The sequence below is a fragment of the Psychromonas marina genome (assembly GCF_030161115.1).
Classification (GTDB): Bacteria; Pseudomonadota; Gammaproteobacteria; order Enterobacterales; family Psychromonadaceae; genus Psychromonas; species Psychromonas marina.
Genome location: NZ_BSPQ01000016.1, coordinates 1 through 115,343, shown reverse-complemented (window position 1 = coordinate 115,343; position 115,343 = coordinate 1). Strand labels below are relative to the sequence as shown.

The 115,343-nt window shown below is 39.4% G+C and carries 94 protein-coding genes, 1 rRNA gene and 1 riboswitch; of the genes, 40 read left to right on the top strand and 55 right to left on the bottom strand.

The genetic code is table 11. The annotated features are described in order from the left end of the window. Window positions 1-4: 4 nt before the first annotated feature. The 12 genes from QQK09_RS15270 (at window position 5) to ccoP (ending at window position 10,744) form a co-directional block, all read left to right on the top strand. Complete coding sequence (locus QQK09_RS15270; protein WP_284205025.1) at window positions 5-430, top strand: nuclear transport factor 2 family protein; 426 nt, start codon at window positions 5-7, stop codon at window positions 428-430. Continuing rightward, window positions 427-1,149 (top strand): SDR family NAD(P)-dependent oxidoreductase, encoded by a 723-nt coding sequence (locus tag QQK09_RS15265; RefSeq protein ID WP_284205024.1) that lies wholly within the window; start codon window positions 427-429, stop codon window positions 1,147-1,149. Before QQK09_RS15270 ends, QQK09_RS15265 begins: the two co-directional genes overlap by 4 nt. Next, entirely contained in the window at window positions 1,146-2,402 is a 1,257-nt protein-coding gene (locus QQK09_RS15260; RefSeq protein ID WP_284205023.1) for an NAD(P)/FAD-dependent oxidoreductase, read from the top strand. The genes QQK09_RS15265 and QQK09_RS15260 overlap by 4 nt, the downstream gene beginning before the upstream one ends. Then, the gene (locus QQK09_RS15255) at window positions 2,399-3,157 is read left to right on the top strand and encodes a DUF1365 domain-containing protein (RefSeq protein WP_284205022.1); all 759 of its coding nucleotides are present in this window, start codon (window positions 2,399-2,401) and stop codon (window positions 3,155-3,157) included. Before QQK09_RS15260 ends, QQK09_RS15255 begins: the two co-directional genes overlap by 4 nt. Continuing rightward, complete coding sequence (locus tag QQK09_RS15250; protein ID WP_284205021.1) at window positions 3,147-4,391, top strand: SAM-dependent methyltransferase; 1,245 nt, start codon at window positions 3,147-3,149, stop codon at window positions 4,389-4,391. Before QQK09_RS15255 ends, QQK09_RS15250 begins: the two co-directional genes overlap by 11 nt. Before the next feature lie 63 nt (window positions 4,392-4,454). Next, window positions 4,455-5,009, top strand: a complete 555-nt coding sequence (locus QQK09_RS15245) for a DUF2878 domain-containing protein (RefSeq protein WP_284205020.1) — start codon at window positions 4,455-4,457, stop codon at window positions 5,007-5,009. Further along, complete coding sequence (locus QQK09_RS15240) at window positions 4,969-5,523, top strand: chalcone isomerase family protein (RefSeq protein WP_284205019.1); 555 nt, start codon at window positions 4,969-4,971, stop codon at window positions 5,521-5,523. The genes QQK09_RS15245 and QQK09_RS15240 overlap by 41 nt, the downstream gene beginning before the upstream one ends. Window position 5,524: 1 nt before the next feature. Beyond that, window positions 5,525-6,040: a DUF3833 domain-containing protein gene (locus QQK09_RS15235; RefSeq protein ID WP_284205018.1), complete on the top strand. Its 516-nt coding sequence runs from the start codon at window positions 5,525-5,527 to the stop codon at window positions 6,038-6,040. A 175-nt stretch (window positions 6,041-6,215) separates the two neighbouring features. Then, window positions 6,216-6,548 carry a c-type cytochrome gene (locus tag QQK09_RS15230; protein ID WP_284205017.1) on the top strand — a complete coding sequence of 111 codons (333 nt, stop codon included), beginning with the start codon at window positions 6,216-6,218 and terminating at the stop codon, window positions 6,546-6,548. Window positions 6,549-6,551: 3 nt separating this feature from the next. Then, the gene (gene ccoN, locus QQK09_RS15225) at window positions 6,552-7,970 is read left to right on the top strand and encodes a cytochrome-c oxidase, cbb3-type subunit I (protein WP_284205016.1); all 1,419 of its coding nucleotides are present in this window, start codon (window positions 6,552-6,554) and stop codon (window positions 7,968-7,970) included. Further along, window positions 7,963-8,577, top strand: coding sequence for a cbb3-type cytochrome c oxidase subunit II (locus QQK09_RS15220; RefSeq protein WP_284205015.1), 615 nt, complete (start codon window positions 7,963-7,965; stop codon window positions 8,575-8,577). Before ccoN ends, QQK09_RS15220 begins: the two co-directional genes overlap by 8 nt. Window position 8,578: 1 nt before the next feature. Beyond that, window positions 8,579-10,744 (top strand): cytochrome-c oxidase, cbb3-type subunit III, encoded by a 2,166-nt coding sequence (gene ccoP / locus QQK09_RS15215; RefSeq protein WP_284205014.1) that lies wholly within the window; start codon window positions 8,579-8,581, stop codon window positions 10,742-10,744. Window positions 10,745-11,121: 377 nt separating this feature from the next. Here the strand turns inward: ccoP and QQK09_RS15210 are convergent, their stop codons facing one another. The 10 genes from QQK09_RS15210 to QQK09_RS15165 form a co-directional block, all read right to left on the bottom strand. Then, window positions 11,122-12,174 (bottom strand): XdhC family protein, encoded by a 1,053-nt coding sequence (locus QQK09_RS15210; RefSeq protein ID WP_284205013.1) that lies wholly within the window; start codon window positions 12,172-12,174, stop codon window positions 11,122-11,124. A 4-nt stretch (window positions 12,175-12,178) separates the two neighbouring features. After that, window positions 12,179-13,408 (bottom strand): cytochrome c, encoded by a 1,230-nt coding sequence (locus QQK09_RS15205; RefSeq protein ID WP_284205012.1) that lies wholly within the window; start codon window positions 13,406-13,408, stop codon window positions 12,179-12,181. After that, window positions 13,405-13,935 (bottom strand): (2Fe-2S)-binding protein, encoded by a 531-nt coding sequence (locus QQK09_RS15200; RefSeq protein WP_284205011.1) that lies wholly within the window; start codon window positions 13,933-13,935, stop codon window positions 13,405-13,407. The genes QQK09_RS15205 and QQK09_RS15200 overlap by 4 nt, the downstream gene beginning before the upstream one ends. Before the next feature lie 2 nt (window positions 13,936-13,937). Beyond that, window positions 13,938-16,778: a xanthine dehydrogenase family protein molybdopterin-binding subunit gene (locus QQK09_RS15195; RefSeq protein ID WP_284205010.1), complete on the bottom strand. Its 2,841-nt coding sequence runs from the start codon at window positions 16,776-16,778 to the stop codon at window positions 13,938-13,940. Window positions 16,779-16,865: 87 nt separating this feature from the next. After that, window positions 16,866-17,450: an NTP transferase domain-containing protein gene (locus QQK09_RS15190; protein ID WP_284205009.1), complete on the bottom strand. Its 585-nt coding sequence runs from the start codon at window positions 17,448-17,450 to the stop codon at window positions 16,866-16,868. 340 nt (window positions 17,451-17,790) lie between these two features. Then, window positions 17,791-18,798 (bottom strand): Holliday junction branch migration DNA helicase RuvB, encoded by a 1,008-nt coding sequence (gene ruvB / locus QQK09_RS15185; protein ID WP_284205008.1) that lies wholly within the window; start codon window positions 18,796-18,798, stop codon window positions 17,791-17,793. 42 nt (window positions 18,799-18,840) lie between these two features. Next, window positions 18,841-19,464 carry a Holliday junction branch migration protein RuvA gene (ruvA, locus tag QQK09_RS15180; protein ID WP_284205007.1) on the bottom strand — a complete coding sequence of 208 codons (624 nt, stop codon included), beginning with the start codon at window positions 19,462-19,464 and terminating at the stop codon, window positions 18,841-18,843. 134 nt (window positions 19,465-19,598) lie between these two features. After that, entirely contained in the window at window positions 19,599-20,486 is an 888-nt protein-coding gene (rarD, locus tag QQK09_RS15175) for an EamA family transporter RarD (RefSeq protein WP_284205006.1), read from the bottom strand. Then, the gene (gene ruvC / locus QQK09_RS15170) at window positions 20,483-21,004 is read right to left on the bottom strand and encodes a crossover junction endodeoxyribonuclease RuvC (RefSeq protein ID WP_284205005.1); all 522 of its coding nucleotides are present in this window, start codon (window positions 21,002-21,004) and stop codon (window positions 20,483-20,485) included. The genes rarD and ruvC overlap by 4 nt, the downstream gene beginning before the upstream one ends. 47 nt (window positions 21,005-21,051) lie before the next feature. Then, the gene (locus QQK09_RS15165; protein WP_284205004.1) at window positions 21,052-21,999 is read right to left on the bottom strand and encodes a LysR family transcriptional regulator; all 948 of its coding nucleotides are present in this window, start codon (window positions 21,997-21,999) and stop codon (window positions 21,052-21,054) included. A gap of 171 nt (window positions 22,000-22,170) precedes the next feature. Between QQK09_RS15165 and QQK09_RS15160 the strand changes: the two genes are divergently transcribed. Further along, window positions 22,171-22,806, top strand: a complete 636-nt coding sequence (locus QQK09_RS15160; protein ID WP_284205003.1) for a carbonic anhydrase — start codon at window positions 22,171-22,173, stop codon at window positions 22,804-22,806. A 94-nt stretch (window positions 22,807-22,900) separates the two neighbouring features. On the opposite strand, the gene aspS is transcribed toward QQK09_RS15160, so the two are convergent. Next, on the bottom strand, window positions 22,901-24,673 hold the full coding sequence (aspS, locus tag QQK09_RS15155) for an aspartate--tRNA ligase (RefSeq protein WP_284205002.1): 1,773 nt from the start codon (window positions 24,671-24,673) through the stop codon (window positions 22,901-22,903). Between the two features lie 115 nt (window positions 24,674-24,788). On the opposite strand from aspS, the gene cmoA reads away from it, so the two are divergent. From cmoA to QQK09_RS15140, 3 genes are all read left to right on the top strand, one after another. Next, on the top strand, window positions 24,789-25,523 hold the full coding sequence (gene cmoA, locus QQK09_RS15150; RefSeq protein ID WP_284205001.1) for a carboxy-S-adenosyl-L-methionine synthase CmoA: 735 nt from the start codon (window positions 24,789-24,791) through the stop codon (window positions 25,521-25,523). Window positions 25,524-25,531: 8 nt separating this feature from the next. Next, window positions 25,532-26,518, top strand: coding sequence for a tRNA 5-methoxyuridine(34)/uridine 5-oxyacetic acid(34) synthase CmoB (cmoB, locus tag QQK09_RS15145; protein WP_284205000.1), 987 nt, complete (start codon window positions 25,532-25,534; stop codon window positions 26,516-26,518). Between the two features lie 337 nt (window positions 26,519-26,855). After that, window positions 26,856-28,151, top strand: coding sequence for an NCS2 family permease (locus tag QQK09_RS15140; protein WP_284204999.1), 1,296 nt, complete (start codon window positions 26,856-26,858; stop codon window positions 28,149-28,151). A gap of 113 nt (window positions 28,152-28,264) precedes the next feature. On the opposite strand, the gene QQK09_RS15135 is transcribed toward QQK09_RS15140, so the two are convergent. Beyond that, window positions 28,265-29,191: a D-2-hydroxyacid dehydrogenase gene (locus QQK09_RS15135; RefSeq protein ID WP_284204998.1), complete on the bottom strand. Its 927-nt coding sequence runs from the start codon at window positions 29,189-29,191 to the stop codon at window positions 28,265-28,267. Between the two features lie 84 nt (window positions 29,192-29,275). Here QQK09_RS15135 and QQK09_RS15130 point away from each other — a divergent pair, with 84 nt between their 5' ends. Further along, window positions 29,276-31,540 (top strand): diguanylate cyclase domain-containing protein, encoded by a 2,265-nt coding sequence (locus QQK09_RS15130; protein WP_284204997.1) that lies wholly within the window; start codon window positions 29,276-29,278, stop codon window positions 31,538-31,540. A gap of 33 nt (window positions 31,541-31,573) precedes the next feature. On the opposite strand, the gene QQK09_RS15125 is transcribed toward QQK09_RS15130, so the two are convergent. Together QQK09_RS15125 and QQK09_RS15120 are read right to left on the bottom strand one after the other, a co-directional pair. Then, window positions 31,574-33,202: an NAD(P)/FAD-dependent oxidoreductase gene (locus QQK09_RS15125; RefSeq protein ID WP_284204996.1), complete on the bottom strand. Its 1,629-nt coding sequence runs from the start codon at window positions 33,200-33,202 to the stop codon at window positions 31,574-31,576. Window positions 33,203-33,437: 235 nt separating this feature from the next. Next, window positions 33,438-35,003, bottom strand: a complete 1,566-nt coding sequence (locus QQK09_RS15120) for a Na+/H+ antiporter NhaC family protein (protein ID WP_284204995.1) — start codon at window positions 35,001-35,003, stop codon at window positions 33,438-33,440. Between the two features lie 178 nt (window positions 35,004-35,181). Continuing rightward, window positions 35,182-35,360, bottom strand: a riboswitch (Lysine riboswitch). A 354-nt stretch (window positions 35,361-35,714) separates the two neighbouring features. Here QQK09_RS15120 and QQK09_RS15115 point away from each other — a divergent pair. Then, window positions 35,715-36,656: a LysR family transcriptional regulator gene (locus tag QQK09_RS15115; protein WP_284204994.1), complete on the top strand. Its 942-nt coding sequence runs from the start codon at window positions 35,715-35,717 to the stop codon at window positions 36,654-36,656. A 45-nt stretch (window positions 36,657-36,701) separates the two neighbouring features. Here QQK09_RS15115 and QQK09_RS15110 read toward each other — a convergent pair whose 3' ends face one another. From QQK09_RS15110 to gltB, 4 genes are all read right to left on the bottom strand, one after another. Next, window positions 36,702-36,992, bottom strand: coding sequence for a putative quinol monooxygenase (locus tag QQK09_RS15110; protein ID WP_284204993.1), 291 nt, complete (start codon window positions 36,990-36,992; stop codon window positions 36,702-36,704). Window positions 36,993-37,099: 107 nt separating this feature from the next. Next, on the bottom strand, window positions 37,100-37,390 hold the full coding sequence (locus QQK09_RS15105; protein ID WP_284204992.1) for a putative quinol monooxygenase: 291 nt from the start codon (window positions 37,388-37,390) through the stop codon (window positions 37,100-37,102). A gap of 626 nt (window positions 37,391-38,016) precedes the next feature. Further along, entirely contained in the window at window positions 38,017-39,486 is a 1,470-nt protein-coding gene (locus tag QQK09_RS15100; protein ID WP_284204991.1) for a glutamate synthase subunit beta, read from the bottom strand. Next, a complete protein-coding gene (gltB, locus tag QQK09_RS15095; protein ID WP_284204990.1) occupies window positions 39,486-44,003 on the bottom strand; it encodes a glutamate synthase large subunit in 4,518 nt (1,505 codons plus the stop codon). The genes QQK09_RS15100 and gltB overlap by 1 nt, the downstream gene beginning before the upstream one ends. A gap of 806 nt (window positions 44,004-44,809) precedes the next feature. On the opposite strand from gltB, the gene gltS reads away from it, so the two are divergent. The 4 genes from gltS to QQK09_RS15075 all read left to right on the top strand — a co-directional run bounded on the left by gltS (window position 44,810) and on the right by QQK09_RS15075 (window position 48,621). Beyond that, a complete protein-coding gene (gltS, locus tag QQK09_RS15090; RefSeq protein WP_284204989.1) occupies window positions 44,810-46,033 on the top strand; it encodes a sodium/glutamate symporter in 1,224 nt (407 codons plus the stop codon). 310 nt (window positions 46,034-46,343) lie between these two features. Continuing rightward, a complete protein-coding gene (locus QQK09_RS15085) occupies window positions 46,344-46,769 on the top strand; it encodes a hypothetical protein (protein ID WP_284204988.1) in 426 nt (141 codons plus the stop codon). 129 nt (window positions 46,770-46,898) lie between these two features. Continuing rightward, entirely contained in the window at window positions 46,899-47,579 is a 681-nt protein-coding gene (locus QQK09_RS15080; RefSeq protein WP_284204987.1) for a DUF3334 family protein, read from the top strand. Between the two features lie 154 nt (window positions 47,580-47,733). Next, window positions 47,734-48,621, top strand: coding sequence for a DMT family transporter (locus QQK09_RS15075; RefSeq protein ID WP_284204986.1), 888 nt, complete (start codon window positions 47,734-47,736; stop codon window positions 48,619-48,621). Window positions 48,622-48,645: 24 nt separating this feature from the next. Here the strand turns inward: QQK09_RS15075 and QQK09_RS15070 are convergent, their stop codons facing one another. The 13 genes from QQK09_RS15070 to QQK09_RS15010 form a co-directional block, all read right to left on the bottom strand. Next, window positions 48,646-49,518, bottom strand: a complete 873-nt coding sequence (locus QQK09_RS15070) for a metal ABC transporter substrate-binding protein (RefSeq protein ID WP_284204985.1) — start codon at window positions 49,516-49,518, stop codon at window positions 48,646-48,648. Next, complete coding sequence (locus QQK09_RS15065) at window positions 49,515-50,393, bottom strand: metal ABC transporter permease (protein ID WP_284204984.1); 879 nt, start codon at window positions 50,391-50,393, stop codon at window positions 49,515-49,517. The genes QQK09_RS15070 and QQK09_RS15065 overlap by 4 nt, the downstream gene beginning before the upstream one ends. After that, complete coding sequence (locus QQK09_RS15060; RefSeq protein ID WP_284204983.1) at window positions 50,393-51,148, bottom strand: metal ABC transporter ATP-binding protein; 756 nt, start codon at window positions 51,146-51,148, stop codon at window positions 50,393-50,395. The genes QQK09_RS15065 and QQK09_RS15060 overlap by 1 nt, the downstream gene beginning before the upstream one ends. Then, window positions 51,148-52,053 (bottom strand): metal ABC transporter solute-binding protein, Zn/Mn family, encoded by a 906-nt coding sequence (locus QQK09_RS15055; protein WP_284204982.1) that lies wholly within the window; start codon window positions 52,051-52,053, stop codon window positions 51,148-51,150. Before QQK09_RS15055 ends, QQK09_RS15060 begins: the two co-directional genes overlap by 1 nt. A gap of 11 nt (window positions 52,054-52,064) precedes the next feature. Beyond that, window positions 52,065-52,619 carry a DUF6162 family protein gene (locus QQK09_RS15050; protein WP_284204981.1) on the bottom strand — a complete coding sequence of 185 codons (555 nt, stop codon included), beginning with the start codon at window positions 52,617-52,619 and terminating at the stop codon, window positions 52,065-52,067. 15 nt (window positions 52,620-52,634) lie between these two features. After that, window positions 52,635-52,955, bottom strand: coding sequence for a hypothetical protein (locus tag QQK09_RS15045; protein WP_284204980.1), 321 nt, complete (start codon window positions 52,953-52,955; stop codon window positions 52,635-52,637). Then, a complete protein-coding gene (locus QQK09_RS15040) occupies window positions 52,955-53,788 on the bottom strand; it encodes a DUF4198 domain-containing protein (RefSeq protein ID WP_284204979.1) in 834 nt (277 codons plus the stop codon). Before QQK09_RS15040 ends, QQK09_RS15045 begins: the two co-directional genes overlap by 1 nt. A 78-nt stretch (window positions 53,789-53,866) precedes the next feature. Beyond that, entirely contained in the window at window positions 53,867-54,406 is a 540-nt protein-coding gene (locus tag QQK09_RS15035; protein WP_284204978.1) for a DUF2271 domain-containing protein, read from the bottom strand. A gap of 66 nt (window positions 54,407-54,472) precedes the next feature. Continuing rightward, on the bottom strand, window positions 54,473-55,120 hold the full coding sequence (locus QQK09_RS15030) for a PepSY-associated TM helix domain-containing protein (protein ID WP_284204977.1): 648 nt from the start codon (window positions 55,118-55,120) through the stop codon (window positions 54,473-54,475). A 217-nt stretch (window positions 55,121-55,337) separates the two neighbouring features. After that, window positions 55,338-57,470: a TonB-dependent siderophore receptor gene (locus QQK09_RS15025; protein WP_284204976.1), complete on the bottom strand. Its 2,133-nt coding sequence runs from the start codon at window positions 57,468-57,470 to the stop codon at window positions 55,338-55,340. Window positions 57,471-57,912: 442 nt separating this feature from the next. Beyond that, window positions 57,913-58,356, bottom strand: coding sequence for a hypothetical protein (locus QQK09_RS15020; protein ID WP_284204975.1), 444 nt, complete (start codon window positions 58,354-58,356; stop codon window positions 57,913-57,915). A gap of 278 nt (window positions 58,357-58,634) precedes the next feature. After that, entirely contained in the window at window positions 58,635-59,297 is a 663-nt protein-coding gene (locus QQK09_RS15015; protein WP_284204974.1) for a response regulator transcription factor, read from the bottom strand. A 134-nt stretch (window positions 59,298-59,431) separates the two neighbouring features. Further along, entirely contained in the window at window positions 59,432-61,660 is a 2,229-nt protein-coding gene (locus QQK09_RS15010) for an NADP-dependent isocitrate dehydrogenase (protein WP_284204973.1), read from the bottom strand. 204 nt (window positions 61,661-61,864) lie between these two features. On the opposite strand from QQK09_RS15010, the gene QQK09_RS15005 reads away from it, so the two are divergent. The 6 genes from QQK09_RS15005 to QQK09_RS14980 all read left to right on the top strand — a co-directional run bounded on the left by QQK09_RS15005 (window position 61,865) and on the right by QQK09_RS14980 (window position 70,026). Next, window positions 61,865-62,542 carry an rRNA large subunit pseudouridine synthase E gene (locus tag QQK09_RS15005; RefSeq protein ID WP_284204972.1) on the top strand — a complete coding sequence of 226 codons (678 nt, stop codon included), beginning with the start codon at window positions 61,865-61,867 and terminating at the stop codon, window positions 62,540-62,542. 218 nt (window positions 62,543-62,760) lie between these two features. After that, the gene (locus tag QQK09_RS15000; protein ID WP_284204971.1) at window positions 62,761-62,976 is read left to right on the top strand and encodes a hypothetical protein; all 216 of its coding nucleotides are present in this window, start codon (window positions 62,761-62,763) and stop codon (window positions 62,974-62,976) included. Then, on the top strand, window positions 62,955-63,647 hold the full coding sequence (locus tag QQK09_RS14995; protein WP_284204970.1) for a hypothetical protein: 693 nt from the start codon (window positions 62,955-62,957) through the stop codon (window positions 63,645-63,647). The genes QQK09_RS15000 and QQK09_RS14995 overlap by 22 nt, the downstream gene beginning before the upstream one ends. Before the next feature lie 1,478 nt (window positions 63,648-65,125). Next, entirely contained in the window at window positions 65,126-65,362 is a 237-nt protein-coding gene (locus QQK09_RS14990; protein ID WP_284205129.1) for a hypothetical protein, read from the top strand. A gap of 588 nt (window positions 65,363-65,950) precedes the next feature. Further along, window positions 65,951-68,599: a beta-N-acetylhexosaminidase gene (locus tag QQK09_RS14985; protein WP_284204969.1), complete on the top strand. Its 2,649-nt coding sequence runs from the start codon at window positions 65,951-65,953 to the stop codon at window positions 68,597-68,599. Between the two features lie 509 nt (window positions 68,600-69,108). Beyond that, a complete protein-coding gene (locus QQK09_RS14980) occupies window positions 69,109-70,026 on the top strand; it encodes a DM13 domain-containing protein (RefSeq protein WP_284204968.1) in 918 nt (305 codons plus the stop codon). A gap of 196 nt (window positions 70,027-70,222) precedes the next feature. Here the strand turns inward: QQK09_RS14980 and csrA are convergent, their stop codons facing one another. The 3 genes from csrA to QQK09_RS14965 form a co-directional block, all read right to left on the bottom strand. Continuing rightward, window positions 70,223-70,405, bottom strand: coding sequence for a carbon storage regulator CsrA (gene csrA, locus QQK09_RS14975; RefSeq protein WP_284204967.1), 183 nt, complete (start codon window positions 70,403-70,405; stop codon window positions 70,223-70,225). 273 nt (window positions 70,406-70,678) lie between these two features. After that, window positions 70,679-71,209, bottom strand: coding sequence for a DUF6942 family protein (locus QQK09_RS14970; RefSeq protein WP_284204966.1), 531 nt, complete (start codon window positions 71,207-71,209; stop codon window positions 70,679-70,681). 250 nt (window positions 71,210-71,459) lie between these two features. After that, the gene (locus tag QQK09_RS14965; RefSeq protein ID WP_284205128.1) at window positions 71,460-72,389 is read right to left on the bottom strand and encodes a dienelactone hydrolase family protein; all 930 of its coding nucleotides are present in this window, start codon (window positions 72,387-72,389) and stop codon (window positions 71,460-71,462) included. A gap of 719 nt (window positions 72,390-73,108) precedes the next feature. Between QQK09_RS14965 and QQK09_RS14960 the strand changes: the two genes are divergently transcribed. The 5 genes from QQK09_RS14960 to QQK09_RS14940 all read left to right on the top strand — a co-directional run bounded on the left by QQK09_RS14960 (window position 73,109) and on the right by QQK09_RS14940 (window position 78,331). Beyond that, window positions 73,109-74,065 (top strand): TRAP transporter substrate-binding protein, encoded by a 957-nt coding sequence (locus QQK09_RS14960; RefSeq protein ID WP_284204965.1) that lies wholly within the window; start codon window positions 73,109-73,111, stop codon window positions 74,063-74,065. 73 nt (window positions 74,066-74,138) lie between these two features. After that, entirely contained in the window at window positions 74,139-74,618 is a 480-nt protein-coding gene (locus QQK09_RS14955; protein WP_284204964.1) for a TRAP transporter small permease, read from the top strand. 20 nt (window positions 74,619-74,638) lie between these two features. Then, window positions 74,639-75,946, top strand: coding sequence for a TRAP transporter large permease (locus QQK09_RS14950; protein WP_284204963.1), 1,308 nt, complete (start codon window positions 74,639-74,641; stop codon window positions 75,944-75,946). A 208-nt stretch (window positions 75,947-76,154) separates the two neighbouring features. Continuing rightward, entirely contained in the window at window positions 76,155-76,553 is a 399-nt protein-coding gene (locus QQK09_RS14945; protein WP_284204962.1) for a CBS domain-containing protein, read from the top strand. A 317-nt stretch (window positions 76,554-76,870) separates the two neighbouring features. Continuing rightward, complete coding sequence (locus QQK09_RS14940) at window positions 76,871-78,331, top strand: acyltransferase (protein ID WP_284204961.1); 1,461 nt, start codon at window positions 76,871-76,873, stop codon at window positions 78,329-78,331. Between the two features lie 18 nt (window positions 78,332-78,349). Here the strand turns inward: QQK09_RS14940 and rsgA are convergent, their stop codons facing one another. Both rsgA and QQK09_RS14930 read right to left on the bottom strand, forming a co-directional pair. Continuing rightward, complete coding sequence (rsgA, locus tag QQK09_RS14935; protein ID WP_284204960.1) at window positions 78,350-79,396, bottom strand: ribosome small subunit-dependent GTPase A; 1,047 nt, start codon at window positions 79,394-79,396, stop codon at window positions 78,350-78,352. Between the two features lie 96 nt (window positions 79,397-79,492). Next, entirely contained in the window at window positions 79,493-80,134 is a 642-nt protein-coding gene (locus QQK09_RS14930; protein WP_284204959.1) for a helix-turn-helix transcriptional regulator, read from the bottom strand. A 114-nt stretch (window positions 80,135-80,248) separates the two neighbouring features. Here QQK09_RS14930 and QQK09_RS14925 point away from each other — a divergent pair, with 114 nt between their 5' ends. Continuing rightward, window positions 80,249-80,854 (top strand): NADPH-dependent FMN reductase, encoded by a 606-nt coding sequence (locus tag QQK09_RS14925; RefSeq protein WP_284204958.1) that lies wholly within the window; start codon window positions 80,249-80,251, stop codon window positions 80,852-80,854. 33 nt (window positions 80,855-80,887) lie between these two features. Then, entirely contained in the window at window positions 80,888-81,307 is a 420-nt protein-coding gene (locus tag QQK09_RS14920; protein WP_284204957.1) for a VOC family protein, read from the top strand. Between the two features lie 62 nt (window positions 81,308-81,369). On the opposite strand, the gene asnA is transcribed toward QQK09_RS14920, so the two are convergent. Further along, window positions 81,370-82,371: an aspartate--ammonia ligase gene (gene asnA / locus QQK09_RS14915; protein ID WP_284204956.1), complete on the bottom strand. Its 1,002-nt coding sequence runs from the start codon at window positions 82,369-82,371 to the stop codon at window positions 81,370-81,372. Between the two features lie 159 nt (window positions 82,372-82,530). Between asnA and asnC the strand changes: the two genes are divergently transcribed. Then, the gene (gene asnC / locus QQK09_RS14910) at window positions 82,531-82,992 is read left to right on the top strand and encodes a transcriptional regulator AsnC (protein ID WP_284204955.1); all 462 of its coding nucleotides are present in this window, start codon (window positions 82,531-82,533) and stop codon (window positions 82,990-82,992) included. A 132-nt stretch (window positions 82,993-83,124) separates the two neighbouring features. Here asnC and QQK09_RS14905 read toward each other — a convergent pair whose 3' ends face one another. From QQK09_RS14905 to QQK09_RS14865, 9 genes are all read right to left on the bottom strand, one after another. Next, complete coding sequence (locus tag QQK09_RS14905; RefSeq protein ID WP_284204954.1) at window positions 83,125-84,060, bottom strand: cation efflux transmembrane domain-containing protein; 936 nt, start codon at window positions 84,058-84,060, stop codon at window positions 83,125-83,127. Further along, a complete protein-coding gene (locus QQK09_RS14900) occupies window positions 84,053-85,414 on the bottom strand; it encodes an amino acid permease (protein ID WP_284204953.1) in 1,362 nt (453 codons plus the stop codon). Before QQK09_RS14900 ends, QQK09_RS14905 begins: the two co-directional genes overlap by 8 nt. Window positions 85,415-85,769: 355 nt before the next feature. Beyond that, window positions 85,770-86,786 carry a porin gene (locus QQK09_RS14895; RefSeq protein WP_284204952.1) on the bottom strand — a complete coding sequence of 339 codons (1,017 nt, stop codon included), beginning with the start codon at window positions 86,784-86,786 and terminating at the stop codon, window positions 85,770-85,772. Between the two features lie 384 nt (window positions 86,787-87,170). Beyond that, window positions 87,171-88,079, bottom strand: a complete 909-nt coding sequence (locus QQK09_RS14890; protein ID WP_284204951.1) for a transporter substrate-binding domain-containing protein — start codon at window positions 88,077-88,079, stop codon at window positions 87,171-87,173. A gap of 118 nt (window positions 88,080-88,197) precedes the next feature. Then, the gene (gene potE / locus QQK09_RS14885) at window positions 88,198-89,541 is read right to left on the bottom strand and encodes a putrescine-ornithine antiporter (RefSeq protein WP_284204950.1); all 1,344 of its coding nucleotides are present in this window, start codon (window positions 89,539-89,541) and stop codon (window positions 88,198-88,200) included. Window positions 89,542-90,161: 620 nt separating this feature from the next. Beyond that, window positions 90,162-91,073 carry a transporter substrate-binding domain-containing protein gene (locus QQK09_RS14880; RefSeq protein WP_284204949.1) on the bottom strand — a complete coding sequence of 304 codons (912 nt, stop codon included), beginning with the start codon at window positions 91,071-91,073 and terminating at the stop codon, window positions 90,162-90,164. Between the two features lie 118 nt (window positions 91,074-91,191). Continuing rightward, entirely contained in the window at window positions 91,192-92,535 is a 1,344-nt protein-coding gene (gene potE, locus QQK09_RS14875) for a putrescine-ornithine antiporter (protein ID WP_284204948.1), read from the bottom strand. A gap of 155 nt (window positions 92,536-92,690) precedes the next feature. Next, window positions 92,691-95,000: an arginine decarboxylase gene (gene adiA, locus QQK09_RS14870; RefSeq protein ID WP_284204947.1), complete on the bottom strand. Its 2,310-nt coding sequence runs from the start codon at window positions 94,998-95,000 to the stop codon at window positions 92,691-92,693. 85 nt (window positions 95,001-95,085) lie between these two features. After that, window positions 95,086-97,380 carry an Orn/Lys/Arg family decarboxylase gene (locus QQK09_RS14865; RefSeq protein ID WP_284204946.1) on the bottom strand — a complete coding sequence of 765 codons (2,295 nt, stop codon included), beginning with the start codon at window positions 97,378-97,380 and terminating at the stop codon, window positions 95,086-95,088. 1,250 nt (window positions 97,381-98,630) lie between these two features. On the opposite strand from QQK09_RS14865, the gene mnmA reads away from it, so the two are divergent. From mnmA to purB, 3 genes are all read left to right on the top strand, one after another. After that, the gene (gene mnmA / locus QQK09_RS14860; protein WP_284204945.1) at window positions 98,631-99,740 is read left to right on the top strand and encodes a tRNA 2-thiouridine(34) synthase MnmA; all 1,110 of its coding nucleotides are present in this window, start codon (window positions 98,631-98,633) and stop codon (window positions 99,738-99,740) included. A 2-nt stretch (window positions 99,741-99,742) separates the two neighbouring features. Next, window positions 99,743-100,372, top strand: a complete 630-nt coding sequence (hflD, locus tag QQK09_RS14855) for a high frequency lysogenization protein HflD (RefSeq protein ID WP_284204944.1) — start codon at window positions 99,743-99,745, stop codon at window positions 100,370-100,372. Between the two features lie 164 nt (window positions 100,373-100,536). Continuing rightward, window positions 100,537-101,907: an adenylosuccinate lyase gene (gene purB, locus QQK09_RS14850; protein WP_284204943.1), complete on the top strand. Its 1,371-nt coding sequence runs from the start codon at window positions 100,537-100,539 to the stop codon at window positions 101,905-101,907. A gap of 23 nt (window positions 101,908-101,930) precedes the next feature. On the opposite strand, the gene QQK09_RS14845 is transcribed toward purB, so the two are convergent. Beyond that, the gene (locus tag QQK09_RS14845; protein WP_284204942.1) at window positions 101,931-102,869 is read right to left on the bottom strand and encodes a DMT family transporter; all 939 of its coding nucleotides are present in this window, start codon (window positions 102,867-102,869) and stop codon (window positions 101,931-101,933) included. 257 nt (window positions 102,870-103,126) lie between these two features. Here QQK09_RS14845 and QQK09_RS14840 point away from each other — a divergent pair, with 257 nt between their 5' ends. Then, window positions 103,127-104,257: a cupin domain-containing protein gene (locus tag QQK09_RS14840; protein WP_284204941.1), complete on the top strand. Its 1,131-nt coding sequence runs from the start codon at window positions 103,127-103,129 to the stop codon at window positions 104,255-104,257. Window positions 104,258-104,298: 41 nt separating this feature from the next. Here QQK09_RS14840 and QQK09_RS14835 read toward each other — a convergent pair whose 3' ends face one another. The 8 genes from QQK09_RS14835 to rrf form a co-directional block, all read right to left on the bottom strand. Continuing rightward, the gene (locus QQK09_RS14835; protein WP_284204940.1) at window positions 104,299-104,895 is read right to left on the bottom strand and encodes a LysE family translocator; all 597 of its coding nucleotides are present in this window, start codon (window positions 104,893-104,895) and stop codon (window positions 104,299-104,301) included. 48 nt (window positions 104,896-104,943) lie between these two features. Further along, a complete protein-coding gene (locus tag QQK09_RS14830) occupies window positions 104,944-105,459 on the bottom strand; it encodes an NlpC/P60 family protein (protein WP_284204939.1) in 516 nt (171 codons plus the stop codon). A 251-nt stretch (window positions 105,460-105,710) separates the two neighbouring features. Beyond that, complete coding sequence (gene adk / locus QQK09_RS14825) at window positions 105,711-106,355, bottom strand: adenylate kinase (RefSeq protein ID WP_284204938.1); 645 nt, start codon at window positions 106,353-106,355, stop codon at window positions 105,711-105,713. A 121-nt stretch (window positions 106,356-106,476) separates the two neighbouring features. Continuing rightward, window positions 106,477-108,381 (bottom strand): molecular chaperone HtpG, encoded by a 1,905-nt coding sequence (gene htpG, locus QQK09_RS14820; protein WP_284204937.1) that lies wholly within the window; start codon window positions 108,379-108,381, stop codon window positions 106,477-106,479. A 278-nt stretch (window positions 108,382-108,659) separates the two neighbouring features. After that, complete coding sequence (locus QQK09_RS14815) at window positions 108,660-110,243, bottom strand: AbgT family transporter (RefSeq protein WP_284204936.1); 1,584 nt, start codon at window positions 110,241-110,243, stop codon at window positions 108,660-108,662. Window positions 110,244-110,684: 441 nt separating this feature from the next. Beyond that, on the bottom strand, window positions 110,685-111,311 hold the full coding sequence (locus QQK09_RS14810) for a hypothetical protein (protein ID WP_284204935.1): 627 nt from the start codon (window positions 111,309-111,311) through the stop codon (window positions 110,685-110,687). 107 nt (window positions 111,312-111,418) lie between these two features. Further along, the gene (locus QQK09_RS14805; RefSeq protein ID WP_284204934.1) at window positions 111,419-113,359 is read right to left on the bottom strand and encodes a methyl-accepting chemotaxis protein; all 1,941 of its coding nucleotides are present in this window, start codon (window positions 113,357-113,359) and stop codon (window positions 111,419-111,421) included. Between the two features lie 1,698 nt (window positions 113,360-115,057). Then, a 5S ribosomal RNA gene (gene rrf / locus QQK09_RS14800) occupies window positions 115,058-115,173 on the bottom strand. Window positions 115,174-115,343 lie beyond the last annotated feature (170 nt).

The window sequence follows — 115,343 nt, the reverse complement described above, 5'->3', positions numbered from 1 at the left end:
AAAGATGAACAACACATTGTTAGACGATTTTTGTACGTTATATCAGAACCTCAATAAAGATAACTTAATACGCTTGAAAGAGGTTTATAGCGACGATGTGCTGTTCACTGACCCTATTCATGAAGTGAAAGGGATCGACGCACTGACGCTGTATTTTGAAAACCTCTACAAAAATATGGAATATTGCCACTTTCAGATAAACCATGTTGTTCAGCAGCCGGGTGAAGCTTGCTTAGTATGGCGCATGGAATACTCCCATCAAAAAATCAAAAACGGTAAAAAAATAGCCGTTGATGGCTGCTCTCATTTAACCTTTTCAAACAAAATAGATAAACACCGTGATTACCTCGATTTAGGTCAAATGCTTTATGAACAGTTGCCTGTGGTTGGCCCCGTGATTAAAAGTATTAAAAAGAGGGCTGGAAAATGAAAAATATCCTTATTACAGGCGCAACCTCAGGTATTGGTGAAGCACTATGTCTTAACTATCAAAAGCAAGGTCATCATATTATTGCTTGTGGGCGCAACGAACAAAAATTAGCACAATTGGCAACCTACCAAAACATAGACGTTATTGCTGTAGACCTTTGTGATGAGTTGCAAGTAAGTGAAAAACTCCAACATTTAACGGCGTTGGATTTAGTCATCCTAAATGCGGGTAGTTGTGAGTATATCGATGATGCTAAACATTTTGATGGAAAACTTTTTGCCCGCGTCATCAATACCAACTTAGTTTCAATGGGCTACTGCTTAGGCGCACTGATTCCGAAAATCCCCACTGGCGGTCAATTAGCATTAGTAGGATCTAGTGCCAGCTTTCTCGCGTTCTCCCGCGCCCAAGCCTATGGCGCAAGCAAAGCGGGTGTGGCTTATTTAGCACGCACCTTAGCACTAGACCTTAAGGCACAGAAAATCGATGTTAGTTTAATCAGTCCCGGATTTGTCAAAACCCCATTAACCGATAAAAATGATTTCAAAATGCCGATGCAAATAAGCGCAGAACAAGCAGCGATAGAAATTGTTAATGGCTTACAAAAGCGCACATTTGATATCCATTTCCCAAAAAAATTTACCTATATCCTAAAAACCTTATCGTTGCTGCCAGATAGTTGGTGGCAACTGTTTTCAGCAAGGACGTTACAAAAATGAAAAAAATTGCAATCGTTGGCAGTGGTATTTCAGGCCTAACTTGTGCCTACCTGCTTAATAAAGAACATGATATTACCCTCTTTGAAGCGGGTGAATATGTTGGCGGCCATACGGCAACCAAAACCGTCACTGTCGCAGGTGAGTCTTGGCAGATTGACACAGGTTTCATTGTTTTTAATGATCGAACCTACCCAAATTTTGAAAAGTTATTAGCACAAATTGGCGTGGGACGTTTAGCCACAGAGATGAGCTTTAGTGTCAGTAATCAAGATAGCGGGCTTGAATACAGCGGCACCAATCTTAATAGTCTGTTTGCGCAACGACGTAATCTATTCAACCCTAAGTTTTTAATGCTGATTAAACAAATCTTGCGTTTTAATCGCTTATGCAATGACGCATGGCTAAGCCAAAAGATAGATAAACAGCAAAACTTAGGTGATTTCTTACAGCAAAATAATTTTAATGACTATTTCGCTAATCACTACATTTTACCGATGGGGGCTGCGATTTGGTCATCTAGCTTAAAGGATATGGAGGCATTTCCACTGTACTTCTTCATCCGCTTTTTTTATAACCATGGATTATTGAGTATCACCAATCGACCACAATGGTATGTCATTCCAGGCGGTTCCAAACAATATGTCGCGCCTTTATGCGAGAGCTTCCAAGATAAAATTCATCTTAACTCACCGGTCACAAGCGTTGAGCGTATTGAGGGTGGTATTCAACTAAAAGTGAATAATGGCCCATGGCAGCAATTTGATGAGATCGTTTTAGCCTGTCATAGCAATCAAGCAAAGCAGATGCTAAACGATATAAGTGACAATGAGAAACAGGTATTAGGCGGACTGCAGTACCAAAATAATGAAGTAGTGCTACACACAGACATCAGCCTATTACCGAAAAAAAGAGGTGCTTGGGCTGCATGGAATTATCACCTTAATAGTGATAATCAGCGCCCTACTGCACTGACTTACAATATGAATATTCTGCAATGCTTAAAAAAAGGCGCGCCTGATTTTTGCGTCACGTTGAACCAAACTGAACTCATTAGCAGTGAAAAGGTATTAGGTAAATATCAATACGAACACCCTATCTTTAATGCTCAAAGCATAGCGGCACAGCAGCAACGTGAACTGATTTGTGGTCAACAACATACCCATTTCGCGGGCGCCTATTGGTATAACGGTTTCCATGAAGATGGTGTTAATAGCGCATTAGATGTCTGCAAGCGCTTTGGGGTGACGTTATGAACCAACTCAACTCCTGTATTTATCAAGGCGAAGTGTTTCATCAACGCTTTAGCCCACGTAAACATAAATTTAGCTACCGCATCTTCTTTTTGGCGATCGACCTTGATGAACTGCCAACGCTAAATAAAATGGGACGTTACTTTAAAACCGATAGCTTTGCCCCACTGCGTTTTTGTGGTGCAGATTACCTGTACAACAAAAAACAGATAAGCAAACAGGATGTATGGAATAAAGTCACTGAATTAGGTGGACATCGCCAACCAGGAAGAGTGTTATTTGTTGGACAGATGCGTTGTTTTGGTCTCTATTTTAGCCCTATCAATAGCTATTACTGTTATGACCAACAGGGCAACTTAATTTATTTACTCGCCGAGGTAAGCAATACACCTTGGAATGAGCGCCAGTATTACCTGATTGATATGGCCAGTGAACAACAATGTGAAAAAACATTCCATGTTTCCCCATTTATGGATCTCGACATGAAATATCACTGGCGCATTAAAGCCCCTGCAGAGCAACTTTCATTGAGCATAGAAAATTTTTCGCTTCACCATGAACAAAAGAAACTATTTATCGCTAGTGTCGCGATGACTCGACAAGAATTTACCAATAATAATTTGCTCAAAAATCTATTAGCGATTCCGATGATGACCCTAAAAACAGTACTAGGCATCTATTGGCAAGCACTCAAATTATATATAAAAGGTGTGCCTTATATTGCGCACTCAAAAAAGGAGAAAAGCAATGCCAACTGAAAATCTAGCATTAACCAATAGCGACAGCTCAATCGGATTGTTTGATAAAACGGCTAAAAAGTTAATCATCTCATTTTTAGGTGACATGAAAAATAGCTACCTCACCTTTGAAGAGCAACATGAACAGTTTCATTTAGGAAATAGCCAAGCCAAATTACACGCAAAAATCATTATTCATGATCTAAGCTGTTACACAAAAATGTTACTAGGTGGCAGCATTGGTGCGGGTGAAGCTTACATACAAGGTTTATGGAGCAGCCCTGATTTGACCAAAGTGATTCAAGTATTAGCACGTGAACAGTCAGCACTGGATAAATTAGAGAAGCGCTTTGCACGCTTTATGGCGATTCCAAGTTGGTTTTATCATCGCGCACGTAAGAATACTCAGTCTGGATCTAAGAAAAACATTTTAGAGCATTATGACCTAGGTAATGATATGTATGAACAATTTCTGGATAAAGAGATGCTTTATTCAAGTGCTATCTACCCAGATAACAACGCCGACCTAGAGCAAGCACAACTGCATAAACTAGAGACTATCTGTCAGCGCTTAGACCTAAAAGCAGGAGAAACATTATTAGAAATAGGCACAGGCTGGGGCGCATTGGCTATTTATGCGGCGCAACATTATGACGTGCAAGTCACTACTACCACTATCTCTGACGCACAATATGATTACACTAAAGCACGTGTCGAAGCACTCGGACTAAACGACAAAATCACGCTACTTAAAAAGGATTATCGCCAACTTGAGGGGCAATACGATAAATTGGTCTCAATAGAGATGATTGAAGCGGTAGGACATGAATACCTTTCAAGTTTTTTTGAAACCTGTAATAAGCACCTTAAGCCACATGGCAAGATGCTCATTCAAGCGATCACTATTTCCGATCAGCGTTACCATAGCTACCGTAAAGGCGTCGATTTTATACAGCGTTATATCTTCCCAGGCGGTTGCTTACCTTCGATCAACGTGATGACAGATAAAGTCAGCAATAAAACCGATATGGTGGTAACCGGGCTACATGATATTGGCCAAGACTACGCAAAAACGCTTAATCATTGGCATCAACGCTTCGATGGTGCATTAGAAAAAGTAAAACAGTTGGGCTACGATGATAACTTCATCCGCCTGTGGAAGTTTTATTTTAGCTATTGTGAGGGGGCATTCTTGGAACGCCGAATCAGCACGGTGCATTTAATCGCAGCGAAGCCTGATTATCGTGATTGCTAACAATAGTTCAGCTATCAAAAGTATCACCACAGCACCGTATGTATTAAGCAACAGGAGTTAACGATGAAGATAGCACTCAATAAAAAACTATTTTCTTGGATTAATTTTATCTGGTTTCAGGTTATTTGGTTTGTCGCTGTTTTTTATACCGAACAAACCATGACTCTGTTGCTTATATCATTGTGCTTGCATTTTTTGCTCACACCAACTCGAGAGGCAGACCTATTAACAATGCTTGGTATTACTCTACTCGGCTCATTAGGTGATTTCTTACTGACCTTTTTAGGCATTTATATCTTTCCTGAAACGCTGTTCATTCCGGTCTGGTTAATTTTATTATGGGCTCACTTCGCCCTTGCTTTAAACCATGGCATGAGCTGGCTGAGTAACTTACCTGGTTACGGACGCATACTGTTCGGCGCCATTTTTGGTACTTTGAGCTATTATGCAGGCGCGCAATTTGGCGCGGTAACATTACACCAAAATCTAACCCTTAGTTTATTTTCAATGGCTGTGATCTGGGCAACCCTATTACCCGTATATATAGAAATAGCATTATTTAATAGGGTGTTCTGTGATGAAAATATTAACCAAAATGTTAGCGACAATTTGCAATAAAATAGTCAAACCATCTTCCCATTTTGTACTTGTTATTACGCTGTTGATGACAAGTAACTTTAGCAGTGCGAGCTCTCACCTTACTCAGGATTTAAAAATGGTTGGACAGGGCGAGATGTCTTGGTTATTTATCGATCTCTACCAAGCCTCACTTTACAGCCCAACGGGTGATTATAAACAAGCACAATATCCGCAAGCGCTAAACATCATTTATCAAAAAGATATCGATAAAGATCATCTCATTAGTGCGACTGAAAAAGAGTGGCAAAAATTAGCTTTCAACAATACACAATATAACGGTTGGTTAAATCAGCTCGATAATTTGTGGCCTGACATCAAAAAAGGCGATCAACTCCTGTTTATGGTTGAAGATGATGGTAGCGGTTATTTTTATCATAATAATAAGTTATTGGGAGGCGTTGATAACCAACAGTTTGCCGAAGCTTTTTTATCTATTTGGTTATCCAAAAACACCAGTGAGCCTAAGCTTCGCCAACAATTATTAGGGGAATAAAATGAAAACATTGTTGATTATAATTTCAAGCTTAATGCTAACGGCCTGCAGTCAAAACCTAACTGATTACAACAATAGTAATCCCGAATTTGATGTAAAAACCTTTTTTAATGGTCCACTACAAGCAAAGGGGATTGTGCTCGATAGATCCGGCACCGTAACGCGACGCTTTAGTGTCGAGATGATAGGCAGCTGGGAAAACACCCAAGGTACATTAGCAGAGTGGTTTGTTTTTGATGACGGTGAAAAAACAGAAAGAACATGGATTATCAATAAACTAGCAGACGGTCGTTATACAGGGACAGCAGGTGATATTGTCGGTGAAGCACAAGGGCAAAGTGCTGGTTTTGCATTACATTGGGATTATCAACTCGACCTTACAGTTGACGACAGTATCTATCGCGTGACTTTTGATGATTGGTTATACCAAATAGATGAGCAAGTCGTAATCAATCGCAGTTACATAAAAAAATGGGGGATCACTGTTGGTGAAGTTATTTTGGTCATATCAAAATAACTTTATAAAAAATGCCAAAGTGACATCCCCATTGAAAATGGCACTCAGTTAATTGCCATAGAACTAACAGTAATCACTGTTCAATCAGGCTAAATAAATATTATATTGACATAAAAGTTGTAAAAAAAATTGCTTAGTCTAGTTTTAATAGTATTGAAAACTAAGAGATACACTTATGAAAGCAATCACCTTGTTAGTGCTCACCCTGTTAATTTCACTAGGTGCGAAAGCTGACTATTCCCCTTCTTTTGAAGTTGGCAAGCAAAAAGCTAAAGTGTGTATGACTTGCCATGGCGAAGATGGTATTTCTAATATTGATCCCTACCCTAACCTACGCGGTCAGAAAGTTGGCTATTTGATCTCCTCCCTGAAAGATTACCAGACACGCCAAAGAAATAGCGGTTTAGCTATTTTAATGCAACAGCAAGCGGATGCCTTATCCGATCAAGATATTAAAGATATTGCCTATTACTTCTCTGTGCTTGGTACACCAAAGGAAGAGGAATAACATATGTCATCAGGGATGGATAAGTATGATATCAAGGTCGTTAAATATTTCATTATAGCAGCAGTCGCATGGTCTATTGCAGGCATGTTAATTGGGGTAATGCTGGCGGCTCAACTATATTGGCCAGTACTTAATTTTGATTCTGAATATATACAGTTTGGAAGATTAAGACCGCTGCATACTTCAGGGGTTATCTTCGGTTTTGTGGTTAATATGTTAATGGGAACATCGTTATACATAGTACAACGAACAGGCCAAACAAGGCTATTTAACAAAAGCTTATCATGGATGGTATTTTGGGGATGGCAGTTAGTGCTACTACTCGCACTAATTACACTACCTTTAGGATATACGTCGACCAAGGAATATGCCGAATTAGAGTGGCCTATCGACTTACTTATCGGTTTAGTTTGGGTGCTTTATGCAATATTATTTTTTGGCACAATAGCGAAACGAAAAGTACACCACATTTTCGTTTCTAATTGGTTTTATGGTGCATTCATTATTGTTGTCACACTTATATTCGTTATCAACAACTTAGCAATGCCAGTATCATTAACCAAGTCATACTCGGTCTTTTCAGGGGCTCAAGATGCCATTGTACAATGGTGGTGGGGACATAATGCAGTTGGTTTTCTCCTCACGGCTGGTGTGATTGGCATGAACTACTACTTCATCCCTAAGGTTTCAGAGCGTCCCATATACTCCTACCGCTTATCAGTCATACATTTCTGGGGGTTAGTTGGCTTTTATACTTGGGCAGGAACACATCACTTAGTTTATTCATCCGTTCCTGTGTGGGTACAAAACATAGGTATTGTGATGTCACTTATTCTCTGGTTACCTTCATGGGCCGGGGCATTTAACAGCGCGATGACGCTATTACAAAACAAAGAGAAGCTAAAAACGGACTATATTATGCTGTTTTTCATGTCAGCGATTCTCTACTACTGCCTAGCGACACTTGAAGGTCCATTACTAGCAATACGCTGGTTTAATATGATCGCACATAATACCGAGTGGATTATCGGCCATGTGCACTCTGCAGCTTTAGGCTGGGTGGGTATGTCTGCCATTGCGATGTTCTATTACTTTATTCCAAGACTTTGGGGTAAAGAGCAACTTTGGTCGAACAAACTGATTAAATTGCATTTTTGGCTAGCACATATCGGTATCGCACTGTACGCGATTGCCCTTTGGGTTGCTGGTATCGGTGAAGGTTATATGTGGTTAGCACAACAAGAGAATGGTTCGCTTGTCTATAGCTTTGTTGAAGCGATGGATTTCAAAGCTCCATGGTTATTTGTTCGATTTTTTGGTGGTGCGTGTTTTGTATTCGGGTTACTGATAATGGTCTTTAACTTATATAAAACAGTATCGATGAATAGCTCTGTAAGTAAGGAGGGTTCAGCTGATGCTTAGTAAAGATTTTACACAATCGGTATTTATCCTCATTATATCGACCATTGTCGTGGCTAGTTTTTCCATATTAGTGCTTATCGTTCCAAACTTAGTTCGCACCGATGAGATAATAGCAACTTCTTTGGCTAAACCATTAACCCCACTAGAGTTAGCGGGGCGAGATGTTTATATTAGTGAGGGCTGTCATGTTTGCCACACACAAATGGTGCGTGGTATTGAACCTGAAGTGAAACGTAATGGGCGTGCTAATAAAGAAGGTGATGACATATATGAGTTTCCAAACCTCTGGGGTTCAAAAAGAACAGGCCCTGATTTGACCAATATTGGTCGAAAATACTCAGAACAATGGCAACGCATACATCTTATGAACCCAAGAAAAGTAGTACCTACATCAATAATGCCCGCCTACCCATGGTTATTCACCCAAGTACTCTCCGGAGATGATATTGAAAGTAAGATGCGTGTCCTACGAAAATTAGGCGTACCTTACACAGAAAACGAAATAGATAAAGCACGCCTTCAAGTGAAAGGGGTGACAAAAGGAGAGGCTTTGATTCAATACTTACAAAGCTTAGGCAATGATACAGCCAGTGATCAGGAGCATTAATATGTCAGTTTTCTGGAACACTTGGGTAATTATATTCATCTTAATATTTCTAACATTCATGGCGCTGGTCGTATTTAAATATTGGCGTAGTGAGGATACTGCTGACAAAGATAAAACCATCGCTACCTTTGATGGGATTGATGAAAATGATGCACCACCACCACGCCTTTTTTATCTTTCTTATTTGAGCGCTTTTATCTTAGCGATTGGTTTTCTTGTACTCTACCCAGGCCTTGGAAATTGGTCTGGTATGTTAGGTTGGCAGCAAAATGAGGATGCACTTAGTTCACCTATCACTGATTTAGATTCACAGATGTCTTCTTTAACAGATCAAAGCCTGCATCAATTAGCAACAAATATCGATGTAACAGAAAGTGGCGGAGTGTTATTTAAAACTCACTGTGCAGCCTGTCATAGCAGCAATGCTCAAGGACAAACACACTTTCCTAACCTCATTGATAATGACTGGTTATATGGTGGTACGGATGAAGATATACTTAATTCCATTAAACATGGTCGCAACGGTGCAATGCCGGGTTGGAAGGAAGTATTGTCAGACGATCAAGTAGCAAAAACGTCCTACTATATTGCGTCTTTACAGCGTAAAAACCTTAATGCCCCACAAATTAAAATCGACCTAGGCAAAGAGATATTCATCCAGTACTGTGCAAGCTGCCATATTGATGGAACAGTTGCTAATACTGAGATTGGAGTACCTAATTTAGCGGATGATATTTGGTTACACGGCGGTAGTATCGAAGAGATTCAGCATACTATTAATAATGGTATCAATAATTTAATGCCTGCATTCTCTGAGCAATTAAGCGAGAATCAAATCTTAGCCATTGGCGCATACCTCACTAAACAAAGACAAGCATATGATGCAAAACTTGCCGCGCTTGACCCTGAATCAGTTTCAAGAGGTGAGTACCTTGCTTACGCAGGAGATTGTGTCGCCTGTCATAGTGCAGAAAGCGGTGAGCTATTTGGTGGCGGGCTGCCTTTTAAAACCCCTTTTGGAACGGCCTATTCAACCAATATCACCCCACACCTCAGTGAAGGTATTGGATCCTATAATTATGCTGAATTTAAAGCAGCATTATTTAAAGGTAAAGGTAAGCATGGTTATCTCTACCCAGCTATGCCATATACTTCTTATCAACATTTAACCGAGCAAGATACCCAAGACATTTGGAATTACTTGCAATCGATCACCGCTGTCGCAAGACAAAATGATAAAAATAGTATGATGTTCCCTACGAATATTAGACTTGGATTATTAGGCTGGAACATAGTATTTATGGACACTAATCCATTATCTTACGATGCACCAGAACATGCCTCACTCAATGAACATGAGTTAGCACAGTGGCAAGAAGGTAAATATTGGGTAATGGGTTTGGGTCATTGTGCAGAGTGTCACTCACCAAGAAATATAGCACAAGCGATGATCCCTGAGAAAATTTTCCAAGGTAATATAATTGATGGATGGAATGCGCCTAATATCACAGCAAAGGAACTATATGAAGCACGCTGGGATATGCAGTCATTGACCGATTTTTTACATACAGGACATTCATCAAAAGGGTCGGCATTTGCAGGAATGGCTGATGTGGTTAAAAACAGCACCAGTTTAATGACGCGAGCAGATATTGAGACCATTTCTCGTTATCTACTAGTAGGCGACGTGAATAATACGATTCCTGATGGGCAGCAACAGTTAACACCAACTGGTTTTGTTCCAGCCTCATATACTGAAGAACAGCAAAATAGCTATGATTTATATACGAATACCTGTGGGGCTTGCCATGGAGAAGATGGTAAAGGACGCGATCCGATCGCGCCAACATTATTGAATAATGGCATTATCATGCACAGTGATCCGTATAATACAATCGCGGTAACTATTCGTGGTTTATCTCCAACTTACGTGGATCAAGAACGTAATTTCATGCCAATGACTAGCTTTCAAAATGTCCTATCAGATAGCGAGTTAGCAAAATTGATTAGTTTTGTACGTTTGTATTTAGGTGGTCGTCAAGAGCCAGTGACCACAGAGCAAGTCAAAACTGTGCGCCAACAGCTAGAGAAAGCAGGGTTTGCAGGCAATCTACATACCACACCAGATATGTATGATAATAAAGATAAAGCGATTAATATTGACTAGATTAACAGGATAAATAAAGCAGCTATAAAGGCACGATTATTACATCTGTGCTTTATAGCTAACTATTTAAAATACAATACTCTAAAAATGAGCATAATATTTTGGTCAGGGCTTGTTGGCGAAAATAATGGAGAGCAGGCGTATGGTTGATTAATAGCTATTACGATTGGATGCAACACAACGACCTATTATTTTAAGCAACAAGATAATTATGTAAATGGGTATAATACAAACCCAAAAATCTTAAATAAGTAAACAGAGTAAAGCTTAGCCTGCTTTACTCAGAACAATCACATTGCAAAATTTTACGAATAAAGCGTGAATTGTAGGGGATAGTCGTTCTCACTTCAAAACCCATAATGCAGCTAGGGAGAGCTTTACCCTGCAAGAATGATCACTTTATTAACTACATTGCTATCAACTAGAGTCGGCAGGTTAGCAACATCGGTTGCGGTTAATTTGATATTATTTTTGGTTGCAACCACTTCGGCTAAAATAGAAACAGCAATTTCCATTGGTGTTTTACTGCCGATATCGACACCAATAGGAGCATTTAAACGTTGTAATGATGGAACTGATATTTCACCAACTCTTTGTAATCGCTCAACTCTTTTTTGAGTTGTTTTAACAGAACCCATCGCGCCGATATAAAAAGCATTACTTTCAAGTGCTGACATTAAACCAATATCATCGATTCGAGGATCATGTGCTAATGCGACTATCGCGGTTTGTTTATCAACCCATTGTTCAACAAATACATCAGGACATTGCCAAGTAATATCAACGCCTCCCTGTGATTTATCGAAATGCCAACTTGATGCAAGTTCTTCTCGCATGTCACATACTTGAATAGAAAAGCCTAACATTTTAGCAAGCCTAGCCGTACATTCACTGACATGACTAATACCTAAAATCAATAATCGCCATACCTGGAGGTAGCAAAATTGAATCTCATGTTCTGTAATAGAAACATCGGTTGAGGAATTTATGTTAGTACTTTCATCTAGACTGAGGGTGCCATCAACAAGTGATACAGTGCGGTAGAATGGTAATCTCATGGTTAATAGCGCTAACCATGATTGTATATGTAATTTATGATCAGCAGTCGGAGTAATATGCTCAATCAATAATTGAATACTACCACCACAGGGTAACTCTGACGTTTCATTCTGTGAAACAAGATCTTGCCCATAAGTAAATTGGCAAGGATAACGATTAAACTCCAAGCGATTTAATTTGGCGATAAAGGCTTCTTCTAGACAACCTCCCGAAATAGACCCTAGTTTATGTTTACCATTCCAAGCAAAAATAGAGCCGATTGGCCGAGGTGATGATCCATAGGTAGAAATAATGGAACATAACCAAAAATCTTGGTCACTATTAATCCAATTTGAAATGCCCTCCAATACATCAATATCTGTTGTCTGCATTTAATTAATGCTCCGTCTCAAGGGACTCCAAAACTGATTCCCTTAATGCTTTTATTTCGGGAGCAGTAAACTCTTTTTTATCAAAAGTAAAACTGGCAGACAGATAGTTCATTAAATCTAACAATTGCTGGTCTGATAATTTATCTTGATAACTCGGCATCGCATCAAAACTATTAACTTGATTATAATACTGCGAGTCAATTCCCCCAATAATTGAGTACACAACATTATATTGGTTGGGCTCCATTAACGTTCCATTACCAAGCATTTTAGGCGCAAAATTAGGTTTACCTTGTCCTTTATCACCATGGCAACTTGCACAATAACTCATATAGGTAGGGTAACCTTCATGAGTAATTACTTTCTCATCATAAACAGGTGTTTTGGATGCGATATACTCATCACTATTTAACAAGTAGCCTGTAACAGCACGCATGTCTTGCTCGGATAATTTGCTTAAACTATGTTTAACTACTGTATACATTTCACCAGTCACCACGCCCTTATCTGAGTATCCGTGGCGCAATAAGCTAGCAAGGTCATCACTACCCCACCCCGCTTTTAAAAGATTTTCTGCGGTGATATTAGGCGCCCAAGTACTACCAATTACGGCACCTTGGAAAGGCTTATCTTTCTCTAACGCCATAAATAAATTTCTTGGCGTATGGCATTCACCACAATGTCCAAAAGAATTAACAAGGTAATTACCTCTGTTCCAATTTTCACTTTTTTCGCTGTCTGGCAGATAGCGTTTATCATCAAGAAAAAGCATATTCCACCCTAATATTCCGGTACGAACATTGGCGGGAAAATAAACGTCATTATCTGTTTTTTTCTGCTTTACCGCTGGCACTGTCTGAAAATAGGCAAACAATGCTTTTATATCATCATCAGTAATCAGCGCGTATGAACCATAAGGCATCGCGGGGTATAGATAACCATTATTCGCTGATTTCCCCTCTCTTAAAGCGGCGGTAAAATCTTCTAATGTATAATTACCAATACCAAAGGTTTTATCCGACGATATATTCGTTGAATATATTTTCATACCCATTGGTAGTGGAAAAGCCTTACCTCCACCATATTGCTGGCCATCATCAGTCGTATGACAAGCATAACAATCAGCAGCGTCTGCTAAATATTTCCCTTTTTCAATCAACTCTTGACTAGCAGACAATGTAAAAGAAACACTAACAAAGGCAAGGCTAATTGTATGGCTCAATATTTTATTCATTTGGTTAGCCCCTTGATTGATAAAATAAGATCTTTAGCCGATTGATAATATTTCACATAACCAGTACAACGACAAATATGCTCACCTAACGCGGCTTCGATTGTTGTTTCAACATCAGTTTTTTTAATTGGATCTTTCTTTAAGCGCTGAATTAAAGCAATCGTTTCATTCATAAACCCGGAAGTACACCAACCACATTGAAACGAGAAGTGCTTACTAAATGATTCTTGAACTGGATGTAATGCAATGATTTCACCATATTTATCTTTCGTCGCATGCCCCTCTATGGTGTGTACTTTCTTACCATTAAAAACGAGTGCATTGTGAATACAGGTCCTCTCTGTTTTTAACATACCTTGTTCATCTTCGACTAAAATAACACAGGCGTGACAAATGCCTCCACCACAGCCAAATTTAGTCCCTGTCAGATTTAAATATTCATGTAGAAATTCAATCATCATGATTTCAGGGTCGACTTCAATCGGACCAACAATATTGTTGTTAATAGATAAATTCATTACCGTCATGATTAGATAGCCTCTTTGATGTCTTTAGAAGAAATAGGTAAATGATAAAAGCGCTTATTAGTTGCTTGATAAATTGCTTCTACCAGTGCAGAAACAATTGGAATCATGACAACTTCTGCGATGCCTTTTGTTGGGTCTGAGGGCGACAATGGAGGTAATAGCGTATGCGTCATATTCCAAACACCATTATGTTTAGCAAGTGGTACTTGGTAACGATTTAAGTTCCAAGTACCATTACCTGCCCCAGTTTCATCGACAGGCAGGTATTCATATAAAGTGTGCCCAATCCCCATCGTTAAGCCACCTTCGAGTTGACCTTCGACTAATTTTTTCACATGAACATTACCAGGCTCTAGCCATGTATGAGTGCGTAACACTTCCACCTTTCCTGAACCCTCACTAATTGCAATTTCAGCTAGCGTGGCACAGGGAGTATAATAGGTCACCATGGCATTGTTTAATTGTACTTTTGGGTAACTAACAGAGAGTCGTTTAAGTACATGGTATCCATATTTATTGGCTTGTTTTTTAACAGTTCGATTCGCGCCTATGCCAAATTTAACTGCCACACCATCTAGAAAATAGTCTTTATTTTCTGCGCCGAGTTGATAAGTTCCCTTAGCCCAAGACCAACGATTAAAGCCATGCGCCATCACGCTTGTGATCAACCCCATCGAGTGTGCTTTTTGTGCAAGTAATTCAAAAGATAAAGGTTTATTACCCATAACAGATAGATGGCCATTTTCCCAGTGAGCATCATTAACATTGGTAAAGTCAGGTGTTGCAAAGGCTGAATTAAAGTATTTTTCTTTCCATATTGCGACGGCGGCAGGAAATAAACTTTCTGTAAATAGGATCTTTGCAGCGGCTTCAGTAACATGGCTTTGGTAATAAGATGATTTGCTCGCCGACGATGCAGATGCGATAACGGGTGTCCAGCGCGGATTTTTTGACATTGTATCCTGGGTTTCCTGAGACATCAGATAGGGATCATCGGTTTCAATTAACTCCATCGCATCAAATAGTTGAATTTGTGCCATTTCAACATTATCGGCCATTTTACCAAGGTGCTTTGCAATAAGAACCCCTTGAGATGTGTCTGTTCCGGTCCCCATTTCAACCGAGCAAGTACTGATAATTATTTTCCCTTCAACGGTTATCTCTATCGATGTAGAGGGCGCATCAGCCCCTGTACCATAATCTTTTGTCGCAATACCAAAGCCAACCCCATACCGTTTTTTAGGATTTTCTTTTTCAAATTTTTTCTTGTTCTCAGCCCTATTTTTCCAAATATCATGCTGTTCTGCTTCATTTAGCATTTCTACATAGCGAGCATCAGCATTTGGAATTGCACCCTGGGTATTTTTTTGCCCTGCTTGAAAAGCATTAATACGCCTTAATTGCAAAGGGTCAACTTGCAAAGCCTCCGCCGCTTCACTGATCATCATCTCCATCGTCGGCATGGTTTGTAACGTCCCATAACCACGCATAGAACCCGCATGAGGAGATTGAGATGGGTAACACCAAGCTTGTATATCATTGCGAGGTAAATAATAGATGCTTTGTATCGCACTTGCTCCAACCATGGTAACGGAAGGTGAAAAATTCATTCTTCCACCTCCATCAAGTGTCATATTTGAAATTAACCCCTTAATTTTATAGGTGTTTTTATCAAAGGCTAATTTATTGTGGATTTTGTATGGATGACGTTTAATACCTGACTGAAACTGCTCAAAACGATCATTAGCAATATGTACTGGTTGTGTCGCAAACAGCGATGCCATCATCCCATAATAGGGGAATATAGTATGGTCTTTGCCACCAAAACCACCACCAATATAAGGCGTGTGCACAATCAGTTTTTTGATGTTTTTTGTCAGGGGACTGTTAGCAAGCACTTCACCTGCTTGGTGATAAAAATCTTGAGGGGATTGAGAACAGATAACCACATGCAGTGATTCATTAAATTTATCATACCACCCATTAAATGCTTCTGGCTCTAACGGCATCGGATCGACGGATTGAGTTTGGAAGTGGCGATCAATGACTAACCAGTCTTGGTGTTCAATATCTTCAGCCAGTTTATTGGCATAAAAAATTCCTTTTTCCCCGGTATTGCCGCTTTTATCTGCGTTGCTTGGCCAAACTGGTTTATGATCAACATAATTAGGAAAGAACAACCCATTTTTTAAGGTGCTATATTTATCTTCAGCTTGAGACCCTAAGCTATTCTCTTCGCGTACAATGCGCCATGAAGCATAGGGATCAACATTGGCAGTCACTAGCTCTGTCGTTTTTCCATATTGAATGATGTCATTGTTAAACTGAATAAAATTTTTCGCTAATTTGAACTTTCTAAAAGAGTCGAAAAGTAGAATTGCAACTTCATGACCAAGGTAGTCAGGGGTCGAACCTTTTTTGAGCAACATATTTTCACCAAAATACGGGGGAAGTTTCAACCCACTGTTTGCTAAATCCTGCTCAGTAATCACTTTATAAGGTTTAATCTCATCAGAGAGACCGCTTAGATCAAAACCTTCATAAATTTTATCCGCTTTATTAACCCTTAAAATAAATCCGTAATGTTGTATATCAGGCCAATTAGGAATATCTTTGGCTCTATAGTCACGACCATAAATTTTATTACCAGTCACTTTCTCGATAGCATCAAACCTAAAGGCAGGCTGATTATTACCAACCTCTTCTTTCCATTTACTTTTTAAATTTTCCTTTATTGTAGACGCATAAGCATTTTGCCCGCTCAAAAGTAATGGTGCACTATAAACCGCAACCCCACCTATAACACATTTTTTAATAAAATCTCTTCGGTTTAGATCTGTCATAAGCTATGGCCTTTCTCTAGTGTGATGATTAGAGAATAATTATAGTACAGCCTATCAATTGCATATAAATACAACTAAAAACAGAACCTACCCATTATTAATCAGAACCTTATATTGTTCTTTTGTATCGATATCTTGAGATATTTGTGGATAATTTGTTGCAAAAAAAAGGTGAGCTTGCTTAGTGATTAATTCTTTCATTGTTTCTTCCTTAGAAGCACAGCTAATAAGTTGAATGACACTGGCGCAAAATAGAACAGGGTGCCCTCTTTGCTGTTGATAGGTTGGAATGACAACTTTGTGCTGCCTTTGCATCCAAATATCTTTAAAGATAGGATAACTTAAGCAGGGTAGGTCTCCATGAGTAATAAAGAAATAAGGTGTACTAATATGTTTGACTCCCTCCTGTATCGAGCTAAGCATGCCATCATGATAGTGTTGATTTAATACAACAAAAATAGCACTATTATTTCGATAACGTTTTTCTAATAGCTCACCTTTATGTCCTACTACTAAAATAATACGCTCACAAAACTGTAATGCATTATCAATGCTATGATCTAAAAGTGTTTTGCCCTTATAGTCTAACATCAACTTCCAATCGCCCATTCTTGTTGATAAACCAGCGGCTAAAATAATACATTCAACATTATGTTGATGTGTTTTTTTCATTAGCTCCCTCCAATAAGTAAATATTCATTTTGTAGACTAAATATAAACATGACTAACCTTCAAGGTGTTGTCAACTTTCACCTTATAATGAAAAATTTTAAATATCTTAAAAGGAAAAGCTATTTGGCTGATAATTTGGGTGGGAAAAATATGATTTAAAAAGGGGAAATGGCAGTAAATAGTTACTTTCAGTATTGGGTTTTGAATACTGAAAATAACTACTTTTAATTCGCAAAACTAAATCGTGAATAAGTAGATTTAATTATGTTTACCGATCAATTTCACTGCTAACTTAAATAAAAATTACTTGTATTAGTAGCAAGTAACTTGATAAAGCTTCTTATTGTGTTGGTTTATCAAACCCGAAATGCAGATAAGTTCTATTTGTCGCAATACGCCCTCTTGGCGTACGTTGCAAAAATCCTTGCTGAATTAAGTAAGGCTCTAAAACATCTTCGATAGTTTCTTTCTCTTCACCGATTGCAGCCGCTAAGTTATCTAACCCAACAGGTCCACCTTGAAAAGTATCTAAAATGGCCATGAGTAGTTTTCTGTCCATATAATCAAAACCTTGATTATCGACTTCAAGCATATCCAGTGCTTGCTTAGCCACTTCTGCACCAATCACATCTGCTTTTTTAACCTGTGCATAATCGCGTACACGGCGTAGTAAACGATTGGCAATACGTGGTGTACCACGTGAGCGTTTAGCTATTTCAATTGCCCCAGACTCTGCTAAATCTAAATTAAAGTGTTTACCACTACGCAATACAATTTTAGTCAGTGGTTTTAGCTCGTAGTACTCAAGTCGTTGCACAATACCAAAACGGTCACGCAACGGCGACGTTAATGAACCCGCACGCGTGGTTGCGCCAATTAAGGTAAACGGTGGTAAATCCAATTTGATAGAACGCGCAGCGGGTCCTTCACCAATCATAATATCAAGCTGATAATCTTCCATCGCAGGGTATAAGATCTCTTCTACTATTGGGCTTAAACGATGAATTTCATCGATAAACAGTACATCGTTCTCTTCAAGGTTGGTTAATAGCGCAGCTAAATCTCCCGCCTTTTCAAGAATAGGCCCCGAGGTAGTTTTAATATTCACCTCTAACTCATTGGCAACGATATGAGAAAGCGTGGTTTTACCAAGTCCGGGTGGTCCAAAAATAAGTAGATGATCTAATGCTTCACTACGCTGGCGCGCTGCTTCAATGAAGATCTCCATCTGTTTATTAACCTGAGGTTGCCCCTCATAATCAGCTAATAATTTAGGACGAATAGCACGATCAATAAAACTATCGTCTAGCTTCTGTGTCCCTGATATAAGGCGATCTTCTTCAATCATTTAGTTACCTTTGAATACTTATTTGAATTTTTAGGGCGCTATTTAAAGCATGCTTTTTAATGAACTTCTAATCAACGCTTCACAATCCATGCCTGGTTTATTAACCAACTTAATTGCTTTTTCTGCACTCGCAGGTTTGTAACCTAAAGCCACTAATGCACTGATCGCTTCATCAACCGCATTGCCGCCAATAAAGGTATTTTCTAAGCCATTTTCAAAAGCCATTTTATCCGCTTCTGGGGTTAATAGATCGGCACCAACCCAGTTTTTTAGTCGGTCTTTCATCTCAACAACTAAACGTTCTGCCGTTTTTTTACCAACACCGGGTAATTTAACCAGACTACTCACCGCATCGTTATGAATGCATTGTACAAACTGATTAGCAGACATACCTGAAAGAATGGCCAACGCGAGTTTGGGACCAACACCATTCACTTTAATCAATTCACGGAACATCGCGCGTTCATGTTTATCAGCAAAACCATATAATAATTGCGCATCTTCACGCACCACGAAGTGAGTAAAAATAACCGCTTCTTCGCCAAGTTCTGGTAACGGATAAAAAGAGCTCATCGGCAATTGGATCTCATAACCGACACCTGAAACATCTAACACAACTTCCGGCGGTTGTTTCTCTATTAAAATGCCACGTAATCTTCCAATCATCTTTTAATCCTAACTATTATAAAAATTTAGCGTTTGTGCTAACAAACAAGCCATAAATGCTTAAAGAGCAATCAAATCACGATAGCTTAAGCAGTGTCAGCAAGTATAAAAAAGGACTGACTGTTTATCCAGTGTTATTTAAGCTTTTGTTGGATCTGCTTCTCAAAAGCAAACACTACAATACCAGACCAAATAAACAAGAAGGTGAGCATTTTTCCTAAATCCAGTTCTTCCCCATAAAACAGCACCGCGAATATAAACAGTAATGAAGGCGCTAAGTATTGAAAGAAACCTAATGTGGATAATTTTAAACGCAGCGCGGCTTGACCAAAAAAGATAAGCGGTAATGCGGTAACAACACCTGCAAACATCAGCCAGAAATTCAGTGATAAATCATTTTCTAGCATATTGATATATTCACTATCGGCAATCGCGAACAAATAATATAAAGCAATCGGGGCAACTAATAGCGTTTCGATAAATAACCCCGTTAGCGACTCGACTTTAATTTTTTTACGTATTAATCCATAAAAAGCAAAACTTATCGGTAATACCAATGAAACCCAAGGCAATGACCCAACGGCAATCACCTGCATCAATACACCAACAAATGCTAAGCCAACAGCAACCCACTTAATACGACTTAACGATTCATTTAAAAACACCAGCCCTAACACCACATTAATCATCGGGTTGATAAAATAACCCAGGCTGGCTTCCAACATACGTTCATTCGTCACCGCCCAAATAAATACCATCCAGTTACAGCTGATTAATAGCGTGGTGACCACCAGCAACAGCAACTTTTTAGGGGCGACACATATCTCACGTACATTTTTCCATCTGCCGGTAACGGTAATAATAAAACCTGTCACCAACACTGACCAAACAACACGGTGCGCAAGAATTTCACCGACCGGAATAGCGTCTAAATACTTAAAGTAAATCGGCGCAAAACCCCACATTAGATAAGCACCTAATGCGTAAAATATACCAAGTTGGGTTTCAGTTAATTGCTTCAACGCAAACGACCTCGAACGGTTTTCTTCACTTTACCCGCCATCGCAACAAGCGATTGCGCAGTATGAGCATGACAAATAGCAACCGCTAAACCATCGGCAGCATCCGCTTGTGGTGTACCATCAAGTTGTAATATCTGTTTTACCATTTTTTGTACTTGATCTTTAGTCGCCGCGCCCGTACCAACAACCGCTTGTTTTATCTGTCTTGCAGAGTACTCACAAACATACAGATCCGCTTGTGTTGCCGCGACAATCGCAGCGCCACGTGCTTGACCTAACTTCAATGCTGAATCAGGGTTTTTAGCCATAAAGACTTGCTCAATACCAAACTCAGTCGGTTGATATTGTTTGATAATTTCACTAATACCATTAAAAATCATATCTAATTTAGGGGCTAACGTATCACCTTTGGTACGAATACAACCGCTGCCAAGATAGATACACTTATTACCTTTTTGCTCAATAATGCCATAACCGGTAATTCGAGACCCGGGATCAATACCTAGAATAATGCTCACAAAAATAACACCTTAGGTGGGATAATAAAAAAAAATACACTATACGCCTATTCACTGCTTTTATCGCTAGCTGTTTTGGCTAAAAAGCGCTTGGGTAAAATATCTTGGCTGACACCTGACGCCATCACAAAATCAATAAAAGCACTCGCAATGGGTGATAAATGTTTACTCTCGTGGTGAACAATGTACCAGCTCCTGATCAATGGGAAACCAACAACATCTAACTCCACTAAAGAATTCGTTGCAAGCTCAAGCGAAACACTGTGTCGTGAGGTAGCAGATAAGCCTAAATCAGCCATCACAGCCTGTTTAATTGTTTCACTATTACCCAATGTCATATTTACCTGCAGATTAACCCCTTTACCGACTAAAAACTCCTCTAGTAGTTTACGCGTACCTGAGCCTTTTTCTCGGTGAATGAAGGCATATTCAGAAAGTTCTGTTAACGCGATATTTTTTTTCTTGGCTAGGGGGTGATCAGGACTCGCTATCAGGATAATTGGATTATCAACGAAAGGATAACGTGCCAGTGGCATCATTTCAGGTAACAGCCCCATAATCACCAAATCATCTCTATTTTCCTGTAAGCGTTGAATAATTTGCTCTCGATTTACAATATCTAAATGGAAAATCACCTTCGGATATTTTTTATGAAAAGCGCCTAACAGGTGTGGTGTAAAGTATTTTGCACTAGTCACCGCAGAAAGATAAAAATCCCCTTCAAGCTCTCCTTTTAACGCACTAAGGCTCATATCCATATTTTCAAAACGGGTAAATATATCATCACTAAATACCTGTAATTTTTTACCGGCGGGTGTTAAATACAAACTTTTGCCCACTTTCTCAAACAGTTTAATACCCAAATTACCTTCCAGCTGTTTAATCTGAATGCTCACAGCGGGTTGGGTTAAACCTAGCACCTCTCCTGCTTTGGTAAAGTTCATTGTATTCGCAACTTGTTTAAATACTTTTAGTTGGTGTAATGTGGCGCGCATTAAGTATTTCTCCGCTTGCTCATTGTCATTTATATTGCTTTATATGATTGATAAATCGAATGAATGAGCTTTAACTATAAAAATTATTTATGGTTAAAATAATATAGTTTAATTATTATTAATACAACAAATGCACTATGATGAAGCAACTAAAGACTAAAGGAATAAAATATGCCAGCAACTGACAAGCTACTCGCAGGTTACCAACGCTTTCGCGAAGGTTATTACCAAGAGCATAAAGAGCAACTTGTAAAGCTCGCTAAGGAAGGGCAAGCCCCTAAAATTGCACTGATTAGCTGTTCTGATTCGCGCGTTGAGCCAAGTGTCATTCTTGACTGTGATCCTGGGGATCTTTTTGTGATTCGAAATGTGGCTAACCTAGTGCCACCTTGTGAAAGTAATGACAGTTTACACGGTACAAGCGCCGCATTAGAGTTTGCAGTCACCGGTTTAGAAGTAGAAAGTATTGTTGTACTGGGACACACTCAGTGCGGTGGTATTAAAGCATTAATGGATACCCCCGCTTCAAACTCTTCAGATACTTTTATCGGCAAATGGATGCACCAATTAGAAAGCGTGCGTCATGAAATTCTGTGTGATGAGAGCATTGAAGATCAAGATGAGCGTTATAACTGCTGCGAGCGTAAAGGTATTAAACACTCCCTAGAAAACCTAATGACTTTCCCATGGGTAAAAGAGCGCGTTGAAAACGGCACACTGAAATTACATGGATGGCGTTACGATTTAAGTAGATCGCTGCTTTGTGAAATGGATACTGAGACCGGTGAGTTTATTAGAGTTAATTAAACTTATTCGTTTGACAGATAAATAAAAAAAGGGAAATAGTTAATCACTATTTCCCTTTTTTAGTTAAGACGGTTTATTAATCCAAACTGATTAATTAGTCTTCTTTTTTCTCTTCCACAACCACTGCAATGTTTAATTCAGCAAGTGCTGCAGGGTTAGCAAAACCAGGTGCGTTAGTTAACGGACAAGCTGCTGACGCTGTTTTCGGGAAAGCAATAACTTCACGAATTGAGCTTGTGCCAGTCATTAGCATTACTAGGCGATCTAGACCAAATGCTAAACCTGCATGTGGTGGAGCACCAAATTGTAGTGCTTCTAATAGGAAACCAAATTTATCTTTAGCTTCTTCATCAGAGATATTTAAGATGCGGAAAATAGCTGCTTGCATATCTTGTTTATGAATACGTACAGAACCACCGCCTAATTCACAGCCGTTTAATACCATATCGTATGCATCAGAAATTGCGCCAACAGGGCTTGCTTCTAATTCTTCAGCCGTTAGATTAATCGGTGCTGTGAATGGGTGATGTAGTGGCGTTAATGCACCATCTTCTAATGGTTCAAACATTGGGAATTCGATAACCCAAAGTGGTTTCCATTCATCTTTCACAAGACCAAGATCTTCAGCTACTTTCAGTCGTAGTGCGCCAATTGCTTCAGAAACAACGTTGGCTTTATCAGCACCAAATAGGATGATATCGCCATCTTGTGCGTTAGTACGTTTAAGCAGTTCAGCAACAATCTCTTCATTTAAGAATTTAGCGATTGGAGATTGAACACCTTCAAGGCCTTTAGCCGCTTCGTTTACTTTCATCCATGCTAAACCTTTAGCACCATAGATGTTGACGTATTTACCGTATTCATCGATGTTTTTACGAGAAAGCTTAGCGCCACCAGGTACACAGATAACGGCAACACGGCTATCTGCATCATTTGCAGGACCAGAGAATACGTTAAATTCAACTTCTTTTAATAAGTCAGCAACGTCAACTAGCTCAAAATCGATACGTAAATCTGGCTTATCGCTACCAAAACGACGCATCGCTTCTGCGTAAGTCATTTTAGGGAAAGTACCTAAATCAACGTCTAACATTTTTTGGAAAAGTTTAACGATCATCTCTTCCGTTTTATCCATTACCTGTTCACCAGTCATGAATGATGTTTCGATATCGATTTGTGTAAATTCAGGCTGACGGTCAGCACGTAAATCTTCATCACGGAAACATTTAACGATTTGGTAGTATTTATCCATACCCGACATCATTAACAGTTGTTTAAATAACTGTGGAGATTGTGGTAATGCGAAGAACTGACCTTTGTTAGTACGGCTTGGTACTAAGTAATCGCGTGCACCTTCTGGTGTTGCTTTCGTTAAGATTGGCGTTTCAACGTCTAAGAAACCTTCATCATCTAAGAAACGACGTACAAAGCTACTTACTTTTGAACGAAATACCATACGCTCAGCCATTTCAGGGCGACGTAGGTCTAAGTAACGGTAACGTAAACGTTGCTCTTCAGAGTTCTTTTGGTTGCTATCTAGCGGTGAAGGTTCAGCTCGGTTTAAAATTTCAAGTTCAAGACCGCGAATTTCAATGCCACCAGTGGTCATATCTTTATTCGTTTGACCTTCAGGACGCGCGCGCACTTGTCCTTTTAATTTTACACAGAATTCATTACGTACTGTTGCAGCAATTGCAGTTGCTTCTGGAGTGTCAGCATCAAAAAATACTTGTACGATACCTTCACGATCACGTAAATCTAAGAATGTTACGCCACCTAAATCACGTTGTTTATTGATCCAACCTACTAATTCTATCTCTTGACCGATATTTGTTTCAGTCACTTCACCACAATACATTGTGCGCATCATCGATTCCTGTTGTTAATCGTATATAAATAATGCGGCTATTATAAAAGAAAAAAATGACCACTACACTTTATTTAAGTAAAATACGCCTTCAAATTTACGCGTGAGAATAAAAATGGCTCAAACAGACAATATTTATAATAAACCACTCGATAAAGTAGCGGGTTTCACTTTTGATGAGCAGGTTGTTCAAGTGTTTCCTGATATGATCAAACGATCCGTGCCGGGTTATGAAAAAATGATCGCCACTATTGCAATGCTCACGGAACGGTCTGCGCAAAATAATACGAATTTATATGACTTAGGTTGCTCACTGGGTGCTGCAACACTTTCAATGCGTAGTGCATTAAAAGAAAAAACCGGTTGTCAGATTATTGCAGTTGATAACTCAGAGGCGATGGTAAAACGTTGTACTGAAACTATTCAAGCTTATCGTTCAGAAACCCCGGTAACAGTTTTACAAGATGATATCTGTAATATCAACATCGAGAATGCTTCGGTTGTGGTGCTTAACTTTACCCTGCAATTCTTAACCCCTGAAAAACGCCTTGAGCTATTAACCAATATCTATAACGGGTTATTACCAGGTGGTATTTTAGTGCTTTCTGAAAAATTCGTATTTGAAGATAAGCTTAGCCACCAGCTCTTGATCGACCTGCATTTAGACTTTAAACGTAATAACGGTTACAGCGAATTAGAGATCAGCCAAAAGCGTTCATCCCTTGAAAACGTACTGATTGCAGATACTGTTGAGCAGCATTACCAACGTTTGCAAACAGCGGGTTTTAAGCACAACAATTTATGGTATCAATGCTTTAACTTCGGCTCAATTATTAGTATTAAAGACTAGGCAACACTATGATCAATTTCAGTAATTTTTATAGCACTATCGCGAAAAACCGCTTAAGCCACTGGTTACGTATTTTACCAACGCAACTACATGAATGGGAAAATACCCATGTGCATGGAAAAATGGCGAGCTGGATCCGCGTATTAAACAAATTCCCAGCAATCAAAACCGAGAATATCGAGCTTAAAGAGCGTGTTGAGATTGGCTCTGCAGATGAGATTTCAGTAGGCGAAACTAAAAAACTAGAAAACCTACTACAAAAATTCCACCCATGGCGTAAAGGCCCATTTCATATTCACGGCGTACATATCGATACAGAATGGCGCAGTGATTGGAAATGGGATCGTGTATTACCGCATATCAGCCCACTTAAATATCGTTATGTATTAGATGTTGGCTGTGGCAGTGGCTACCATATGTGGCGTATGCGTGGTGAAGGAGCAGAATTTGTTGTTGGTATCGACCCAAGTGATCTATTTTTATGTCAATTTGAAGCGGTACGTCACTTTGCGAATAAAGACCAAAATGTAAATTTACTGCCATTGGGTATTCAAGAACTACCAAAACTAGAAGCTTTTGATACGGTATTTTCAATGGGCGTGTTGTATCACCGTAAATCACCAATGGATCATATTACTCAGCTACAAGACCAGTTGGTAGAAGGTGGCGAACTGGTATTAGAAACTCTGGTCATTGCAGGCGACAAAGATGATGTATTAGTACCGCAAGACCGTTACGCTAAAATGCGCAACATCTGGTTTTTACCCAGTGCTGAAGCGTTAAAGTTATGGGTAGAAAAATGTGGGTTTGAAGAGGTACGCATCGCCGACATTAACGATACCTTAACCGGTGAACAACGCAGCACGGCTTGGATGACCAATGAATCGTTAGAGGATTACTTAGATCCGAACGATCCGACTAAAACAGTTGAAGGCCACCCAGCCCCTAAACGTGCATTATTAATCGCCAAAAAAGCCGTTAAACCGGTTAGTTAATAAGACCATTCCTATTTAAGCCTTGTTATCAAATTTATGTTGATAACAAGGTTTTTTAAATGCGTCTCGATGATTTTGAATCCGTTTAGCGCTTACTTCCTTTATCCCATGACGACCTACCTGCATCAATAAAACATATCCCACATATTAGCGATATCTATTTTCTATCTACTTAGGTCAAGTAAAAAATATTTAGTAAGCCATTTATTGACCTATTGACCTAAAGTTGATCGAAACAGGTAGATCACAATTCTTTAACTACATATAATCCGCGCGAAATTCAAATATTTCTTAATTTGAAGAAATTCATACATTTCCAACTAAGGGTTAAATCAACATGCTTGAAAAATTGTTTAAACTTAGCGAACATAATACGTCGCTAAAAACGGAGGTTATTGCAGGTTTCACTACCTTTTTAACCATGGCTTATATCATCTTTGTAAACCCATCGATGTTATCAGCTACTGAGATGGATCCAGGAGCAGTTTTTGTAGCGACCTGTTTAGCCGCAGCCATTGGCTGTTTCATTATGGGCTTTTACGCTAATTACCCGGTTGCACTTGCACCAGGCATGGGCTTAAACGCTTTCTTCACTTACGTCGTTGTACTCGATATGGGTTACACATGGCAAGTAGCATTAGGTGCCGTATTCCTTTCTGGTATCTGTTTCACGTTACTCAGTCTATTTAAGATTCGTGAGTGGATCATCAACTCTATTCCACTACCAATGCGTAAAGGTATCGCTGCGGGTATCGGTCTTTTCCTTGCATTAATTGCACTTAAAAACGCCGGTATTGTTGTTCAGAACCCAGCGACATTAGTATCACTAGGTGATCTAACTAAATTACCTGCTGCACTGGCTTCACTTGGTTTCTTCCTGATTATTGCCCTTGCGCATTACCGTATTAAAGGTGGTGTGATGATTGCAATATTAGTGGTTACTGCAATCGGTATTATTTTAGGCGATGTGCAATACGCAGGCATTATTTCAATGCCGCCAAGCGTTGCGCCAACATTCATGCAGATGGATATCGCGGGTGCATTTAACGTGGGCATGATCAGTGTTATTTTTGCCTTCCTGTTTGTGGATCTGTTTGATACCTCAGGTACGTTAATTGCTGTTGCAGATAAAGCAAAGTTACTGGATAAAGACGGTAATTTACCACGTTTAAACCGTGCGTTATTAGCAGATAGTGGCGCGTCAATTGCGGGTTCAATGTTAGGTACTTCTACAACAACCAGTTACATCGAAAGTGTTGCTGGTGTTGCTGAAGGCGGTCGTACTGGTTTAACTGCTGTTGTTGTTGGTTTACTGTTCCTATTAGCGCTGTTCTTTGCGCCACTTGCAGGTATGGTTCCAGCTTACGCAACAGCTGGCGCACTACTTTATGTTGCAGTATTGATGGTGGGTGGTCTAAAAGACATTAACTGGGATGACATTACAGAAGCGGCACCCGTTGTTGTTGTTGCGATTATGATGCCACTTACTTTCTCTATCGCGAATGGTATTGCAATCGGTTTCATCACTTTTGCTGCAATTAAAGTGTTCAGTGGTAAATCGAAAGAGTTAAGCGCAAGCGTTTGGTTCTTAGCGGTATTATTCCTAGCTAAGTTAATCTTCTTTCCTGGCTAGAAAATAGCTATCACTTATTAGCTGTCAGCTATCAGCAAAGAAAGGGCTGCTTTATGAAAATAAAGCAGCCCTTTTTATAATGAAAATGAATTTATTTCGCCCTTAACTGACTGCTAAATACTTTCAGCTTTTATATTTTCTGCCACCAGCGCGACTAAACTTTTACGTGCTTCGCTGCTTGCCCAAGCAGTATGTGGTGTTAACACTAAACGGTGTTGCTGTTTAATATCAAAGTATGGGTGATCTTTTTGCATCGGCTCTACCGCTAATACATCACTGCCATGGTAAATATCTTGTTCATCTAATGACTTTGCCATCGCCTGTTCATCAATAATACCGCCACGGCCAAGGTTTAACATAATGGCACCGGGTTTTAATAACGCTAATGCTTGTGCATCGATTAAGTCTTGAGTCTGTTCATTGAGTGGGGCATGAATCGTGATGATGTCACATTGTGAAAGTAACGTTTTAAAATCAACCTGCTGATAATCAGCTTGGTTATTTTGACCAGAGGTAGAGAAGTAACAAACCTCACAACCAAATGCAGTGGCTAACTCAGCAACCCGTCTTCCTATTCCTCCGAGCCCTATAATTCCCCAACGTTTACTTTTTATCTCCGTGAACGGGCGACTGATATGGGTGAAGTTAGGACTGTCACACCACTTTTTCTCCATCACATAGTGATCATAGTAGCGTTGCTGATGTAATAGCTGAAACAGCATGGCAAAGGTGGCTTGGGCAACACTTTCTGTAGAATACCCAGACACATTTTTGACGCTTACATTGGCTTTTTTAGCAGCGACTAAGTCCACATTATTCATCCCCGTCGCAGCAATACAGATAAGTTTAAGTTGTGGATTCGCACTTATGATCGCTTCATCAATGACCACTTTATTGGTAATGATAATGTCATTATCAGCAATATGCTGTAAACATTGATCCGGTTCCGTAGCGTCATAACGGGTAAACTCTCCTAATGTAGCAAACTCAGAGAGATCACTGTCCCCAAGCGTTAATGCATCTAATAACACAATTTTCATTTTTTCTCCGTTATTTACAAAAAGTTATATTTACAAGAAAGCAGTTCAACACTACCTTTTAGATGTTAGATTAAAAGGTCTTTTATGAAAAAAGTCACACCCAATATTACGCTAAAATTTATCAGCATCATGTTACTTTCATTGATTGTATTAATGGCGAGTGCTCAGATCATCAGTATGCTTAAAATAAAGTCTGATGTATTGAAAATTGAAACGTTATGGGAGGAAGTGCAAGTTGAGCAATCTGAAAAATTACGTTTAGAAAATTCCATTCGCCGATTTTTGGGATTCGGCGGCATGATCCATAAACTAAAAAATGCGATTTTGAACGATAACATTGATCAACTCGAGAGCATTAAGTCAGACTTACAAAGCATTGATAGCATCATTCAACTCTACAATTCATTTCAACTATCCGATACTGAGCGCGATGCCCTCAAAGACATTGCAGCGGTAGTGAAACAGTATCAAGATAACTGCGATAAGTTACTTTCACTTTTTAAACAAAATGCTCCCCAGCATAAACTCGACCAATTTATGCGCATTAATAACGATTCTGCATTACGTGGCCTAGCGGTATTAGAAAAATATAATCGCAACTTCGTCACTCAAAATGGGGAAAAGCAAACATCCTCTCCCGACAAGTTTATATTACTGACCGATTTAGTCGCAAAGCTTGGTTACGGAGGATTAATTCATCATATTAAAAATTATCAATTAAGAGCTGATAGCTATTATGCCAATGCGGCACAAGAGAGCCTCGATGAAGTTCGTGTGATAGTAGAAAAATACTTACAGCAGGTACTCACCGTTGACGAAAAAAGAGTATTAAACAATTTAGTCGACAGTACTGACTTCTATCAGCAACGGTTAAAGCAATTAACTCAACCCAATCAACAGGTCGAACAAAAAAATGTTTTAGCGTTAAACAGTATCAATAGAAAAATAATCAATGCAATAGAAGTATTAAACCAACATATTGAGATTGAACTACGCAGTAAAACCGCTGAAGTAGGGGAAAAAATTCACCATATTCAAAGCAGCATAGATAACCTCATCAAAGCAATTATCGTAATTAGTATATTAAGCCTGCTTGCTTTTGCTTATGTGATGTTTATAAAAGTCATCATCCCTCTACAGAAAATCACCGTTTCAATGGTATTGCTCGCCCGACAACGACATAAAAAATCAATTAATATAGGTATAAATCAAACTCTTGAAATACAACAAATAATTCGCTCTATGCGTATTTTCAAGAAAAATGAAAGTAAACGCCGCCATATTGCCAAATCGTTAATCCAAATGAACAAAACAACCTTAAAGCAGCTCGCAGAGATTACCGTGCTACAAAATAAAAGTGAGCAAAAAACCGAGCAAGCATTGACACTCGCCAGTCACCTTATCGAATTACAAAAAAGTGCAGAAATTGATCGTAACAATGCTCTGGATAACCAAAGTCGCGTCAATATGATCCTTAACACGGTACATGATGCGATCATCACAACCAACAAACAGGGGATCATTGAAAGTATCAATACAGCAACTGAATTAATGTTTGGCTATCGTGAAGCTCAGTTGATAGGGAAAAACATTACCCTATTAATGCCAACAGATATCGCAGCACGACACCCTAAGATAATGGAAGATTTCAATAATCAGAAGTCACCGAGGGTAGATAAAAGCAGTCGTGAGCAAGATGTCAAACATGCAAATGGCACATTATTTCCTGTAGAAATTTTCCTCGGTCAGTCTGAATTTAATCATGAGATTAATTACACCGCTATTATTCGTGATATCACACAACGTAAAAAAGATGAGCAAGCAATTCAACATTTAATATTAACCGACCCACTGACTGACCTTGCTAACCGTCGCCATTTTAATCAAGCACTAAAACGCTCGATTGAAGGTAAGAAACGGTTACAATTAAGCGTTGGATTGTTAATTATTGATCTTGATAATTTTAAGCCGATTAATGATACCTACGGGCATAATGTTGGCGATAAAGTGTTGCAACTGGTTTCTAGACGACTCGAAAAGGTCACACGTAATGTTGACTTAATCGCCCGCTTAGGCGGCGATGAATTTGCGATTATCTTAAACAGTGTAGATGGACAGTTTGATCCCATCACCCCAGCGAAGAAAATTCTACAAGTACTCTCTAAACCAATGAATATTGATGATCAAGTCATGAAAATAGGTGCAACAATAGGTATTGCTATCTCACCACAGGATGGCGTGACCGAAGAAGAGTTTGTTAACCATGCCGACAAAGCCCTCTACAAAGCCAAAAGCCTCGGTAAGGGGCAATATTGCTTATATCAAGACCTTGATCAACATGAGAAATAAGACAGCTGAAAGGCTCAGCTGTCAGTTACTTATTTAAGCCTTGATGCTTTTAATCATATCTAACGCCACAGCTTCAGCAATTTTAATACCATCGATACCAGCGGATAAAATACCACCGGCATATCCAGCACCTTCACCACCAGGGTATAAACCTTTGGTGTTTAAACTTTGGAAATCGTTACCACGTTTTATTTGTACAGGAGAAGAAGTACGCGTTTCAACCCCTGTCAGCATTGCATCTTTACTATCAAAACCACGGATTTTCTTAGCAAAAGCAGGAATCGCTTCACGCAGCGCATCAATGGCAAAATCCGGTAACGCAGGCGATAAATCAGTCATTTTTACATTAGGTTTGTAAGAAGGCTCAACGTTTTCAAAGGGTTTACCTTGACCCGCATTTAAGAAGTCACCTACCATTTGTGCCGGTGCATCGTAGTTACTGCCACCCATCACATAAGCATTACGCTCAAGTTTGCGTTGTAATTCGATACCTTGCAGCGGATCATTATCGAAATCACTTGGGTTAATACCCACGACAATCGCACTGTTAGCATTACGCTCACTACGTGAGTATTGACTCATACCATTAGTAACAACCGCATGCTCTTCAGAGGTTGCTGCAACAACAACACCACCCGGACACATACAGAAGCTATAAACACTTCGACCATTTTTACAGTGATGTACCAATTTGTAATCAGCTGCACCTAAAATTGGGTGACCGGCATTAATACCAAAGCGACATTTATCGATCATCTCTTGTTTATGCTCGATACGGAAACCAATCGAGAATGACTGTGCTTCTAACTGTACCCCTTTATCATGTAACATTTGCACCGTATCACGTGCACTGTGGCCAATTGCTAACGTAACATGTTTAGAGTTAATCACTTCACCACCGTTTAGCGTAACACCTGTCACTTGACGATTTTCGCCCTCACCTTCAACATTGATCTCTTCTACGCGTGTTTCAAAGCGAATTTCACCACCGAGTTCGATGATTTTACGGCGCATTTTCTCGACCATAGTCACTAACTTATAAGTACCAATGTGTGGTTTGCTGACATAAATAATTTCTGCTGGCGCACCTGCAGCAACAAACTCTTGTTTTACTTTAAGGCCTAGAAAACCCGGATCTTTCACTTGGCTATAAAGTTTACCATCAGAGAAAGTGCCCGCGCCACCTTCACCAAATTGCACGTTTGATTCCGTATTTAGTTCGCTTGTACGCCAAAAACGGAAGGTATCTTTAGCACGTTCATGTACCGACTTGCCACGTTCTAAAATGATTGGCTTGAAGCCCATTTGCGCAAGGATTAAACCAACAAACAAACCACAAGGTCCCATGCCGATGACAATTGGACGCTCATTTAAATCAGCTGGTGCTTGAGTGACATATTTGTAATCAGTATCTGGTGAAACACGAATATTTTGATCTTTTTCAAGGGCACTTAGAATAGCCGCTTCATCCACGTTTTGCAGAGTTACATCAAGAGTGTAGATAAGCGTAATTACATTACGTTTACGTGCATCATAACCACGCTTAAATACGTGGATATCAACCAGTTGTTGTTCAGATATGTTTAGCTTGTCTAATACAAACTGTTGTAGCGCATCTTCACTATGATCTAACGGTAATTTAACTTGGTTGAGACGTATCATGCTTCACCTGCTCACTATATAAAAAATCGCCTAAAAAACAGGCTTAAAAAATAAGCGCGTAGTGTACGTGATCTATCACTAAATTGAAATTAACGAATCGTAATACAGTGAAAAGCTGACTTTAAATTTATAGTCCGGCAACGACATCATCTTTGTTTAGGTGAAATTATAAAATCAACAGAAACAAAAAAACCAGCCGAAGCTGGTTTTTAAACGTCACAGAGTAGTTTCTTAATTAACGCTTAGAAAGTACTTTCATTACAGCAATAACAGCAATAAAAGCAAGGCTTGAAGCAGCTAATGCGGTTAATAAAGAGCTAGTGAAACCAATCACGACAAAACCAATCATCGAAACAGCAGCCATCGACAGCGCATAGGGTAGCTGTGTTGCCACATGGTCAATATGCTTACAACGTGCCCCCGTTGATGACAGGATGGTAGTATCTGAAATAGGTGAACAGTGATCGCCAAATACAGAACCTGCTAATACAGCGCTTAGCATTGGCAGCATAAGTGCTAAATCAGTTGCGCCCGCTAAATCTCCAGCAATAGGTAACATAATACCAAAGGTGCCCCAAGAGGTACCCGTTGAAAATGCCATTAAACCAGATAATACAAACAGGATAACCGGTAACCAATGTAGACCGATATTACCTTGCACAAGGCTTGATAAGTAAGCACCCGTTTTCATATCACCAATCACAGAGCCGATAGACCAAGCAAAGAATAGAATGATAATCGCACCAAACATCGATTTAGCGCCAATCCAAGCGGCAAAACCAATCTCTTTCAACGGTAATTTCTGCTTGAACGTCGTCGTTAATGTCACCAATAAACCAACGATTCCACCGTAGACTAGTGAAGAACCGACATCGGTATTTTCAAATGAACCTAACACAGAGAATGGCAACTCACTTGCTGCAAGTGATTGAGCACCTGAGTAGATCATGAAAAATAGTGTGCCTGCAATTAATGCAACAATTGGGTAGATTAAATCACTTACCTTACCTTTTTCACTTTCTGTAATGCCTAACTCATCATGTAAGTCAGCAGCATCTTGATCGCCAGCATGAACTGAACCTTTACTTTCGGCTTCAATCTCATGTTGCTTCATCGGACCAACATCAAGTTTAAAGTAGATAACGGCAAATACCATTAATAGCGTGAATATCGCATAGAAGTTCATCGGAATTAGTGCCATATACGCACCTAACGGTGAATAATCATTGATGCCATGGCTTACTAGAATGCCTGCAATAATCGTCATGATGTAAGCGCCCCAACTTGAAACGGGCATTAAAATACACATCGGTGCAGCAGTCGAATCTAGAATGTATGCTAATTTTGCGCGTGAGACATTGAATCGGTCGGTCACAGGGCGTGAGATAGAACCAACAGCAAGACTGTTGAAGTAATCATCGATAAAGATGAATACGCCTAAAAAAGCTGCTAAAAATGAAGCGCCACGCTTATCTTTAATATGATCCAGTGCCCAATCGGCAAATGCGCGTGTACCACCAGACAAAGTAAGCAAAGCAGTCATCATACCCAATAGTAATAAGAATGCGACAATACTCATATTCCAAGTATTGATACCACCATCTTCCATGATCACGCCTTGCACTGTATTCGCAATATAAGAGATCGCGCTCATCGGAGCAAAGTTAGAAAGTAGTAGTGCGCCCAGGATAATACCAACACCTAGCGACACTAAAACACGGCGTGTAATTATTGCTAATCCCAGTGCAATTATAGCGGGTAGAACCGACAGCGGTGATGCTGCGAAGTCTATCAAAGTCATTTATTTTTACCTTCCTTAATCATAGAAAACCCCAGACTCGTCAATAAGAGGGGTTGTTTTTAACGTAATGCTATAAAACAAAAATTTATTATATGAAGCTTAGTAACAGATATTGTTTAATGAGGTATTCAAAGGGAAGCAAGTTAAACAGATATAAATAATTATTATCTAATGTTTAACATGTTGTAGCTCTCCATCCAGATCTGATCTGGCATGACAGTCTCGCATTTATTAAAAACGACACCAATAGTTAGGTTGACAGCCTAGAACTACTTCGGCATTAACTCCTTTCACTTAGGATCACAGATTGTCGATCTTCTCTAAGTTACTGATAGGTAATGCGCCTCTACTGTAAGAAAAAGGTTACCCATTATTCTTGCGCGGGATTGTAACACGCGACTTTTGAATCAAGTACTCTAATATTTATCTATAAAGCATCAAGCAGAATGGTGAAATTAGCAGTTGATAAACCTCTATCATCGAGGCAAGAAGCTTGTTTAATGAGTGACAGTGTAAACGACGACACATATCGCGCCTGAATATCAGAAGAATAAATACGACAAGAAATAATATGTTATCAACATATATGCGCAATCATAAAAGCACGGTTTTTTATAATATTAAAATAGATAACCGCATTGCATCGTTCATATTGTTTATTCAAAATAAAACACTATAGTAATTAATAAATTATCAACTTAGGATTGAGCTATGCTCTTTAATGATCTTCAAGTGTTTCTAAAGGTAGCAGAATTTCGCAGTATTACCGCCGCAGCGAATAGCCTTGATATGCGCATGGCAACCGCCAGCGCAGCGATTAAACGCGTTGAAAATACGGTCGGTGTCGAGCTATTTGTGCGCACCACACGACAACTCAGGCTTTCACCCGCTGGAGAACGTTATCTGCCGCAATGCAAGCAAGCCTTGCAACTGCTTGATGATGCTAAACAAAACCTACAAGAAGATCTAGATGAACTACGTGGTGAGGTTCGTATTGCACTTTCATCGGATCTCGGACGAAATGTGGTCACACCATGGTTAGATGAGTTTTTAGATCATTATCCTAATGTAGGGCTGCGCAGTAACATCACCGATAGTAATATTGATTTCTATCGTGACTCGGTGGATATGGCACTACGTTATGGATCGCCAAATGATGCGAATATGTACGGCTTTAAAATTTGTAATGTGCCACGGGTATTATGTGCTTCACCTGAATATCTAAAACAACATGGTACACCTGTACATCCAGAACAATTAAGTGAACATAATGCCCTGTTTTATCAACTCCAAGACATTGTTCAGGATGAATGGCACTTTAGCCAAGAAGATGAAACTTACAAAATAAAGCTAAAAGGTAAACGCGCTTCAAATGATGGTGATTTAGTGCGACGTTGGTGCGTTAACGGTCAAGGCATTGCGATTAAATCATGCCTAGATATGGCCGATGATTTACTCAATAACCGGGTTATTCATGTCATGCCAGAATTTACTCCAACATCCACAGAACTATGGTTAGTTTGTCCAAGTCGTCAATCAATAACGCCAACGGTGCGTTTGTTACGTGATTTCTTCAGAGAGAGAACTAATGAATTGCTATCACAACTGATTGAGCGTGATATCGTTAATAAAAACGCACTGACTAAACATTAACGGTTATTAGCCATTAGTTTAATTTTAACTAATGGCTGACTTGTATTAAGCGATTTGTGTCATTTCATTTAAAGTAAAAATTTCAACAGCACCTTCCGTCGCTTTCATGTATTCAGCAAGGTGTGTGTTGCCCATATGTGTTTGCCATAATTCACGAGAAACCCAGTTTTCGTAAAAAGTAAAATGTGCCGGGTTTTCGTTATCTTGGTGAAGGTCGTAGTTAATGCAACCCTCTTCTGCACGTGTTACGTCAATCAGTTTTAAAAGCTCTGCTTTTACTAATTCAACTTGGTCTGCTTTAGTGATGATGTTTGCGATAATTGTTAATTTGCTCATGGTTAATTTCCTGTTTATATTATTTAAATATGTTGTTTGAATGTGTTATTTAGTTACTTATAAATCGTTTAGTTATTTATAAATCCTGTAGCTACTTTAAAATTGATTTAAGCGATTTGTGTCATTTCGTTTACTGTAAACTCAACAACAGCACCTTCAGTCGCTACCATATAGTCAGCAAGGTGTTGGTTGCCCATGTGTGCTTGCCATAATTCACGTGAAACCCAGTTTTCATAAAACGTAAAATGTGCAGGGTTTTCGTTATCTTGGTGAAGGTCATAGTTAATGCACCCCTCTTCTGCACGTGTTACGTCAATCAGTTTTAAAAGTTCTGCTTTTACTAATTCAACTTGGTCTGCTTTAGTGATGATGTTTGCGATAATGGTTAATTTGCTCATGGTTAATTTCCTCTGCTCTTATTAGATGACTGTTTCAATTTCGAGATAACGACAAACTGTTTGTTGCTGCCTCGTTGCTATGGGTGAATAATAGAGATTCTTTTATCTATTGAAAACAGCCTAAAATTTGAATCATTATCAATTTAAAATTGATCACAGCATTGGTAAGATAAATTGATAAATTAAGTGAAACCCGTCGGGCTAAAGCCATGACCTACAGTTTATCTCGATCTATTCTGTGTCGGTCGTAGCTCGGTCTTTAGGCCGTCAGTTGGGTGAAGCCCGTCGGGCTAAAGCCACGACCTACAATTTATCTCGATCTATTCTGTGTCGACTGTAGATCGGCCTTTAGGCCGTCAGGTGGTCGAAGTCCGACCTGTGCTTATTTGGTTAGAACCGATGTGAAACCCGTCGGGCTAAAGCCACGACCTACAGTTTATCTCGATCTATTCTGTGTCGACTATAGGTCGGTCTTTAGGCCGTCAGTTGGGCGAAGCCCGACCTGTGCTGATTATTTAAAAAGGACTATATCGCTGGTTTGCAGGAGCTGTGTTTCGGACATAAAAAAAGACGCTACTTATTAACTAAGTAGCGTCTTTACTTGGCAAGATTTTTACTAATAAAGCTTAGTTAGATAGCATTAACGAATCAGCCATTGCTTCTAAGTTTGAGCTACCCATTAGGTAAGCATCAACCGCACGAGATGCTTCACGACCTTCATTGATACAACGTACAATCAGAGACTGGCCTGTGCGCATATCACCAGCGGCAAATACACCTGCTTGGCTAGTTTGGAAATCGTTCGTTGCCACGTTACCGCGTTCATCTACAGCAACCTTTAACTGTCCTAATACACCCGTTGGCTCTGGGTGTAAGAAACCCATCGCTAAGAATGCTTTCGTACAAGGAATTGAACGTACAGAACCTTCAATCTCTTTAAAGTTAGGACGCTGACCAGGAGCGGCTTCTTCCCACTCGATGTCGGCAACGATTAACTCTTTCACACAGCCGTTTTCATCACCGATGAACTCTTTAGTCAAAATAGACCAATGACGATCAACACCCTCTTCGTGAGAAGTGGTCGTTTTCAAGATCATTGGGTATGAAGGCCAAGGCATGTTCACTGTACGTTTTTCAGGTGGAACAGGCATGATTTCCACTTGCGTTACAGAGCTTGCACCATGACGATTAGAGGTACCAACACAGTCAGACCCCGTATCACCACCACCGATAACCACAACGTGATCATCTGATGCATGAATCTCTTCAGTCTTTAAGTCCATACCGTTTGCACGGCGGTTATTTTGACCTAGGAATTCCATTGCAAAATGAACACCTTTTAAGTCACGACCAGGAATTGGTAAATCACGAGGTACCGTAGAGCCACCCGTTAATACCACTGCATCAAACTGCTTACGCAATTCATTCGCATCAAAATCAACACCAATGTGTGCATTAACAACCATCTTAATGCCTGCTTTTTCCATTACAGCAATTTTACGGTCGATAACATCCATACCCAGTTTAAAGTCTGGAATACCAAAACGTAGCAGGCCACCCACTTTTTCATCACGTTCGTAAACAGTAACAGTGTGACCAGCAGAGTTTAACTGCTCCGCAGCAGCAAGACCCGCAGGTCCTGAGCCAACAATTGCAACGGTTTTACCTGTGCGTGACGTCGGAATTTTTGGCTTAACGTAACCATTTTTGTATGCTGTTTCAACGATGTTTTTCTCGATGTTACAGATAGTAATTGGGTCTTGGTTAATCCCTAAAACACATGAACTCTCACAAGGTGCAGGACAAACACGTCCCGTAAACTCAGGGAAGTTATTGGTTGAGCTTAAAATTTCCCACGCTTCCTGCCAGCTATCACGGTAAACCGCATCATTGAATTCAGGAATAATGTTACCGATTGGGCAACCGTTATGACAAAACGGTACGCCACAATCCATACAACGTGAAGCTTGGTCATTAATTTTTGACCCAAACTCGTCCATTTTAACGAATTCTTTATTATCTTTTAGGCGCTCTTCTACAGGTAATTTACCCGGTAGTTCACGACCTAATTCTAAAAATCCAGTAGGCTTACCCATTATGCTGCTCCTTTCACACGTGCTGCTAATACTGCTTTGTAATCACGAGGCATTACTTTAACCATTTTCGCTAAACTTGCATTAACATCCGCTAGGAATGCTGCCGCAATATTAGATTCTGTTAGTTCAAAGTGTTTTGTAACTTTAGCAACCAGTAAATCCCTATCTGACTGCTCAAGTGGATCAAGGTCCACTAATTCCATATTACAGCTTGCTGCAAATGAGTCATCTTCATCCCAAATGTAAGCAACACCGCCACTCATACCCGCCGCAAAGTTACGACCCGTTGAGCCAAGGTTAATCATGATACCGCCAGTCATGTATTCACAACCGTGATCACCAACACCTTCAACAACCACTTCAGCACCCGAGTTACGAACACAGAAACGCTCACCAGCCATACCATTAATGTATGATTCGCCAGACGTTGCACCATAGAAACATACGTTACCTACGATGATATTGTCTTTCGCCACGATATCTGAGTTACGATGTGGGTAAACGACGATTTGACCGCCAGATAAACCTTTACCCCAGTAATCGTTCGCGTCACCTTCAACGGTAAACTCAACACCTTTTGCAAGGAAACAACCAAATGATTGACCCGCGCTGCCGTTAAATTTAACTTGCATCGGTTGAGGTAAGCCTTGGTCGTTGTAAACCTTAGAGATTTCGTTAGAAAGCATGGTGCCACAAGAACGGTCGATATTAGTAATAGCAAACTCACCACTTACCGCTTCACCGTTTTCAAGTGCAGGTTTAGCAAGTTCGATAAGCTGTCTGTCTAATACCGCTTCTAGATTATGATTTTGGCCAATTTGGTTAAACATGCCATCTTCTTTTTTGCCCTTCTGTTTAAACAGAATGGTACTCAAATCTAGATTTTTGTATTTCCAGTGATTCACATCTTCACGTACTTTTAGATTCTGCGTTTGACCAACCATTTCAGTGATTGTTGCATAACCTAACATCGCCATGTTTTCACGCATGCCCTGTACCATGTAACCGAAGAAGGTAACAACGTCATCAACACGACCGTCGAAACGCTCACGTAATGTTTTGTTTTGTGTTGCGATACCAACCGGACAAGTATTCAAATGACACTTACGCATCATGATACAACCTTCAACAACCAATGCTGCTGTTGCTACGCCCCACTCTTCAGAACCAAGTAGTGCTGCGATGGTTAAGTCACGTGGTGTTTTCATCTGGCCATCAGCTTGTAAAACGATACGGTTACGTAGGCCGTTTTTCATTAGCGTTTGGTGTGCTTCAGATAGTCCTAATTCCCATGGTAAACCCGCATGACGAATTGAAGACAATGGCGATGCACCTGTACCGCCGTCAAAACCAGCGATTAAGATAACGTCAGCTTTTGCTTTAGCAACACCCGATGCGATTGTACCTACACCTGCTTCTGATACTAATTTAACGTTAACACGACCAGCGCGATTCGCGTTTTTCAGATCGTAGATTAGCTGTGCTAAATCTTCGATTGAGTAAATATCATGATGCGGTGGTGGTGAAATCAGACCTACTCCAGGAGTAGAGTGACGTGTGCGACCAATCCAATCATCAACTTTGTGACCTGGTAATTGACCACCTTCACCTGGTTTCGCGCCCTGAGCCATTTTGATCTGGATTTCAGCAGCGTTTGTTAAGTAGTAAGACGTTACACCGAAACGACCCGATGCAACCTGTTTGATTGCAGAGCGTTCCCAGTCGCCGTTTTCTTTTGGTAAGAAACGAGCAGGATCTTCACCACCTTCACCAGAGTTCGATTTAGCACCTATACGGTTCATTGCGATAGCGAGCGTTGAGTGAGCTTCATGCGAGATAGAACCGAAGCTCATCGCACCTGTTGCAAAACGTTTAAGAATGTTTTCAGCTGGTTCTACATCATCAATTGAGATAGGACCTGATGCTTTTGGCACAAATTCAAACTGGCTACGTAAAGTTGCCGCGTTATCGCCCTGTGCATCAACTTCATTGGCGTATTCTTTAAACTGCGCGTAATTTTTGTTACGAGTAGACTCTTGTAATAGCGAAATCGTTGTTGGGTTAAATAGATGCTTCTCACCACGTTGTTTCCACTGGTAAACACCACCAACATCTAGGCGTGTTACAGGTACTTCACGTAATGGGTAAGCAAAACGATGACGCACAGTCGCTTCAGCAGCGATATCATCAATCGATAGACCTTGAATACGTGTCACAGTGCCAGTGAAGTAGGCATCAACAACTTTTTTACTTACGCCAAGTGCTTCAAAGATTTGCGCACCTTGGTAAGACTGAATCGTTGAAATACCCATTTTCGAGAATATTTTCAACAGGCCAGCATCGATTGCGCCCTTGTACGAAGCAAATAGCTCAGCAACAGACTTATCAGCAGGGAGACGTTTCTTCGCTTGCAGATCAACAATCATCTCTTCGATCAAGTATGCGTTAACCGCCGATGCACCGTAACCAATCACTGTTGCAAAGTGATGCGTTTCGCGCACGTCACCAGTTTCAACAACGATGTCACATAATGCACGCAAACCTTTCTTGATTAAGTAATGGTGAACAGCACCAGTAATTAACATCGCAGGAATTGGCGCGTGATCAGAGGTTGCATTACGGTCAGAAAGAATAATGATTGAGTAACCATCATGCACTGCATCTTCAGCGTAACGACAAATACGTTTTATCGCTTTATCAAGTTTGCCTTTTTCACCACTTGCTTTGAATAACGTATCTAACGTTTTCGCTTGCAAATGTTTATGATCCAGTACATTAATTTTCTCAAGTTCTGCATTACTTAACACAGGTGACTCAAGTTCAACTTTATGACAATGCTCAGGTGTTTCAGACAATAAGTTCTGATCTTTACCTAAGTAAGTATTTAACGACATCACCATACGCTCACGAATCGGATCGATTGGCGGGTTAGTTACCTGTGCAAATAGCTGCTTAAAGTAGTGAGATAGATGTTGTGATTGGTGAGAAAGTACCGCTAAAGGCCAATCCACACCCATTGCACCTAATGGTTCTTTACCATCAAGGAACATTGGTAATACGATGTCAGAGATCTCTTCTGATGTCACACCAAAGGTTTGTAGGCGTCTTAATAACTGACCATCATTTGGTTGAATATTACGTTCTAATGCCGCTGGTTGGTTCTCTAGTTTTACTAGATTATCAGTCAACCATTTTTCGTAAGGCTGTTGGTTAGCAATACTGCTTTTCACTTCATCATCAGAAATAATACGACCTTGCTCTAAATCGGCAACGAAGATACGACCTGGTTGTAAACGACCACGTAATTTAATGTTTTCTGGTTTAATATCAACAACACCAGATTCTGATGCCATGACTAGGAAATCGTCTTTTGTTACACAGTAACGTGAAGGACGTAAACCGTTACGGTCTAGCGTTGCGCCAACTTGTACACCATCGGTGAAACATACAGAAGCTGGGCCATCCCATGGTTCCATGATGTTTGCGTGGTATTGGTAGAATGCACGACGTTTTGGTTCCATCGCTTTATTTTCTTGCCAAGCTTCTGGAATCATCATCATTAGTGAATGAGGAAGACTACGACCAGAAAGAACCAATAGTTCTAATGCCATATCAAAGCTTGCAGAATCAGACATACCTTCCGTACAGATAGGCATCAACATATCTAACTCTTCGCGGGTGAAGAATTCAGCTTCAAGCAACGCTTCACGTGCTTTCATCCAGTTGATATTACCGCGTACTGTATTGATTTCGCCATTATGTGCGATGTAACGGAAAGGTTGCGCTAAACGCCAGCGCGGGAATGTATTCGTTGAGAAACGAGAGTGAACTAATGCCAGTGCAGTTACCATGCTTGGATCTTGTAGATCTAAGAAGTATTGTGGCACTTGTTCAGTGGTTAACTGACCTTTATAAACAATCGTTTTGTACGAGAATGTATTGATATAGAAGTTATCTTCGATACCCGCTACAGACTGTAAACAGATACGTGTTGCGTAGTTACGTAGAATAAATGCTTTACGTTCTAATACAGCAGGGTCCATATCATCACCACCGGTGACGAAAAGATGTTCGAACTGTGGCTCACTGCTTAATGGGTCAGCACCGATCATTGAGTTATCAGTAGGAAGAACACGATAACCAATTACTTCAAGACCTAAGCGCTCAGCTGTACGTGCTAAAATATCACGACATTCATTACGTTTATTTTTATCTTTTGGAAATAACACCGTACCAACAGCATATTGGTCAAATTTAGGTAATGTAATCCCAACTTTTAGCGCCTGTGTTACTAAAAACTCATGCGGTTTTTGTAACAAAATACCAGCACCATCACCACTACAAGGATCGCAGCCTTGACCACCACGATGCTCCATACGTGCAAGCATATCTAATGCTTGAGTCACAATAGCATGTGATTTTCTATTTTTTAAATGTGCCACGAAACCGATACCACAAGCATCGTGTTCCATCTCTGGCACATAAAGGCCGTGAGCGTTTTGCTCTATATTAGTCATAAACATGTCCTTCAAGATAAAATAACAAATTGATTATTTGCAATTTCAGTTCTAATGTTTTCGAAGTGCACTATCTTATTTAATGAATAAAAAGAAAAAATGACCATTTCATTTTTAATTTTATTAGAGGGCTGTGAATATTTAGAAGTTATTCCCTAATTAATTAACATCCCTTTACAAGAAACAAGGCGCACAACATCCCTATAAGTTCGGGGCTCATACATTATTCCGTGGAAATAAACCTACATAACATCCGTAATACAGGCATAATTTTGCTAGTATTCTATCTCCTAAAAGGCACAAAAGTCCAATTTTCTTGTTCTCAGCTCAATGGGTTAGTTGTTAATGGCTTGTAACACAAGTATGACGGGCTTTGACGCGGTTTCCACATGGCATTATGATGAATAATTATCTTTAAAAGCACCAACTAAACATTCAAAAAACGTACTACAAACAGATTTATTACGAATAAAACAGCAAAAAAGTGAATATTAATGCAATTTAAAGGAAAAATAATTCACTTAAAATCCTGTTTTTCCGTTTTTTTTAATGAAATTAGTTACCTCCAGCTTAAATATTGAAAACAAATAATTAAACATTGTCATCAATTCACACCACAAGTGCTGACAAAAACAACACTTCCCGATGCTATTTTGTTATCTAAAAAGTACTTTTTCTTCATGTCCGCTCAAAATCCAATCAAAATTTATCAATTTTGGTAAATATTCATAAAAAAAGGCAGCGAGATCACAATTATCGTCTAAACCTAAGTTACAATCCGCGCAAATCATAAAAATGGAAACGATATGGAAAATATTATTGAAATTGGTGTCATCGAATCGCTGATAACCGCTATCCTGGTTCTTTTTATCGGGCGTTTAATTAACAAGACTATCCCTAAGTTAGCAAAGTTTAATATCCCAGAGCCTATATTAGGCGGGCTTGCTATCGCTATTTTAATTACCGTATTACATCAGAAAGGCATTAATGTAAGGTTCAACTTACCGCTTCAAGAAACCTTTATGTTGCTATTTTTCAGTACCATTGGCCTCTCTGCGAGCTTCAAACTGTTAGCGCAAGGTGGTAAAAAGGTATTTGTATTTTTAGGTGTAGCAAGCGTTTATATCGTCATTCAAAATGGCGTTGGTGTTAGTCTTGCGACCGCGTTAGGGTTAGATCCTTTATTAGGGTTAATCGCCGGTTCTATTACGCTTTCTGGCGGTCACGGTACAGGGGCTGCTTGGGCACAAACCTTTAATGATGATTATGGCTTACAAACCTTAGAGTTCGCGATGGCGGCAGCAACGTTTGGCCTAGTGATGGGTGGTTTTATTGGCGGTCCTGTTGCACAGCGTCTCATTGATAAAAACAACTTAGAATCTGAATTTGGTAAAGGGGCTAATCATCATGATACACACCCTGAGTTAGTGACCTATAACGACCTTGAAGAAGATAAAGTAACCTCTAAGAAAATTAAAGAAACACTGTTTATCATGCTGATTTGTGTGGTTGGTTCAACCTACGCAAAAGACTTTGTTGATAGTTTTGATATCAGTTACCTGAAAATACCTAACTTTGTTTATGCGCTATTTATCGGTGTGATCATCACTAACGTAACAGAAAGCAGTAAGCTCTATAAAGTTGACTCTGAAACCGTTGATATCTTAGGTACCGTCTCTTTATCACTGTTCTTATCAATGGCATTGATGAGTTTAAAACTGTGGGAAGTATTTGATTTAGCAATACCATTACTGGTGATTCTATTCTGTCAGACGATGGTATTGGCACTGTTTGTATACTTTGTCACTTTCCGCTTTATGGGTCGTGACTATAATGCAGCGGTAATAGCTGGCGGTCACGGTGGCTTCGGTATGGGTGCAACACCAACAGCAGTGATGAATATGGGGGCATTAGTTTCACGCAATGGCCCTTCACCAACAGCCTTTATGGTGGTACCAATCGTTGGTGCATTCTTTATCGACATTACTAACCTTATTATCCTGCAAGGCTACATCGCCTTTTTAGGTTAATCTCGAGGTTCGAGTAATACCAATGGAATTTAATAGGTGATCAGAGTTTGCGCAGAAAAAATTATTACTAATAAGGCGTGAGTTGCAGGAGATAGTTGTTCTCACTTCAAAACTCACAACGCAGTTAGGGATGATTTTAACCAGCAAGAATGATCACTTTATTAATTCCTTTGGTATAACGAGCTATTAGCTTCGAACATTAGTTCCTGGCTCATGGCTCGATACTCGTAGCCCATCGCTTTCTAGCAGAGTTTTGCATCTTGAATGCTAACGGGTATACTCCCCCCCTTTTTTATAATGAGGAACTATTTTGACTGCACTTAACCTTGAGATTATCAAGCAACAGTTAAACGATCTTAATTTTATTGCCGACAATATTCGCATCGTTACCGTTAATGCGATGACTGATGATGCACTGGAAAGTTGTACAACAAAAGAAGGCGAAAGCTTCTTTAATAGCTATATGAATGTTGTTTATAAAAAAGCAGACCGTTATGTCTTAGGTTATATCTGCCAAGATCCATTGCTTGATCAAGCAATTGTTAAGATTGGTGAGCAATACTTCGACCCAACAAAACAAGCAAATGAAGACTTTCAACCTTATCAGTTTGCAATTTTAACCGAATTCAAAATATTCGATATGATGAAACATGCTAAAAAGAACAAAGACTTCCCACCAGATATCGACTATTTAGTAAGTAAAAAGAAGCATTTTAAAAATGTAATAAACAGTTAAACCTAAAACTGATTACTTTAAAATAATATCAATAAAACAAAAAGTTAGATCTGTATTGAGACAAACTTGAAGTAATAATTTACCCTTGAAGAAAACAATAATAATATTTTTATTCTTTAAGGGATTTTCATGGCTAAAAGCAAAACAATTAACACCGACGATATTTTACTGGTGTTATGTAACTCAATAAAATCAGTCCTCACAAAAGCAACCGCTCACCCAATTAATTACTCTTCAATGGCGCAAAAGATCAACAAGACTTGCCTAAAGCCGGATATTGGTTGTTTCGTCCTGTTTGATGGTGGTTTCTCAGGTTTAGTGGTGATCAACTTTAGTGCAAATGCAGCGGTCGAGATATATAGCAATTATATGACCCACATGGGGATCCCTGAAAACGAACTTGCTAAATCTCATACAGCAGACGAAGTGGGTGATGTGATGGGTGAATTAATGAATCAAATTTTAGGTGATTTTACTGGTGTGATCGGCCATGAACTACATACTTCAATCACCCAAAACCAACCAAAAATGTTAACCATTAATAAACAGGTACAGCTATCCATTGATACAAACTTGGACAGACCGCAAGCAAGACGTGTTACCTTTATGACCGAAAAGAATAATATTTTCTATTTAGAGTTAGCAATGGATAAAACAGAATTTATTAAACTGCCTAATTTTGAAGAACGTGAAGCCTTTGATGCGGATACAATTTTAGAAGAACAAGCAAATAATAAGCAGCAAGAGAAGAAAGCAGCAGCAACAGAATCACTGGTTGACCAAAATCTACTCGATGAACTCGGATTTTAAACTGACTGATTGACTTGTGTTTCTGTTACAGACAAGATGCCTGCACGTATTAATGTGCAGGCATCTTGTCGTTAAACGACTAAAAAAGTTCGATTTCCTTTATTCAATTAAAATACATCGAACTTCAACCATAAAAAAGGAACCCTTAAATTTAATGAATGTCTCAATTGCTTATCTTAGTGTTGTACTGATCTGGTCCACAACCCCTCTTGGTATTATTTGGAGCAGCGAAACCGTTAATCCAATGATGGCTGTTTTTTTACGCATGTTCTTAGCGATGATCATTGGTACCCTATTTTTAGTCGTCATGCGCATTCATATCCCAACAACCAAGCAAGCTATGAAACTTTATAGCTATTCCACCATTGGCGTTTTTGGTGGTATGTTTTGGGGCTATATGGCCTCTCGCTATGTAAGCTCAGGGTTAATGTCGCTTATTTTTGGATTAGCCCCCATTATCTCCGGTTTGATGGCGCAAAAAATCCTTAATGAACCTAAATTTACGCCGTTGCGTTGGTTTGCTTTTAGCGTTTCACTGTTTGGTTTGGCGATTGTTGCTTGGCATAATATCAGCACCGGCAGTAGTGAATTAATCGGTATTGCTTTTGTTTTATTAGGCGTATTTTTCTTTAGCTTAAGCGCGGTAATGGTCAAAAGTGTGCACATTAACATCCACCCTTTTGCCACCACATTAGGGGCCTTATATTTTTCTGTTCCCCTGTTTTTTATGTGTTGGTTGTTACTTGATGGCGAAATTAATATCGCCCAGTGGTCAGCAAAATCGATTGGCGCAATCATTTATATGGGCATATTTGCATCATTGATTGGTTTTCTGGGGTACTTTTATATCTTACAAAAACTCAATGCGACAACGGTTGCATTGGTGACTTTAATGACACCGCCGCTAGCGATAACCTTAGGTACACTTATCAACGATGAACCTGTTGGACCGAATCTCTTTATCGGCGCTTTGTTTGTGATTATTGGTTTAACACTGTATCAAGTTGGTGGAAGACGTATTAAAGCGAAGCAATTAGAATAAGGGGCTCCCCCCTTATTTGTTAATCTAAAATAACCAACGCTGTAAAGGGTGCGCGAGGTTAACTCCCTTCGCGCCCCAACGATCAATAGTATCGATGATTAAGATATTAGAAAAATGAGGTAATAAATCGGCTAACTGTTTTGACACCTTTCTATTCGTGAGGATCCATAAATGTGGTGATTCCATTACTATTTTTTGCAAACTAGCGATCTCTTGTTCACTCCACTCTAATTCTGCGGTTAATAAGCGATGCTCTACAAACAGCTGGTTTGCTGCGGAAAAATCCTCTAATTGGTCAGAAAGTAGCACCACCGAGTCGATCTCTTTATCAAATAATATTTGCTGCTGCTGATTGATCAGCAAGCGAATATTCACTAATAACTGTTGTTGGTTGTGCTTTATAAGCGCAGCATATTCAGGCCAAACTCGCTGTAAATCTTGACCAACAATACTGATCATCGTACCTAAGTTATTAGGGTTTAACCATGCGTATAAAGACTGACCTCCATCGGGCAATCGCACTGTTGCAATACCTTTAGCAGCAGGAGAAATAGATTGTGATGCATCAATCTCAATCAGGTTAATATTACCCTCACGTGCATAATTGAATAGTGCATCATCAGGCCATAAAGCCTTTAAAGTGATCACTACACGAGCTGCTTGTGCAGCTTCATATATGACAGTTTCCCCTCTACCTGCATACCAATTATTTAAACGTTCAATACCATAGCGTTTGGGTGCTAAGTAAGTGGTTGTAATTGGCGTCCCCTGCATTAATTTTGTCGCTAGCATATAGGTCACAGGTGTCGCAGTTAACACATCCTTAGCTAATAACTGACTTGTAAAAAGTGTTAAAAAAGAGAGTAGCAGTCGATGATATAGATATTTTTTTCTCATGAATTTCTGCCTACAATACGGAAAATCGTAGTGACGACAAAGAAACTCGCTGCAACTAAAATAATGGATGCACCGGAGGGGATGGGTAATTGTAATTCCATTGGTAATAACGTACCAATCAAACAACTTAGCGTCGCAAGTAAAGAGGACAGTAAGACAAAACTACCCATACTTTTTGTTAATAGACGCGCAGTCGCACCCGGTATCAGCAACAATGCGCCCACCAGCACCGCACCTACAATCTTAACCGCAGCGATAGTCACCAAAGTTATCATCATCACAAACAGGTAATCGTAAAAGTGGGTATTATGACCACGCACACGTGCAATATCGGGACTAATAGAGGCAAGTAAAATACGGTTAAAAGTAAAAATAAGCCCCAGCACGATTAATGCGCAACTCAATGCCAATACCAACAGATCAAAGTCGGTAATAGTTAAAATAGAGCCAAATAATACATTTTCTAACATATGAATATTGATTTTTCGTGCCACATACATAAGTAATGCAGCGCCGCCTGCTAATGCGACAGCAAGAAAAACCCCCACCAATGTATCGTAAGGTACCGCAGTACGATTACGTACAAAATGCAAAATCAGTGCAAACAGCATACAAAAACAAAACAGCCCAATAATAGGGTTTTCAGGCGGTTCGCCAAGCAGTACGCCAATAGCAATACCGGTTAATGCCGCATGACCGACAGCTTCAGAGAAAAAGGCTAAACGTTTGGCGATCACTAGAGTGCCTAAGCCCCCCAATAATGGTCCTAATAAGAGCGCAGCCACTAACGCATTGACCATAAACGCGTAGGAAAAACTCTCACTTAACCAACCCGCTTGCGCACCTTGGCTAGCCCATAGACGTAAAAAATCCATTATGCAGCCTCACTTTTTCTATTCACACTGTGTATCTTAGTTTGTTGAGTTGGAGCATGACGATAATGACTAAATAGTTGCTCTATTTTTTCCGCTTTTAAGACCTCACTAGCACGGCCACTCTCTATTAAAATACCATTAACAACATGCACTTGAGCGTCTAAACGACGTACTGCACTGATATCGTGATGCACCACCACAATGGTTTTTTTCTCACCCACGAACTCAGTAATCAAAGACTCAAAGTAACGCACACCTTGATCGTCCATGCCATTAGTCGGTTCATCTAAAATTAACAGGTCCGGATCATCTAACAGTGCCTGCGCAAACAAAACGCGCTGCTGCTCGCCACCAGAAAGTTGCCCCATGCGCAACAACGCACGATCCGCCATTCCCACACGCTTTAACTGTTCAATCGCATTTTCTTTGTGTTTTTTGTTGGTCTTAAAAAAGAGAGGGTAACGGCTTTGATTCAGTAAAATAAAATCTAATACCGTGAGCGGTAAGCTCGGTTCAAAGGTCGCTTTTTGTGGTACATAACCCACCTTACCCTTGCTGCTCGACCAATGGATATTTATCTCTCCATTAAAAGGTGTTAACCCTAAAATAGAGCGTAATAGAGACGTTTTACCGCCTCCATTTGGGCCCATAATGACATGGCATTGTCCCGCTTCAAGCTGCGTTGAAATCCCAGTTAAAATACAGTTATTTTCATAACATAAGCTTACATTGTTAAGTGAAATTGAAGGCCCCACTATCGTTCTCCTTTCTGACTTGCAACAAATCTCATTGACTCGACTAACGTCGCTAAATTATCGCGCATCTCTACTTCGACCTTATCAGCACGATAGGGGCCGTGGGTCATATGTGAGAAACGGTATAACCTGACTCCGGTTTCTTTTTCGATCGTATCCACATAGCGATTAGGCATATTCAATTCATAAAACAACACATCGATGTTTGATGATCTAATTTTTTCAATGGTCTCTTGTAGCTGACTGGCACTTGGCTCTACACCATGGGCAGGTTCAATCACGGCATTTACCTCAACACCAAACTCCTGTAATAAATACCCGTATGCATTGTGTGTTGTAGCGACTTTCATACCCGCAGTGTCAATATCACCTAACGCTAACATTGCGTTATGCTTCATCTTTCTAAATTTTCGTGCGTAGGCACGGGCATTAGCACGATACTGTTGTGCATTCTCAGGGTCTATTTTTGCCATCTCATTAGCGATGCTATACACCTTTTGAATCGTGGTTGAGATGCCCACAAAGGTATGTGGATTTACTGCACCCGTACCAACCGATTGCCCCATCGCAGGTAACAAGGGCACATCTTGATTGGCTTTAATAATGATCAAATCATGTCTATTTGCCGCTTTAATCACTTTCATCGCAAAATCATCATGACCAATCGCATTAACCACAATCACATCCATCTGCTTTAAACGACGCAGGTCATTCGCTTGCGGTTGGTAATTATGCGGATTAAAACCTTCGTCAACGAGCGCTAATACCTCTGCTTTATCGCCAACAACGGCTTTTACATAGCTAAAGTAGGGTTGTAATGTAATACCAATGGTGAGTTTTTGTGCATGACTCACGGTGCTGAGCAACAGCAAAATACAGCCTAAAAATAGTGTTTTAAATATCATAAATACGCTCATTAATCCCTATGATGAATATCATTTTTAGTGCTAAAAACGACTTGGGTCCAGCCTGCAGCAACCAGATCCTGTGCAGATAAAACAGCATTTTTCATCTCTATTGAAGTCGCTTCTCCATTGAGATCTAGCCAAACATCAACCTCTCGGTGTTGGCTATTTAAGATATAACCACCTCCACTTTGCTCTGATCGACCTTGATAAATGCCATTGCCAATTTGCAGCCAATGATGTCGCCCTTGATGTTCCCAGCTTTTATCTTGCACAAAAGGCGCTAACCAATCCTCGGCTAATTGGGTGATGCTTTGCCAAGTAGCAGTATCGTCATAGAGCGCACGAACCTCTTCATGCGCTAAGCGTAAATCGGCAATCATTGACAGTCGCTGGACGCTTAAATCACTAATCGAAATTTGATGACTATCCACTGAAACATGTTCATGCGGCGCTTGATTTTGAGGCAATAACAACGCACCAATAGAGACGATAATCACGCATAAAAAAGCAATCCACCTGCCCTCTTGGCCACTATTTTCACTGATAACCGGTTGTATAATCATCGCTCGCCTCTTATGCTATTGTATTTCAACTGAATCTACTTCAACCGGGTATTCATGACCCGAATCAAATACGATATAAAATTCATCCACACTTTTTTCAAAGGTCGCAATAGAACGAATATCTGTTTTGACTTTGGCAATTAAGTTATCGTCGTAATCAAACATGCTGACTTGGTAATCAATTGCCTTGCTACCATCGCTATAACCCGCCTCGCACTCAATTTTTTGCTCTGCATATTCGCATTGCATCAAAGGGTAATGTGCCAAAGCAGCGCTGCTAAAAAACAGTAACGCAGCGAGACTTAACTTCTGTATTGGGTTATGACACAAGCTCATTAAGGTAACATCGCTTCAAAGGTAAAATGCACATTAGCGCTCATTTGATCAGCAAGTGGGCTGTCTACTAACTTTGCTTTGTAAGACGCTTTTAATAAATAACGTCCCGCAACCTCAGGTGTAAAAGTAATAAAACCTTGCTCATCACTTACCACATCAATCTGTTCCTGATGATTACGATATAAAGTGCCTTCACGGGTAATATCAACTTTTACCCCAGCTTGCGCTTCACCATTAAAGTAAAACTGTAAACGCACGGGTTCATCAGCAACAATGTCTGAGGGATGCGTGACCGGCAATAACTCTAAATACTTGCCCTCTAGCTCAAATGCTTTTTCACTTGGCTTACCCACCGTGATATAGCTTTCTGCACGTGTATAGGTTTCGGTTGTCACGACATCACGCGGCTCTTTTGGTAACAGTGCAACACGATCGACTTTGTTAGCACGTAAGCGTTTAGGCGTATCGCGATGCCCTGCTTTAAAGCTAGTAAAATAACCGGCCTGATTATTAATCTGTACTTTATGCGTACCCTGCTCTGAAAAATGGAAATCAAACACGGATCGACGTTTCCCACGTAATACAAAATCAGGACGCTGTTTTCGACCATCGGGCATAATAATTTGTGCCGTTTCGCTGCCGGCTGGTTTATCAAACACAAAAACGCCATGAGAAGCGGTGACATCGAAACTTAGCCAATCCCCGCCCTCTTTAGAGATAGTGAAGTGTGAAGGTAACACCCAGCGTGGATGGGCATTCGCGACACTCGCAAAGGTTAACCCCGCTAACATTGAACAAGTAAGTACCATCACATTGATTTTTTTATTTAACATATTTTTCTCCATTTTTTTAACCGCTAGCATTTAATAGCTTGTATTTTTTTACTGACTGCTGATGACTGACAGCTTCCTTTACTTAACGTTATAATTAATCGTTATCTGCCCAGTTTCCTGAGTTGGCTCTAATTGATGGGTAAAGCTTTGCTCTGCAAGTTGTAGCTTTTGACGTAAATAATTACGTCCACCATGCTCACGCACAACCTCAACATAAAAGGTATATTGCCCTTGCTCGACACGCTCTCCTTGCTCATCTAACCCATCCCAACTAAAACGATATTTACCAGCGGGTCTTGTAGCAGAAGTTACGGCATCGACAACAGCACGATCATTACGGCCGACTTTTCTCCACCAGCTACGCAAATCTTTTAACCACTCATCTTTACCAACCCATAGTTGAATCGTACGTACTGATTTTCCCTCTGTATCTGCAATCCACACCGCAACATAAGGGCGCGCGTAGATACTAGTGACAACATTTGGCAGTATTAGCTCGATATCCATATGTGCACTGCTAGGAACTGGTTTGGCAACGCTTGGCATCACCACACTGATACTGCTTAACAAGACCAATACAACGCCCCATCCCCCTTTGTATAACTTATTAATTTTCAAACGGTTAAACTCCTTTTTAGATAATCCAATTAAACGATTGTTGTTTAAAATATGGCTGTGAAAGCATTAAGGAACTGCAAACAAAAACAGCCCAACGCTGACCAGCGAACCCAATGCGGTCCATTTCAAGCCCACGCTAAAACTTTTTTTCTTTGGCACTAATAAGCACACACCTGTCAAAACAAATAGCACCATCAACAGCGCACTTATATCGATAAACCAAGCCCATACCTGCCCACTATTACGTCCTTTATGCAGATCATTTAATACTGCAATAACGCCGTAGTGAGTGGTTTCTATTTCAGCTTGTTGGCTGACCATATCGATAAAAACCGTGCTGTTATAACCAGGCCCTTTATAATCTAAGGAGATCTCACCTTCGATTAACTGTCCATCTTCCACCTCAGTAAATAACTGCATGGCTGAGGGTGTGCCCGACAACGCGCCCTGCTCCGCTAAATATTGAAGAAGCACTGGTTTATCCGGTGTAAACCTACCCAAATGAGAACTAAATAGATAATCAGGAAGGTTCAATACACTCTGTTCAACCTGTGCCTGTTCGCTAACAAACAAGTGCGGTCGGTTTAGCGTGATACCAGTAACTGCAAAAAACAGAACAATCAGACACAGCGCCATCGAAATATAGATATGTAAACGACGCGACCATAACTGTACTTTTTTATTTTTAAGTGAATTTGCAATGCTATTGGACATATTCTTTTCATCACTACCTTGTAATTAATAAATGCAAATGTAATTCATTATCATTTGCAAAGTAATTAGACTTACATTATTTACATTTAAAAATACCAGTCTAAGTGATTGTTTTTATAAATGTACTGTCCTATTTTTCATGATTAATCGGTAAAATATGAATAATAGGGATAGTGTAAAAAGGCGCTATCAAATAGCGCCCTTATCAGAGGAGAGGTTAATAACGAACTTGTACTGTCGCCATGAAGTTGCGACCTTCGCCGATAACTACATTTTGTGCACCATTCGCGGCATAATCATCTTTGGTTGAACCACCACCACCTAAGTAATCCGTATCAAAGATATTTTCAACATTGAAACGGAATACAAAGTCTAAGTTTTGATCGTATTTCAGTGTATGAGCAACGCCTAAATCAAAGCGCGTGTAAGCGTCTTTTTTGAAGGTATTAGCTGCATCACCAAAACGCGAACCGACATAGATAGCGCCTAAGTTAAGATCAGTATTATTATCAAACTGGTAACGCGACCAAACATTGGCAGAGAATTCAGGTACATCAGCAGGACGATTTCCTTGGTAGCTTTCATCTTTTGTGTATTTTGCATCTAAATAAGTACCGCCACCGCTCAGCGAGAAGTTTTCAGTAATATTCCCCTGTAATGCAAACTCTGCACCGCGATGACGACGTTCACCTGCTTGTGTCACTTCATACATATCATTATCTTGATCGATATTAATGATTGAATTTTCTTGGGTAATTTCAAAAACGGCACCAGAAACAAATAGCTGCTCGTTAAACAGTTCCCACTTACTGCCTAGCTCAACCAGTTTGCCTGTTAATGGGTCTAACTTTTGACCGTCATTAATGGCATCAGTATCAGAGACTTCACCTTGCGGTTCAAAACTCTCAGAGTAAGTTAAGTAGATAGAGCCATTGTTTGCAGGGTGATAAATAAGCGCGGCTTTAGGCACAATTGCATCTTCCTTGTAATCCGCTTCACCACCCTGACCACGTGTGATAATTTGATCGTAACGAACACCAGCAAGCACTTGCCAATAGTCATTAATGGTTAACATATCTTGAATATAAAAACCGTAGGTATCATATTCACTCTTAGAGGTTCTAACACTTGCTGTCGAATCGATAATAGGAGAACCGGTCGGTTGACCAACGGTGGTATCTAAGCTTTCAAGTGAATACTGCACACGGTCATAGCTATAACCTAACCAGTTGCTACCAATTAATAATTGATGCCCCATACCTGCAGTATCAAATTCACCGACTAGATCAATACTTGCCGTTTGAAAAACCCAGTGATCGCTGCGATCACTGCCGCCCTGTGTGTAGGTACCTGTTGATGCATCATAGGTTTCCTCTTTGGGGTAACTCTCTACATCATGGCGTTTAAAATCTTGATGATTGAAGCCTGCATTGATCGACCACGTATTATTTAACTGTGCAGCAACATCAAAGCCAATATTTTCAACTTCATTTTCAATATTTGACCATTGTGCATCCCAAGCATATTTATCACCGAGTACCGCATCGCCGTCTTTAATATAAGCACCCGAATCAACACTGCTGTCATCGACAGTGCGGTCATAATGCACTGATAACATAATGTCATCGGTCAGATCATAATCAACAAATAACCCACCAACAAAACGATCTGTCGTTGGTGAAGAACCATCACTGTATGAGCGCCATGACTCAGAATTTTGTTGAGATAAGATTAAGCGACTACGTAAAGTTTGTGCCTCGTTTAATGATCCGCTGACATCAAGCGTGCTGCGTGTTTCATTATCAGAGCCGATATCTTGACTGAAAGTTATTTGCGTATCAGCCGTTGGCTTTTTGCTGACCATGTTGATTAAACCACCCGGTGCCGATTGACCATATAACAAACCTGCAGGGCCTTTTAAGACTTCAACCGACTCCAACAATTCAATGGGTTGACGGTAATGAGACCAATGTTGCTTGCCATCACGTAAAAAACCACTACTACTGCCTAATTGAAAACCACGAAGAGAGAAACGCTCTCGATTACGACTATTACCTTCTGCAGAAATACTTGAATCATTTTTTAACACTTGCCCCAATGTACTTGCGCGCTGTTCATCAATGATTTTCTGATCAATAACAGTCACTTGCCCTGGTGTTTCAAGCGCTGTCATCTCCATGCGCATTGAACCTGTATTGTTGCTTACCTTATAATCAGAGCTTTGCCCTGTTATGGTCATGCGTTCATCCGCTTCTGTGCTTGCACTGTTCGTTTCAGCTGCATGAGCATAAAACATTGATGAGGCTAAAACTGATCCAACAATTACCGCCAACTGACTTTTGTTAAACATATTCCTTTATCTCCGCTGTAATAATTAACTATAAATTAATATTTTTGGTGTCATCCATATCGACTTAAGTGGTTCAACCACGCGCAATACAGGTTGCCTTAAACTGAGCACGAAATTACATGATAATAGTTATCATTAACAATTAAATTACATTCTTTACATTTAGCGGGATTAACATGAACAGGGGAATAATCTGAATAAATGATTAGCATCGCGCGCGAGAGTGCAATTAATGCAACACGCTAATAGAGTTGTAACCCGTAAGATGAGCTAGGTGTTTGACATAGGTAAGTGTTTGATAGATTTTCTATGAGATTATTTTCGAGAGGAGGTTAAATGAGTAATCAGCTGAACCGTCAAGCTCAGCTGATATTGTTTACATTATTTATTAAGGTCAATTAAGCACGCCAACCGATATTTTATCCGTGACAAATAAATAAGATTAACTGGCCAGCTTACGTTTATTCTTAACAGCAGCTTCATTCATTGATGCAGTCACCACAGCGGATAATCTTTCGCTATTCTGTGTTTTCATCATAAAAGCTCGCAAACGCAATAAAGCTTGCTTAACAGCGCCCACCGACACACTTTTACCGATCTGCTCAATACTATAATGTTTGAACAATTCACTTAAATAAGCACAGGTAACATTCAACGGCGCATAAAAAAACAGTTTCGGATTCGATGAATAATCACCGCCATGTTCGTAAAACCAAACGGTATGATCCTGCTGCTGCATAAAGCCTGACTCATCTATAACCCGCTTTAATTTAATCAGTGAGTTGTCTACATTCGAATTTTCACCTTCAAATTCATGATATAAAATAGCGACTGAGTTCATTACCTGATGATTTGGTAATAAAGAAATATTATATAGATTTGCCATGCCAAAAGACCCCTGTTTTGATTATTTACCTGCGCAACTTAATTACGTTAATTAAGTCCGATTTCGAACAAAATGAATCATACCTGTTTAAAAAACAAACTCTGTTCTTTAAAGAACATGCATCGTGTTTAGTCTTTTATAGACCTTAAATAATATTTAACAGAAGAAAAGTGTCGATTGTATGACAGTGGAGGAGTTCAACATATTTTGCAGTGACTAGCGTCGATAAACACGCAGCGTATCGACCTAGGCAATGATATTAGTGAATAAAAAAGAGATTAAGCAACCTGTTCTGAAAAAGCATACCCCTTGCCATGTACCGTTTTGATATGAGACTTAGGCAGTCCTGCGTTCAGTAATTTACGACGAATATTACTAATGTGCATATCTAAATTACGATCAAAAGCAGACAGTTCCCTTTTAAGCACCTCTTTTTGTAAGATCGCTTTAGAAACAATTACACCATCATTTTTAATGAGGTAGTGCATTAATAGCAACTCTGTTTCGGTTAATGGTAAACGTGACATCTTCAATGAAAATGGCTCACTACACTGATTAAATGTAAAGCGTTGCTTCTCTAATGTCACACGTCGCAATAGTGTATCGATATACACCAATAAAGTGTTATCAGCATAAGGTTTAATAAGATACTTATCAGCCCCTGCTTGTAATGCATGGATCGCAAAGCACTCATCATGCGCTTCGGTAAAGACTAAAATAGGTGTCGCAAAGCGTTCGCAAATAGTGCTAATGAACTGTAATGTTTCACAGCAATTTAAACGCAGATCCAATATCACTAAATCTGCGTTCATATCGCGCAGATGAGCTAACAGATTTTCTTTCTCACTTATCAGCGTAACCTGATGGTGAGCTTGATTTAAAACTTCAACTAATAATTCACTCGGTTGTAAATTATCCTTAATCACAACTAGATGAGACATAACTACCTTACAAATAAAAATAAAATGATAATAATAACGATTCGCATTCTACTTTTTAAGTTTAGTATTATCAATACCTTGTTTTTCAGATACAAAAAAAGGCGCCGAAGCGCCTTATTATTTAGTGAAACCGATTAAATGTTAGCTAATGCTGCATTTAATGTTTTACTTGGACGCATCGCTGCAGCCACTTTGTCTTGGTCTGTATGGAAGTAACCACCTAAATCAACCGCAACACCCTGTGCACCATTTAATTCCGCAACAATCGCCGCTTCATTTTCAACTAATGCTTTAGCAAGTGGCGCAAATTGTGCCTGTAGTGCCGCATCTGTTGTTTGTGCTGCTAACGCTTCAGCCCAGTACATAGCAAGGTAGAAATGACTACCACGGTTATCAAGTTCATTCACTTTACGAGATGGTGATTTATCTTCTTTAAGGAACTTACCGTTTGCCGCGTGTAATGCAGCAGCCAATACAACCGCTTGTGCGTTATTTGTTTTAGCCGCGATATCTTCAATTGATACAGCCAGTGCTAAGAACTCACCGAGTGAATCCCAACGTAAATGGTTTTCTTCAACAAACTGCTGAACATGCTTAGGAGCAGAACCACCAGCACCCGTTTCAAACAGACCACCACCCGCAAGAAGCGGTACGATAGACAGCATTTTAGCACTTGTACCCAACTCTAAAATTGGGAACAGATCCGTTAAGTAATCACGTAAAACGTTACCCGTTACAGAAATTGTATTTTCACCCGCAAGCACGCGTTTCAGGGAGAATTTAGTCGCTTCAACAGGAGACATGATTTGAATGTCTAGGCCATCTGTATTGTGATCTTTTAAGTAAGTATTTACTTTCACAATAAGGTTTCTATCGTGTGCACGTGCTTCGTCTAACCAGAAAATAGCTGGTTGCCCTGTTGCTTGTGCACGGCTTACTGCTAAACGAACCCAGTCACGAATTGGAATGTCTTTCGCTTGACACATACGCCAGATATCGCCTTGCTCAACATCATGTGACATTAATACATCGCCAGCTTGGTTGATTACCTTAACCGTACCCGCTGCAGCGATTTGGAATGTTTTATCGTGTGAACCGTACTCTTCCGCTTTTTGCGCCATTAGGCCAACGTTTGATACGTTACCCATTGTAGCCGGGTTAAATGCGCCATTTTCACGACAGAACTTAATTGTTTCTTCGTAGATACCCGCGTAACAACGATCAGGAATCAACGCTTTAGTATCTTCAAGTTTACCTTCCGCGTTCCACATACAACCGCTTGAGCGCACCATCGCAGGCATAGAAGCATCGATGATTACATCACTTGGTACGTGTAAGTTAGTGATACCTTTATCAGAATCAACCATTGCAAGGCTTGGACGCGTTGCGTAAACCGCTTGAATATCCGCTTCAACTTCCGCTTTTTTAGCAGCATCGATATTAGCGATTTTAGCGTAAACATCACCAAGACCATTACGCTCATCAACACCTAGCTCAGCGAACAGATCAGCATGTTTAGTAAATACGTCTTTATAATAAACCGTTACCGCGTGACCAAACATAATTGGGTCAGACACTTTCATCATGGTTGCTTTAAGGTGCAGAGAAAGCATGATGTTATTGTCTTTTGCTTCAGTCATCTCTTTTTCAAAGTAAGCACGTAATGCTTTAGCACTCATGCGAGATGAATCGATTAATTCATCTTTTAATACTGGTGTAGACGCTTTTAATACAGTTGTAACGCCGGCTGCGTTAGTGAATTCGATTTTTACATCGTCATCTTGTGCCACAACCACTGATTGCTCAGAACTGTAGAAATCGCCATCATTCATATTCGCAACATGAGATTTAGACTCTTTAGACCATGCGCCCATACGGTGCGGATTATCTTGTGCGTACTGTTTTACAGCATCTGCAACACGGCGATCTGAGTTACCTTCACGTAATACAGGATTTACCGCACTACCTAATACACGCGCGTAACGTTCTTTAGTTTGCTCTTCTTGTGCGTTAGCAGGTACTTCAGGGAAGTCTGGTAATGCGTAACCGTGTGATTGCAGTTCTTTAATCGCCGCTTGTAATTGCGGAATAGAAGCACTTACATTGGGTAGCTTAATAATGTTCGCTTCAGCTGTTTTAGCAAGTTCGCCTAGTTCAGCTAACGAATCTGGAAGTTGCTGTTCAGCAGTTAAACAATCAGAAAAGTGAGAAATAATACGCGCTGCAACTGAGATATCACGTGTTTCGACAGTAATGTCAGCAGCTTTAGTGAATGCATTAACGATAGGCAGTAATGAATGTGTTGCTAGAGCAGGCGCTTCATCCGTTAGCGTATAGATGATTTTTGCAGATTTATCGGTCATATTTCTTCCTTTAAAAAAATGCGATGATGTTATTAATTTGTTACATCGTAAAAATTGATGAGCACATAATAGCGAAAACTGATAAATAGTCTACAGAAGAGATTATTTATCAACCTTTTCTCTATATCAGGATCTTAATTTGTGAAGTGTGCATTTTAATGATTCTGGTACAATGTGTTTTTTATACGTTTTGTAGGTAGTTAAGTGAATCATTCCCCAGCTAAAAAAAGTAATAAGCCATCCCATGCCTCAAAACCAGGTAATAAGAAGGGTAAAAAACCGACCCATTTTAATGTAAAAAAAGCGGCACATAAGACCTATGCAGCTAAAAAACCGTTACCAAAAGCGATGCAAAAAGTGGTTTTATTTAACAAGCCTTTTGATGTGTTAAGCCAGTTCACCGATGAGGGTGAACGCATGACGTTGAAGGACTTTATTAACATTCCTGATATCTACGCTGCCGGTCGCTTAGACAGAGACAGTGAAGGTTTATTGCTGCTAACCAATGACGGTATCTTGCAAGCGAAGATCACTCAACCGGGTGAGAAAACCGATAAGACTTATTGGGCACAAGTAGAAGGTGCGCCAACAGAAGCTGACCTTGAGAAGTTACGCAAGGGTGTTGAACTTAAAGATGGTTTAACGTTACCCGCTAAAGTGAAGGTAATGGATAAACCCAAAGTATGGGATCGTTACCCACCGATCCGTGAACGTGCGAACATTCCGACAACGTGGCTTGCGATCACGATTAATGAAGGTCGTAACCGCCAAGTACGTCGCATGACCGCACACATCGGTTTCCCGACGTTACGTTTGATCCGTTATTCAATTGGCGAATGGTCGATTGATGGGATTGATAATGGCTCGTACAAGGAGCTGTAGAGCTTTGAAAAAAGCTGTCAGTTTTTAGCTGTCAGCTTTGAGTTAAATCAAGTTCGTCTTTCTCATCATTAATTTTGCTTCTCCACACGTCACAACCACTACTTTCAGCTTTAATTCATTGAATAAAAAAGTTATTAGTAGCATGGCAATAATTTAATTAGCTAGATGGCTTATTTCCGTTGTTAATAGTACGGTTGAACTACTCACTTGGAGTGCAGATGATTAAAGTTGAGTTCTATTGTGATGAAGCGGGTCGGCTTGGTTATGTAGATCGCCCAGAAAACAGTCCAGGTCAGTTTACTTTGGTAGCAGGGCTAATAGTTGAAGAGCATCATAAAAAGATAATTTCTGAGTTTTGTGACGACTTGGTTGACCGGTTTAGCAGTACTCAAAAAAATTTCATATTACCGATATGGATGAAAATAGACCTTTAATTCGTAAAGAAGTAATTACCTTTCTTAAGTCATCACAGATTCCTTTAGCTTATGGAGCAAATTATTTTCAAGCTCTACATCTTGAGTATATTAAACAAAAAAATATTAATGAAAATTCCTTTATAAAGATGAAAAATCAAGGTGTTGGGCTTTCAAAAAATATGGCTATGTTCAAAATCAATGCTCAGGCCGAGGCCTTTTTCCATTTTTACAGTAAGGTAATGGGGTGTACTTTACAGGTGTTTCAGAAACCTATTTTGGGGATTGTAAAAACAGATATGATCGATAATAAAATACAGCAAGAATATGAGTCCTCTATTTCTCGGTATCACAGCCTGAACTCAGCAAGGTCTTTGAAGGGAACCCACTACGACCATCAAACAGGTAAAGTCCATAATTTTGGAGTGTCTGTTAATCTTCAGATAAAGGATCCTATGTATAGATTACTTACTGAGAGTACGGGGAAAGTAGAAATAATTGATACACATATATCGATTCTGAGCGATATTGTAGCAAATAGTTTAAATCATCATCTTGAGAAATATGTTCTAAATTCAAATTTTGGTCCATTGAATAGTATGGAGGCGATTGTTGGCTATGAACTAACAGATAACATTATTGTAGCCGGAAACAAAAGCATGGATTTGAAATATCCCTATCCAGTAGCTTAACGAAAAATTTAAAGAAGTAAACAATAGTGACCCCCCGAGTTTTACTTCTAAAATAGTAAGTGGCTAATGTAATTCTATTGTGGGTGTTTCGCCCTTGGCGAGTTACTTTTCTTTGAACAGCCAAAGAAAAGTAACCAAAAGAAAAGCTGCCCCAACCATTTTTTAATCTTGCACGTCCTGATTGCTTATAACGCAACAGCTCAGACAGCACATCCCTGTGCTGACTGAGCTTAATCTAGGCATCCATGCCTATCTTTGCTAAGCAATCATGCCTTAGCAAGAAAATGGAAGGGGATCCTGTGTACGTATTGTTTTCTATTTTCCCAAACAAACACTACTTCCCCCATTTAGAAATAATATAAATGCGTACACACAGAGTTTCCGTTACATTTTTCTGATGAAAAGAATCACTTTAGCAAAAGAAATCATGGATGATTTCATTAGCGTCTGCATGCACAGGGATGTGCATTCAGGCGCGGTGCGTTAAGAAGTGATACTTTTTAACAGATTAAAAAATGTTTCGGAACGGCATTCTTTGCTTACTTTCTTTTGCTGTTGAAAGAAAGTAATGTCGCCGACAAGGCGAAACCTCTGCAGAGTAGGCTTAATGTCCAACAGGATGAGCGCAGACGAACAAGATCTTTCAATTGACGTAAATACGAATGCCCACGATATAAAATTCACTCATAAATAAACATTTATTAACTTTTGATTGTGGGTGTTTCGCCCTTGGCGAGTTACTTTTCTTTGAACAGCCAAAGAAAAGTAACCAAAAGAAAAGCTCCCCCAACCATTTTTTAATCTTGCACGTCCTGATTGCTTAAAACGCACCAGCTCGAACAGCACATCCATGTGCTGAAGCGAGCTTAGTATCGGCATCCATGCCTACCCTTGCTAAGCAATCATGCCTTAGCAAGAAAATGGGAGGGGATCCTGTGTACGCATTGCTTTCTATTTTCCCAAACAAACAAACAAACAAACAAACAAACAAACACTCCCTTCCCTCATTTAGAAATAGCATCAATGCGTACACATAAGGATTCCGTTACGTTTTTCTTGGTAAATCAATTCCTTTAGCAAGTAGAGGCATGGATGCCGAAACTAAGTTAGGATCCGCACAGGGATGTGCGGTCCGAACTGGTGCGTTATAAAGGAATTTATTTAGCAAGATAAAAAAACGTTTCGGAACGGCATTCACTTGCTACTTCAGACTGCGAAACTGCGTTTCGGTTCTTCATTCGCTAAAAGATCTAAACTCCAGCTTTGTAGAAGAAAGTAATGTCGCCGACAAGGCGAAACCTCTGCTGAGTAAGCTTAATGACTGACCGGAAGAGCGCAGACGAACAGGATATTAACTAGGATTCATTTACTGTAATGGCACTGGTTCGGACAGCTATTAAGTGATGTGATACAAGTCAAAACACCGCAAAATGCAAACGCTATAATCAATTAACATACCAAGTGAGGGTTAATGCATGATCGCTGAAAAAAAATTAATTAGATTATTGAAAATATCCATTACCGTTGGTTTAAGCTTAATCGCATTAGGCATTTATTTGCATATGTTCAGCCCACAAATGGAGGAACTTGGTGTCACAGGTATCATTATTAGCGCCAGCTGTATCGCACTCGGTTTTATATTTTCATTGCCAACAAAAATATACCTAACCATTTTATTAATGAAACAAGAAGCAGAGAAAGAATCTGATCATTGATAACCTAAATTAAAAAATCGAGGAACAAGCAAATAAAACGGGAAAGGATCCGGTATCTGCATTGTTCACTATCTTCCCAAAAGCCTTACTTCGCTCTCTCTCTCCCCAACTTAGAAATGATATCAATGCCTATACGCACAGGGGAAAAACCCAAAACAACATAATACACTGTTATTAAATAAGTTATATATCCCCCTATATTTCACAGTGCTTATTTCGCAAGGCAAATAAATTACAAAAAACGACATTAATCACCTATTTTATCATGACACCATCAAACCAAGGTAAATAAAAAAGGTATGTAACATTATATTACTATCACTTTACCCTCGCCTACTTGAATTACACCTAAACACATGTAATACCTAGCACACAGGCAATGTAGTTCGCATAAAAACATTGTTTTAGGTAAACACCGTAAAAATATAAATACCTACAAAGAGATATTCCTCACAATAATTTAGCGAAAAACAATAACGATTTAATATTTTTGTGGCACGCCTCTCTAACATACTTTATTTGACTTGAAAATAAAGTGTATTTCGATTGAAATGAAGCCTCTTTAAATCCCATAACGAAGGAATACTCATGCTAAAAAAATCATTAATATCAATCGCTTTAGTTTCTGCTTTGGCTGCTTGCTCGACTACAAAAAATAGCCAAACAACAGTAGACAAAATTTCTGAAAACTTAGATATTAATTATACAGTATTAAGCAATACTGCCGCTGTCGATGGTGTGGATTGTAAAAAATTACAGGCTGAATGGGCTTCATGTAACTCAATTACTATGTCATTAACTAATACTGGCGATGATATTACGGCTAATGATTGGACTATCTATTTCCATAGCATTCGTTTACTTCTAGAAATAGATAATGACCAATTTGAAATTACTCGAGTAACAGGCGATTTATACAAACTACAACCAACAGACAAGTTTGAAGGTTTTGCAAAAAATGAAACACTTGTGATTCCTATCACTGGTGAATACTGGCAGTTATTTGAAACAGATTTCATGCCTCGCGCATTTGTAACAGCGCCCGATGCCCAGCCGCGTAACATTGTTTCATTAGATACTGAAGATACTAGTGAGTATGTGACTGGCTTGGAAGGTGACTTATTAAAACGTAATGCAGCCGATAATAATGTATTTGCAAATGCAGCAACACGTTTTGCAAAAAACCAAGATTTACAACAAACGGTTGTTAGCCAAGATATTATCCCAACACCTGTAGAAACAACGCTATTAAAAGGCGAAGCAGATTTATCAGCCGGCATTAACCTTATCACTAACGATCTAGATGCTGAGCAAATTGATGCACTAAAAACACGAGCTCAACTTTTAAACTTAGAAATGCAAGGTGATTACCCAGTAGAAATTACGGTTGATGAAACAGCATTTGATAAAACAGCAGTATCAGGTCAATACGAATTAAACGTAACGACTGATAAAACTGAAATTCGCGCGTTTGACCAAGCAGGTGCATTTTATGCAATGCAGTCACTATTTGCTTTAGTGAGCTTAGATAACCATGTTATCCCAGCAGTAGAGATCAAAGATGCACCACGTTTTGAATACCGTGGCGTAATGGTTGATGTAGCACGTAACTTCCGTACCAAAGAAACGATGCTAGCAACGATAGATCAAATGGCCGCTTACAAATTAAACAAATTACACTTACATTTAACCGATGATGAAGGTTGGAGACTTGAAATTCCAGGTCTACCTGAATTGACAGATGTTGGTGGTAATCGTTGTTTTGATGAGGCAGAAACAACCTGTCTTCTACCACAGCTAGGCTCTGGCGCAAATAATGATAACTTGGGTTCAGGTTACTTTAGTAAAGCGGATTACATTGAAATGTTAACCTACGCAAAAGCACGTAACATTGAAGTTATCCCTGAAATTGATATGCCAGCGCATTCACGTGCTGCGGTTGTGTCAATGGAAGCGCGTTACCAACGTTTTGCAGCTGAAGGTAATTTAGAAGCAGCTAACGAATATCGCTTAATGGACCCAGAAGATACGTCAAACGTAACGACAGTTCAGTTCTATGACAAAAAAAGCTTTATCAATCCATGTATGGAATCTTCTTCAACCTTTGCAGATAAAATAATCACAGAAATTGCAGCAATGCATAATGAAGCAGGTACACCGTTAACAACATGGCACTTTGGTGGTGATGAAGCAGCAAATATCAAATTACACGCTGGTTTCCAAGACATTAATGATGAAGAAAAAATTGATTGGAAAGGTGATTTAGACCTTTCTGCACAGGACTACCCGTTTGCAAAATCACCAGCATGTAAATCGCTTATTGATAGCGAAAAAGTAGCGGGTTTCGCACATCTTCCTAGTTACTTTGCAGAAAAAGTAGCAGCAATGGTTGCTGATAACGACATTCCAGTGTTCCAAGCTTGGCAAGATGGTTTAAAACATTCAGAAGACTCAACATCGTTTAAAACAGAAGAAACGCGAGTAAGTTTCTGGGATGTAACTTTCTGGGGTGGCGATGCATCAGCTTATGAATGGGCATCAAAAGGCTATGGTGTAGTTATCTCTAGTCCTGATTACGTTTATATGGATATGCCTTATGAAGTAGATGCAAAAGAGCGTGGTTATTACTGGGCAACACGTGCAACAGATACACGTAAAATGTTTGCTTTTGCGCCAGAAAATCTACCTCAAAATGCAGAAACATCTGTTGACCGTGATGGTAACGGTTTCACTGGTAAAGGTGTCGTAGAAACAACAAAACCATTCCATGGGCTGTCTGCACAACTTTGGTCTGAGTCAGTACGTACCGATGAACAATATGAATACATGGTATTCCCACGTGTGTTAGCTGCCGCTGAACGTGCATGGCATGAAGCAAGTTGGGAAAATGAATATGAAGCAGGAAAAACTTATTCATTAGAAACTGATTATGTTAACAAGAAAGCATTAAATAGCGATTACCAACGCTTTGCTAACGTAATGGGCCAACGTGAGTTAGCTAAATTAGAAAAAGCAGGTATCAGCTACCGTTTACCCGTTCCAGGTGCAATCATTGACCAAGGTGTTTTACACATGAACTCTCAATTCCCAGGTATTGCACTTCAATACTCAACGGATGCGGGTAAAACATGGAACGATTACAGCGACACGAACAAGCCAAAAGTAACGGGTGATGTGACGATTCGTAGTATCTCTGAAACGGGTACACGCTTCAGTCGTGAAACACAGGTTAACTAACATTTGTTATAAATGGTAAGTGTATGACTTACTTCCAATAACGAATCATTACAAAGCCGACATCATGTCGGCTTTTTTGATTGCGATAGTAATGCCTCTAAAATAATAAAACCTGCTAAATCAAGTTTTGTTCCTGTATTAAAAAACCAAAATAACCAAACTCACATTACTAAAATCCACATCACTTAGAAAAAACGACTTAAATAAAATGAAGCAAATTAGGTAGAAGTCCGGTCTTATAACAAATCCATTAATTTAGTGTTCAAACCTTACGCCGGAAAAAGTCGTTCGTTCAAGGCACAATTTTTGTAAATAGGTTATTCCCTTAGCAAAAATTGAAACGTAGAAATAACGTCTTTTAATCAGCAAGGTTAATCAGATAATTAGTGGGTTTGGTATTATCAATAACTAGCTAGCGAAACGCGACATAAAACTCAAAAGATCACCGTAGGAAATTATTTGTCGCATAAGGCTGTGCTTAATTTAATGACAAAATAGGATGATAGATTATGCGACTAACTCTCTTAGGAACGCTTCCGGTTTTATTATTAACTGCCTGTGGTGGTAGTGGAGGAGGAAGTGGTGATGATAGTAATAATGAATCAACACCAACATTCAGTGGTTACTTTCTTGATGCTGCCGTTGAAAACTTAAACTATACAACGGCAACGCAATCTGGAAAAACAGATGCTGAGGGTAAATTTATCTTCCAACAAGATGAAAGGATCAACTTTTCCATTGGTAATATTGGTTTTCCTGAAATTGATGCAGCTACAACACTCACACCGTTAGATCTATTTTCCACTGACAATATTAATGATCCATCGGTAGTGAATTCACTGCGACTTTTACAATCACTGGATGACGATGGAGATCTAAGTAATGGTATTCGTATTCCCGAGCAAGCACATCTTCTCGCAACCGCGTTAAATATTGATTTTTCGAGCCCAGATTTTGAATCACAAATAAGCGACTTTATCGCTAATACAGGGGCAGTAGGTACAACACTTATCAGCGCAAACCAAGCGATAAGTCATTTTCAAGCAACCTTAGACACACTACAACAAACAACACCCGGTGAATGTACTCAAGCCCATCAACTTGTCGGTAGTAGTGCAGACTTTAGCACCCTCGCCCACCAAGTATCAGGGACTGCAACGATTATTGATGACTGTACTATTGAGGTGACCAATTTTAGTTACGACGGCAGTGCGCCGCAGGTTTACTTTTATGCTGCACGCGATAATCAATATACAAGTAATGATGCCTTTGCGGTTAGCCAACAGTTGCTAGTCGGCCGTGCTTACAACAGTGAAACAGTCCAACTTCGTTTACCGACGGGTAAAACACTTGACGATCTTAATAGTATCAGCGTCTGGTGTGTCGAGTTTTCAGCAAACTTTGGCGAAGTGAACTTTAAATCATAGATATTTCAAAGCATTTGTAACAAGGAGTGGATTACAGTCACTCATTATTCTAATTGCAAAACTGACAACAATCTTAACAATGAATTTCACTAGCAATAATTAGTTAGATTGGTAATAAAAATGCAAAAAAAAACGATGCTCAATGAGCATCGTTTTCTGTATTAGACAGCGTTTTCCTTTTAAATAGGAAACCTGCTTAAACTGCTGGCGCATCTCTTTCGGCTTGGATACGCATGTAAATCTCTTCTCGGTGTACAGAAACCTCTTTCGGGGCATTAATGCCAACACGAACTTGATTACCTTTTACCCCTAAAACAGTGACAGTTACGTTGTCATCAATCATCAGTGTTTCGCCAACTCTACGCGTTAAAATTAACATCTTTATCTCCTAATTTAGCCATTAAATGTGCACTTCTCTTGAGCCACATATATTTATATTTACGATTAACATTGCAACTCAACGTTACCAATCAGTCGCATTGTTTATATTGTTATTTATTTTACATTCAAGTAGTGAATATTCGTTCCCTTGGAAGGTAACTTACTATGTCAAACAGGAAAATAATGATGTGTCATCAAAATAAGGTGAATGTATTTTTAATATTTCAACATGATACACGCAAATCGCCCTATATTGCTAGATTCATTGCATTTATTCAGTCATTAACTGTTTTATTAAATCTGCCAAATATTCAATTTTTTGGTTAGATAGTTGCCTATAATCAAAATAAGGGCACACGATCAAACGCTTAGCGACATCAATAGCAAAAGACTCATCTAACCAGATTAATGATGTCATTAACTGGTCTGAATTAATTAATGCTTTCGCATAGGTCTTACCACTAATAATATGAATAGTTTGGCTATCTGGCAAGCATAAAGGCGGGCTAAATAATAACGCCGTGCCACTGCCCTGCTGCAATAAAAAATTGTCCCGATAACCTTGCCAAGTCGGTGCGCAACCAGAAAATGAAAATAACTCAGAATCTAATGCATACAATAGCTTACTATAAACATTAAAGACCTTTCTCCAACCATTGCCACAAGCAATACCTATTTTCGTGATCTCTTGCGCTGTCATTGCATGCATAGCAACACAGTTTTCATATTCAACCATGCTGGGTTTGTTGGCAATATAAACCGCAATAGTAAACTGCGAACAACCAAAACCTTCATTGGACACACATGCTTCTTTTATCATTTGACTTTATTCACTGACTTTATTGAAAGAATTTGCTGGAAAACGGTAATGACATAACGAGGAGATAAGCACCTTAAATTTTGTCCCCACTACTTGCGGCATTATACCAGTAGTCGGGTTGCAACGATGCTTTTCCCACTCCTGCTATTTTTTTAATTATAGAAAAGGTCATAATAAAAAAGGTCCGAATATGAAATTAAGACCTTTTAATTGAGGGCTTTTTCAATCACGTTTAACTTTTCATTTCTAAATTTTTTGAGAAAAAGTCCAACGTGCGATCCCAAGCAAGATCGGCCATTTCTGGGTTATAACGCGCAGTAGAGTCATTATGGAAACCATGCTGACATTTTTCATAGATATACACTTTATAATCCACGTTATATTTTTTCAGATCCGCTTCATGTTCAGCGAGGTAAGCATTCACCCTTTTATCATTTTCAGCGAGTTGAATTAATAGTGGCGCTTTAATGTTTTTTCTCAACTCCGCTTTTGCAGGGGTACCATAAAACGGCACACCGGCATCAATTGTTTCTGGAATGGTTGCAGCCAGCATATTGACAATATAACCACCGAAACAGAAACCAACTGCACCGAGTTTTCCAGAGCTTAATGGGTGCGCTTTTAAAAACTGTGCGGCGGCAATAAAGTCTTGCTCTACTTTGGCTTTATCGAGTGACTTTTGCATCACCTTACCCTGATCATCATTACCAGGGTAACCACCCAATGTATGTAAAATATCAGGTGCAAAGGCAATATATCCCGCTTTTGCTAAACGGCGTGCGACATCTTTAACATAAGGGTTTAATCCTCTGTTTTCATGTATTACCAGCACCACCGGCAATTTACCATCTACTTTTTTAGGAGTGACAAAATAACCTCGCCCTTCTCCTAGCCCTAATGGCGAATCAAAAGTTTCGTAGGTCGCAGTAATAGAGTCATCATTAAAGGATACCTGCTCAGCTAACGCATAATTAGGTAATAAAGCAGTGGAAAGCATCGATAACGTGACACCTGCACCTGCCATCGTAGCTAACCTTTTTAAGAAGGTACGGCGATCAATATCACCATGTGCATATTCATCATACCAATCAAAAGCTTCTTCAGGGATGGCGACGGGTTGATTCACTTCAGATTTACTAGCTAGTTGCGATGGGGTATTCATATTGTCCATATTCAATCTCTTATTTATCAAATCAAAATGTTAATGCATTGTTAACGTACCTATTTTTTAATAAATTGTACATTCGATTGGATCACAAACAGAGGCGCTAACTGGTAATTTTATAATACTTATCTAATAAACCTCGTTGACCTATCAGGTTGATTGTTATGCGACATGAAATCCTTATTGCCACGGCTATTTGCTATTCGCTTAACTCAGAGTAACAAAATAGCTACAGGGTGTAGACGTTTCCAGCAATATATTTATCACAAAGCCCTTATCTAGCAATGGGTTGTGAACGGGTCGACTACACCACAATTATATTGTCATACAAATTGAAGGTTTTACTGTATTTAGATGCCATTAAACTAGCTTAAAACGCGCTGTAAGCAGATGTAAAAAAAGGAAAAACCGCATAGACAAAGGATTGATTCATAATTTAAAAAGCAAAATGAAATATATATTAAACTCGAAAACAGCCCACCAAGCCCCGTATAATGAGGCACCAAAAAAACATACAATTTACTTCATGATTATTTATATATAAATAACATAATAGTGACAGGCGTCTTATTTTCATACAGCACAGCGTGACCCGCGTCATACTGATATATCTTATTATTGTAATACTTATTAGTATTTGTAAGATTGCATCGTTGTTATCAGAAACCCAAACGACTACCAGAAATCACTACTATGTTAAATAAGGAAATTAAATTATGAAGAAGATATTGTTACCTTTAGTTGCAACTTTATTAATCGCGCCTAGCGTTTATGCTAAAACATTAAACCTTGGTCATGCTATGTCGTTAGAAAGTGCGGCGCATAAAGGCATGGTTATCATGGCAGATAAAGTTAAAGCGAAATCGAATGGCGAATTAAAAATTAAAATTTTTCCGAATGGCCAACTTGGATCTGAACGTGATCAAGCAGAGCAAGTTATCACGGGTGCTATCGATATGGCTAAAATCAACGGTGGTTTAGCAGAATCTTTCGAACCAACGTTTAAAGTAAACGCACTACCTTTCTTATTCCGAGATATTCCACACATGAGACAGTTCATGAAAAGTGATGCTGCACAAGAGATGTTAGTGACTAGTGCTGGTAAAGGTTTCATTGGTCTTACTTTTTATGATTCAGGTACACGTAGTTTTTATGCTAAAAAAGCGATCAACTCTCCAGCCGATCTAGCTGGCATGAAAGTACGTGTACCAGGATCGCCAACAATGATGGAAATGGTTAACTTATTAGGTGGTAAAGCAACACCAGTACCATTCAATGAAGTTTACACAGCTTTACAACAGGGCGTCATTGACGGTGCAGAAAATAACATCTCTAGCCTAGTTGAAATGAAACACAGTGAAGTTGCTAAGTTTTACTCAATGGATCAACATTTAATGACTCCTGATGTAATCATCATTTCAGAAAATGCATTTAACTCATTATCTCCAGCAGAGCAAAAAATCTTAAAAGAAGCGGCTGCAGAGTCTCTTGATGAGCAAATCAAGCTTTGGGACGCAATTGATGATATGAATAAAGCAAAAGGTATCAAAGAAGGCGTAACATTTGTTGAAGTGGATAAAGCCCCGTTCCGCGCAGCTGTTAAACCAATGATTGATGAAGCTAAAAAAGATCCTAAATTAGCTGCATTCATTGAGAAAATTGAAGCACTTTAATTAGTATTAGTAAAAATATAATTTTGCCTTAGCCTTGCTAGGGCAAAATTTTTTAAGTTTGAGGTAAAACTACATGTTAACAACTATTAGAAACCTACTTGATAGGTCGATTCTATTTATTTCTTCTTTTGCATTAATGTTACTGGTAGTCACCGTCACTTGGCAAGTTTTTAGCCGTTATGTGTTGAATGACCCAAGCAGTTGGACTGATGAACTTGCTCGCTATACGATGGTGTGGCTGGGATTGTTAGGCGCCAGCTATCTGTTTGGTATTAAAGGACACTTAGCGATAACTCTATTAGATGGCTATCTTAGAGGAAATGCACATACCGCATTACAATTACTCATCAACGGAATCTGTTTCGCATTTGTCTCCTTAGCAATGCTTAAAGGTGGAATGGCACTGATGGGAAGAACCACGCAACAACTATCACCTGCGTTGCAACTACCAATGTCTACCGTTTATTCAATATTACCTATTTCAGCCGTTATTATTCTCATTTATTTGGTATTAAATACGCTTGATCTTTTTTGTAAACCTAGCAAGAAATAAATTTTAAAAGGACTTTTATTATGGACTTGTCCATTGGTGTTTGGCTACTAGGCCTATTTTTATTCATGATTGCGATAAGCATGCCCATTGCGATTGCCATTGCGATGTCATCTTTGACTATCATGTATTTCATTTTACCCTTTGATGTGGCGAGTATTACTGCTGGTCAAAAAATAATTACCGGTATTGATAGTTTCAGTTTATTAGCGATCCCTTTCTTTATTCTCGCAGGGAATATCATGAACGTCGGTGGTATTGCGGGTCGACTTATCAACCTTGCAAAGCTAATGGTTGGTTGGATTCCCGGTTCACTTTTACACGTAAACATCTTTGCGAATATGATGTTTGGTGCAGTTTCTGGTTCAGCCGTTGCTGCCGCGGCGGCTGTGGGTAAAACCTTAGGCCCAGAACTCGAAAAAGAGGGCTATGATAAAAACTTATCAACGGCTGTAAACGTTGCATCCTGCCCTGCAGGTTTACTGATTCCACCGAGTAATTCATTAATCGTATTCTCTGTTGTATCAGGTGGCACATCGGTTGCGGCTTTGTTTATCGCAGGTTATGTTCCAGGTATTTTAATGGGATTAAGCTGTATGGTTGTGGCTTATTTCATTGCTAAAAAGAAAGGCTATAAAACCAGTGCAAATAGCGGTTACACAATTAAAGATGTCGTACGTATTGTTTGGCAAGCAACACCAAGCTTAGGACTTATTTTTGTCGTTATCGGCGGTATTATTGGCGGTGTATTCACTGCAACTGAAGGCGCATGTATCGCAGTGCTTTATTCTTTTACATTGTCACTCTGTTACCGAACACTGAAGTGGTCGCATTTCCCAATAATTTGTAAAGAAACAACAATGGTTACCGGTATTATGTTGTTCTTGATTGGTGCTTCAACCATCATGTCATGGGCAATGGCCTTTACAGGTCTACCAACCATGATCAGCGACTGGATGTTATCTATCTCCGATAATCCTATTATTATCTTCATTTTAATGAATATCATTCTGCTGATTGTTGGTATGTTTATGGACCTTACGCCTGCCGTATTGATCTTTACACCTATCTTTATGCCTATCGCAACCGCACTTGGTATGGACCCAATTCACTTTGCAATGATGATCATTTTTAATCTTTGTATTGGTATTGCAACACCACCTGTTGGGACGGCATTATTTGTTGGTTGTAGTGTCAGTGGTTCCAAAATAGAAGACGTAATAAAATCGATATTACCTTTCTGTGCGGTGCTCATTGTCACCTTAATGCTTATTACATTTATTCCAGAAATCAGCTTATTCCTACCTAGATACTTTGGTCTTATTTCATAAAGCAGTAAGCTCATATATTGTATTACTATCAAAAGCCACTTTCCTAAGTGGCTTTTTGTTAACTATTTATAAAGTGGAGTGATGACATATTTTTTTCAATGGTTGCTTAACCTTATCAACCTAAGGTAATCTACTTATGAATTAAATATTTACACACAGTGGAATGCATTGATGCAGCCTACTTCGATATAAAAATCAAGGATGGAAAATGAAAGAGATGATTGTTAAAGATTTTATGAACACTAATTTTGCAAAAATTAGTGACGATATGCCGGTCATTACAGCATCAATCGAACTCATTAAAAAAGAAGCGTTAGGTGGTCCTGTTGTCGATAAAGGCAACAAGTTGTTGGGTTGGATATCTGAGCAAGAGTGCCTTCAGGTCACCACACAATTTGCTTATCATAATCAACGCGTCGCATTGGTTAAAGATATTATGCGTGAAGATGTACTCAGTATAAAAATGGATCAAACCATATTTTCTTTAGCTGAAAAAATGATTGGCACACAACCGAAAAATTATCCTGTTGTTGATAACAGTAACAAAGTGATCGGTGTTATCTCTCGACGCCAAGTGTTGAAATCATTGCTCGATAACGTTTTTTAAACTTACGACATAGCTTTAATCGCTACGTAACAAAACGCAGGAAGATAAATAATCACTTTTTGCGTTCCCCTCCCCCCAAGCCCCCCATTCCATATTGACTTACCTAGCTGTTTACTTACAGCAGTTTAATGATCATATTTACGCCTATACACCGCTGTAATTAAAAGCCAATTCAATGATTTAGTTTTTACTGGCTTAGGTATGAAAAATAACCGAAGATAACCCTAAATAGGTACACAGGTAAAAATGACTCTGTTATTTTTCTCTTGTTTATTGCGACTAAAACTTAATCATTAAACACTTAAATGGAGTACCGTGTGAAAAGAATACATACATTAGATAGTTTGAAATTTTTTGCTATCTGTGCTGTTTTTGTTATCCACTTCTGGGTATTTTATTTATTTCAGGGCGTTGCAGAAAATAGTTTTTATTTAGGCTTTAATATCGTGGCGCGCTTCGCAGTACCGGTATTTTTTATAGTCGCAGGTTATCTGTTTTTCCAACGTACTCAAGATAAACCACTAGTCGCTTACACAAAGGCTTATTTAGCCAAATTATTCGTAATGTACTTGGTATGGACTTTTATTTATCACATGATATATGGCTTATCCTATGATGTGTGGAGTCCAATTAGCTTCGCAACAGTATTTTATTACGGTACTGCTGGCTTTGTTACTTTATGGTTTTTGCCCGCGCTGTTTTTCTCTATCCTGGTTTTAATGATTGCTGTAAAATTTAACAGGACAGGCACCCTATTCATCATTGCAACCCTATTGCACTTGGTTGGATTGTCTAATCAGTCGTACCAACCTTTATTACCCGAATCATTGCACGTTCTGAACACATATTTTCGAGACCCTGCTTTCTTTGGTCTATTTTATGTAACATTAGGGTATCAACTGCTTAAAGCACAATGGGTCGATAAACTACTCTCAATCTCAAAAAACAGCCTAATATGGTTAGTCATTGCACTGGTTAGCGCATTGTTAATGTTAATTGAAGGGTTATACCTGACTCAACAGCTGGGTGCTACTGTCGGTGAATATTATCTATTTACACCAATATTAACCGTTGCGATGTTAATGGTTGCACTCACCGTCCGTAGCAATGAAGAAAGCTCATCGTTTTCAAAACTAGGTGTTCATAGCGGTGAAATATACCTTAACCATGGTGTATTAATGCTTTTATATGGCCCTTTAGTTGCTGCATTAGGTTATCGCAGTACACCAGAAAATATCACTATTATTGCTAATAGTGTGACTTACCAACTTCTACTCGTACCAACGATGCTAGCAGTCTGTTATTCGCTGTATTTCTTAATCGGAAAAGGCGTTACATTGCTCAGCTCTGCTAAGGTGATTAAAAAACACAAAGATTTAGTGATGTTTACGGGTGGTTACTGGATGTTCTTTTTTGCAGCAAACCTCGCTCAAGGAGGAAGTCGATTTGATAGCACGTCAAACATGGTGGTAGGCTCTGCATTTCTTGTTTACATCGCGTTTTACCTTTTTACCGTGCTACTCATATCTAAACCAATCGATCGCTGTATTGCACTGTATAAACGTAGTTTATGCACCGCGATGGTATTGGCAACCTTCTGGATAAGTTTTGCAAAATTTGGCGGATTTGAATGGCTAGCTAACCAGACATCACAAGAAGGATCACCTTTAGCAGAATTAGTTACAGGCCCGTTGATTTGTTTCATTATTTTTTACCTGCTAGCAACAACCTGCAGCCTATGGTGCTTAGGGAAAATCGAAAAAATAAAAAGTCATTAGTGAAAATTTAATGACGAGTCAGTCCCCCGATTGCTTATTTAGTCGCCCTAAATTCTGCGTTTTTTTATAAAATTTGGTGAGGTTTTTATCTGCGCTACGACTCTCTGCAAGTGTTGCACCATTACGTTTTTGCTCACGTAATAATTTAAAGAAATTAGTTAAACGGCGCTCATCGATGATACCTGCTTTAAGCGCTTTTTGAACGGCACATCCAGGCTCAGCTTGATGGCTACAATCACTAAAACGACATTGTGTTGCTAGCTCACTAATATCACTAAAAGCCGCATTGATACCCTCTTCACAATCAGCAATTTTTAACTCTCTGATTCCCGGTGTATCTAATAGTACCCCACCCGTTGGCATCACAAATAATGATCGACTGGTGGTGGTATGACGGCCTTTATCATCATCTGCTCGCGCTTCTGCGGTGGCTAAGATCTGCTCTTGCATCAACGTATTCACTAAGGTCGATTTACCCACGCCCGATGAACCAACAAAAGCAACCGTCTGCCCGGTTTTACACCACCCATGTAGTTTTTCAACACTCTGCACGTCTAAGCTATTAACCGCTTCCACCATTAACAAGGAATCTAACGCGTGAATTTGCTGTAGATAATCATCTACATTTTCACAACAATCCTGCTTAGTTAAGATAATTACCGGTTCACAACCACTCTCATGCGCGATGGCGAGATAACGCTCTATACGACTTAAATTAAAGTCATGATTTAATGCGTTAACGATAAACAGTGTGTTTACGTTGGCTGCGATTAACTGCTCTGCGACTTTGCTTCCCGCCGCTTTGCGTGATAACAGTGTTAATCGATCTAGGGCACGAATAAATAACTTATCTGCATCGATTAATAACCAATCCCCGACCGTTAATGCTGGCATATCAGCTTTAATAGTTAATGACAGTTGCTCTGTTTCAGTTTGAAGTAAATAACGGGTTCGGTGGTGTTCAAGCACACGTGCAATGCGACAGTTTTCAAACTCATCAAGTGAAAGCTGTTGTTGAAAAAAACCACTCCAACCCAATTGATGTAATGACATTGTTGTATTCATGATCGATTAATCTCGTTATTAAATGACACTAAAGCGTAGTGTTAAATTGACTAAAAACACCAACATTATTGCAGTCATCACGCTTAACTGTGATCGTTAATTTGCAATCACCTTATACGCGCAACGTCTTGCCCCTTCTACAATATGCTCTTCTCGTGTAATCACAGCTAAACCTTCAAAAAGCAGACTAAATATTTGTAACTCTGATCGACAAAAGTTCAGACAAGTAGTGGCAGCGGCACAAATTGGACAATGATTTTCATATAACCAATAACAATCTTGTTGCACTTCAAAGCTTGCCATATAGCCCTCTTGATTACGCAACTTAACCAGCGCTTGCAAGCGCTCGCTTATGCTATCAAAAGCGAGCACCTCTTTTTGGTACAGGGCTAAGGTCGTCTCTTCGCGCTTGCTGATCAATTTCTCTAATCCCGCTTCACCAAATACCTCTTTAACCGAGATCAAGAGCTGTACCGTTAGCTCTTCGTGACCATCTTCGAAGTGGTGGTTTGCTTTTTCAGTTAATTTCCAAAGCCGAGTTGGACGTCCTCTAGGGGCTTTCTTATCAAAGAAAGTAAGCTCTCCGCTCTCTTCTAAAAGTTGCAGATGCTGGCGCACCCCCATCGTGGTCATCGCCAATCGTTCAGATAACTGTTTAGCACTCATTTCACCATTTTCTTTTAACAGCTGGAATATTTTTGCGGTGCTTTTATGACTGTTTTTTTCAATTTTATTCATAACCTCATTATTACTCACCCCTTAATTAAGTAAAGTTTTTTCTTTACTTAATTAAGTAAAGCGTTTACTTTACTTAACAGAGGTTAAAAATCAAACAACATGGAAGTAAAACCAATGAAATTATTAATTATTAGCGCAAGCCATCGTAAAAATTCACAAACAGCAAAAGCGGCAAAGTTTATCGAGCACAATCAGCAGCCTTTTAAACAGGTAACTCATATCGACTTATGCGAGTTAAATTTACCTTTTTGGGATGCTGAGTGTGATTTTAAAAATACCAATAGCGCTTGGTTAACATTAACAGCACAGATGCATGCAGCTGATGCCTTTATATTAATGACACCAGAGTGGGCAGGTACAGCATCACCACTGCTCAAGAATCTTTTACTGATGAGTGATTTAGACGAGACCGCACATAAACCAGTGATGTTGGTTGGGACAAGTTCAGGGATCAATGGGGCTTACCCGGTGGCAGAGTTACGTATGAATGGATTAAAGAATACTAAATTAATTACGGTGCCCGATTATTTAGTCATACGTAATATAGGGGAAATCTTAAATGATCCCACAGCCACCTCGGAACAGGATAAAAATATGCGCGAGCGTATCGATTATTGCCTATTAATGCTCAACCACTACGCACAAGCTCAACAACCAGTGCGCGCAGCCTATTGGCAGCAAGATAAACACAGCCAACAACGTTTTGCTTACGGAATGTAAACAACCAATAATCAATAACAAAGGAAAATTATTATGATTAGATTAGAGCACATCAACTTAGTCGTGAAAGATATAACAGCTAGCCTTAATTTTTACCAAAGCGTATTCCCAGAATGGAAAGTACGTGACTCAGGCTCAGCAGAATGGTCAGGAAAACCAAGAGATTGGGTACATTTTGGGGATGATAGCACCTTCTTAACACTCAATAATAATGCTGAAACCGTTGCCCGTGACCTGTTAGGTCATCAAGCGGGGATTGCGCATTTCGCGTTTGAAATAAATAATATAAAAGCGTTACAACAACGCTTAGAGGCGGCGGGTTTTCAGCACCGAACCCGTGGTGAGGATAATCCTTTTCGACATAATATCTACTACATTGACCCTGATGGCAATGAGGTAGAGTTTGTTCAATACTTTAGTGATTTATTCGAAGAGAGGAATTCAACGGTTTAAGCTACTGTTAATAAACACAAGCTGAGTAAACACTATTTACTCAGCTTGTGCTATTTTAAAATTTAAAGAATCGCTTCAACTTCCTGTTTTAGGCAATCAGACCAAACACCCACTTGTACCTGCCCGATATGCTGCTTTTGCAGTAGTAACATCGCTAAACGAGACTGACCAATACCACCACCAATGGTTTGTGGTAATTTTGAATCTAATAACATCTTGTGCCAATCGAGTGTTAAACGATCTTCATCACCGGTAATCTTAAGCTGTTTTTTCAGTGCTTCAGGGCTAACACGAATCCCCATTGATGAAATTTCAAAGACATCTTCAAGTATTGGGTTCCACACTAAAATATCACCATTTAACCCTGCGTATTTATCACAGGTTTGTGTTGACCAATCATCATAATCTGGTGCGCGCACATCATGGTAATCGCCGTGTGATAGTTGACCACCAATGCCAATTAAGAATACAGCTCCAAACTCTTTTACCGCTTCACGTTCGCGTGATTTAGCATCTAAACCGGGGTACTTTTCCACTAAATCCTGAGAATATACAAAGGTAATATCATCAGCCAAAAACGGTGTTAATGCATATAACGCATCAAGCTGAGACTCAGTGGCTTTAATAGCACTATATAATGTTGTTACGGTTGATTTTAAGAAATCTAATGAGCGTTCAGTACTTTCACAAATCACTTTTTCCCAATCCCATTGATCCACATAAATAGAATGAATTGGGCTTAGCTTTTCTTCGTCAGGACGCAGCGCTTTCATGTGCGTATAAAGCCCTTGCCCTACAGGAAAAGCATATTGGCCTAAGGTTTTACGCTTCCACTTAGCCAGTGAATGCACCACTTCAAAGTCTTGCTCTGCTGAGGGTAATGATTTTACTGTTACCGATACTGCGTTTTCGTGACCACTTAAATTATCCTGAGTACCATCACCAACTTTCGCCAAGATAGGCGCTTGAACTTCGATCAACCCTAGTTTCTCTTCTAACTGTGCAGAGAAAAGTTGTTTTGCTTTACTAATTTGTTGTTGGCTTAAAATGTACTCAGTGCTCATGGTCGTTCCTATTATCGGTGTTTTAGTAAATTATTTACGAGTATATTCATCGAAAGCACCATCAATTACAACAACCCACAACAGAAATAGCTTTACACAAAAAGAATCCTCAATACAATCACCAAATAATTAACGAATCGATAAAAACAGGTGTGTAATATGAGTACAAATTATGAGATCGATAATCTTGATAAAAGCATATTGGCGGCATTAACAGAAAATGCACGTGTTGCGTATGCTGAATTAGCGAAAAAGTTTGCAGTAAGTGCCGGTACTATTCATGTACGAATCGAGAAAATGAAGCAAGCGGGTATTATTGAAGGCACAAAAGTGGTGCTTAATGAGAAAGCACTCGGCTATGACGTATGCTGTTTTATTGGTATTAATCTCAAGCATGCAAAAGACTATCGCGATACTATCGAAAAACTACAGGAACTTGATGAGGTGGTTGAGGCTTATTACACTACCGGTAATTACAGTATTTTTATCAAATTAATGACGCGCTCTATCGACCACCTACAGATGACGTTGATTAATAAAGTACAAGCGATAGAGGCGATTCAATCAACAGAAACGCTGATTTCGCTGCAAAACCCAATTAATCGTGATGTATTGCCTTAATCCTGCCGATTAATATAAGTTAAAGAGTTACAACCTGAAGTATGAAGTCATTGCCTGTAATTAGCCACTCGCGAGGTATTATTGTTAATAATACCTCGCAGAGCGCTTTTGAAATTAATCCTTTCTTTGTAGTTATGCCCAATGTCTATCTTGGGTAAAAATAATATTTAACCACAATGACATACCAAAGCTTTGCAGTGAGCGCTCAACTTCTGAACGTATTTTATCAAGATCACCGACCTCAAACGTCCGTTTAGGATCTACAATCACAAAAGCGATTTCAATATTAAGCTGTCTACCCGTCTTCGTTGAACGCACAATATAACTATCTAATTGATGCTCATCTTTCACTTGTAAGATAGCTTCATTGATTTTTGCTTGTATCTGTTCATTTGGCGCCATTAATAACAGCTCTTTTACGCTATGTATTAGTCGCTTGCCCGGTATTTGAACAAAATAAACCGTCGCTAAGACTACCGATAATGGGTCAATATAGGGCGACATATAACTGAATGACGTTTGTGCAAGCATATAACTAAGCGCAAAGGAGAAAATGACCAGTACGCTGAATAACGTATCAACTAACCACTGCTCACTTTCTGCTTGTACTAAATCAGGGGAATCTTTACCTGCAACTTTTAGGTAGAGCCAGCTACAGATACACACAATAGAGGTAATAACACCATAAAGAATACCCGCAAAGGCGTTATCTTGTGTACTACCACCACTAATTAAAGAGGACACGGCATCAACAAAACCATACAAACAGATACTAATAATCACTATCGATTTAATCGAAATAACTAACGGTTCAACCGATGTTTTACCCATTTGAAACTTTGTTTTAGCAATACCCGCGGTATCAAAGCTTTCATCGCTAGTGACAATACCTAATGCATAGATAGTCATGATTGAAAGTAAAATGGCGATACCGGAGTAAATAGCATCAAATAAAATGATACCCGATTGTAAAATTAACCCCCAGGTAATACCGATGACCGAATACACCACGCCCATAAAAATAGAAAATTTTAATAAACCGCGCTCCTTTGAGACACTACTACCCATTTTTACTGTCCTCATTAACCACATCAAGATCACTATTTTCTCGACTAATAATGATCCATACCGGCACTGCAAGCATCAATAACAGTAAAGAATACATCCCTGCATCTGGCCCTCCACCATAGATAGTCGCAACTGAGAAAACAAAGGCAACCGTAGCAACGGGCCAATAGCTTTTGATATTTAATATTTTAGATAACTTATCACGTCTCGCGAAGAGAACACCTTCTACCACACAGCAAAATACGTAGGGAATCATCGCGGCATCAGTTGAAAGATCCACAATCAAATTATAAAAAGCGGCCATCGCATTAGAGCCTGATGCATCAATTAATAATAGGGTGCTGGAAAGCGTCATTGATAACATGATCCCCCAACTTGGCGATCCACTTTTTGAAACCTTTGCAAATAACCTCGGCATTGCACCATCACGCGCAGCTGCCATAGGAACTTGTCCCATTAATAATGTCCAGCCATTGATAGCACCTAACGATGAAATAACAGCAGCGATAGAGATCACCATCGCAGCTGTACTGCCCCACATCGCATTCGCAGCATCTGCAAAAGGTGCACTCGAATTAATCAACACTTCGCGAGGTAACACGCCCATCACCACGGTTGTACCCAAAATATAAACGAGGGCAGAAACAGACGTACCAATGATCGTCGCAAGTGGAATGGTTTTATTCGGATTTTCGACATCTCCAGCAGGCACGGTCGCTGACTCAATACCTAAAAAAGCAAACATCGTCAGGGGTGCGGTTGCAGCTAATGCACCTAAGAAAGGTTTATCACTCGGATTAATCACAGCAAAGTGACTCCAATCAACCCAAAAAAGACCAAACACACTGAGTCCGATAAAAGGAATTAATTTAGTGTAAACGGTAACGGCTTGAAATAATCCAGCCTCTTTTACGCCACGCATATTAATAAATGCAACCAGCCACATAGACCCAAGGGCAATAACAATATTTAACCCTCGATATTCCTGCAAAACTGGGAATATTTGCCCCAAGTACCCGACTAGCCCTGCTGCCATTGCTGGTAATGAGGCCCATATCGAAATCCAATATCCCCATGCAACCAAAAAGCCCGTAAAACGCCCGAATCCAAGGCGGGTATAAGCATAAGGACCACCTGTTGCCGGCATAATTCTCGCTAATCTCGCGAATACCATGCCCAGACAAACCGCAGCAAAGGCCATCACACCCCAGCCAATAATAGCAACGGTGCCATAAGGAGCTAGAGCTGCAGGCGCAATAAAAAAACCTGAACCAATCATATTACCGATAATCAAAGCGGTACAGGTCCAGATTCCGAGCGATTTAGTGGGGGGGATTTTTTCAACTGTGGTCATTTTTCTCACCTAATCATTTAAATACACAAACCTTGAGTGACAAAAAGGACAACTCAAAAAATTTATTTTTATCTACGTTTATAGAGCTGTCATTATCATTACTAATATCTTCTGGTTTACACTGAAAAGGTGCACAGTTGGCGACTGTAATTATAAACTCACGAGGATATTTAATTACATTTTCCAGTCAGGATGAAGATGATATAGGGGTTTATTACAGGCTCTACTCTTAAGGGTGGTTATTAACACGGAACTACATAGTATTGTTTCAGCCACCAGCATAGAATCACTATGTTGAATGCTGAAAAATGTAGCGATAACACAATGTGCTAGCGCTACATCATGAAAATGAAAACTAGAATCCGTAACGCATACCTAGCATCACTTCATCTTCAACATTATCGCCTTCTCCGCCTTTATTTTCGTCAACAAAGTTAAGTTTGTAGCTACCAAAAAATGCCACACTGCCGAAATAACGCGCATACTCAACCGTAGCAAAATCAATATCTAACTGATCAAGATCATCAGCAGAAAAGTAGCTATAACCGAAGTTAACTGCGTTATCACCAAAAGCGTAACCTAAGAATGCTTCTGCAGCATTATAGCTTGCGCCTTTAGTTCCATCATAAGAGATACTGCCACCTTGATACATCACAGCAGCCCAGATCCCATTATCGTTGGTATATTTAGCAGCGGCAATAAAGGCATCGGAGGTATCGGTATCATTACCATTACCATAGGTTTCATCACTCGCTGCGTAACCAATACCAATCTCTAAACCAACCGGGATTTGATAAGCAATAACGGCACCATAACCGGTGCTTTGTGCGCTTTCACTATCTGAATTAAAATTACCATCAATTTGGAAGGTAAACCCTTCTTCAGTGGTAATTTCGTAACGTAATACATTTTTTGCTCTATCGGCAGTTGATACGGTATATTCATTCACGTAACCACTGTATGTTTCAGCCATATCGGTGAAGTCTGTTAAATAGGTAACGGCATTATTCTGATGACCGTAATAGATATTACCTCTGTTTGTTTCTACACCTGCGTATAAGTAACGTGTATTGATTGCAATATCATCACTAGAGCCGTCCTCTGCTTCAGTCAATTCAAACTCATATTTTCCGAAAAAAGCCACTTCATTAGAAAGCGTTTGCGTACCATCAACGGATAAACGCACACGCGAGTTATCTGCATAAGTACTGTTATTGTCTGCTGTCTTGTTATTATCAGAAAAATTACCACGAACCTCTGCTCGGCCCCCAATATTTAACTCACTGTCATCACCTTGGTATACTGTTGCTGCTGAAACAAATGTTGCGGGAAGAGTAGCTGCTACTGCAATAGCGATAAATTTCATTTTCATTTTCATTTTCCTTTTCTGTTTACAATAATTTTCTGTATTTTAAAAATACGACATCTAGTGTTAAACGCGAACTCAAGTACGTTTAAACACCAAAATTACTAAAACTACGTCTGTAAAGTGTGTCATTAGTCACAATTTAATATGAAAACATTGAACTAGTTACATAACTCTAAGTCAATTTCAGACTCGGTTACGTAAATAATTGAAAGTTGTTTTATTAAAAATTGATTAATGGAGTTAGCAAACAATTAATAACAATGTTATTAATGCCGATAACATTCCATACCCTTTAAAAATAGCCTGACCATTACAAACAATGGAGGCATAAAAAAGCCCATTGGATACCATAAGATATAACCAACAGGCCGTTTATTTGTATCGCGATTACTCTGCGATAATATAACCTTGGTACTGACTCAATACCTCTGGTGTTAATTCACCAAAGTATTGTTTGTAAAGAGGAGCAAATTCATCTGATTGATATAAGTTACTCAATACTTGATCAACCATTAAACGTAATTCATCGTTACCTTTAGTGATGGCTAAACGCTCTGCAGCTTTATCATAAACCTGGTGTGATAATTCAACATTATCTAACCCAGATTTTTGTACTTGTGTAGCCAGTTCAGCACGGTCAGCAAAATAAGCATCAGCTTTACCTTCAGAAACAAGTTTTACACCGTCTTCATGAGTTTTAACCACAGTGACAGTTGCCACTACACCCAGTTGTTTAATTTGATCACGTACCCAAGCTTCGGTTACTGTACCTTCATGTACAGCGTAAGCATGATTTGCTAAACCGTGATTCAAGGTTGCACGCCATCTTGGTCCCTTATGCGCTTGTTCGCCTTCTAGTACGCGTTTAAGACCTGCATCTGCATCTTGATTAATTACAGCACTTACTCCACCCATAGAGATAGGTGTTGAGAAATCAGCTATTTGACGACGCGATAACGTCTCAACTACTGCGCCACATAACATATCAAGATCACCGCTTTGCACTTGGCTTAAGCCTTCTTCAATTGTTACAGGGTGGTAAACCACCTTTGTATCAATCGTGTTATGCGCTGCTCTGAAGCTATCTTCTACTTTTGTACATAACTCAACTGCAAAACCAGTAGGCGTATTACCTTCAACTGATGAGTATGGTGCTTCATCTACGATGTAACCAAAGTTTAACTGGCCATCTTGTTGCGTATTGCTAAGCTCATTGGCTTGCGTCAATGGGGCAGTCCCCATCATCAACACTGTTAGTGCAACTGCACTCAGTGACGAAATTTTATTTTTTACCATAACGGTATTTCCTTACTTAAAATTCAATAAATATAGTGGTCGTTGTTTCTATGATTGTCTGTCATAGCGATGAATAAATGTTATTACTTAGTATTATTTACCATCGCTATTTTTTTATTTATGAGTCTGTATTCGCTGCAATGCTTTCAGGCTCTTTTTTATCTTCAAAACGGTAAGCAATAAATCCGTATAGTAGGTAAGACAGCATCATTACAACCATACCGCCGAACACGGCTTCCATACCGGATGCATACAATGCATAAGCACTGTAAGAAATCGCAATAAGTATCACAACAACATTAAGTTTGAACGCTTTGCCTGTGATATTTGCTTTACGCATTACAATAATTAACGCTGAAATTGCAGTGATATAAGGCACGATATTAGTAACAGCCGCTAAGTTAACCAGTTTACTGAACTGCGCGGTGGCATCGGGAGACATCGTAGACACAGCCAACAAGGTTTGAATCACACCTGCAATCACCATACCGATAATTGGTGCACCCGCTTTTGTTACTTTAGAGAATACTTTAGGGAACATGCCCACTTCAGCTGTAAATTTAGCTGTTTGTGCTAGTGTGAACTGCCATCCTAATAATGAACCAACACAAGCAATAACTGCTAAGCCCATGATGATGTTACCCACTAGTGGATTGAACATTTGTGCATATACATAAGCAAAAGGTGCTGTTGATGTTGCTAATTCAGCATTTGGTACAATACCTTGAATTACTGTTGTAGATAGGATGTAAACAACCGCTGCACCTAACGTACCGAATAAACAAGCAAGGGGTACATTCTTTTTAGGGTTCTCTACAGCATCTGAGTTTTGTGCTGCTGATTCCATACCTAAGAATGCCCATAACGTCATTGGGATACTTTGTGCAATTGCATCGCTTATCGCATAGTTGTTTGGATTCCAAGCCGCAGAAAATACGCTGCTATCAAACCAGAACCAACCAATGACACCAAGGCCAGCAACAGGGATAATCACACCCCATACACTGATAGCACCAAGGTTACCGGTGATTTTAGGACCACCGAAATTAGCTAATGTCGTTACCCAAATTAGTCCAACTACACCAACGAAAAGTGGTGTTGCACCAGTACCAAGCCATGGGAAAAACGGCGTTAAATAACCTACAGCAGAAATCGCAATCGCTACATTACCAATCGCAAGCGATAGCCAATATAAGAATGACGCCATGAAGAAACTTGATTTACCGTGTGCTTCTTCTGAGTAGGCAGACATACCACCTGAGCGGTTACAAAAGACACCTAATTGAGCAAAAGCATACGCAATTGCCATTGAACCGATCGCAGTAACGATCCATGATAGAAGTGAAACAGCACCAATTTGTGCCATGGTCGCAGGTAGCATGATAATACCCGAGCCCATCATATTTACCGCTACAAGGGTAGTTAACCCTGCGAGCGTCATTTTTTTGTTTGAATCTGCCATACAAAAATTCTCTTGTTAAAGTTTAAGTGTTAATTACGTCTAAAATTCAGTAATTTATGAGTTTATAATCTGCTTGATAAAAACAGCATATCCAGGTTGCAATAACCTTAAATATAAGCGCCTAATATTTATCAAAAAGTGTAATTTGGTTTCGATGGGGGCATATTACGTAGGTTTATTAGCAGTTATAAATCGCATTGAGAGGATCGCATCCTCATTAACACTTATACACAGTTAAAATGAGAGTTTTAAATCACATCTCAGACAAAAATAACAACATAACCACTACATTTCAATAACTTAAGATTAAAAGACAAACGTAATTTGTTTCAATATTTAATCAAAATAAATAAAAATAATTTAATATTGGCTTAATCTAAATGGATGTAAATAACCAGAAACTGAGCATCTAGATGCATTGCGACGAAGTCTATTGGGGGGATATTTAGCAGAAATAAATATTAAAGGTTAAAAGGGGAATTTATTGTATATTCGATAAAATCTCTGCAGGCTGCAAAAGAGATACCACTGTAACTAAGCAAAAAAGTTTGTTACCCGCACGAAAATCAGTGCAGACAACAAACTAATAAATGATGTACTTTCATTCACTTAATAATATATTATTTAGCGATGATATAGTTTTGGTACTCATCGATAACAGCTTGACCCATATCGCCAAAATGTTTTTTATGCAATGGCGCAAAATCATCTGACTGATATAAATCACTCAATACAGTATCAACAAGTAAACGTAGTTCACTATTACCTTTAGCAATGACTAAATGCTCTGTTGCTTTAGCATAAATTCGTGGTGATAACTCAACATTCGTTATTGAAGATGTATGGATCGCAGCGATGATTTCACTTCTATCTGCAAAGTAAGCATCTACTTTACCTTCTGAAACCAATTTCACACCTTCCTCATTGGTTTTAGCCGTAACAACTGTTGCTACTACACCAAGTTGCTTAATTTGGTCACGTACCCACGCTTCCGTTACCGTACCTTCATGTACAGCATAAGTATGATTTGCTAAACCTTGATTTACAGTTGCACGCCATCTTGGCCCCGTATGCGCTTGCTCACCTTCTAACACACGTTTAAGCGTTGCATCAGCATCTTGATTAATCAACGCTGTAATCCCACCCACCGAAATAGGTGTTGAAAAATCAGCCATTTGGCGACGAGATAATGTCTCAACTACCGCACCACATAACATATCAAGATCACCGCTTTGCACTTGGCTTAAGCCTTCTTCTAGGGTTACAGGTGTGTAAACGACTTTTAGGTCAACCGTGTTATGCGCAGCTTTAATCGTATCTTCCACTTTTTCACATAACTCGACAGCAAACCCCGTTGGCTTGGTGCCATCTGTTGCTGATGAATATGGTGCTTCATCTACGATGTAACCAAAGTTTAACTGGCCATCTTGTTGCGTATTGCTAAGCTCATTGGCTTGCGTCAATGGGGCTGTCCCCATCATCAACACTGTTAGTGCAACTGCACTCAGTGACGAAATTTTATTTTTTACCATAACGGTATTTCCTTACTTAAAATTCAATAAATATAGTGGTCGTTATTGCTATGATTGTCTGTCATAGCGATGAATAAATGCTATTACTTAGTATTATTTACCATCGCTACTTTTTTATTTATGAGTCTGTATTCGCTGCAATGCTTTCAGGCTCTTTTTTATCTTCAAAACGGTAAGCAATAAATCCGTATAGTAGGTAAGACAGCATCATTACAACCATACCGCCGAACACGGCTTCCATACCTGATGCATACAATGCATAAGCACTGTAAGAAATCGCAATAAGTATCACTACAACATTAAGTTTGAACGCTTTACCTGTTACGTTTGCTTTACGCATTACAATAATTAACGCTGAAATTGCAGTGATATAAGGCACGATATTAGTAACAGCCGCTAAGTTAACCAGTTTACTGAACTGCGCGGTGGCATCGGGAGACATCGTAGACACAGCCAACAAGGTTTGAATCACACCTGCAATCACCATACCGATAATTGGTGCACCCGCTTTTGTTACTTTAGAGAATACTTTAGGGAACATGCCCTCTTCAGCTGTAAATTTAGCTGTTTGTGCTAATGTGAACTGCCATCCTAATAGTGAACCAACACAAGCAATAACCGCTAAGCCCATGATGATGTTACCTACTAATGGTGTAAACATTTGTGCGTATACATAAGCAAACGGTGCTGTTGATGTTGCTAATTCAGCATTTGGTACAATACCTTGAATTACTGTTGTAGATAGGATGTAAACAACCGCCGCACCTAACGTACCGAATAGACAAGCTAGTGGTACATTCTTCTTAGGGTTCTCTACTGCATCTGAGTTTTGTGCTGCTGATTCCATACCTAAGAATGCCCATAACGTCATTGGAATACTTTGTGCAATTGCATCGCTGATCGCATAGTTGTTTGGGTTCCATGCCGCAGAAAATACGCTGCTATCAAACCAGAACCAACCAATGATACCTAAGCCTGCTACTGGAATGATCACACCCCAAACACTTATTGCACCTAAGTTACCAGTGATTTTTGGACCACCAAAATTAGCTACCGTTGTAACCCAAATTAGTCCAACTACACCAACGAACAGGGGGGTTGCGCCAGTACCTAACCATGGGAAAAACGGTGTTAAATAACCTACAGCAGAAATCGCAATTGCTACATTACCAATCGCAAGCGATAGCCAATATAAGAATGACGCCATGAAGAAACTTGATTTACCGTGTGCTTCTTCTGAGTAGGCAGACATACCGCCTGAGCGGTTACAAAATACACCTAATTGAGCAAATGCGTAAGCAATTGCCATTGAACCAATTGCCGTTACTACCCATGAGAGTAGTGAAACAGCACCGATTTGTGCCATGGTCGCAGGTAACATGATAATACCCGAGCCCATCATATTTACCGCTACAAGGGTGGTTAACCCTGCCAGCGACATTTTTTTGTTTGAATCAGCCATACAAAAATTCTCTTGTTAAAATATAAGTGTTAATCACTGATGGTGCTTAGTAACTAATTAATTGGCAGTAATCCTGATAAAAGTAGCCCTCTCGATTGCAATCATCAAGAGGTAACTACTTAATGTTTATCAAGAAACTTATTCCTTAATGATGCTTACTCTGTTAAACAAAGTACGTTGTAAACGCCATCTTCAATTTCAGCACCTTCAACTTCATGCTCAAAGCCAGGGAATGCAGCATCCCAAAGGCCTAGTTTGAGCATATATTCAATTTGTGGGCTGTTAGTTTCATCAAACATTTCACCTGACATCATCATTGGGATACCTGGTGGGTAAGGCATTACTGCATTCGCTGCAATACGGCCTGCTAATTTATCCGCTGGTACTAGCTCGATATCACCACGAACCATTTTTTGGAACGCTTTACGTGGCGTCATTTTTGGCTCAGGAATCGTTGAGTAAGCATTGTTTAGTGCTTGGCCTGGATCATGTTTTTTAATGAACTCAAACATTTCATCACCTAGATCTTTAAGGCCTAAGTTTGCATAACGCCCAGGGTTACTGCTTACTAATTCTGGTAATACTTCAGTAAGTGGTGCATTTTCATCGTAGTGGCGTTTAAATGATAATAACGTGTTAATAAGCGTTGCCCATTTACCTTTAGTTACACCAATACTAAACAAGAACATCACTTGGAAGTCTGTAGTACGTGTTGGTACGATACCAAAACGTGACGCATAAGCGGTGAAGATTTCTGCTGGAATACCCGTTTCTTGTAACTCCCCCTCTTCACTCATTCCTGGTGTTAATAAACTGACTTTAACAGGATCAAGCATTACCCAATCCTCTTGAAGATCGTTAAATCCATGCCATTTAGCTTTAGGGTCTAAACGCCAGCATTTTTGCTCAGTAACTAATAATTCAGATGGTGCATCTTCAAATGCAAAGCTTTCACCCGTTGCTGGATCAACAACCGTTTCCGCATTCCATGGTTTAAAGAACCAATCGTTATTATCGCTATGGCGTTTGTGTGCTTTAGCAACTGATTGACGGAAGCTAACAGCTTCTTTAATTGCATCAGTAGTTAACATTGTACCGCCATCGCCATCCATCATTGCAGTTGCAATATCGTTAGATGCTACAATTGCGTAAAGTGGTGAAGTTGATGCGTGCATCATGTATGACTGGTTGAATTGATCATGTGGAATTGCACCACGACCGTCACGGATATGAATGTAAGAAGCTTGAGAAAGAGCAGCAAGCAACTTATGCGTTGAGTGCGTTGCAAATACTGTTGGTGCATCTTCAGCAAAACTAGCTTCATCGGTACGCATTGCTGCGTGATCTTTGTAGATTGGATTAAAACGAGAGTAACCAAACCAAGCTTCATCCATATGAACTCTAGGGCTACTTTTGCCTAAAATCGTTTCAGCATCGACTGCGTTGTAACATAAACCGTCATAAGTACAGCTCGTTAGTACAGAGTAAACAGGCGTTTTATTTTCAAGGTTTTTAGTTAAAGGACTTGCTTCAATTTTGTTGATGATGCTTTCAGGTGACATCTCAGCAGCTTGAACAGGACCGATAATGCCGTATTGGTTACGCGTCGGTACTAAGTAAACTGGACGAGCACCTGTTAACATCAGACCTTGTTCAATAGACTTGTGACAGTTACGGTCACAGATAACAACTTCATCTTCAATCATAGAGGCTTGCATGATTGTACGGTTAGAAGCTGATGTCCCACCTGTTACATTGTAAGAACGGTCAGAACCAAATACTTTAGCTGCGTATTTTTCGCTGTCAGCAACAGGGCCAGTATGATCAAGTAATGAACCTAATGCACCACGTTCGATACCCATATCAGTACGGAATAGGTTTTCACCGTAAAAGTCAAAGAATGCACGACCTACTGGCAGTTTAGTAAATGCTACACCACCTTGATGACCAGGCGCAGACCAAGAGTGTTCACGTAATTGAGAGTATTTTGCTAAAGCTGCAGCAAAAGGAGGTAAAAGTTGACTACGGTAGCGAGCAACAGAGGCGATTAAACGACCCGCGATAAAGTCAGCAGTATCTTCAAGCATCCAAACAAACTCTTCAACTTTAGTCATTACGCTTTCATCGATAGTTTTAACTTGTTCGCTGTTTTTAGCCATTAAAAATACTGGAATATTTTTATGACGTAGTGCTAGCTCGTCTAATAAAACCGCTGCAGGGCGTTTGCCCTCAATAGTCTCACCAACTAATTCCCAGCTAAGTAGTACACCGTGAATAGAAGCATCAGAAACGATAGCCGCCATCGCTTCTTCTTCACTTACTGCCGTAGTGACATACACATCACGTTTAGTGAGTTCGTCTACTAATATTTGAGTATTACGTCCAAAGGCTGTATCAAGTTTTTCTAGCCCTTCGTCAATAACAAGTACTTTGCTTTTTACTGGGTTGTAATTTGTTGAAATCATATTGAAATCCTAATTGTAAAATTTATAAGTTGAAATTTTTTAACTGGGCACTTCTACAGTTTTGCCAAAGTGCCCATAAAAACAGTTATTCAGTTAGGCAATAAGCCATGTAAACAAGCTCGCCATTTGCATTTTCTTCAAGCTCAACACCATGTGTATCGTGCTCAAAACCAGGGAATTGGTCATCGAAATCTTGTAAAGAAAGTAAGTAATCAAGAATCGCTTTACTGCCCTCTTCCACTTTTTCGCCTGGCATCATTAGTGGGATACCTGGTGGGTAAGGTACAACTTGCACAGCTGCAATACGGTTTAACATCTCTGTTAGCGGCACTAATTCAACATTACCTTTAACCAGTTGCCCGTAAGTTTCACGTGGGCTTTTTACCACTGTAGGTAATTGTGTAAATGCTTCATCCATACTGGTTAACATTTTGGTATCAATAATCGCTTGGTGCATCTCTTGAGCAAGATCGCGAATACCTAAACCTTCATAACGCGTTGGGTGGCTTGCTACTAAATCAGGTAATACCGTTGTTAATGGTGCGTTATTATCATAATGAGTTTTGAATTCCATCATGCCGGCAACCAATGAACCCCATTTACCTTTCGTAGCACCAATAGAGAACAACAGTAATACTGAGTAGGGTTCTGTTTTCTCAACTACGATGCCGCGGCTTGATAAGAATGACGATAATAATGTTGCAGGAATACCATTAGCTTCAAGATCGCCTTCAATGTCCATTCCTGGTGTTAATACGGTTACTTTGATTGGATCAAGCATGCAGTAATCTTCACCTAAATCACCAAAGCCATGCCATTTTTCATTTGGATGAAGTACCCATGCACTGCTATCTTTTTTCAGTACTTGTGGATCTACATCTTTAAATGGTGTGCCTGCAACTGTGTCTGGCTGCCATACATCAAACCACCAATCATCTTGTTTTCTTTCTTGTATTTCAGATTTAATTCGCACCATTGCTTGGCGGAATGAGATAGCTTCTTGGATACATTCATCAGTTAAGTATTCACCTGAGTCACCCATCATTTTTGCAGAGACATCTGTTGATGCAATAATGCTGTATTGTGGTGAAGTAGAGGTGTGCATCATGAACGCTTCGTTGAATAAAGCAGGTTTCACAGGCACTTTACCTGAACGAATGTGAATCATTGATGCTTGTGATAACGCAGCTAAAAGCTTATGTGTTGAATGCGTTACTGTGATTGTTGCATCATCTTCATGTCTCTCACCACGGTGCATACCGTAACGTCCTTCATAAAGATCATTGAAACGTGCGTAGGCATACCAAGCTTCATCGTAATGAATACGTGGTACTGTTTCGCTTAATACACGCGTTGTTTTTTTAACGTTGTACGTTAAACCATCGTATGTAGAGTTAGTCAGCGCAGCTAATACAGGTGTGACTGTTTTGTCTGCAAGAAGCGGGCTTTCATCAATTTTTTGTTGAATCGCTTCAGCTGTCATTTGGCTACTTGGTACAGGACCGATAACACCACGTGCGTTACGGCGCGGTACCATGTAGATAGGCATAGCGCCTGACATGTTTAGTGCGTAGTTAAGTGATTTATGACAGTTACGGTCGACTAATACTGCATCGCCATCTGTTACAGCAGAATGTAGGATAATTTCATTACTTGCAGAGCTTCCGCCAACTGAAAAGTAAGTGTAATCAGCACCAAAGACTTTAGCTGCGTGATCTTCAGCTTCTTTAACCGGACCATTATGGTCATTTAATGAACCTAATTCACCAACTGAAACAGAAAGATCAGATCGCAACATTTGCTCACCGTAAAAATCGACGAATGCTTTACCAACAGCCGTTTTCATAAATGCTGTACCGCCAGTATGACCTGGTGTATGCCATGAATATTCATGCGTATCGTCAAAGTTAACCATCGCACCAAAGAAAGGAGGTAAAACAGAATCTAAGTAACGTTTACCTGCAGCTTTAATTCGGCCGGCAATAAATTTAGGGCTATCTTCTGGAATGTAAATAACACTTTCTACTACTTCAGAGAATTCAAGAGGAATATGAGCTGAATTTTCTTTGGTTACACCAAGGATAATAGGAATGCCAGCACAACGTTGGTTTAATACTTTAATCGCCGCTAATGCTTTTTCTTGGTCTTGTTGGCAAATACCCCAACCCACAACGACACAGCTATATGCAGGACTTGATGTTACCGATGTTTCAAAATCAGTAATATTTTTACTAATAACAACTTCGATACCTTCATTGTCTAAATGAGTACAAATTTCATTTGCACTTCTGTTAACTGCTGTATCTTCATCAATATTAGCAACGATAAGCACAGAAAACTCTTTTGATAATCTTGGTGGTAATGGTTGGCGTGTATACATATGTTGATTCCTATTTTTTCGCTTCACTTAATGGCGGCGAATTGTTGATGTTAATTTATGCTGTGGAGAATAGAGCAGTTATTCGACAACAAACAATCGTCTTTGTAGGACACAATCCTACAAAGCCCAAAATCATCTGAATATTTGTTCTGGTTTGACAGGTAGAAGCCGGATGAAATCACACCTGTACGAAAAACAAACAATAGTAGCAGTTAATTTAAAATCAAATTATTTGCGATATAAAATACAGTGAAACAGAATGTGTTTTTTGTAAAAAAAAGAATTTAAAATGCCAGACTATGCATATTTGTCTGACTGAAAAACGATGAAAAGTAAAAAGGAAAACAAGCTGTTTTTAATATGCTAAAAATAACCCCTCAAAAAAATCGTGATGTAAGTCACTAAAATTCAACATTAAAAACATAGCGAAAATTTAACGATTTTGTTCCCATCGACTAATTTTCAGCTAAAAATCAATAAGAAAAACGTTATATTTCTTTAATAAAACAGAAATAACCCCTTAATAAAATGAATAAAAAAAACACAATAAAAAGATTTTTATGCACATTAAAAAGAACAAATAATGTGAATATTATTTAAAATTTAATCACGAAATAAGCTTACTTTAAGCCTGCAATATTCAATTTTTAAAAAAAGGACGATGGATAAAGAAGTTAGAAATAATGGCTGAGGTAAAAATAGTGTTCGAATATTCACTCAATTATTTTAAATTTAAATTAATAATGCTGTAACAACCTATTTACAGGCGCTAGTTAATCCTTTTTAACGCATATTGGTTTAAATACTATAAATAGCCTTGTCATCGGTGCAATAAATAAGTAAAAGCCCCTCATTACAACAGTCGAATAAGATAACGATAGATATTCGCAGGTCATTTTTCAAAGCTCACATATGGAGATGTACTACCACGTTATTAAAGCGCGCCTCACTTTCCCCTTACATTCATCAGGATAGGTAAAGCAACGTTTTGTAGGCAAAGAGTAAGCTCTCTGGCGGTTCGGTCGGTCGAACGAAGCGATAACCGCCCTCTAATTTAATGCTTAACAATCCACTCGTGTACAAATGGCTTTAATTACTAGCCTTGTTATCCATTAAATCGTACCCATATAGAATGCTAACTATCAGGGCAATTCCGCCCAACTTTGATGCTGTAAGCTAACTGACATTATTAGTTCAATTGTGTGGGTTTTCTGTTAAAATCTCGCCTCAAATTAGTAGGAGAATTTATTATGCAAGACAATAGCCAAATTAAAGTGATCGTCGGTATTTCCGGTGGTGTTGATTCATCTGTATCTGCTTACCTTTTACAGCAGCAGGGATATCAAGTTGAAGGGCTATTCATGAAGAACTGGGAAGAGGACGATACCGATGAGTATTGTGCTGCCGCTCAGGATCTTATCGATGCTAAATCGGTGTGTGATAAATTAGGCATTAAGCTACACACGATCAATTTTTCTGCTGAATACTGGGATAATGTTTTTGAACATTTCTTAGCAGAATACAAAGCAGGACGTACGCCTAATCCTGATATCATGTGTAATAAAGAGATTAAATTCAAAGCGTTTTTGGAGTTTGCCGCAGAAGATTTAGGCGCAGACTTTATCGCAACGGGTCATTATTGTCGCCGTCGTGATGTCGATGGTCACGCACAATTATTACGTGGTGTTGATGGCAACAAAGACCAAAGTTACTTCCTGTATGCCGTTGGTGAAGAACAGATAGCACAAACACTATTCCCAGTCGGTGAGTTAGAGAAACCAGAAGTACGCCGTATCGCGGAAGAACAAGACTTAATTACAGCGAACAAAAAAGACAGTACCGGTATCTGTTTTATCGGTGAGCGTAAATTTACTGATTTCTTGCAGGAATACCTGCCAGCACAGCCGGGCGATATTGTGACGCCAACGGGTGAAGTGATCGGTCAACACCAAGGGTTGATGTACCATACGCTAGGCCAACGTAAAGGTTTAGGTATTGGCGGCATGCAAAACTCGAATGAAAACCCATGGTATGTTGTGGGTAAAGATATGGATAACAACCGCCTGCTTGTTGCACAGGGTGCTGATCACCCTGCGTTATTCTCTTACGGCTTAATCGCAAAACAGTGTGATTGGGTAGATAGAACAGCAAAGAAAGAAAGCTTTAAATGTACGGTGAAAACACGTTACCGCCAAACTGATATTCCTTGTACGGTCAACCCAATTGATGATGATACGCTAGAGGTGATTTTTGATACCCCACAAGCGGCAGTTACACCGGGTCAGTCTGCGGTATTTTATCTCGATGAAGTGTGTCTTGGTGGCGCGATTATTGAGCAACATCTACAAGAGAAAAACTAATTATGTCTTATCATGATCTTCCTTCTCGTGTTATCGCCTTTGCAGCGATGACACAAGCTGCTTACCTTGTTGATAAAATTGCAACTACGGGCTTGTGTCCAAATATCGACGCCTTTGAAGCCTCACTAAAATCAATCATGGCGGTAGACAGTGACAGTCCCGTTGATACCTTTGGTGGTTATGCTTGTTTAGAAGTTGGCTTTAAAAGCATGGTTGAGCAGCTTGATAACCCTAATAACCAACGTAACCTGCAAGTGACTAAATACGTAGTTGGCATGATTGCGTTAGAGAAAAAACTCACCAGTAACGGTTCAGCAATGAATATGTTAGGTGAGCGTATCAATCAAGTTAATCGACAGCTTACTCACTTTGACATCAGTGATGAGAGCGTACTGGCTAACTTAGATGGCATCTATAAAGATATCATTAGTAGCCTTGGCCCTAAAATTCAGGTTAACGGTAAACCATCCTGCTTACAACAAGTGATCACGCAACATAAAATTCGTGCATTATTGCTTTCTGGCGTACGTGCAGCGGTATTGTGGCGTCAAATAGGCGGCCAACGTCGTCAATTATTGTTCTCACGTAAAGCAATGATTCACCAAGCAAAACAAAATTTACAACGAGTATAAATAAAAATAAGCTGTCAGTTATTTGCCGTCAGCTTTTAGCAAAGTCAAAAGCAACAGACAATCAAACCTAGATGGAATTTAGGTTTGAGGCCTATATAACTAATGGCTAACAACGAGTTAAGTACACTACTATTTAAACAACCTACATATCTTAGGAGCAACAAATGGAACTTTCAGGACTAACAGCTGTATCACCAGTTGACGGCCGTTACGGTAGCAAAACTGCAATTTTACGCGATATTTTCAGTGAATTTGGTTTAATCAAATTCCGCGTACAAGTTGAAGTGCGTTGGTTACAAAAACTAGCACAAACAGATGGTATCGCAGAAGTTCCTGCTTTCTCTGCCGCTGCAAACGCACATCTTGATGCAATTGTTGAAAACTTCTGTGAAGCTGATGCACAACGCGTTAAAGACATCGAAGCAACAACTAATCACGATGTTAAAGCTGTTGAATATTTCCTAAAAGAAAAAGTAGCAGGCATTGCTGAGTTAGAAGCGGTTTCTGAATTTATTCACTTCGCATGTACTTCTGAAGATATTAACAACCTATCTCACGCACTGATGTTAGGCACAGCTAAAACAGATGTTATTCTTCCTTACTGTCATCGTGTTGTTGATGCGATTAAAGAAAAAGCGATCGAATACAAATCAATACCAATGATGTCTCGTACACATGGTCAGCCTGCATCACCAACAACGCTAGGTAAAGAGTTTGCTAATGTAGTAGCACGTCTACAACGTCAAGTTAAGCAAATTGAAGCGACTGAAGTACTCGGTAAAACAAATGGTGCTGTAGGTAACTACAATGCTCACCTTAGTGCATACCCAGATTTAGATTGGCAAGGTTTTGCTGAGGAATTTGTAACTAGCCTAGGCGTTACATTCAACCCATACACAACGCAAATTGAACCGCATGATTACATTGCTGAGCTATTTGATGCAATTGCACGTTTCAACACGATTCTTTTAGACTTTGACCGTGACGTTTGGGGCTACATCTGCCTTGGTCACTTCAAGCAAAAAACAATCGCGGGCGAAATTGGTTCTTCAACAATGCCGCACAAAGTAAACCCAATCGATTTCGAAAACTCTGAAGGTAACTTAGGTTTAGCAAACGCTATCTTTGACCACCTTGCAGCGAAACTACCTGTTTCTCGCTGGCAGCGTGACCTAACAGACTCAACTGTTTTACGTAACTTAGGTGTTGCTATCGGTTATTCTGTTATCGCTTACGAATCTAGCCTAAAAGGCATCAGCAAGCTTGAAGCTAATGAAGCAAACATGCTGAAAGACTTAGACTCAAACTGGGAAGTATTGGCTGAGCCAATCCAAACAGTAATGCGCCGTTACGCTATCGAAAAGCCATACGAAAAACTAAAAGAGCTAACACGTGGCAAACGCGTAGATGGCCCAGGTATGTCAGAGTTCATTGATACACTTGAATTGCCTGAAGCGGTTAAAGCTGAGCTTAAAGCGATGACACCCGCTTCTTACATTGGTCAAGCAATCAACTTAGTAGAGAAGATGGCATAAGCCCTAACGCTTAAACTATCTTTTCAAGAGGCAACCTTCGGGTTGCCTTTTTTGTGTCTGTTTAACCACATCAGCATCGGTTGTAATGCACTATAGCAAGCGATGCCAATTGAGCAAATTACAATGGATATACCAACCTGAAAGGTAATTTGTTGTTCTAAAAAGAGCATTGCTAATAATGCCGACATAATAGGTACTAGCGCCATCACGGTGGATGCAGAGACTGCCCCCAATTTATTAATGGAATAGGTCATGAAAAATAGTGCACAAATACTCACCACAATACCCTGATAAAATCCCTGCAATAAAATTTCATTCACTGGTGCAGAGGCCAAATTACTCGGTAAGAAAAACCATATAGGGGTAAAAAAAAGTGCATTAATCACGGGGACTGAAATCATAATGGTTTTTAGGTTAATCCCCCAGACTTTCATTGAAATCGAATAAAATGCTAGAAAAAATGCCGCAACCAGTAACCACAGTAAAGCAGCCAATGTTGCGCCACCAGAGCTGGTAAACAGTAACGTATTGGCCACTAGAATAAGCAACACACCAAGGTATTGAGGACGATTTAAACGTACTTTCTTCCAAATAAAGAGAATTGCAGCGCATAAAATAGGCAACGTACCATTAATGATCACGCCGGTATTAGCCGCATCTGACATTAATAATCCAATTAACCCTGCACCAACATACAGTACACCACAGCATAAACTACAGATAATAACCGGTAAGGTAAAAATCGATTTTAAAGGGTGTCTTGCGATTATTGCATACAGCAGAACAATAGAACCCGCCGTTGCAAAACGTATCCCTGTCACGTCCCAAACCGTTAAAGCACGAGAAAGCCCCCATTTAGAAACAATGATCCAGCCAGACCAAATCATCACCACTGCAAGGCCAGCTAATAGACCTGAAATTTTATTAAACCTCGTTGGCACATTATGAATGGGTAACGTCATACTCACCTCCTTGTGATCAATTTCTATAAGCGGCCGATCACAGTAACGTTAATATGAGTACAAAGCGAGCAATTTCAGATGATCGCGAAAGTGATATAAACGCTTACACTGACCACCAACAGGCAGATTTGATGTTCAGAGCCATTCACATAAAGTGCATTTAAAAAAACAACAGCAGCGAGTTATTGTCTATGGCTCTTTCTTTTCTGCCCTAAGCGCTTACAATGAAAGTAGATACTATTTTTCAGAGGTTTCCCATGTTCGAACTTAATTTAGATATAAACGATTTTCTTGATACCTATTGGCAAAAAAAGCCAACGGTGATCAAACAAGGCTTTAGTGATTTTAATGATCCAATTCTTCCTGATGAAATTGCAGGTCTTGCAATGGAAGAAGAGATAGAGAGTCGCCTTGTTTATCAAGATGGAAACCAACAATGGCAGGCAGAGTGTGGGCCTTTTGAAAGCTTTGAAAGGTTAGATGCTGATGGCGCAACGTTGCTTATTCAAGCGGTTGATAATTGGCATGAAGATGCACAACAACTGGTTCGTCCTTTTCGTTTTTTACCTAATTGGCGCATCGATGATCTGATGATCAGTTACTCAACACCGGGAGGTGGCGTAGGCCCTCATATCGATAACTACGATGTGTTTATTATTCAAGGGCTAGGCAAACGTCATTGGCGTGTAGGCGACAGAAAAGCATTAGTTGAATTTGCTGCCCATGGTGCACTAAAGCATTGTGAAGCCTTTGATGCAATTATTGATGTTGAACTTGAACCAGGCGATATCTTATATATTCCTGTTGGTTTTCCCCATGAAGGTTACGCCATTGAGCCATCGATGAATTACAGTGTCGGTTTCCGTGCACCAGATCAGAATGACTTATTAAGTGGCTTTGCCGATCACCTCATCGATAACAATGAAAATGCAGAACGTTATACCGATAGAGTAATGCAGCAACGTGAAAAGCCTGGGCGTGTTGAAGACCAAGAGTTACATGAATTACATCGCGTCATGTTAGCGAACTGTGCAACCCCGGAGCAGTTAATACCGTGGATGGGTAAAATGCTCAGCGATGCAAAACACGATTTAGACCTTGCGCCACCGGAAGTCGCACACACCAATGAAGAAGTGATTGCTGAGTTAAACGAAGGGGCTCAATTTATTCGCTTAGGCGGTTTACGTGCGATCTACTTTGAACAGACCCCAAGCACTATTTTTATTAATGCCGAAACCTATGATGTCACTGACTGTATCGAACTCGGACAGCTTTTATGTGACCAAGATGAGGTCGCAAGTGAGTTACTTGAGCTATTAGAGGGTAACCAACAAGCACAAGATCTGTTCACTAAATTGATTAATAAAGGCTACTGGTACGCACTTTAAATACAAGTTGAGCAAGAGCTTCGGGATTCGAAGCTCTTAACTCAAAACAAATTTGATAGCCCTAGATAGATTGAAATAACACCAACCATACTCATGAATACGCCCGGCAGATAAAACAAGAGGGTTTGACAGCGTTTATAAACTAATAACTTTTTCGCAACGCCTGCATAAGCCACCATGATCAACATATCAACCACCAGCCAAATTCCAACGAAGATCATCGACTGTTCGACAAAAGATTGTCCACTGACAATAAATGACGGTAAAAAGGCAAGGAAGAAGAGAATGTCTTTAGGATTTGATAAGCCTACTTTCATGGTACGCCAAAAGCAGTCATGATGATGAGATTTAACAATTGAGTACTGCTGTTTACTGAATAATATTGAGACACCAAGATAACCAAGATACAAGCCACCAACTACCCTGCCCCAATCTAATAAAACTTCATCAATAACCAGTGCAAAATGTATGACAAACAACGAACAAACAAGTAACAAAAATGCCGATATTGCACCGCCCCAAATGGTACCTGTTGGCCAACCATGCTTTGAATCGGAAATAACTAACGCAATAACAGGCCCCGGAGAGGAAATAAGTAACGCAATTGAGAGGGTATAAGTGAGATATAACGAGAGCATTAATGCTTCTCCAGAGATAGATAATTAAAAGGCTTAAATTCTAATGGGTTAATCGAGTATACGTTTTGCTTGCCAATAGCGAGGTTTCCAGTACACATTGTTAAGTGATGAGGTGATCACCCCTTGACTGGTCGAAGCATGAATGAATTCTTCATTACCGATGTATATACCGACATGACGAGTGTTCCACCCTGTTTTAAAGAATACTAAGTCACCGATCTGTAATTGATTTCGATAAACTAAATAGCCTTGTTCAACCTGTGTTTCAGTGGTGCGTGGTAGGGTGATATTAAAACTATCACGGTAAATGTTTTGTACTAGAGCCGAACAATCGATTCCTTTTTTACTATTTCCACCTAAACGATAAGGTGTTCCTTGCCACTTTGAAAATTCTTTGCGTAACAGATAAAAAAGCAGGTTGTCCTCTGACATATTGCTCGTTTGTGTACGTTGATTTTTAACATCACTAGCCTTTGTTGACGAGCTAGTAGAGCTTTCACGATTAGACGATGTTGAGCAAGCAGCTAAAAATAAAATGGATATACAAATTAGCACTCTATTCATTGTTGATGTGCCAACGCGTTAAGTTTTATGTTTGAATATTCAACACCGGATATTCTCCATTGCGTAATAGGTAAAAAAAGTAATCTACACAATTTTATAACACCAGCAGTAGTGGGTAATGCGATTAAAAATAGTGTCATAGGTTTTGTCGTAATAGTTAATTCCCCCAACAGAACACAATACTTTTTATGCATCTATTTTACCTATAAAAAAGGGGCTTTCGCCCCTAGTCTTATTTATGTTTTTAATACTTAGCCAAGAATTTCTTGAAGCTCTGCACTGATAACATCAACCGCTTTAGTACCATCAAACTTATGGTGAGCGCCGTTACCTTGCTCAGCTTCTTTTTGGTAGTAGCTGATTAATGGTGCAGTTTGATTATGGTAAATTTCAAGACGCTTACGAACCGTTGACTCTTCATCATCTGGGCGGATAGCTAGATCATCACCTGTTACGTCATCTTTACCTTCCACTTTTGGTGGGTTGTAAACGATGTGGTAAGTACGACCAGAGCCAGAGTGAACACGACGGCCAGCCATACGCTTAACAATCTCTTCATCAGGCACATCAAATTCTAGAACGAAATCGATGATCACACCAGCTGCTTTCATTGCGTCAGCTTGTGGGATAGTGCGCGGGAAACCATCTAATAGGAAACCTTTAGCACAATCTTCTTGAGCAATACGTTCTTTCACTAAACCGATGATTAATTCATCAGAAACAAGTTGCCCTGCGTCCATTAACTCTTTTGCTTTTAAACCTAGTTCAGTACCCGCTTTCGCAGCTGCACGTAACATGTCACCCGTAGAGATTTGTGGGATGCCATATTTATCCATCATGAATTGAGCTTGTGTACCTTTACCAGCGCCTGGAGCACCTAACAAGATAATGCGCATGCTTACATCCTTCTGTTTTTAAATAAATTGAACGAGAAATTTACACGGTTAGTGACTTTTTCTCAACTTTAACCATGAAAAAGGCCAGCATTAAGCTGGCCTTTGTATCATTTTTGAGCGATTAGCCCAAAAGTAGTTTATTGATACGGTTCACAAACTCAGATGGGTCATCTAAGCTACCTTTTTCAGATAATACTGCTTGTTCAAGCAATAACTCAGCCCATTGTGCAAACTTATCTTCATCAGCCATATCCGCTAATGTCGTTACCATTACATGCTCAGGGTTAAGCTCAAAAATTGGCTTGCTGTCTGGCACAGGTTGGCCCATTTGCGCCATTAATTTAGCCATTTGTGTGCTCATATCATCATTATCAGCAACGATACAAGAAGGAGTAGACGTTAGACGATGTGTAATACGTACGTCTTTTACTTTATCGCCCAATACTTCTTTCACACGATCAACAAAGCTTGCAAATTCAGTCTCTTGTTTCTCTTGCTCTTTCTTATCTTCTTCACTGTCTAATTTACCAAGGTCTAAATCGCCCTGTGTAACAGAAGTAAATGTTTTACCATCGTATTCAGGTAAGTGGCTTAATAGCCATTCATCAACACGGTCGCTAAGCAGCAATACTTCAACACCTTTTTTACGTAAAATTTCAAGATGCGGGCTATTTTTAGCGGCATTGAAACTATCAGCAGTGATGTAGTAAATTTTATCTTGCTCTTCTTTCATACGACCAATGTATGCATCTAAAGAAACGTTTTGTTCAGCTGAATCAGTTTCTGTTGAAGAGAAACGGAACAGCTTAGCGATTTTTTCTTTGTTTGCAGCGTCTTCAGCTGGGCCTTCTTTTAATACTTGACCAAACTCTTTCCAGAATTCGTTGTATTCAGTATCATTTTTCTTAGCAAACTTAGTTAGCATAGAAAGAACACGCTTAGTACATGCGCTACGTAATTTACCCGTTGTACGTGTATCTTGTAAGATTTCACGCGAAACGTTTAGTGGTAGGTCATTTGAGTCTAAAATACCTTTCACAAAACGTAGGTAAGTAGGCATGAATTGCTCGGCATCATCCATGATAAATACACGTTGAACGTATAATTTCAGGCCGTGTGCTTTTTCACGGTTCCACATATCAAACGGTGCACGTTTAGGGATATATAGAAGACTTGTATATTCTTGCTCACCTTCAACTTTGTTGTGGCTCCATGTTAATGGATTTTCAAAGTCGTTAGCAATATGCTTGTAGAACTCTTGGTATTCTTCGTCTTTCAGTTCAGCTTTTGGACAGCTCCAAAGCGCAGTTGCTTTGTTAATCGCTTCCCAATGTGCAGGAACAGCTGGCGTATCTTCACCCTCTTCGTTTTTAACTTCTGCCACTTCTTCAGTAAACATCTCAACAGGGATGCTGATGTGATCAGAGTATTTAGAAACGATAGTACGTAATTTGTAGTCGTTTAAGAATTCAGATTCATCTTCACGAAGGTGTAAAATGATCTCTGTACCACGATCTGCTTTTTCGATATCAGCAACGCTGTAATCTGCTTCACCAGCAGATTCCCAACGTGTACCCGTTGATGCTTCTTCGCCCGCTTTACGCGTGTTAACTACAACTTTATCAGCAACGATAAATGCAGAGTAAAAACCAACACCAAACTGACCAATTAATTGAGAGTCTTTAACTTGATCGCCAGAAAGCTGTTCAAAGAAGTCGCTTGTACCTGATTTTGCAATCGTACCTAAATGCTCAACAACTTCATCACGCGTCATACCGATGCCGTTATCACTAATTGTTACCGTTTTAGCATCAGCGTCAAAGCTTAGACGAACACGAAGGTCTGCGTCATTTTCAAAAAGAGCGCCATCAGAAAGGGCTTTAAAGCGTAATTTATCCGCAGCATCTGCAGCATTAGAAACAAGCTCACGTAGGAAGATCTCTTTATTAGAATATAAAGAGTGGATCATTAGTTTAAGAAGTTTACCGGTGTCGGCACTAAAAGTATGATTTTGTTGATGTTCCATAATATCTCTTTCTCTTTGAATAGTAATAATTAAACAATATAAAAGAGATGGGGATGAGTCCGACCTTTTCAAGGCATGAAGGGAAAAATTTTAACTTATTTTAACGTTTTGTTACCTAGCATGCTGAACATGAGGGAAGATCTATAAAGAGTAAGCACATAAAAAAACAGCACTGTACTTTATTAATGTCCCCCTCTTTATATATTCAGAAAGCCCTAAAAAAAATGCCCATCAGAGATTAACTGACAGGCACTGCTTATATTTTTTATTGATATCTATTATGGCGTATAGAATGTTGCAGCACCAGGGCCAACAGGCAGACCAAAGGCGAATACCCATAGATAGAACAAAATACTCCAACCAATCATAAAGCAGATTGAGTACGGCAGCATAATAGCGATTAATGTACCGATACCTAAATTCTTCATGTAACGGGTTGCTACCGCTAAAATAATTCCGAAGTAACTCATCATTGGCGTAATAATGTTCGTTGTTGAATCACCAATACGGTAAGCCGCTTGAATCGTTTCCGGCGCATAACCAACCAGCATTAACATAGGTACAAAAATAGGTGCAGTCACAGCCCATTGCGCAGATGCAGAACCAATCATTAAATTGATAAAACCACACATCAATATAAATGCAAAGAACAACATTGGCCCCGTCAAGTTAATCGCTTGTAAGAAATTTGCACCTGAGACAGCAATCACTTGACCAAAGTTTGTCCAGTTGAAAAAAGCAACAAACTGAGCAGCAAAAAAGATAAGCACAATATACAAGCCCATTGAAGACATAGACTTAGCCATTGCATCAATCACATCACGATCATTTTTCATTGTGCCAACAACTTTACCGTAAACAAAACCTGGTACTGCAAAGAAGACGAAGATAAAGGCAACAATACTCTTCAGGAATGGTGAGCCTGCAACCGTGCCCGTCGCTGAACGAAGAATGCCATCATCAGGGACAATCGTCCAAGCCAGTAAAGCACTCACAACAAGAACAGCAAAACCGGCATACATTAGGCCTTTTTTCTCAATAGCCGTTAATAGCCCCATGTTATCATTGGTTAAATCTTCTGACGCTTCATCGACATTGTACTTACCAAGCTTTGGCTCTACTATTTTCTCAGTTACAAAAGCACCCGTTATTGCAATAAAGAAAGTAGAGATAAACATGAAGTACCAGTTTGCCTCAGGGCCAACGGTGTAGGTTGGGTCAATCATTTGCGCAGCCGTTTCTGTAATACCAGAAAGCAGTGGATCTACCGTACCGATTAATAAATTAGCAGAGTAACCACCCGATACACCCGCAAATGCAGCTGCAAGACCAGCTAATGGATGACGACCAAGGGAATGGAAAAGCATTGCAGCGAGCGGAATAAGAACAACGTAGCCAAGCTCAGATGCTGTATTAGAAATAATACCCGCAAAAATAACGGTGACTGTTACCATACGCTTTGATGCAGTCATAACAAGACCGCGCATTGCAGCTGAAAGCAAACCTGAATACTCAGCAATAGCAACACCTAACATTGCGACTAGTACCGTTCCTAACGGTGCAAAACCAACAAAGTTTTTTACTAAATTAGTTACAATTAATTCTAAACCCTCAGCATTTAATAAACTGACGACATGAATCACCCCATCTGCGGTTCTTCCAGGCGCACCCTCTGGACGAGGATCAAGTACAGATACTTCAAAGTATCCCGCAATGCCAGAAAAAACTAATATCGCTAAACAGAAAAGTGCAAAAAGGGTAATTGGATGAGGTAATAGATTTCCTAAATATTCGACTGAATCAAGAAAACGCGTCATTAAAGACTTTTTCATCGGTTGTTGCGGGGATGCAGATTGTTGCATGTGTAACTCCTTGCTTATTCACCCGAGTTATCAATAATAAAAATATTAATAAGCAGATGAAAAAATTAATACACTCTATAAAACTGAGTGCTTCCAAAATCAACCGACCACACTACATGACAATAAAATACAAAGAAAGTTAAGAAAAAAGCAATAACATTCAGAATGTTATTAATTGTTAATATTATATAAACGAAGTGTGATTGCAAAACATTGAAAAATTGAAATGGTATCTAGCGGGGAAAGGAAATTCACCTAGGATAAAAGTAGCAAAGAGCCAAAGATTATTATCAACTGATTAATATAGGGTAGGGAATATGACGCTTTATAAGGGTACTGAGTTTGAACCGCTTTCTATTCTACTTTTAAGATAATTTACACGAAATGCTGCTCATTGCGAATGAGCAGCATTTACAAAATAGATGAAAAAACTGTATTTAATTACTTAGCCGTAATTGAGAATTCATCAATACGAACTTCAACATCTTTATGCATGTCAGGTTTGCCATTTGCACCAACTTCAACTTCCATCTGATTAAAGATCTCAACGCTAGCATTTGAACCGGTATTGAAATCAAGTGTAACTTGACTGAAACAGTCTTTCTTATCACCTTTTGGTGCATTACCTAGATCTCTTACATGCACACGATTGTCTGCAATAACTTTACCTGTTAAAGGTGCACCTTCAACAACTTCACGTACGCCATAATGAAGTGTACTAGGAGATGCAGTCCCTTTTTTATCACAGTAATAAAGTGAATAGCTCATATCTGTATTTTTAGGTAAACCGTTAACGGTCTGGCTTAAACCAGGTGTCGCGGTGAAATCATTAATTTCAACGCTTTTTTTAAATCGAATGCGAGCTGATCCCTGCGCATCAAAAGCAGTATCACCAGAAGTACCTACATCGCCAAGGCCCCCTTTAGAATCTTCATGTGAAATCCAAACATCACTCTTACCTTGATTACTACGAAAATCAGTTAATTGTGGATCTACAACGAAATTTTGAGCAGAAAAAGCTGCGCTTGAAGTCAGTAATGCCGTTGTGATTAGTAGTGGTTTGATCATTGTATTTACTCTCTTTAATAAAATTATAATTAATCATGGTAATCAAGTGATGGACCATAATTACCTTCCATGTTGTTGTAACGTTGATATCAAAACTTTTTAAAACCTTAAACTTGAAACTGCACCGTCAGCGCCTTTAATTGTTCTGCTAATTTAGCAATTTCAGTACTGGCACTGCGCGTTTGCTCAGAAGCAGCAGCATTTTCCTGTGCTATCTGTTTAACATTAATTACATTTTCATTTATATTTTCAGCGACTGAACTTTGCTGTTCAGCTGCACTTGCAATTTGTATGTTCATGTCGTTGATGACACTGATGGCATGGGTAATAGACTGCAAGGCAACACTGGTATCACTTGCCTGTGCAACACATTGATCCGCGTGCTCCCTACCTTTATCCATAACAACCACAGTACTTTGTGTACCCGCATGTAGTTTTTCGATAATGAGTTGAATTTCCTGTGTAGAGTCTTGTGTTCTGCTGGCAAGAGAACGTACTTCATCAGCTACGACTGAAAAGCCTCTACCATATTCACCAGCACGTGCAGCTTCTATTGCAGCATTCAGTGCTAATAAATTTGTTTGATCTGCAATGCCTCGAATCACATCTAGAATGCTACTAATATTCGACACCTCTTGCTCTACTTCAGCTAATTTTTCAGATGATTCATTTACATTCATATTTAATGTATTAATTGCAAATATAGTTTGTTCGACCACTTTACTGCCAGAGCTTGCTTCTTTGTCAGCTTTTGTCGCAGCCTCTGCTGCATTGGCAGCATTATCCGCAACATCATGCACCGTGGCAGCCATTTCATTCATTGCTGTTGCTACAAGTTCCGTTTCAGTTTCCTGTTGAATAATACCCTTTGCAGTTTCATCTGTGACAAGGGCAAGTTTTTCCGAAGCCGATGCTAATTCATTACTTGCTGATGAAATTGTCGCTATCATATTTCTTAAGTGATGCGCTGTTTTTTGAATAGAGTTCAATAATAAACCCGTTTCATCTTTACTGGTTACACCAACCTCAATGGTTAAGTTGCCTTCGGACAATTGATTAGATAATGCCACTGCGCGATAAATAGGTTTAGTAATTGAAGTAGTTAATATATAAGCAGCTACAACTGCAATTGCGATAGCGGCAAGCGATAGAGACAAAATCATATTAATACTTTGATCAGTATTCGCTTTAAGCTCGACACCTAATCTATCTTGTTCCTGCAAAATTGCTGAATTTACATCCGCAATAGTTGTCGCAATTTCAACCTCAGCGTTATTTAAGATGACATCAATAATTTTGTTTTTTTCTAAAATAAGTTCATTGATGATATTCATATTCTTTATGTAAGCTTGATGAGATGTCATGAACTCATTTAATAAATTTATCGCATCCTGATCTTCAAGATTCTCTTCTAATTCAGAGACCCCCTCGCCGAGAATGTTTTCCATATTGTTAATAGCAATATCGAAGTTTTCTTTGCTGTTCGACTCAAGGTATTTAATAACAAATAAACGACCAACATACATTTTTTCCTGTACATAACTGGCATAGTAAGCCGCTTCTGTATCACCTACTCGCTGGATTATGCTAGCAATTACTTTACCCATATTCTCGCCAAGCGGTACTAATGCTGTATTGTTAATTTCATCTCTTTGCTGCATTAAGCTAACTACATCTGTAAAGCCTTGTTGATAATCCTTAACTGAAGCGTCAACTTTAGCTATCAACGGAGCTCTTTGAGAATCGTTAATTTTACTTTGTGCCTCTACTAAAACACGACTCATGGTAGCGTCTGATTGTTGGTACTGCTTTAAATCATCATTACTCTTAGTGATCAGAAAATTCTTCACATCAATACTGACTTTGAGCATATCAACCTGTAATTGGTCAGCTAAGTTAGCATCACTGACCAAGTCTCTATACTGATCACTTCTATCTTGTGATTTTTGCAACGCAAATACACTCATACCTAACACAATACAAAGCAATATCAGTACAATAAAAAAGCCAAGACCAATTTTTAAACCTAATTTTAAATTTTTAAACATCAAACACTCGCAGGTTACGTGGCACTAAAATAGTTAAGTAATACAATTCAACAAGGAGAAATAAAATAGGGAGTTTAATTACTTTCACTCCTTATTTCATAAAACAGCTAAAACAATAAATATAATATCAATTATTCAATGAGTTATATTAATTAAAAAGCAACAATTAGACTATATTATGACTTACCACATAAACTGCCTCCACCCTTTTGTATTACTTTTGTGCTGTATGGTTCAAATAAAAAAGAAAAATTGGTGATTTTTAGCAATTACTGTTCTGATCGATTTAAGATATTTAATTCTAACCAGTAAAAATATGCCCTTTGAGAGAAGTAAATAACAATATTTTTTGATAAATAGAGGCGATGGGTGGACGTTGCTCATAAACCTTCGCTTCAAATTCCTAAACGAAAAAATAAGGTACAACTGTGGGTCAGTCTTTAGGCCGTCATTGGGCGAAACCAAATATGTATTTTCTTTCAGGATGTTTATTGATACCTACAAGTACTTGACGATAGGTGGACACTCTTCAGAAACCATCGCATCAAATTCCTAACCGAAAAAAAGGTACAACTGTGGGTCGGTCTTTAGGCCGTCAATTGGGCGAAGCCCGATATGAACTTTATTTTTAGGAGCTTATTGATACACAGAGACGCTTGGCGACGGGTGGACACTGATCATAAACCATCACTTCAAAGTACCAAAACGAAAAAATAAAGTACAACTGTAGGTCGGTCTTTAGGCCGTCAATTGGGCGAAGCCCGATATGTATTTTATTTTTAGGAGGCTTATTGATACACAGAGGCGATGGGTGATTGGCGGAAATTGTTCGTAAACCATAACTTCAAAGTACCAAAACGAAAAAATAAAGTACAACTGTGGGTCGGTCTTTAGGCCGTCAATTGGGCGAAGCCCGATATGTATTTTATTTTTAGGAGGCTTATTGATACACAGAGGCGATGGGTGATTGGCGTCAATTGTTCGTAAACCATCACTTAAAAGTACCAAAACGAAAAAATAAAGTACAACTGTGGGTCGGTCTTTAGGCCGTCAATTGGGCGAAGCCCGATATGTATTTCCTTTTTAGGAGGCTTATTGATACACAGAGGCACTTGGCGATGGGTGGACACTGATCATAAACCATCACTTAAAAGTACCAAAAGAAAAAGGTGCAACTGCGGTTCGGTCTTTAAGCCGTCAATTGGGCGAAGCCCGATATGCATTTTCTTTGTAGGATATATATTGATACGCAGAGGCGCTTAGCGATGGGTGAACACTGCTCATGAACCATCGCTTCGCACAATTCGCCCTGCTATCACTATACGTATTGGCCAGTCGAAACGTTGAAGCATCTCAGAATGATGATTAATCATTTCTTGCTGCCCCATATAATGGGCCAATGTCGTCTAAGCGGCTATAACGAAAAAAAGGTACCGCTGTAGGTCGGTCTTTAGGCCGACAATTGGGCGAAGCGCGATATAAATTTTGTATTTAAGAGATTTATTGATACGCAGAGGCGATGGGTGAACATTGCTCATGAACCACCGCTTCGCGATATTCGCCCGATTATCCCATGATTTGATACTGCCTATGGTAGGCTATTAACCTTCCCCATGCGAGAGTAGGCCTCATTTATCAAGTGGCTAAAACGAAAAAATCCCTGCTGACGTGAGTCAACAGGGATGTTTCGTATTAGGCGCTTGGCGATGACCTACTCTCACATGGGGAGACCCCACACTACCATCGGCGCAACTGCGTTTCACTACTGAGTTCGGAAAGGGATCAGGTGGGACCACAGCGCTATTGTCGCCAAGCTAAAAAGTTAATTAGAAAAGCTGTTATTGTTCTTGAATTCGTTCGTCTTAAATCAGGCTTTGTATTAGTAAAATACGTTACGCAAGCGTATATATTTTTATGTCTTCTTTGACAAGTCTTGGTAAACACTACAAAACTCTTAGAGTTTGTATGGTTAAGCCTCACGGGT

Bases quoted from the DNA above. Each gene is read 5' to 3' on its own strand.
- QQK09_RS15270 (WP_284205025.1), top strand. From the start codon at position 5: ATGAACAACACATTGTTAGACGATTTTTGTACGTTATATCAGAACCTC.
- QQK09_RS15265 (WP_284205024.1), top strand. From the start codon at position 427: ATGAAAAATATCCTTATTACAGGCGCAACCTCAGGTATTGGTGAAGCA.
- QQK09_RS15260 (WP_284205023.1), top strand. From the start codon at position 1,146: ATGAAAAAAATTGCAATCGTTGGCAGTGGTATTTCAGGCCTAACTTGT.
- QQK09_RS15255 (WP_284205022.1), top strand. From the start codon at position 2,399: ATGAACCAACTCAACTCCTGTATTTATCAAGGCGAAGTGTTTCATCAA.
- QQK09_RS15250 (WP_284205021.1), top strand. From the start codon at position 3,147: ATGCCAACTGAAAATCTAGCATTAACCAATAGCGACAGCTCAATCGGA.
- QQK09_RS15245 (WP_284205020.1), top strand. From the start codon at position 4,455: ATGAAGATAGCACTCAATAAAAAACTATTTTCTTGGATTAATTTTATC.
- QQK09_RS15240 (WP_284205019.1), top strand. From the start codon at position 4,969: ATGAAAATATTAACCAAAATGTTAGCGACAATTTGCAATAAAATAGTC.
- QQK09_RS15235 (WP_284205018.1), top strand. From the start codon at position 5,525: ATGAAAACATTGTTGATTATAATTTCAAGCTTAATGCTAACGGCCTGC.
- QQK09_RS15230 (WP_284205017.1), top strand. From the start codon at position 6,216: ATGAAAGCAATCACCTTGTTAGTGCTCACCCTGTTAATTTCACTAGGT.
- ccoN (WP_284205016.1), top strand. From the start codon at position 6,552: ATGTCATCAGGGATGGATAAGTATGATATCAAGGTCGTTAAATATTTC.
- QQK09_RS15220 (WP_284205015.1), top strand. From the start codon at position 7,963: ATGCTTAGTAAAGATTTTACACAATCGGTATTTATCCTCATTATATCG.
- ccoP (WP_284205014.1), top strand. From the start codon at position 8,579: ATGTCAGTTTTCTGGAACACTTGGGTAATTATATTCATCTTAATATTT.
- QQK09_RS15210 (WP_284205013.1), bottom strand. From the start codon at position 12,174: ATGCAGACAACAGATATTGATGTATTGGAGGGCATTTCAAATTGGATT.
- QQK09_RS15205 (WP_284205012.1), bottom strand. From the start codon at position 13,408: ATGAATAAAATATTGAGCCATACAATTAGCCTTGCCTTTGTTAGTGTT.
- QQK09_RS15200 (WP_284205011.1), bottom strand. From the start codon at position 13,935: ATGACGGTAATGAATTTATCTATTAACAACAATATTGTTGGTCCGATT.
- QQK09_RS15195 (WP_284205010.1), bottom strand. From the start codon at position 16,778: ATGACAGATCTAAACCGAAGAGATTTTATTAAAAAATGTGTTATAGGT.
- QQK09_RS15190 (WP_284205009.1), bottom strand. From the start codon at position 17,450: ATGAAAAAAACACATCAACATAATGTTGAATGTATTATTTTAGCCGCT.
- ruvB (WP_284205008.1), bottom strand. From the start codon at position 18,798: ATGATTGAAGAAGATCGCCTTATATCAGGGACACAGAAGCTAGACGAT.
- ruvA (WP_284205007.1), bottom strand. From the start codon at position 19,464: ATGATTGGAAGATTACGTGGCATTTTAATAGAGAAACAACCGCCGGAA.
- QQK09_RS15165 (WP_284205004.1), bottom strand. From the start codon at position 21,999: ATGCGCGCCACATTACACCAACTAAAAGTATTTAAACAAGTTGCGAAT.
- QQK09_RS15160 (WP_284205003.1), top strand. From the start codon at position 22,171: ATGCCAGCAACTGACAAGCTACTCGCAGGTTACCAACGCTTTCGCGAA.
- aspS (WP_284205002.1), bottom strand. From the start codon at position 24,673: ATGCGCACAATGTATTGTGGTGAAGTGACTGAAACAAATATCGGTCAA.
- cmoA (WP_284205001.1), top strand. From the start codon at position 24,789: ATGGCTCAAACAGACAATATTTATAATAAACCACTCGATAAAGTAGCG.
- cmoB (WP_284205000.1), top strand. From the start codon at position 25,532: ATGATCAATTTCAGTAATTTTTATAGCACTATCGCGAAAAACCGCTTA.
- QQK09_RS15140 (WP_284204999.1), top strand. From the start codon at position 26,856: ATGCTTGAAAAATTGTTTAAACTTAGCGAACATAATACGTCGCTAAAA.
- QQK09_RS15135 (WP_284204998.1), bottom strand. From the start codon at position 29,191: ATGAAAATTGTGTTATTAGATGCATTAACGCTTGGGGACAGTGATCTC.
- QQK09_RS15130 (WP_284204997.1), top strand. From the start codon at position 29,276: ATGAAAAAAGTCACACCCAATATTACGCTAAAATTTATCAGCATCATG.
- QQK09_RS15125 (WP_284204996.1), bottom strand. From the start codon at position 33,202: ATGATACGTCTCAACCAAGTTAAATTACCGTTAGATCATAGTGAAGAT.
- QQK09_RS15120 (WP_284204995.1), bottom strand. From the start codon at position 35,003: ATGACTTTGATAGACTTCGCAGCATCACCGCTGTCGGTTCTACCCGCT.
- QQK09_RS15115 (WP_284204994.1), top strand. From the start codon at position 35,715: ATGCTCTTTAATGATCTTCAAGTGTTTCTAAAGGTAGCAGAATTTCGC.
- QQK09_RS15110 (WP_284204993.1), bottom strand. From the start codon at position 36,992: ATGAGCAAATTAACAATTATCGCAAACATCATCACTAAAGCAGACCAA.
- QQK09_RS15105 (WP_284204992.1), bottom strand. From the start codon at position 37,390: ATGAGCAAATTAACCATTATCGCAAACATCATCACTAAAGCAGACCAA.
- QQK09_RS15100 (WP_284204991.1), bottom strand. From the start codon at position 39,486: ATGGGTAAGCCTACTGGATTTTTAGAATTAGGTCGTGAACTACCGGGT.
- gltB (WP_284204990.1), bottom strand. From the start codon at position 44,003: ATGACTAATATAGAGCAAAACGCTCACGGCCTTTATGTGCCAGAGATG.
- gltS (WP_284204989.1), top strand. From the start codon at position 44,810: ATGGAAAATATTATTGAAATTGGTGTCATCGAATCGCTGATAACCGCT.
- QQK09_RS15080 (WP_284204987.1), top strand. From the start codon at position 46,899: ATGGCTAAAAGCAAAACAATTAACACCGACGATATTTTACTGGTGTTA.
- QQK09_RS15075 (WP_284204986.1), top strand. From the start codon at position 47,734: ATGAATGTCTCAATTGCTTATCTTAGTGTTGTACTGATCTGGTCCACA.
- QQK09_RS15070 (WP_284204985.1), bottom strand. From the start codon at position 49,518: ATGAGAAAAAAATATCTATATCATCGACTGCTACTCTCTTTTTTAACA.
- QQK09_RS15065 (WP_284204984.1), bottom strand. From the start codon at position 50,393: ATGGATTTTTTACGTCTATGGGCTAGCCAAGGTGCGCAAGCGGGTTGG.
- QQK09_RS15055 (WP_284204982.1), bottom strand. From the start codon at position 52,053: ATGATATTTAAAACACTATTTTTAGGCTGTATTTTGCTGTTGCTCAGC.
- QQK09_RS15050 (WP_284204981.1), bottom strand. From the start codon at position 52,619: ATGATTATACAACCGGTTATCAGTGAAAATAGTGGCCAAGAGGGCAGG.
- QQK09_RS15045 (WP_284204980.1), bottom strand. From the start codon at position 52,955: ATGAGCTTGTGTCATAACCCAATACAGAAGTTAAGTCTCGCTGCGTTA.
- QQK09_RS15040 (WP_284204979.1), bottom strand. From the start codon at position 53,788: ATGTTAAATAAAAAAATCAATGTGATGGTACTTACTTGTTCAATGTTA.
- QQK09_RS15030 (WP_284204977.1), bottom strand. From the start codon at position 55,120: ATGTCCAATAGCATTGCAAATTCACTTAAAAATAAAAAAGTACAGTTA.
- QQK09_RS15025 (WP_284204976.1), bottom strand. From the start codon at position 57,470: ATGTTTAACAAAAGTCAGTTGGCGGTAATTGTTGGATCAGTTTTAGCC.
- QQK09_RS15020 (WP_284204975.1), bottom strand. From the start codon at position 58,356: ATGGCAAATCTATATAATATTTCTTTATTACCAAATCATCAGGTAATG.
- QQK09_RS15015 (WP_284204974.1), bottom strand. From the start codon at position 59,297: ATGTCTCATCTAGTTGTGATTAAGGATAATTTACAACCGAGTGAATTA.
- QQK09_RS15010 (WP_284204973.1), bottom strand. From the start codon at position 61,660: ATGACCGATAAATCTGCAAAAATCATCTATACGCTAACGGATGAAGCG.
- QQK09_RS15000 (WP_284204971.1), top strand. From the start codon at position 62,761: ATGATTAAAGTTGAGTTCTATTGTGATGAAGCGGGTCGGCTTGGTTAT.
- QQK09_RS14995 (WP_284204970.1), top strand. From the start codon at position 62,955: ATGGATGAAAATAGACCTTTAATTCGTAAAGAAGTAATTACCTTTCTT.
- QQK09_RS14985 (WP_284204969.1), top strand. From the start codon at position 65,951: ATGCTAAAAAAATCATTAATATCAATCGCTTTAGTTTCTGCTTTGGCT.
- QQK09_RS14980 (WP_284204968.1), top strand. From the start codon at position 69,109: ATGCGACTAACTCTCTTAGGAACGCTTCCGGTTTTATTATTAACTGCC.
- csrA (WP_284204967.1), bottom strand. From the start codon at position 70,405: ATGTTAATTTTAACGCGTAGAGTTGGCGAAACACTGATGATTGATGAC.
- QQK09_RS14965 (WP_284205128.1), bottom strand. From the start codon at position 72,389: ATGAATACCCCATCGCAACTAGCTAGTAAATCTGAAGTGAATCAACCC.
- QQK09_RS14960 (WP_284204965.1), top strand. From the start codon at position 73,109: ATGAAGAAGATATTGTTACCTTTAGTTGCAACTTTATTAATCGCGCCT.
- QQK09_RS14955 (WP_284204964.1), top strand. From the start codon at position 74,139: ATGTTAACAACTATTAGAAACCTACTTGATAGGTCGATTCTATTTATT.
- QQK09_RS14950 (WP_284204963.1), top strand. From the start codon at position 74,639: ATGGACTTGTCCATTGGTGTTTGGCTACTAGGCCTATTTTTATTCATG.
- QQK09_RS14945 (WP_284204962.1), top strand. From the start codon at position 76,155: ATGAAAGAGATGATTGTTAAAGATTTTATGAACACTAATTTTGCAAAA.
- rsgA (WP_284204960.1), bottom strand. From the start codon at position 79,396: ATGAATACAACAATGTCATTACATCAATTGGGTTGGAGTGGTTTTTTT.
- QQK09_RS14930 (WP_284204959.1), bottom strand. From the start codon at position 80,134: ATGAATAAAATTGAAAAAAACAGTCATAAAAGCACCGCAAAAATATTC.
- QQK09_RS14925 (WP_284204958.1), top strand. From the start codon at position 80,249: ATGAAATTATTAATTATTAGCGCAAGCCATCGTAAAAATTCACAAACA.
- QQK09_RS14920 (WP_284204957.1), top strand. From the start codon at position 80,888: ATGATTAGATTAGAGCACATCAACTTAGTCGTGAAAGATATAACAGCT.
- asnA (WP_284204956.1), bottom strand. From the start codon at position 82,371: ATGAGCACTGAGTACATTTTAAGCCAACAACAAATTAGTAAAGCAAAA.
- asnC (WP_284204955.1), top strand. From the start codon at position 82,531: ATGAGTACAAATTATGAGATCGATAATCTTGATAAAAGCATATTGGCG.
- QQK09_RS14905 (WP_284204954.1), bottom strand. From the start codon at position 84,060: ATGGGTAGTAGTGTCTCAAAGGAGCGCGGTTTATTAAAATTTTCTATT.
- QQK09_RS14900 (WP_284204953.1), bottom strand. From the start codon at position 85,414: ATGACCACAGTTGAAAAAATCCCCCCCACTAAATCGCTCGGAATCTGG.
- QQK09_RS14895 (WP_284204952.1), bottom strand. From the start codon at position 86,786: ATGAAAATGAAATTTATCGCTATTGCAGTAGCAGCTACTCTTCCCGCA.
- QQK09_RS14890 (WP_284204951.1), bottom strand. From the start codon at position 88,079: ATGGTAAAAAATAAAATTTCGTCACTGAGTGCAGTTGCACTAACAGTG.
- potE (WP_284204950.1), bottom strand. From the start codon at position 89,541: ATGGCAGATTCAAACAAAAAAATGACGCTCGCAGGGTTAACTACCCTT.
- QQK09_RS14880 (WP_284204949.1), bottom strand. From the start codon at position 91,073: ATGGTAAAAAATAAAATTTCGTCACTGAGTGCAGTTGCACTAACAGTG.
- potE (WP_284204948.1), bottom strand. From the start codon at position 92,535: ATGGCTGATTCAAACAAAAAAATGTCGCTGGCAGGGTTAACCACCCTT.
- adiA (WP_284204947.1), bottom strand. From the start codon at position 95,000: ATGATTTCAACAAATTACAACCCAGTAAAAAGCAAAGTACTTGTTATT.
- QQK09_RS14865 (WP_284204946.1), bottom strand. From the start codon at position 97,380: ATGTATACACGCCAACCATTACCACCAAGATTATCAAAAGAGTTTTCT.
- mnmA (WP_284204945.1), top strand. From the start codon at position 98,631: ATGCAAGACAATAGCCAAATTAAAGTGATCGTCGGTATTTCCGGTGGT.
- hflD (WP_284204944.1), top strand. From the start codon at position 99,743: ATGTCTTATCATGATCTTCCTTCTCGTGTTATCGCCTTTGCAGCGATG.
- purB (WP_284204943.1), top strand. From the start codon at position 100,537: ATGGAACTTTCAGGACTAACAGCTGTATCACCAGTTGACGGCCGTTAC.
- QQK09_RS14845 (WP_284204942.1), bottom strand. From the start codon at position 102,869: ATGACGTTACCCATTCATAATGTGCCAACGAGGTTTAATAAAATTTCA.
- QQK09_RS14840 (WP_284204941.1), top strand. From the start codon at position 103,127: ATGTTCGAACTTAATTTAGATATAAACGATTTTCTTGATACCTATTGG.
- QQK09_RS14835 (WP_284204940.1), bottom strand. From the start codon at position 104,895: ATGCTCTCGTTATATCTCACTTATACCCTCTCAATTGCGTTACTTATT.
- QQK09_RS14830 (WP_284204939.1), bottom strand. From the start codon at position 105,459: ATGAATAGAGTGCTAATTTGTATATCCATTTTATTTTTAGCTGCTTGC.
- adk (WP_284204938.1), bottom strand. From the start codon at position 106,355: ATGCGCATTATCTTGTTAGGTGCTCCAGGCGCTGGTAAAGGTACACAA.
- htpG (WP_284204937.1), bottom strand. From the start codon at position 108,381: ATGGAACATCAACAAAATCATACTTTTAGTGCCGACACCGGTAAACTT.
- QQK09_RS14815 (WP_284204936.1), bottom strand. From the start codon at position 110,243: ATGCAACAATCTGCATCCCCGCAACAACCGATGAAAAAGTCTTTAATG.
- QQK09_RS14810 (WP_284204935.1), bottom strand. From the start codon at position 111,311: ATGATCAAACCACTACTAATCACAACGGCATTACTGACTTCAAGCGCA.
- QQK09_RS14805 (WP_284204934.1), bottom strand. From the start codon at position 113,359: ATGTTTAAAAATTTAAAATTAGGTTTAAAAATTGGTCTTGGCTTTTTT.